Source organism: Pseudomonas sp. NPDC098740, assembly GCF_044760065.1.
GTDB lineage: Bacteria > Pseudomonadota > Gammaproteobacteria > Pseudomonadales > Pseudomonadaceae > Aquipseudomonas > Aquipseudomonas rossensis.
In genome coordinates, this window is sequence record NZ_JBIWAM010000006.1 from 179154 (window position 1) to 294496 (window position 115343).

Below are 115343 nucleotides of genomic sequence, written 5' to 3' on the forward strand. Positions count from 1 at the left end.
ATCCTTAAGCGTTTTTAACCACGCTATCGGTATAGGCCTGATCAAGCCTGGCAATATGTTGTGATGTTCACCCTTGAGATCCTCATAAAAAGTAGCGCCGCCATCGGCATCAACCCCTTCATACCGCAACCAGACGTTCTGCCCCAGCACCTGATGCGGCCATTCGCCTACCCGAAGCTGATCCATGTCCTGCAGTTGGGTGATGTCCAGTTCGCTACCTGGCGCGCGGTCGATGGCCGGAGTCGGAAGACTCGGATGGCCATCCGGGATCGTGCCTACGGAAGCCGTCAAGATCGGTGACGGCGGCAGCGGTTTGCCGTCGCGGATCAGCAGATAACTGAGCTTGACCTGTTTACCCATGTTCGCCGCGATAAAAGCCTTGGTCAGCGCGAAGTTGGCGCGGCTATTGGCGTTAAGCGGTCTGGCGGTAAAGGCCGGAGAGCCCGCACCGGGGGCGCCTTCGACAATGAGTTGTACGGTGTCGCCCTTGCGATAACCCAGCACCTCCACTTGACCGTTGGCACCTTGCAGATTGGCGGCGTTCAGCGGGTCGAGTAAGCCATTGACGGACTTCTGCAACCTTGGAGGTTTCAGATCCGGCAACCCCTCACCGATGACCTGTGCCGAGGCCACTCTTGAACTGCCCTGCACAGTGCCATTTCTGAGCAACTGATACGTCGCTGTCACCACGCTGCTGGCAATCACCTGGTCGTTGGCCACTTGCAGAACGCAAGGTTTCTTCTGCCCGAATTCGTCCGCTTCCACGATACCGGACACCGCCACCACCACGTCGGGCTGGCCGGTGACTGTCGCGGTGTAGGTCGCATTGAGGGTGTCGCCCGGCAGGAAGCGATGGTCGCTGGTCAAGATGATCAGCAACAGCGAATTCCTACCCAGTTTTTCCAGGTCAATGATGCCCGGTTCGTCCGTCGGGTCGTTCTGGATTTCCCGCAGGATGGGCGTCGGTAGACGACTACCGGTCAGGTCCACGTCGACGAATTGCGTTGCAGACCAGGGCGAGTCGGTGTCCGGGCCATTGCCGAGCTGGTCGGTGACGGTGTAGGAAAACTTGAACTGAGGATGGTCCTTGGCATTTTCCAGATCGGCGCGCGTCAGTGTGAAACACACCGTGACCGGTTCATCCGAACCCGGTTTTGGGGCTTGCAGCGTGGTGACCGTGTGGAATACATCGTGGCCATTGCAGTTCAGGCGAATGCGGTCGTAAGCCCGGCAATACGGGTAAGACACGCACACTTGAGCACCCGCGACGGGGAAGTCCGGGCCGACGCCATGCTTGATTGCATCGGGCAGCAACAAGTCCAGCCGCGAGTGGCCGTCTTCTCCCGGATTAGTGTCTTGATCACCAGGCCGGATGGCGTTGTACAACAACTCCAGTGGTGGCTGGGAAGTGCCTATGTTCTGGCTGTTGCGAGTCACTGAATATGTGAGGCGGTTGGTGATGTCGGGAAGCAGCAGCTTTTTCGGAATGTACAGGGTGGTGGTGCTGATATCGGACGTCGTCTGCTGGCTGTCGATGCCGGGTTGGCCGTTGAGATTGAGGGTGACGGTGTCACCCGGTTGCTGTCCCAGATACGGATCAACCGCAACAGTGGCCCCCATGGGGGCCAGGTCATAAATCCGCAATGGCACACCTGCATGTGCACCCACGACTGGAACTGTGGCCTCGGGAAGCCTCGGTGCATACAGCACCAGCACAGTGTTTTCGAGCGCTTCGGTTAGATCGACGGTCATGGGAGGTTTCCTTGCCTGAAAAGGCGGAAATGGGGGAGTGATGCGGTATCAGACACCCGGCAAGGACAGGCTGACTACTGTCATATATGACAGGTCAAGGCAGGTTTAAGACGAACGGTCATGCCCCTCACATCGGCTCCGGCGGCCCAATCAAACGTCCCATCACCCCAAACAACCCCAACTCCCGGATCACCTCCAACTCCCCCTTGGTCTCCACCATCTCCGCAATCAACGGCAAATCATTGCTGTTGGTTGCCCGAAAAATAGCCTCGATGAACAACCTTTTATCACTCTGCTCATCAATGTGACGGATGTACGCACCGTCGATTTTCAAGTAAGCCAGCCCCAGTTGAGTCAGGTTGCCGATCTGGCCGAAGCTGCCGCCGAAATGCTGCAAACCGATGCGGTAACCGGTGTTGAGCAGGCTGTGGCTCAGGCGTTGCAGTTCTTCCTGAGACGGCAGTTGGCGTTCGTCGATTTCCAGAATCAGCAGGGGAGCGAGCCCGTTCGCGAAGAAGCCCGACAGACCACCGCAAAACTTGCCTCCTGAAATGCCACAGGCAAGTCTCACATCGCGCTAGCCCTGCGAATCGACGTTATCCAGCCTCCGATTCACCGCCAGCTCACCAATCCCCATCCGTCGTTCCAAACTGCTGGTTCTGGACTTATCGTGGTCTGCTTCTTTAATTCCCAACTACCCAAACATTGTTGTCAAAGTAATTGCAGATATAGACGCGAGTGCTGTCCGAGCTGAAGGCTACACCTGTGGAGTTGAGGCCGCCCGGGATGCGACGGACGTTAAAGGTCGTGGTATCGACTATCACGACGGCCTTGCCGCTAAACCACTCACTAGCACAGAGCGACTTGCCATCCGGACTGAGTGCCAATTGCCACGCGCCAAATCCGATTGGGATGTTGTGAATGACTGCATGGGTAATGGCATCGATCACCACGAGCAGGCTGCCGTCTGTCCTGACGGTATAGATGCGATTGCCGTCCCGGCTGACCACTATGCCGTGCGGATTGGACCCAACCCCAATGTTGCTGATCACTGAGTAAGTACTCGTATCAATCACCGAGACCGTCCCGCCGTTGCTGCCGACAGTGCCATTGCCATTCGCGTTGGCGGCATAGACACGACTACCGTCCGGGCTGACGGTAACTTCACTTGCATTGTTTTGAAGCACCAAGGTCTGGAGAGTCTCGAAGCGAGCCGTTTCGACTACCGTCAGCCTGCTGTTGGGGAAACCGGTAAAAGGATAAGTGCCACCACAAATATAGGCACGAGAGCCATCCGGGCTTATCGCAACGCCAAATGGAGCAAAACCCGAGAACGAGACATTGCGAATAATGTCGAGGCTGGTGGTATCGACTACGGTCAAAACCTGGTTAAGAGAATCAGCGCCACCCCGGGTGATATAGACGCGGCTGTTATCCGGACTGACTGCAACACCGAACACATTTCTCCCTAGTGCGATGGAGCCCATCACTTGGTGAGTGGAGGTATCAACCACCGTGAGTGCACCATAGTTAGCAGGATGTGAAGAACTGACGACATAGGCTCGGGTGCCGTCGGGACTAATTGCGATGTTGTAAGGGTAGGGAATTCCCGGGATGGTCCCCGCGGATGTCTGTGGTGTGACGGTCGCAACGCCAGTCACGGTCTGGTTTCCATGCAGAGCAGTCAAGGAATAAGCGCCGGGCACCGTGTGCCCCTTCACCCCGTTTACAGTGATCTTTCCATCTTTGTCGGTGACGAAGCGGCGGCTGCCCCCGACGTTGTCGCTGAAAGTAAAATCTTTTGGCAAGGACAGTTCGACGGTTTCGTCAGGTAGATCCACGCCATTCTTCGCCAGCGCCAGCCTGACTGTAAACCGGCCTGCCGGGGCGAGTGTGTAGGGGTCATTATCAAAGGTCAGGGTCACTACCGGGGCCGAAATCCTGAGCCGCAACTCGGGTGAGGGCGTCAGCGATCCTTTGCGGATCAGCACCCAGCGCAGTCTGAGGTTTCTGCCCTGATGTGCCCTGAGCAACTCGGGGCTTAGCGTGAAGTTGGCGCGTTTGTTCTGGTTCAACTTGACCGTCGCAAACTCCGGTGTGCCTGGAAGTGCATTGAGCGCCTCCAACCGCGCTTCGTCGCCCTCTTGAGCGGTCAGGTGTTCGACTCGCACCTTCACCCCTTCCGGATAAAGAGACGATTCAATCGGGTTCTTGGCCGGTGCCACCAGAAACGGTGCCTTCAGCTCAATCTGTGCATTGCCTGTCACCATGACAGGGGTTGAGTAAGAGCGTCCCAGTTCCCGGCCATTTCTCAATTGCTTGTAGTACACCCATATCTGCCAACCACTTGCGGCGGCAAAGTAGCTATTGTCCAGTGACAACTCGGGAAAGTCCGGGACAATTTTCACCTCCTTTGCCGTCACAAAAGTTACGTCCTTGCCCTCCGCGTTCCGGTAGGTGCAGGTCAGTTCCAGTGTGTCGCCTGTGGCCCATGGCGTGCGGATATGTACCTTGGCGACCACTGGTTGACCATTGAGTTCACCCAGGTCGATGGTGTCAGGCCCGTGCTGGGGGCTGAGGACGGGTTTGTCGAACCAGTCACCTTTGAGGTTCATCCACAGCGGGATACTCACCGAATACGGTTCTGGGGCAGGACCGTTGCCGATCCAGTCCTTGACCGTATAGGAGAAGGGAACTCCCGTCCCGTCGCCGGCGGCGACAAGAGCGGCATGATTCACCAGAATCGGTAGCGGATTCTGGTAGGACGTTTGCGCCGCTTCTTCGACGCTCACACTGTGTTCGATGACATGACCGTTGCAATTGAACAGGATCGTGTCGAACGCCCTCATCAACGGATAAAACACGTAAAACCAGACCCCGCGTTTCGCCAGCTCCGACCCTACGCCGTACTTGGCGGCGTCCTCGACCTCGATCATCAATTGCGAATTCACGCCATCGCCCGGCTGGTCGTCCCGCCCCCCCGGGCCTTCCCGGTGAAACCATGCCGGCAGGTCGTCAGAGGTGCCGATGTTCTGCGAACCGTTGGTGATGGTGTAGTGGATTAGGTTCCGGCCTTCGCGAAGATAGTCGGCGGAGATTTTGAGCGTGGCGGGTTTGTGTTCATCTCCAGGGTTCAGGTAGGTGTGGAAATCGACCTTCAGCTTGTTCACATACAAAGTGATGGTCTGGCCCTGCTGGCTACCGGTAAAAGGGTCCACAATCGCGGCGTATCCGGAGTCGGTCTTTGCGAGAATCGGGATGCCGCAATGCGCGTTGATCCCTTCAGGCACGGTGGTTTCCATGCCCTCAATCCTGACCAGATCCAACCTGAGAATCTCTGCAGCTGTCATGACCTCACTCCCTGCTCAAGGCGCCCACGAGTTAGAAGCAAGGGCGACGATGAGCGTCATGACACCTGATGTCGGGTGATTTGCCTACTGTCAAATATGACAGGTCAAGGCAGGTTTAAGACGAACGGTCATGCCCCTCACATCGGCTCCGGCGGCCCAATCAACCTTCCCATCACCCCAAACAACCCCAGCTCCCGAATCACCTCCAACTCCCCCTGCGTCTCAACCATCTCCGCAATCAACGGCAAATCAATGCTGTTGGTCGCCCGAAAAATAGCCTCGATGAACAGCTTTTTATCACTCTGCTCATCAATGTGACGGATGTACGCACCGTCGATTTTCAAGTAAGCCAGCCCCAGTTGAGTCAGGTTGCCGATCTGGCCGAAGCTGCCGCCGAAATGCTGCAGACCGATGCGGTAACCGGTGTTGAGCAGGCTGTGGCTCAGGCGTTGCAGTTCTTCCTGAGGTGGCAGTTGGCGCTCGTCGATTTCCAGAATCAGCAACGGCGCGAGTTCGGGCAGCGATTCGAGCATGGCGAGGATGTGTTGCAGCTGCGCTGGATCGCGCAGGGTGCTGCCGGACAGGCTTAGCGCCAGGGGCCAACGATTGACGATGAGGTAGTCGAGGGTGGCTTCGAGCATGGCCAAGTCAAACCGGGCCGACCAGCCGAGTCGATCGATCCACGGCAGGAAGTGCCCGGCGGCAATGGCCTCGCCCTGCGGGTCGAGCAGGCGCCCGAGGACTTTGTGATGCAGCACTTGGCTGGTGTCGGCGCATTGCACCACCGGCTGGAAATACAGTTGCATCTTGCCTTGGTTCAGGGCGTCGTCGATCCAGGTTTGCCAGTCGTTTTGGGACGGGTTCGGCGCGGTGATGGAATCGGCCACGTGGACCCACGGGCGCTCGGGATGTTGCCGGGCTTCGGTCAACGCCTGATCCAGTCGCAGCAGCACGTCACTGGCTGGCTCACCGGGGTGGTAAGGGGCGATCCCCAAATGCGCCACCGGCATGGAGTCGCTGGCGCCGGTCAGGCGCAGGTTTTCCAGGGTGGTGCTGATTTCGCAGGCCAGGCGTGCGGCGTCGGTGCTGTCCAGGCCTGGCGTCAACAGGCTGAATTCACCGCCACGATTGCGCGCGGCTAGCCAGGTGCGACGTTCCGGTGGCTGGGTCAGACGCTTGAGCAATTCACCGACGGAGCTGATCAGCGCATCGGTGCGCTGGCCGCCCAAGCGTTGGTTGAGACCGACCAGATCGTTGATTCGCAGCATCAGCAAATGGCCGTCGCTGCTCTGCTCGGAGACCAGCAACTCGTCGGCCAACTCTTCATCCAGCAAGCGTCGATTGGCCAGGCCTGTAAGGCTGTCCTGATAGGACTCGACCCGCAGTTTTTCACTGCGTGCGACCTCTTCGGCGAACAGCGCCTTGAGCTTCTCGACCATCTGGTTCATGGCCAATACCACGCGTTTCAACTCCGGTGTGCGCGGCAGTTTCGGCAGGCTGAGGAACTCGCGTTTGCTGATGGCTTCGGCCTGTTTGACCATTGTGTCGAGTGGACGAAATTGCCGGCGCAGCAACCAGCCACCAAACACGGCACTGAGCAGGCCGCACACCAGTAACCAGATCAGGCTGCCGAGGGTGCTGTCCCAGAGTTTGGCCAGGGCGAACTGCGGATTGCTCAACACTTCGACCCGTGCCGCCTGTACCCAGCCGCGCATGATCAGCGCTTCGCCACCGGGTGGGTGCAGGTTGACCAGGTTCACAAACCAGGCGGGAACGCCCTCGATTTGCCCCGGCGCACTGCGCTCCACCAGCACCTGGGCATCCTCGATGTTGATGATTCGAATGCTGCTGAAATAACCGCTGTCGAAAATCGAGCTGACCATCAATTCGATCATGGCCGGGTCATCGATTTGCGCCGTCAACGATAAACCCAACGCAGTGGCGGCGTCCTGGGCGTGGGAGCGCAACTGGCCGAGCATCTGGTCGCGAGAGCTTTCCAGGCTGACAAAAAAACTGCCGCTGAATGCCACCAGCAAGAACAGGCAGATGGCGAGAAACAACTGTTTACGCAGTGACATAAATCGCTCCTTGCTCAGGTGGCTAGCCGTCGCCCACGGCGAACCCTTCGGCCTGCATCTTTTTTAGTACGTCCTGCCAGCGCGACAGTTTTTTCGAGTCGCTGCTGCGTTTGCCGCCATTGGCTCCCGGCAAGTACAGGCCTTCTGCGTTGAAGGCGTACACCGGCAGCAAGTCTTTGCGTTGGGAGGCGGGGCGGACCTCGCCGATCAAGTTGTCCAGCACCAGCGGATCGGCCGTGGGGCTGTTGTAGAAAGTCAGCACCATGTGCGCCTGGTTCTGGGTCAGGGCTTTAACGTAGGTGATGCGTAGTTTTTCGCTGGGAATTCCAAGGTGGCGCAGGCTGAAGTATTTCGCCAGTGCGTAGTCCTCGCAATCAGCGGAACCCTTGATCAGGGATTCGACGGGCGTGGCCCAGTAATCGGTCTGACGCCAGATACGGGTGTCGTCCAGAAAGCTCAGTTGCTGATTGAAGAAGCGATTGACTGCGTTCAGTTGCTCGCGCTCGGGGGCGTTGACTTCGCTTTGCAGCATCTGACTCCAGGCCTCGATCCTTCCCCGTCCCGGGCCGAGGGTGCCGTAGCGATCTTCGGCGGTTTGCAGAATCTGCGTAAAACTCCAGTTGGCCCCGACACTGCCCAGCCCGGTCAACAGAAAAGTGATCAGCAACAGCCATCCGCCGAACCGAAGTCGGAGCGTTGACCATCCTGGACTACGCGGACTGCGGGACATGTCTGGCCGCTCGGGTGCAGATGCCTGAAGTCTAGGCGGTGTTTTTTGAAAGGGAGGGTTGATCGTCGGCCTACAAAGCAAAAGATCGCAGCCTTCGGCAGCTCCTACAGGGTGTACGCCATCCTATGTAGGAGCTGCCGAAGGCTGCGATCTTTACCGAGTGCGCTTGAACATCAACGCTTTTGCAGGGTTTTCTGTTTGAGGATGTAGAGGGTCACCAGCACGGCGCTGGTCAGCATGAACCCCCGCGCCCACGGCAGGGGCACCAGATAGCAGGAGAGCAGGATGCTCGCCCACATCAGGCCGATGGCGTAGACCTTGCCTTTGAGCGGGATGCCGTTGCCGCTCAGGTAATCGCGAACCCACGGCCCAAGCCGCGGATGTTCAACCAGCCAATGATAGAAACGCGGCGAACTGCGGGCGAAGCAGGCGGCCGCCAGCAGCAGGAAGGGGGTGGTGGGTAACACTGGCAGGAAAATCCCGATCACCCCCAGCGCTACGCTCAGCCAGCCAATGGCCAGCAGCACGTAACGCAACATCAGGGAGCGGTTGCCTATGGGGTTGTCCATAGGCAAAACCTTAGTGGTGACGAGGCTTGAGGATCGCCGGTTTTTCGTCTGGCGCCTGGCACAGCAGGTACAGCGCGGTCAGGGCTTCCGGGATCTGCACGATCATGTCGTCCATCAGGTTGGCGTCTTTGGCGATGTCTTCGAACTCAGGCTGTTCGTCGAACAGACCCGAACCGACCATGATCGGCAGCAGCATTTCGCTGACTTCGTCTTCGGCGGTTTCGAACCAGGCTGCTTCGCGCAGGAACACACCTTCCATGAAACCGATGCACCAGCCGCGCAGGTCGGAGTCATCCGGCTCTTCGCCCAGGTCCAGGTCGCAGGGCAGCTCGAACTCTTCATCGGACGCCAGTTGGCGAGCGATGTGAGCCTTGAGGGCCAATAGGGTGGATTCAATCGCTTCACGCTCGGTGTCGTCGGCGTAATGCGGCTCTTCGGCGAAGAGGGCGTCGATCCATTCACGGTCGGGAACGGTTTCGGAACAGATCGACAGCGCAGTGAGGTAGCCGTGGGCGGCCACGTAGTCCAGCGCCTCGTCATGCAGTTCGTCGGCGTCGAGGAAGACTTGCAGGCGGGTTAGTTGCTCAGCGAAGGACATTAAAGGGCTACCTTGGGAATTAAACAGATGCGGGAATTCTAGGCCTTCTTGAGCGCTTGGGCCAGCCGCGCGGCATATTTGCGCCCACAAGCCTCTTATCAGCGGCGCCCTTTGCCGGACAGGCGTCGGGTATACTCGCGCGTTTTGTGATGCCCTGCTGGCGTCGCGGCTGAAATGTAAAGCGTCATGCAATGCGCACTTACGATTTGTCGGTGCAGCCTTCGTGGTTCTGAACCAGCCTTGCAGGGATGTTTTTGTGATTTTTGGAGTTTCTATGCTCGAACAGGCTCAACGCGTCCTCAAGGACATCTTCGGCTACGACAGTTTCCGTGGCCGTCAGGGTGCAATCATTGAGCGCGTGGCCAGTGGCGGCGACGCCCTGGTGCTGATGCCTACCGGTGGCGGCAAGTCCTTGTGCTTCCAGGTGCCGGCGCTGTTGCGCGAAGGCCTGGCGGTGGTGGTGTCGCCGCTGATCGCCCTGATGGACGACCAGGTCGCCACCCTCGAAGAGCTGGGCGTCGCCGCGGCGGCATTGAACTCCACGCTCAGCGCCGAGCAGCAGCGCGATCTGGCGGCACGGATCAAGCGCGGTGAAGTGAAAATGCTTTATCTCGCGCCTGAGCGTCTGGTTCAGCCTCGGATGCTGGCTTTCCTGCAAAGTCTTGAAATTTCCCTGTTCGCCATCGACGAAGCCCACTGCGTGTCCCAATGGGGCCACGACTTCCGCCGCGAATACCTGCAATTGGGCCAGTTGGCGGAATTGTTCCCCAACGTTCCGCGTATTGCCCTGACCGCTACTGCCGACAAGCGTACCCGGGAAGAAATCGTCGACCGCCTTCATCTTCAGGATGCCGAGCGTTTCCTGTCGAGTTTCGACCGCCCCAACATCTTCTATCGCATCGTGCCCAAAGAGCAGCCGCGCAAGCAGTTGCTGGCGTTCCTTGCCGAACGGCGCAGCGATGCCGGCATCGTCTATTGCCTGTCGCGCAAGAAAGTCGACGAAGTGGCGGTGTTTCTCAGCGAACAAGGCTTCCCGGCACTGCCGTACCACGCCGGTTTGCCCAACGATACCCGGGCTCACCACCAGAAGCGCTTCCTCAATGAGGAAGGCCTGATCATGGTCGCCACCGTGGCGTTCGGCATGGGCATCGACAAGCCCAACGTGCGTTTTGTCGCTCACCTCGACTTGCCAAAATCCCTTGAGGCTTACTACCAGGAAACCGGTCGCGGCGGCCGTGACGGACTGCCGGCAGACGCCTGGATGGCCTACGGCCTGCAAGATGTGGTGATGCTCAAGCAGATGTTGCAGAACTCCGAGGGCGACGAGCGCCACAAGCGTCTGGAGCAGCACAAGCTCGACGCCATGCTCTCGCTCTGCGAAGAAACCCGCTGCCGTCGCCAGACGCTGCTGGCCTATTTCGACGAAGACATGCCCGAGCCGTGCGGCCATTGCGACAACTGCGTCGATGGCGTGCAGACCTGGGACGCCACCGAGCCGGCCCGTCAGGCGCTTTCGGCGATCTACCGCACCGGCCAGCGCTACGGGGTCGGGCATTTGGTCGATGTATTGCTGGGCAAGGACAACGAAAAGGTCCGCAGCTTCGGCCATCAGCATCTGTCGGTATTTGGTGTCGGCAAGGCGATGGGAGAGAGCGAATGGCGCTCCTTGTTCCGTCAGCTGGTTGCCCGCGGTCTGGCGGACATAGACCTCGAAGGCTACGGCGGCCTGCGCTTGAGCGACACCTGTCGACCGCTGCTCAAGGGCGAAGTAACCCTGGAGCTGCGTCGCGACCTCAAGCCGCAAACCACGGCCAAAAGCAGCAAAAGCCAGGCGAGCCAACTGGTTCGCGGCGAAGAGCGCGAACAGTGGGAAGCCTTGCGCGCCCTGCGTCGAAAACTCGCCGAAGAGCATGGCGTGCCGCCGTACGTCATCTTCCCCGACTCGACACTGCTGGAAATGCTCCGCAGTCAGCCGACCTCGCTGTCGGAAATGGCCACGGTCAGCGGCGTTGGCGCGCGCAAGCTGGAGCGTTACGGCGAGGCCTTCCTCGAAGTCCTCGGCGGGCAAGTCGAGGCGCCGAAAGTGGTGGCCGACCTGCGCCACGAACTGATCACCCTGGCCCGAGCCGGAATGACACCGTTGCAGATCGCCGGTCAGCTGCAATGCTCGGAAAAGAACGTCTACACCCTGCTCGCCGAAGCGATTGGCAAGCAGCAGTTGTCACTGGAGCAGGCGCTGGATCTGCCCGAAGAGTTGATGGGCGAAATCCAGGACTCGTTCCTCGACGGCGAGGGCGAATTACCGCCTGTGTCGGAGATTGCCGCCCTGTTCGCCGGGAGAGTGCCGGAAGGCGTTTTGTACTGTGTTCGGGCGGCGCTGCAATCCGAATTCGAGATTTAGGTGATCTGCCACATAGATGTAACGATTCAGTACAGAGCAAGCCTTGCCTCTGGCCAAGGGTCATGCTTAGCTGACTAATAATTAGTTTTTCCTTATTTCAGTCTAATCATGAGTGTTTTATGCCGTTAACCGACCAACACCGCTTTGGCATGCAACTGGCCCAGATGTCGCGCGGCTGGCGTGCCGAACTGGACCGCCGTCTGGCTGGCCTGGGTCTGTCCCAGGCGCGCTGGCTGGTGCTGCTGCACCTGGCGCGTTTCGAGGATGCCCCGACCCAACGTGAACTGGCGCAAAGCGTCGGCGTTGAAGGGCCGACGTTGGCCCGACTGCTCGACAGCCTCGAAGGCCAGGGACTGGTGCAACGTCAATCGGTGCTGGAAGACCGCCGGGCGAAGAAAATCGTCCTCTGTGCCCCGGCCCTTCCCTTGATCGAACAAATTGAAACCATTGCCACCCAACTGCGCCACGAATTGTTCGACGGCGTCGATGAGGCGGACTTGAAGGTCTGCATGCGTGTCCACGGGCACATTCTGGCCAACCTGGAAAAATCTTGAGGCATAAACGCACCCAGGACTTTTGAGATACCCCGTTGGGCAGACTATAAAGAACTACTTGGCAATATCGTGTTCGTACCGGATGTGCGAACGCGTACAAGATGGTTCTGGTTATCTAAGGGATGCTCATGCTCGAGAGTTGGCACATGGTTTTGCGGTGTTGCGCCAGGCTGCTTCTGGTCGGTGGTGCTGTCACTTACTCGGCATTGGCGCCCGCGTTGGGCTTGGGTGATATCACCCTGCATTCAGCGCTGAATCAGCCATTGCGCGCCGACATTGCACTCGAAGATGCCGCAGGTCTGGAGGAGGGTGAACTCTCGGTCAGCCTTGCAACAGCGGACGAGTTCAGCCGCGCCGGCATTGATCGAGTGTTCTTTCTCAATAATCTGAAATTCACGCCGATCCTGCGCGGCAACCGCAGCCTGATCCGGGTGAGCTCCAGCAAACCGGTCAATGAACCTTTCCTGAATTTCCTGGTGCAGCTCAATCAGCCCAATGGGCGCGTGCTGCGCGAGTACACGGTGCTGATCGATCCGCCGGGTTCACCGGGGATTGTTCCCGTCACTGACGAACCGGTGACCGACGTTCAGTCCTCTGGATTCCCGACGGTTGAGCCGGCCGTTGCGCAACCACCTGCAGCGAAGGGCAAAAAGCCCCCTGTTCCTCGCGTCGATCAACCTGCTGCCGCGCCTGTGAGTGATCCCGTTGCCGAACAACTGGCCGCCAGCGTGCTGCAAAACCAGCAGCTGCAAGCAATCATCGATGAATTGACTGCGAAGCTTCAGGCCCAGGAGGAACTGGTCGCCGGTCAGAAAAAGCAGGTGACTGAACTGCAAACCCAATTGGCGGAAATCAAGACCGCAGCGGTGGAGCCGGTTGCACCCACCGTTGTAGCTCCCGCTCCGGCTATTGTTGAAGAGGCTGAGGCCACCCACTGGGGGCTGATCGTCGGGTTGCTGGCGGTGGTGGTTCTGGTGTTGCTAGGGTTGTTCGTGCGGCGTCAACGACAACAGGTTCAGGCATTGCCCGACGCTTTACCTGTTTTGCCGTCACGGCATGAACCGGCGCTCAATCGCACTGCAGAACCGGTTGCCCAATCTTCAGAGTTGCAACCGGCAACTGAATCGGGTGACGAGTCGCCCGCAGGCGATGTGCTTGAAGGGGTGGGCATCTATCTGGCCTATGGCCGTTTTTCCGAAGCGGCCGGTTTGTTGCGAGAGGCGCTGATCAAGGAGCCGCAACGCACGGATCTTGCCGTTCAGCTGTTGGAAGTCTTGGGTAAACAGGGTGACGTACCCGCCTATGAACTACAGGAAAACAACCTGCGTGACGCCGGATACGACCTGCAAGAACTTCAGAATATTCGCACCCGACACCCGAAATTGAGCAGTGCGGTAGCGTTGACCGTCGCAGCGCCAATCACTCTCTCCAAGGCTGCGATACCCGAAACAGCGCCCAGGGATGAATTCCAGTTGAACCTGGATGACCTGTCGATGGATTCGAGTTGGGATTTGATCAGCCCTTTTGAGGGCTCGCCGTCCGCCGTGAAGCCATCGAGCGAATCCGCGCCGGTCGAGCCGCCGTTTGTCTCGAACCTGCACGTCTTGCCCGAGGTGTTTGAAATGCCCGACGACTCGACGCTGGACGAGCCCGAACTTGAATGGGTCGCCGAGCCTGATTCGCAGTCTCTGGATGACGCCTTTCTCAACGAGTTCGGCGACCCCGGCCGGTCGCTGGAACTGGAACCGCTGAACCTGGAACCGGCCGAGCCGAGCAGCGCCGACAAACTCGAACAAGCCCAGACCTGCATTGATGACGGCGATGTGGACAGCGCCATCGAACTGCTCAACGAGTTGCTCAAGGAAGGTAACGAGCCGCTGAAGCAGACCGCCCGGAATCTGCTCGCCGGGCTATCATAGCGGCGCCCTCTGGCTCAGGAGTTTCGTCAATCATGACTGCACGCAAACCGGAAATCATCATCACGTATTGCACGCAATGCCAGTGGCTGTTGCGTGCTGCCTGGCTGGCCCAGGAACTGCTCAGCACCTTCGGTGACGATCTGGGCAAAGTGTCGCTGGTGCCCGGCACCGGTGGGGTATTTCACATTTTCTGTGACGACGTTCAGATCTGGGAGCGCAAGGCTGATGGCGGTTTCCCTGAGGCCAAAGTGCTGAAGCAGCGGGTCCGCGATCAAATTGATCCGGACCGCGATCTGGGGCACAACGACCGCACTCAGTGAGAGGCGGCTTCGGCCGCAACGGTCTTCTTGCTTGAGCCGCCCGAGAGTTGGCTGGAGACGACGATCGCCACGATGATCAACGCGCCACCGAGCAGCATGCGCAGTGTCGGGTTTTCATCAAACAGCAGCCAGGCCACGGTGATGCCGTAAATCGGCTCCATGGCGAAAACCACTGCCGCGGTCCGCGCCTTGATCACTGCCAGGCTGGCGACAAACAGACTGTGAGCGACGCCGGTGCAGAACACCCCGAGCAAACCGATCCACAGCCAGTCGATGGCGCGCACTTCGCTCAACTGCGGTGCCGCCACCGGCAACAGGCACAACGCGACCACCACGTTCTGACACAGCGCAGCCTGCACCGCCGGGATTCGCCCGGAGCTGGCGCGGTTGGTCAGCGAAAGCAGAGAGAACAGCAAACCTGAGCCCACCGCCCACAGCAGACCCATTGTGGCGCCGCTGGCCAGATCGAAATCAGGGGTGACCAGCACCAGCCCGACACTGACCAGCACCACCAGCAGGATTTCGTTGGCGCGAATTCGCTCGCGGAAAATCAACCCTTCAAGGATCACGGTAAACGCCGGGAAGCTGGCGAAACCCAGGGTCGCGATCGCCACGCCTGCGACCTTCACTGCAATGAAAAAACTCACCCAGTGTCCGGCCAGCAGTAAGCCGCTGAGCAACAGTCGGCGCCAGTCCACAGCCTCGAGTTTCTGCCAGCGAGTAGTGCTGGCGAACCGCGCAAAAACGGCTAACGCCAGCACGGCGAACGCGGCACGACCAAAAACGATAATGGCGGGGGAGGCAGCAGCCAGTTTGCCGAACACACCGGTCAAGCCGAACATCAGTGCGCCGATATGCAGGGCGCCAAGGGCGGTACGGGGAGTCATTGCAATCCTTAACAACAAGCGAACAAAGATGTAGGAGCAGCCTTCGGCAGCTCCTGCATTGAACCGTGAAAACCCCTGTTGTGTCTGTCGGCAAACTATTGCCTTTTGTCGCTAACCTCGCGCCGCAATTTGCCGGGTGAGGCACCGAACTCCCGCAACACCGCCGCCGCGAAGGCGCTCTGCGAACTGTAACCGACCCGACTGGCAATCTCGCCGATCGGCAGCGCCGAATCCCGCAACAAGCCCACGGCCATGTGCAAACGTCGACTGCGGATGTAATCCATCGGCGTCTGCCCGCATTCAGCAACGAACCGTACATGCAGCCGAGCGCTGGACAGACCGGCGACGCGCGCCAGATCGGCGACTTGAAGTGGATAGGCTGCGTACTGATCGATGTGCGCATTCAGCGCTGCATAAGGCAGGCGCCGACCGCCGACGATTTCGGGTTTGGCGTTGTTGAGGCTGGCCAGCAACAACACCGCGCCTTGTTGCGCGATCAGTGGATCGCTGACCTGACTGCCCGCCAACCAACTGACCAATTGGCTTTGCCCGGCATCCAGCGACAGGCGACCGGCGTTGTCGAGTAAACGACGACTGGCTTCGGCGTGATCACCCAGGGACTGAGAAACCCATTGGTCGCTGGGCACATCCAGTACCAGGCAACGGCTGCCATTGGCGCTACCGCAGGCGTGATGGAAACCGGACGGCACTACCACGAAACTCTGCTGTACCACCTGGCTGCCACGCCCGTCGACCTCGAAATCCAGCGCACCCGACAGCCCGAACACCAGCTGCGCGTGGTCGTGGCTATGGACGATCAGGTCATGAGTGTATTGGCGTAGCGTGAGGATCGGTCTCATCGCAGGTCTCCAGGGCTTGGCTGCCAGTCTACACCGAGGGCAATCGTGGGACGGTGTCACAGGACTGACTCGCCACTGTCATGGGCAATTAACCCGACCGGCGCAAAGTTGCAAAAACTTTTGCAGAGGGTTGCCCATGACCAGCGCCGAGCTCGCCAAACCCAGTCGTAAGCAACGTGTGCGGACCTTGTGGATTTCCGACGTGCATCTGGGCACCCGGGATTGCCAGGCCGAGCACCTGTCGCAGTTTCTCAAGGGCTATCACGCGGACAAGATCTACCTGGTCGGCGACATCATCGATGGCTGGAAGCTGCGCGGCGGCATGTACTGGCCTCAGGCGCACACTAATGTGATCCGCCGCTTGCTGACCATGAGCAAGCGCGGCACCGAGGTGATCTACGTCACCGGCAACCACGACGAATTCCTGCGCCGCTATTCGAAGCTGATTCTGGGCAATATCCAACTGGTGGATGAAGCCGTGCACGTGACCGCCGATGGTCGCCATCTTCTGGTCATTCATGGCGACCAGTTTGACGTGATCACGCGGTATCACCGCTGGCTGGCCTTTCTCGGCGACTCGGCCTACGAATTCACCCTGACCCTCAACCGCTGGCTCAACCATTGGCGCGCACGCTATGGCTACGGTTACTGGTCGCTGTCGGCGTACCTCAAGCACAGGGTCAAAACCGCGGTCAGCTTCATCAGCGATTTCGAAGAAGCCATCGCTCACGAGTGCGTCAAGCGCGAGTTGCACGGCGTGGTGTGCGGGCACATTCACCATGCCGAGATTCGCAAGGTCGGCGGGGTGGATTACCTCAATTGCGGGGATTGGGTGGAGTCGTGCACTGCGCTGATCGAGCATTGGGACGGATCGATCGAGTTGTATCGATTGGCGGATGCCCAGGCGCGGGAGGCTGAGTTGAAAGCCGTCAAAATCGCAGAGCCCGCCTAAAAATCAGGGTGTCTGGTCTGGCCCCATCGCGAGCAAGCTCGCTCCCACATTGGACTTGTGTCGTACACACATCCTCTGTGGGAGCGGGCTTGCCCGCGATGGACCGCGCAGCGGTCCCCTTGGATCTTCAGGCTGGCGCATGTTCTTCCATCGCCGCCTTGTAAATCGAGTGCTTGGGCTGCGCAAACAACCGTTCCATCATCGGTTCAAAGAAACTCAGCGGCAGGGTGTCATACGCCGGATCAAACCCCGCTGCGTCATATTTGGCGCAAAACTCAATGGTCGCCTGATACTGCGGATGCCCGCTGAATTGCTCGCGCAAATGCCGGTCCATCCCTAGATGATGGAAGAAGTAATACCCCTGGAAAATTCCGTGTTTCTCGACCATCCACAGGTTCTCGGCGCTGACGAACGGCTTGAGGATTGCCGCAGCGATGTCCGGGTGGTTGTAGGAACCCAAGGTGTCGCCGATGTCGTGAAGCAGCGCGCAGACCACGTATTCTTCATCCCGGCCATCGCGCCAGGCACGGCTGGCGGTTTGCAGGGAATGGGTCAGACGATCCACCGGGAAGCCGCCAAAATCACCCTCCAGTAATTTCAGGTGCGCCACGATCCGAGTCGGCAATTGCCTCGCATAGGCACTGAAATCTGCGGCGATGATCGCCCAGTCTTCCTGCGTGCCGTCCTGCATGTGGGTGAAACGGGCGTTGGCATTCATCGGCTGTCCTCCTGTGGTTCATTGCGCCTAGAACGGCACGCGACCCAGAATCATGTCTCGGTACATGACGAAATCGCCGAGCAGGCTGTAAAACGGGTGTTGAAAGGTCGCGGGACGGTTCTTCTCGAAGAAGAAATGCCCGGCCCAGGCGAAGCTGTAACCCGCCAGCGGAAGGGCCCATAACAGCAGCCAGGCGCCTTTGCCGATGGTCAGGGCCAGGATGAAAATAACCAGCGTCGTGCCGATAAAGTGCAATCGTCGGCAGGTGCTGTTGCTGTGTTCACTGAGGTAATACGGGTAGAACTCAGCGAAGCTGTTGAAACGTTTGATGTTTTCCACGACTGCGATCTCTGTGGTTATTGTTCTGACTGCAAGTTGTTCTGCGGGTAGCTTATTTGAGTCTAGAGTGATCATTGGCATCAGCCAGTGACAATAGGCGCCACTTTAGTATCCTTCGGAAATTGGCCGTAGCATGCGGCTCATCATGTAAGTGGACGACATGAGCGAACGAACGACTTCTGCTAGCTGGGCGATGGGGATTGTCAAAGCACTGGAGATGGACGGCCTGGATTGCCGGGGTCTGTTCAAGCAGCTGGGGCTCGACTACGCGGCACTGGATGATCCGGACGCGCGCTTCCCGCAAGATTCCATGACACGACTGTGGCAGCGCGCGGTTGAGCTGTCCGGCAACCCGGCGATTGGCCTGAACATGGGCAAGGTGGTGCGACCGGCCTCCTTCCATGTGGCGGGCTACGCCTTGATGTCCAGCCAGACCCTGGCTGAAGGCTTTCGACGGCTGGTGCGCTATCAGCGGATCATTGCGGAAAGTGCCGACCTGAGTTTCCGATTGTTGGAAGAAGGCTACGCGCTGATTCTGACGGTCCACGGCGACCATCTGCCACCGACCCGGCAGAGTGCCGAAGCGTCACTGGCCTGTGCCCTGGCGCTGTGCGGCTGGTTGACCGGACGCACCCTGCAACCGCGTAAGGTGCTGGTGCAGGGTGATCAGCCCGTCGATCTCGAACCCTATAAACAAGCCTTTCATGCACCTTTGGTGTTCAACGCGCCTTATGATGCCTTGATTTTCGAGCGCGCTGACATGGAGGCACCATTGCCTACCGCCAACGAGGCAATGGCGCTGTTGCATGACCGGTTTGCCGGTGAGTACCTGGCGCGGTTTTCCGAGAGTCGCGTGACCCACAAGGCGCGGCAGGTGCTATGCCGTTTGCTGCCCCAGGGCGAACCCAAGCGCGATACCGTGGCGCAGACGTTGCACCTGTCGCAACGCACCTTGCAGCGACGCTTGCAAGAAGAGGGCACGAGTTTTCAGACATTGCTGGACGACACGCGACGTGAACTGGCCGAGCAATACCTGGCGCAGCCGTCCATGACCCTGCTGGAAATTGCCTACCTGCTGGGGTTCGCCGATCCGAGCAACTTCTTCCGTGCTTTCCGCCGCTGGTTCGATGCCACCCCCGGCGAGTACCGGACGCGGCTAATGGGCACGCCTGCTCCTGTCAGTGACGCCAGAACGCCGGAATACACAGAACAAACACCGTAATGATCTCGAGTCGGCCCAGCAGCATGCCGACCGAGAGAATCCACTTGGCGGCGTCCGGCAGGGTGGCAAAGTTGCCCGCCGGGCCAATCGTCTCGCCCAGTCCCGGACCGACACCGGACACCGTGGCGGCCGCCCCCGTAAGGGCGGTCATCCAGTCCACGCCGAGCAGCGACAACAGCAGCGCGATCACACAGATGGTGATGGCGAAGAAGAAGGAAAAGGTCAGAATCGAACGCACGATCTCTTCGTCGAGGCGGTGACCGTTGTACTTCTGCTTGATCACCGCGCGCGGGTGAATCAGCTGGTTAAGGTTGGCCTTGAGCAGGATGTACGCGACCTGGAAGCGGAAAATCTTGATCCCGCCAGCGGTTGAGCCTGAGCAGCCGCCGATAAAGCCCAGATAGAAGAACAGCATCAGCGAGAAGTTGCCCCAGAGGCTATAGTCCCCCAACGCGAAGCCTGTAGTCGTGACCACCGAGGTCACGTTCAGCGCCACATGTCGCAGGGCTTCCAGCCAATGCAGCTGGGTGGTCCACCAATACCAGGTGCCGAGCACCAGCCAGGTCACCAGCAACATGCCGAGCAGCCCCTGAACCTGTTCATCCTTGATCAGTGCTTTGCGGTTACCGCGCAAGGTCGCTACATACAGGGTGAACGGCAGGGCACCAAGAATCATGATGACAATCGCGACCCAATGCACTGCAGGCTCCGGCCACTTGGCCAAAGACTGGTCGGACGTTGAGAAACCACCGGTGGAAATCGCCGACATCGCGTGGTTGATCGCATCGAACGGGCTCATACCGGCCCACCAGAACGCCAGGCTGCCGAAAATGGTGATGCCGACGTAGGCCGCAACGATCAAACGCGCCACCATGTGCGAACGGGGCATGACTTTTTCGGAACGGTCCGACGACTCGGTCTGAAACAGCCGCATGCCACCGATACGCAGCAGTGGCAGAATCGCTACCGCCATGCCGATAAAGCCGATGCCGCCGATCCAGTGCAGCAACGAGCGCCACATCAGGATGCCGGGAGACATGTTGTCCAGGCCCGTGAGCACCGTCGCACCGGTGGCGGTAATGCCGGACATGCTTTCGAAGAACGAGTCGGTGTAGCTGATGCGCTGGGTCAGCAGGAACGGCAGCGCAGCGAAGATGCACACCACCACCCAACTGCTGACGGTCAGCAGGTACATGTCTCGCGGACGCAGGTGAATGTGTTCGGGACGGCCGGGGATGACCAGGGCCAAACCCGCGACGAAGGTAATCATGCTCGCCCAGAGGAACGATGGCAGGTCGCTGGTGCGGTCGAAAATCACCAGGGTGGCCATGGGCACGACCATGGCGATGGCCAGCGTGATCAGGAAGATGCCGATGATGAAACTAATGATCCGTAAGGTCGGCAACGCCATGAAGTCCGCTCGGGCTGAAATAGGGAAGGGCGCCATTCTACCTGTGGGGCCTGCTATGTAAACCGGCACTCCCGAGGTGGTTGCAGGGCCTGCCATCAATTATTGCCTGTGCCGCGCCGGGTCTGCTGTTGTGCAGGGCAAGGCGCAAGGAGCGTAGTTTGGTCATTCCAAATAAGCTCCGAGCAACGCAGCCCTGCACAACAGCGGGCCCGGCCCTTCCAGGCAGCAACGCGGCGCAGGCAATAATTGATGGCAGGCCCTAGAATGGCTTCACATTTTTTTCAGGAGGTGGCCGATGCAGGCTCTCGACGCTTTGCTCAACCGTGTTTCCGTTCCACGACTGCTCGAACCGGCACCGACCGCAGAACAACGCGAAGTGCTGTTTGGCGCCGCGATGCGAGCGCCAGACCACGGCCACTTGCAGCCTTGGCGCTTCCTGACAGTCGAAGGCGCGGCGCGCGAGCAAATGGGCGAGTTGCTGGCCGAAGCGGCGAAGCTGCAGGACAGTGAGGTGTCCGAGGCGGCGCTGGACAAGGCGCGTAACGGTCCACTGCGCGCGCCACTGGTGGTCGTGGTGATCGCGCGGTTGCAGGATCACGTTAAATATCCGAAGTCCGAACAGCTGCTGGCGGCGGGCTGTGCGGCTCACGGGATTTTGCTGGCGGCTTATGCGCAAGGGATTGGCGCGGTGTGGCGCACGGGTGAACTGGCGTATTCGGCGCATGTGGCCAAGGGGTTGGGCCTGGCTGAAGGGGAAGAGGTGATTGCGTTTCTTTACCTTGGGACGCCGCAGAAGGAACCGCGAGTGGCGGAGAAGGTTGATCTGGCCGAGTTCGTCAGCGCCTGGCCTGGCAAGGTCTGAAGATCAAAAGATCGCAGCCTCGTTTAACTCGTCAGCTCCTACAGGGGACGCATACCCCTTGTAGGAGCTGACGAGTTAAACGAGGCTGCGATCTTTTTGCATCACCACTGCACTTACGGCTGAACAACTGCCCCCGGCACCAACGGTAATTCGAGACTGGCGATAAACCCGCCATCAGGATGATTGGCCAACACCAGACTCCCACCGTGCCGCTCTGCCGCACGGCGCGCAATCGCCAATCCCAAACCATGCCCGGCCGCCGTCTGCCCCGGCGCCCGATAGAATGGTTCACCCAACTGGCTCAAATGCGCAGCCTCTACGCCCGGCCCATGGTCGCGCACACTGACCACAATCCGCTCACCCTGACGCACCGCCTGCATTTCAATCGACTGCCCCACCGGGTTGAACCGCTGAGCATTGCGCAGCAGGTTGTCTACGGCGCGCTCGATCATCGTCGGCCAGCCTTTAAGGTTCAGCTGCGACTCGGCCTCAAGGTGCACGTTCTGCTCCGGCGAACCCAGTTGAGCATCCTTTTGCAGGGTGTTGAGCAGCGCATTGAGATCAACCTCTTCGGCGCTGGCGTTGTCGGCATCGACCCGCGCCAGTACCAGAATTTCGCTGATCAGCGCTTCCAGTCGGTCGCACTCCCGAGTAAGGCGCGGCCAGAGTTTTTCCCGTTCTTCAGGGTTGGCCCGCTCGGCCAGTGCCAGCGCAATGCGCAGCCGGGCAAGCGGTGAACGCAGTTCATGGGACACATCTCGCAGCAACTGTCGCTGACTGCCGATCAAACTTTGCAGGCGCGCGCCCATGCGGTTGAAGTCGTTGGCCAGCACGCCGAACTCATCGCGCCGGTTGGCCAGTTTTACCAGGCTGTTTTGTTGGTAGGTGGTTTGCCCCAGATCATGCACCGCGCCGCGCAAGCGGTTGAGTGGGCGAGTAATGGACATCGTCACGAACAGGCTGAACAAGGTCAGGACCACCAGCGCGATACCCAGCGCACTCAACGGCCAGAGCAGGCTTTCGCGGTGCCATGAGTCCAGTTCCGGGTGCGGAATTCGATAGATCAGCAGGTAGGTGTCGCCGGTTTTTTCGCTGGTGTATTCCGCGGTCAGACGACGCCACGGCAGGCGGCGATCATCGTTGTTCTGTCGCGCTTCGAAGGCGGCTGCCCTACGTGGGAAGGTGCCGCGCACCACCGGGTCACCGCTCTCGTTGAGCACTTGAACGTCGATGTGATACTGGCGCTTGCGCTGTTCCAGAATGTCCTGGGCCGCGTCTTCACCCTGTGACTCGTAGGTTTGCGTCCACTGCTCGGCCAAAGTATTGAGGCCCGGATGGCGGCTGAGAATCCACGCGTCCTGATTGAGCATGTGCCCCAGCAGAATGGAGAGCCCTGCAACCAGAGCGATGGCCAACCAGAAGCTGGCCAGAATACGCCAGAACAATGAGCGCACAGAAAATCCTCAAGCAAAGAAAGCCCAACGGCGATTAACCGTTGGGCTGTGATATGACGCTAAAACATTATTGCGCCTTTTGCGGCTGTTGCGCTTTCCAGGCCTTGAACTCGGCCCATTCGGCGCGACGCTCAGCCTGTTTTTTCTGGATCTCGTCGAATTGCTTCTGTTGATCCGGTTTCAGCAAGGCACGCACGTCAGCTTCAGCTTTCTTGTGGTTGGCCGCCATTTCATCTTTCATGGCCTTCTGGTCGGCTGGCGAGAGTTTTTCCAGGTACTTGTCGACCACTTGCTTACGCTCATGCATCTGCTCGCCCATGATCTTGCGGATCTGCTCGCGCTGTTCGCGGCTCAGGTCCAGCTGGCTGTACGGGCCTTTGCCGTGCATGCCGTGCATCTGACCGCCATGGCGTGAGCCGTCCATCGGGCCACCCATCGGGCCGGCACCTTCAGGCATGGCCATGGCAACGGTCGGCAGGGTGGCAGCGAACATCAGAGCGATAAGAGTCTTGCGCATGGTGAATCTCCTTGTCTCGTTCCCGGTACGTTCCGGATGAGTACAGATTACGGAGATCAAGGTCAGCGGCGGTCAGCGGAGCGTAAAGCTTGGGTAAAGACGATTTTGTACCTTCCTGACAAACCCATGTCCCTGACGAACATGACCGGTGTAGCAGCTGTCGAGCCCCAGCGAGGCTGCGTTCGGCTGCGAAGCAGTCGTAAACCCAGAATACGCGGTTTACTTGAAAAAACGCGTCGCCTGATTTCACGACTGCTTCGCAGCCGAACGCAGCCTCGCAGGCTCGACAGCTGCTACGAAGGTTTGCGTTGGGTTTCAGAGGCTGTAGTAGTAACCACGGCTGCGCAGGGCCACGATGCGTGGGCGGCCGTCGGGGTGCGGGCCGATTTTTTTGCGCAGGTTGCTGACGTGCATGTCCAGGCTGCGGTCGTACAGCGTCAGCTTGCGGCCGAGGGCGATTTGCGCCAGTTCCTGTTTGTCCAGCGGCTCGCCGGGTTGCTTGAGCAGGGCTTCGAGCAAACGGCTTTCGGAGACGGTGAGGGTGAATTCCTGTTCATCGATGCTGACCACGCCGCGCCCCGGACTGAAACACAGGTCACCCAGTTCGAGCTGACTGGAGACTGCTGCCGGATGACTGCGGCGCAACACGGCGCGCAGGCGGGCTGTCAGTTCCCGTGGGTCGCACGGTTTGGCCAGGTAATCGTCGGCGCCGAGTTCCAGGCCGAGGATGCGGTCCAGCGGCTCGCCGCGGGCCGAGAGCATCAGCACCGGCAAGTCCGGGTGATCGCTGCGCAATTGCTTGAGCAATTCCAGGCCGCTGCCGTCCGGCAGCATCACGTCCAGTACCACGGCTGCCGGCGACGTTTCGGCCAGTGCGCGACGGGCGCTCTGACCATCGTGGCAGGCGCGGACCTGGAAGCCTTCCTGGCTCAACCAACTGCTCAGGAGCTCACACAGCTCCTGGTCATCATCAATTAATAACAGCTCGCTCATGACTCACTCAATTTAGCCATTGCCTACGTTTTCTGGTGGCACCACTGGCGAAGATACCGCAGAGCAGCGCCAATAGCGCTACTGCGGCGCCGATGACGAACCACTGTTGCTGATCGGTCAATAGACGCGGCAGCGGGCTGCTGGCCTGGGCTTCCTTGAGTTGCAGCTTGAGGCGCTGATTCTCTTGACGCAACCGGCTCAGCTGAGCGCTTTCGCGTTCGGCATCGGTATTTTTCAGTTGTTTGCTCAGTTCTTCTCGTTGCTGTTCGCTTACCTTCAAGCGCTGTTGCAACTCGGTGATCTGGCTGCCGGCGCTTAGGGACAATGGCGTGGAATTACCGCCCTCGGCGCTTTCTTCACCGTGGGCGGGAGCCACGATCGACAACGTCACCAACATCAGACACAACGGACCCTTGCGCATCGCGACTCCTGATTCCAATCGAGTTATTGGGCAAGTTGTCGGCAGGCAAACGAGAATAATGAGCGATTGAGAGCACGATGAACCTACAAGGTTCATCGCGCGGGGGCATTTGTAGGGGAAAGTTACGGCAGGACTTGCTTGAACGGCTTGACCGAAACGTTGGCGTAGACGCCTGCGGCGATATACGGATCAGCGTCGGCCCAAGCCTGGGCGGCGCTCAGGGAATCGAATTCGGCGACGATCAGGCTGCCGGTGAAACCCGCAGCGCCCGGATCATTGCTGTCGACCGCCGGGTGTGGGCCGGCCAAAACGATGCGACCTTCACCTTTGAGCACTTGCAGGCGCTCAAGGTGTGCAGGCCGTGCGGCCAGGCGGGCTTCCAGGGAGTTGGCGACGTCTGTGGCAATGATTGCGTAAAGCATGTCAGTCCTCGGTTTTTGGCGTTGTGGTATCGGCGTCGTGCAGGTGGCGGGACAAATAAATGCCCTGGGCGACCAGGAACAGCAGCGTCATGCCCAGGCTGCCGAAGACTTTGAAGTCGACCCAGTAGTCCTGAAAGGTGAACGCGACGAACAGGTTGGCGGCACCGCAAAACAGGAAAAACCCGATCCAGGCGATGTTCAAGCGGGTCCAGACCGGCTCCGGCAGGGTCAGCGCGTGGCCCATGATGCGTTTGATCAGCAGTTGCTCACCGACGAAGTGGCTGCCAATGAACGCCAGGGCGAACAGCCAGTTCACCACCGGGGCTTTCCACTTCAGGAAAGTTTCGCTGTGGAACGCCAGGGTCAGGCTGCCGAAGACCAGGCAGGCGATGAGGGTCAGCCACTGGCTCTTCTCGAGCTTGCGCTGCTTGATGAACAGCGTGCCGTAAACCACCAGGGAGCTGATGATCAGCATGGCGGTGGCGCTGTAGATACCGCCTACAGTTACCTCGTGGCCGGCAATGTCGACGACCCGGGGATCGAGTTTGAAGACGATGAAGAACAGCAGAAGCGGGATGAAATCGATGAATTGTTTCACAGTGGCAGCCAGAAGCAGGATGTGGCGGCATAATAACAAACATATGGGCGCGCGATAGCGCCAGCTGATTTGAGGTAAAAAAGTCCTGTGAATGTTGATTTGCACTGCCATAGCACGGCCTCCGATGGCGCTCTCGCGCCTTCAGTACTGGTTGCGCGTGCGTTCGAGAAAGGCGTGCGAGTCCTGGCCTTGACCGATCACGACACCCTCGAGGGCCTCGACGAGGCTCGCAGTGCGGCGACCGCGCTGGGGATGCAATTGGTCAATGGCGTCGAATTGTCTTGCACCTGGGGCGGCGCGACCATTCACGTGCTGGGCTATGGTTTTGACGTCAACGCTGCACCGTTGGTCGAGGCCATCGCAAAATTGCACGATGGCCGCTGGTTACGGTCCGAAGAAATTAGCCGCAAGTTGGCGCTTAAAGGCATGCCGGGTGCGCTGGAAGGGGCTCGGGATGTCCAGCAGGAACTGGGCGACAGTGGCAACGCGCCGGCCCGCCCGCATTTCGCCGACTGGATGGTGCGTGAAGGTTTCGTCAAGGACCGCGCCGAAGCGTTCCGCAAATGGCTGGGCGCCGGCAAGCTGGGGGACGTCAAGCAACATTGGCCGACCCTGGAAGACACGGTCGAAACCCTGCGCGCCGCCAAGGCCTGGATCAGCCTGGCGCATCCGTGGCACTACGATTTCACTCGCAGCAAACGTCGCCGGCTGATTGCCGACTATATTCAAGCAGGGGGCCACGCTATCGAAGTGGTCAATGGCCATCAGCCCGCCGAGCAAGTGGGCAGCCTGGCGATTCTCGCCCGAGAATTCGGTCTGCTGGTCAGCGCCGGCAGTGATTTTCATGGCCCTGGAGGCTGGTCCGAGATCGGTGAGTACCGCCCGCTCCCGGAGGATCTGCCACCACTGTGGTGTCGATTCAAACATGACCCAATTATTGCCGCCGTCTGAACAGGTAGAGAATGTGAGTCAATTTTTCCAGATTCATCCGGAAAACCCGCAAGCGCGCCTGATCAAACAGGCTGTCGAGATCATCCGCAGCGGCGGGGTGGTGATTTATCCCACAGACTCGTCCTACGCCATTGGTTGCCAGATCGGCGACAAGAATGCCGTGGAGCGCGTGCGCCGGTTGAGACAGCTGGACGAAAAGCATAACTTCGCGCTGATTTGCAGCGACCTGTCGCAACTGGGGCTGTTTGCAAAGATCGATACCGGCACCTTCCGCCTGCTTAAAGCTCATCTTCCAGGACCTTACACCTTCATTCTGAACGCCACCCGCGAAGTCCCGCGGCTGTTGTTGCACCCGAAAAAACGCACCATCGGCCTGCGCGTACCGAGCCATCCGATTGCCCTGGCGCTGTTGGAGGAACTCGGCGAACCGCTGATGAGCGTGACCCTGATCATGCCCGGCGACACCGACCCGATGACGGACCCGTACGAAATGCGTCAGTTGCTCGAGCATCAAGTCGACCTGATCATCGACGGCGGTTTTGGGGGGATCAAGGCGTCCACCGTGATCAACCTCGCCGACGGCGAGCCGGAAGTGATCCGCGTTGGTTGCGGCGACCCGACGCCGTTCATGGCCGAGGCGTAGATGTCTGCAGTAGAACCCGTTGTCGACAGTCAGGCCGGAGCCCAGCAAGAGCTGCCCTTCGCGATGGTCTATGGCCAGGCGGTCATGGAAATGCCGCTGGACCTGTACATTCCACCGGATGCGCTTGAAGTCTTTCTCGAAGCCTTCGAAGGCCCCCTCGACCTGCTGCTGTACCTGATCCGCAAACAGAACATCAATATCCTCGACATCCCGGTGGCGGAAATCACCCGGCAATACATGGGCTATGTCGAGTTGATGCAATCGGTGCGTCTGGAACTGGCCGCCGAGTACCTGGTCATGGCCGCGATGCTGGCCGAGATCAAATCGCGGATGCTGCTGCCGCGTGCCGAAACGATCGAAGCCGAAGAAGACGACCCTCGCGCTGAGCTGATCCGCCGCTTGCAAGAGTACGAACGCTTCAAGGCCGCCGCCGAAGGCATCGATGGCCTGAGCCGTGTGGGTCGTGACGTGGTCGTCCCCAAGCTCGACGCCCCGGAAGCCCGGGCACGCAAGCTGTTGCCAGACGTGCGTCTTTCAGAGCTGTTGTTGTCCATGGCAGAAGTGTTGCGCCGTGGTGACATGTTCGAAAGTCACCAGGTCAGCCGCGAGGCACTGTCCACCCGCGAACGCATGAGCGATGTGCTGGAGCGCCTCAAGGGCGGCGGTTTCGTGCCCTTTGCCGAGCTGTTCACCGCTGAGGAAGGACGTCTGGGGGTGGTGGTAACCTTTATGGCGATTCTCGAACTGGTCAAGGAATCCTTGGTCGAGCTGGTGCAGAATGAGCCGTTCGCAGCGATCCACGTGCGGGCCCGAGCCGAATAACGAGTTGAATCATGAACCTGACTGAACCCCGCGAGCTGGCGCCATTGCTTGAAGCCTTTCTGTTGGCCTCGGGAAAACCGCAATCGCTTGAACGCCTGTTCGAACTCTTCGAAGAGGGCGAGCGACCGGAGCCGCCGGTCTTCAAGAAAGCCCTGACGATTCTCGCCAAGTCCTGCGACGGTCGGGCCTTTGAGCTGAAGGAAGTGGCCTCCGGGTATCGCTTGCAGATCCGCGCAAAGTTCTCGCCGTGGGTCGGCCGTTTGTGGGAAGAGCGGCCGCAGCGCTATTCCCGCGCCATGCTCGAAACCATTGCGCTGATCGCCTATCGCCAGCCAATCACCCGGGGCGAGATCGAAGATGTGCGTGGCGTGGCGGTTAACAGCCACATCGTCAAAACCTTGCTGGAGCGCGAGTGGATCCGCATCGTCGGCTACCGCGATGTGCCGGGTAAGCCGGCGATGTTTGCGACCACCAAGGCGTTTCTCGATCACTTCAACTTGAAAAACCTCGACGATTTGCCACCGCTGGCCGAATTGCGCGAGCTTGAGCCTGATCCGGTGCTCGATTTCGACGACGCGCCGGTGCCTGCCGGACTGCAGGAGTTGGCCGACGCCAGCGCCGACCCGGAAGAGCCGAAGGAAGAAACCAGTTTCCACACGTTGTTGCTGGAGCTGGACACCATGGAGGAGGGGCTCAAGACCGACTTTGATGACATCCTGCGCGATAGCGCGGTGGCGGATGCCGAAGAGGTGCTGGATCAGCCTGAGCCCGAGATCGAAGTTGAACTTCACGTTGAGCCAGAAGCCACAGTCGAAGAAGAGCGGGAAGAAGATCCGGAAGAAGAGCTTGAGGATGACGTGCTTGGTGTTGCCGAGGCGCGCGAGAAACTCCTGGCCGCTGTCGCCGCGCTCGAACAACCGAGACCCGAGCCCGAGTTGACCGACGAAGAAGCCGAAGCCCGGGCCCTCGCCGAAGCGATCGAGGCCGAACGCCGCGCATTCGAAGACGATTAACCTGACTTCAAAAACTGTAGGAGCCGAGCTTGCTCGCGATAGCAGTCTTCCAGTCACTTTGATGTTGTATGTGCCGACGTCATCGCGAGCAAGCTCGGCTCCTACACAAAGCCGGTCGGCGGAAAAACAAGTAAGTCTCCATTGATCAGCTAGTCTCTGATGCGCGAACGCTCCCATGAGCGTATGATTCGCGACCCTTCGGCGATCCCTTTGCCCAAGTACCCAGATTTACATCGCTTCAGGACGCTCAATTCAGGGCCGCCTGAACAGACCACACCGGGAGGTGCCCAGATGAGTATCAACGACCAGAAAGACGACCAGGAAATCGGCCCAGCAGGCGAGAAACTGCAGAAAGTCCTCGCCCGTATCGGCGTCGGCTCGCGCCGTGACGTAGAAGCCTGGATCAGTCACGGCCGCATCAAGGTCAATGGCAAAGACGCCACCCTCGGGCAGCGCGTCGACATGCACGACGCCATCACCATTGATGGCAAGGTGATCAAGCGCGAAGAAGCCGCCGAGTCGGTACGCCGCGTGATCATGTACAACAAGCCGGATGGCGAAATCTGCACCCGCCTTGATCCGGAAGGCCGTCCGACCGTTTTCGACAAGATGCCGCGCCCGAAAGAAGGTCGCTGGATCAACATCGGTCGTCTGGACATCAACACCACCGGCCTGCTGATGTTCACCACCGACGGTGAGCTGGCCAACCGCCTGATGCACCCTTCCTACGAAATGGACCGTGAGTACGCGGTACGTGTGCGTGGTGAAGTCGATGACGAGATGATCGAGCGTCTGAAAGCTGGCGTCGTCCTCGAAGACGGCCCGGCCAAGTTCACCGATATCAAGCAAGCGCCGGGTGGCGAAGGTTTTAACCACTGGTATCACTGCGTGGTGATGGAAGGTCGCAACCGCGAAGTCCGTCGTCTGTGGGAATCCCAGGGCCTGGTGGTCAGCCGTCTGAAGCGCGTGCGTTTCGGCCCGGTGTTCCTCAACTCTGACCTGCCGATGGGTCGCTGGCGCGAAATGAGCCAGTACGAAGTCGACATTCTGAGTGCTGAAGTTGGCCTGACGCCTGTGGCCATGCCGCAGATGAACGCCAAGAGCAAAGACAAGCTCGACCGCATGCAGCGTAAATCGTCGCGTCCAATGGGCAAGACCGAGCGCGTGCGTACGTTGCGTCCAGCGGTCGGCAACCAGACAGCGGCTACTCCACGTGATACTCGTGAACCGCATATCGAAGGCGAGCGTCCAGCCCGCAAACCAGCAGCACCTCGTGCTGACGGCGAGCGCGGTCCACGCACGCCACGTCCGGCCAATGGTCGCACCGAGCGCGGCGAAGGCCGTGGAGCACCAAGCGGTGGTCGTAGTGATCGCGGTGCTCCAGCCGGTCGTGGCGAGTCTCGTGGTGAGTCGGGTCGCGGTACGCCGGTGGCAGACCGTCCTTCCGACACCAAGCGCCCGGCCAAGGCACCGGCGAAGAAGCGTCCAGGCATCGTTCTGGTCGACAAGGACGCTCCATCGGGCAAACGCCGTGGTGCGCCAGCCGGTTCGGGCCAGCGTCCAGGCTTCGGTCGTCGCAAGCCTGAGTAATTGGTAAGCGCCACATGAAAACGCCAACCTTCGGGTTGGCGTTTTTTTTCGTCTGGCTAATCAGAAGACAAACCGCCCATCAAACACAGGCTCATCATCCAGCGCCAACACGCCACTGGAGAAGATCAGGTCCAGATGATGGCTACCCTTCGCGCCACCCCCCAATCCCAGATGCAGCCCGCAATGGCGCTCCTCAAACCCTGCATTGCGTGCATACAGCGTCTTCACGCCTTCGTTGGTGCCGATCCCCAACTCCTCAATGCGCCGATTGGATGGATTGGCCTCCAGGTACTTGTTGAAGTCATGTTCCAGTCCCGGCACCTCGGTGGCGATTTTGCTGATGGTCGAGTTTTCGATCCACAACTCTAGCGGCGACTCCAGCACCCCGTATTTGCGGGCAAATGGAATGGTGCTGAGAAAAGTCCCCATGAATTTGACCCGGCCGTTAATGGCCTCGCTGTGCGTGGCAATTTCACCAGGCGCCAGATCGAAGTTGCCGACACCGTTGATGTCGGTCCACTTCTTGATACTACTCAACGGTGTTTCGAACCACGAGCCGTGATCATCTTTGAAACTTAACGTGGTGGCATGGGACATGCGCTGGATCAAGTGGCTGTTCAACCCGGCAATGCGCTGCGGGGTGACACTGAACGTGTCGTAGAAGTAATCGCCGTAATCCTTGAACAGCAGCGACTTCTTCCAGTTCTCGGCCATGACGCCTTGCAGCGCGCGGACAAATTCCGGGCCGTCGGGGCGTGGGTTGGGCAGGGTGGAAGAATCGTAGAAAAAAATGTACAGATCGCTGTCGGCAATCGCCTGGGCCAGCAATTCCGTGGGTTCCAGATCCAGTCGCATCGCGCTGAAACTGAAGCGTGGGCTGGCACCGGCCTGTTCGGCGATGGCGCTCGTCAGTGCCTGGTAATCAGCCGTGTGGCCGAGCAAGACCTTCGCCGGGTTGATGCCGGCAACGGCAGGGTGATGTTCGAGGTAGTAAAGGAAATGCGAAATGGCGCGTTGCTTATCCATGTAGTCCTCCCTGACAAACCGAGAAAAAGTGGCAGGCACAACCGGCCGGATCGTGCCTGCCGGGATGTCTTACAGAGGCCACATCGCTGTGCCGAACGGAACAACCGCATCGGCTTGCATCATTTCAACGGCGGCGTCATGGGTCGGTGCTTCAAACCAATCGTCCAGTTGCAGTTCAGTTTCCAAGTCTTTTTCAAGTGCTTGCATTGTGAATCTCCTAGATGACTTTTTCGGTAAGTGCTGCGGCGCGTTTTCAGTCATTGAATAACCCGCCAACTTGCTGATGGATGCGTCTCGGCAAGTCGCTGAAAACCTAGTTCACAGGTTTTTAAATTGCAAAAAAATAATCAAATAAGATTTGTTTGAACTTTTTATTCTGTTTTTTATTGAGCAATTTGTTAATAAAAAACAAAAAACTAACTCGACCTTTCCCTAAGGATACGTCCTACCGTCAATTTGCAGTCAACCTACAGCCAGATCTGATTCGGCAAATTTACGTTACGGCATGTAAAGAAATACTGACGAAATCAAGCCTCAAAGCCCTTGGTTTCACGCTTGCGGAAGGGATGTAAGGAAAACCTTCCGCCTAACAGCCAATTGACCCTTCCGCAGGGCTCTGGCCCGCTTGTTTCAGGCGCGGTTGAAGGGTGAGATGCGCCCCATGCCTGTCGTGCAGGTGCATAACAAGAAGGAGGCGCAATGTACGCCGTGACTGATCTCCATCTCCCCCCGTGGAGCGATTTTTCCGTCGCTCCCGTCGATGACCCGCAAAGGTCTGACTCTAATTTTGCAGCCGCCCGAGACCCTCGAGGCGGACACAGGCAATCCCGGCAAATGACACGCTGATCCAGCAGTGTCTGGCAGCAGGGGGTTACAGGTGTACAATGCGCCGCGTTTTAACTGTGACCTCCTGCGCATCTGCGCAAACCTCAAGGCTATCCGCCTTGTTCACTCCGCCGCGCCACAAGCGTGTCGGGTCCGATTTCGTCACAGATAAAAACAAACAGGTGACGCATGACCGTTGCAAAAACGCTGAACTCCTTTTGCCTTCGCTGGGGTTTGATCGGCGCTGCTTGAAATCGCAACCGAGCAGCAACGTCTAACGAACATCATCAAACCTTGCGTGAGACCCTTTTCATGAGTGGACAAAACTCGCATTCAGGCGAGCTGAAACGCGGCCTGAAAAATCGCCACATTCAACTGATCGCCCTCGGTGGCGCGATCGGTACCGGGCTGTTCCTCGGCTCGGCCGGCGTACTGAAATCCGCCGGCCCGTCGATGATTCTCGGCTACGCCATCTGCGGCTTCATTGCTTTCATGATCATGCGCCAGCTCGGCGAAATGATCGTCGAAGAGCCAGTCGCCGGTTCCTTCAGCCACTTCGCCCATAAATACTGGGGCGGTTTCGCCGGCTTCCTGTCGGGCTGGAACTGCTGGATTCTGTACATTCTGGTGGGCATGTCGGAGCTGACCGCGGTCGGTAAATACATCCACTACTGGGCGCCACACATCCCGACGTGGGTCTCGGCAGCCGGCTTCTTCGTCCTGATCAACTTGATCAACCTGGCCAACGTCAAAGTCTTTGGTGAGGCCGAGTTCTGGTTCGCGATCATCAAGGTCGTGGCCATCGTCGGCATGATTGCGCTCGGCAGCTACCTGCTGGTCAGCGGCGACGGCGGCCCGCAAGCGTCGGTGACCAACCTGTGGGTCCACGGCGGTTTCTTCCCGAATGGTGTCAGCGGCCTGGTGATGGCCATGGCGATCATCATGTTCTCCTTCGGCGGCCTGGAAATGCTCGGTTTCACCGCAGCTGAAGCCGACAAGCCGAAAACCGTGATCCCGAAAGCCATCAACCAGGTGATCTACCGGATCCTGATTTTCTACATCGGTGCGTTGGTTATCCTGCTTTCGCTGACGCCATGGGACAGCCTGTTGGCAACCCTGAACGCGTCGGGTGATTCCTACAGCGGCAGCCCGTTCGTTCAAGTGTTCTCGATGCTCGGCAGTGACACCGCTGCGCACATCCTCAATTTCGTGGTCCTGACCGCGGCGCTGTCGGTGTACAACAGCGGCACCTACTGCAACAGCCGCATGCTGCTGGGCATGGCCGAGCAGGGCGATGCGCCGAAAGCCTTGTCGAAGATCGACAAGCGCGGCGTGCCAGTGCGTTCGATCCTTGCTTCGGCGGCGGTGACATTGATTGCCGTATTGCTGAACTACCTGATCCCGCAAAACGCGCTGGAACTGTTGATGTCGCTGGTGGTTGCCACCCTGGTGATCAACTGGGCGATGATCAGCTTCTCGCACTTCAAGTTCCGCCAGCACATGAACAAGACCAAACAAACGCCGCTGTTCAAGGCCCTGTGGTACCCGTACGGCAACTATGTTTGCCTGGCGTTCGTGGTGTTCATTCTTGGCGTGATGCTGCTGATCCCGGGTATCCAGATCTCGGTGTATGCGATTCCGGTGTGGGTCGCGTTCATGTGGATCTGCTACGGCATCAAGAACAAGCGCAGTGCTCAGGATGCGTTGCAGGCTGCAAACGCGAAGTAAGCGTAGTACGCAGAAACAACAAACCCGGCCAATGTGCCGGGTTTTTTGTGCGCGCTGCAAAACCTGTGGGAGCGTGGCTTGCCCGCGATGAACGATAACGCGGTGTGCCTGATGAACCGCGGTGCCTGAATCGCGGGCAAGCCACGCTCCCACAGGGACCGCATTCTTTCAGTTCATTCGGGGTATCCTGCGCGTTCTGAATACGGACCCTTTTCCATGCTGGTGATTTCCAACAACGTGCATCTGCCGGATGCCGAGATCGAATTGACCGCCATTCGCGCCCAGGGCGCCGGTGGGCAGAACGTCAACAAGGTCTCCAGCGCGGTGCACCTGCGTTTCGACATTCCGGCCTCGTCCTTGCCCGAGTTCTACAAGGAGCGGCTGCTGGCGTTGCGTGACAGTCGCATCACCAGCGAAGGGGTGTTGATCATCAAGGCTCAGCAATACCGCACGCAAGAAGCCAATCGCGCGGATGCACTGGAACGGCTGACCGAGTTGATCCTCAGTGCCACCAAGGTCGAAAAGAAACGTCGTCCGACCAAACCGACCCTCGGTTCGAAGAAGCGTCGGCTCGAATCCAAGACCAAGCGTGGCAGCATCAAGGCCGGGCGCGGCAAGGTCGATTTTTAGCGGGTTTGGCGCTCTTCCCGGTACTTTTCATTGAGATGCTTCGGCGCCTGCCGGTACAAGTAAACACTCAGTGCCAGACCGCTCAACGCGGCGAGTGCAGCGAACAGGAAGATCGAGGCAAAACCAAAGCCCGCGGCAATCGCACCGGCCAGCGGCCCGGTAATCCCCAGCGACAAATCGATGAACAACGAATAAGCCCCAACTGCCGCACCACGACTTGAGGCCGGCACCAGGTTGACCGCTTCCACCCCCAGCGCGGGGAACACCAGCGAGAAACCGAACCCGCTTAGCGCCGCACCGGCCAATGCCCAATGAGCGTCCGGCGCCAGCCACAGCAGCAACAGTCCCAGTGTTTCCACCGACAGGCAGGCAATCGCCACGCGAAAGCCGCCGAGGCGGTTGATCAGATTGCCGAACAGCAGCCGCGCACCGATGAAACTGGCACCGAACAAGCTCAAGCACAGCACCGCGTTGTCCCAGTGCTGAGTGGCGTAATACAGGGTGATGAAGGTGGCGATGGTGCCAAAGCCGATTGAGCCCAGCGCCAGACCGCAACCATGTGGCAGCACGCGCCCCAGCACATGCATGAACGGCAAACGCTCACCGACCACAATCGGCGCGGCGGTTTTTGGCCAGGCCAGCACCAGGCCGAGGACGGCCAGCAACACGATGCTCACGCCCATGCTCCACATCCCCAATTGACTGACCAGCAGCACGCCCAGCGGTGCGCCGACCGCCAGTGCGCCATAACTGGCGATGCCGTTCCAGGAAATGACCTTGGCGGTATTCGCCGCGCCAACCCGGCCGATGCCCCAGCCGATCGAACCGGAGCCCACCAGGCTTTCCGCGCTGCCGAGCACCAGACGGCCGATCAACAGGCTGATCAAGCTCAAGGTCGGCAGGCTCTGGGTCCAGGCCGAAATCAGCATGAACACGCCGCTCAAACCGCAGCCGGCGAGGCCATACATCACGGCGAGTTTACTGCCCTTGTTGTCGATGATTTTCCCGGCATAAGGACGGCTGAGCAGGGTGGCCAGGTATTGCACGCTGATCACCAGGCCGGCGATTACGGCACCGAAGCCCAGATCGCTGTGGACGTAGCCCGGCAACACGGCCAGGGGAATGCCGATATTCAGATAGCCAATGAAGGTGAACAGGACGATGGAAACGACTTGCAACGTGACTGCCAGGGGGCGCTGGTTTTCAGACATGGGTAAAGATCCACGGGGAAGCAGGATAGATAGGCTGCTTATGATAGCGGCGCGAGCGGCTACTGGTCGTGGAAAAAGTAAAACTATTTGCCGGGTGGGGATGAATCAGGGTTTGGCGGGAGCGACCAGATGCGTGGTGACCAGGGCGGCCAGGGCGTTTTCTTCGCTGCCGAAACGGGCGAGCAGCGCGGCGCGTTTCTCGGGGGACAGGCGATTCCAGATATCGATCATCTTCTCGGTGGTGCCGATCAGAACGCTGGCCTGCTGAGCTTCGTTAAAAGTAGGGCTGAAGTCGTCGGTCATGGTGGGGCTCAAGGGTTCAGGCGGTGTGGAAAGCGCATGTTAGCGCTTTCCACACGGTCTGGCATTGCAGGTGAATCAGTCTTCGCTGTCGGCCTTGCGGCGTTCTGCGGCTTCTTTCGGCTCGGGCTGTTGGGCACCGGCTTGTTGCGTGGGCGTCTGCTCAGTTTCGTGCAGGCTTGGGAAGGGGAGATTAGGGATCTCGTGCATATCGCGCTCCTCGCAAAGTCTGTTGATAGATCTGGTAGATCCGCGCTTTTAAAAAAGCCTGGGAAGGATACAGCAGGAGAAATGACAAATAGACTTTTATATCCAATTGTTGCGACGGATGGGATTGTCTAGACAGGTCTGCAAGAGGGGGCGACACAAAACAAATGTGGGAGCGAGCCTGCTCGCGAATGCGGTGGATCAGTCAATGTTGATGTCGACTGACACTCCGCATTCGCGAGCAGGCTCGCTCCCACAGGGGGGCTGTGCAGGGTTTGATGGTTATTTGCAGACTTCGGCGATTGCCTCGGCCAGCAAATCAAGGCGTGTGGCATCAATCCCTGCCACGTTGGCCCGGCCAGTGCCCACCATGTAAACGCTGTGATGATCGCGCAGTTGTTTGACCTGTTCCGGCGTCAAACCGGTGTAGGAAAACATCCCGCGCTGCACGCCGATGTGCGCAAAGCGTTCGCGCAAACCATGAGGTTCAAGCGCTTCAACCAAACCGCTACGCAGTTGGGCGATACGCAAACGCATGGCTTCCACTTCGTCGGCCCAGAGGCTTTTCAGCTCGGGATCACTGAGGATGGTCGCTACCACAGCCGCGCCATGATCCGGCGGTGTCGACCACAGATTGCGAGCGATGTTGGCCAGTTGGCTGCGGATATCCACCAGCTTGTCAGCGGTTTTCGCGCAGACAATCAGCGCACCGGTGCGGTCGCGGTACAGGCCGAAGTTCTTCGAGCAGGAGCTGGTGATCAGCACTTCCGGTAATGCGGCAGCGAACAACCGGGTCGACCATGCATCCTGTTCCAGACCATCGCCGAAGCCTTGGTAGGCGAAGTCAATCAGGGGCACCAAATCGCGACTGCGCACCACGTCCAGCACCCGGCGCCAATCGTCATGGGACAGATCGAACCCGGTCGGGTTGTGGCAGCAGGCGTGCAGCAGCACCACATCGCCCTTCGGTGCTTCATTGAGTACCGCGAGCATCGCCTCGACGTCGAGGCGGTTATCGCTGCCGACGTACGGGTAATGACTGACCTTGACTCCGGCTGCCGCGAAGATGGTTTCGTGGATCGGCCAGGTCGGGTTGCTCAGCCACACGCCACGGCCCGGCAGGCACTGTGCGATGAAGTCGGCACTCAAGCGCAGCGCGCCTGTGCCGCCCGGCGTTTGCGTCGCGCCGGTCCGTTGTTCGGCAATCAGCGGGGAATCGGCACCTAGCACCAATTCAACGATGGCCTTGCCGAACGCCGGTTCACCGTGGCCACCGATGTAGGTCTTGGTGGTCTGGCGATCCACCAGGCGCTGCTCGGCGAGCTTCACGGACTGGGGAATCGGTGTCAGGCCCTGGGCGTCTTTATAGACACCCACGCCGAGGTCGAATTTGCGCGGGTTGGGGTCCTGCGCATAGGCCTCCATCAGGCCGAGAATCGGGTCGCCGGGTACTCGACCGATGGCGTCGAAATGCATTATTTGCGGCCCTCGGCGTCCTTGGCCACTTCGTCAGTGCGCGCGGCCATGATGAAATCGTTGCGATGCAGGCCCTTGATGGAGTGGCTCCACCAGGTCACGGTGACTTTGCCCCACTCGGTCAGCAGGCCCGGGTGGTGACCTTCAGCCTCGGAGATTTCACCGACGGCGTTGGTGAACGCCAGTGCGTGCTTGAAGTTCTTGAACAGGAAAACTTTTTCCAGCTGCATCACGCTGTCGCGCACTTCAATGTTCCAGTCGGGAATCTGCTTGATCAGTACCGGCAGTTCTTCGTCGCTGACCTGAGGAGCGCCGGCTTGGCAGGCTTCGCAGTGGGCTTGGTTCAATGTGGACATGATGGGTTCCTGAAATCGAATTATTGGAAATCGGCCGTCAGTGTCACCACGCTAAACCAAAGCGTCGGTTCCTGACAGGCTCACTTGATTCTAAAAGCAGCGGATCACGCAGCCTTTGGCGGAAATTTTGGTGTGTGCAAGCCCAGTTGCATGCCTTGCTTGACCATGCCCATGATGTCTTCGTGGGCCAAGTCGAACAGGCGCTTGAGGTTCGGCAGGACAAAGTACAGCGGTTGCAGGATGTCGATGCGGTACGGCGTGCGCATGCATTCCAGCGGATCGAAGGCCTGATGCTCAGGTTCGTTCGACAGGCAGTAAACGGTTTCTTTTGGCGAGGAGAGAATGCCGCCGCCGTAGATGCGCAGGCCTTCTGAAGTATCGACCAGACCGAACTCGATGGTCATCCAGTACAGACGCGCCAGGTACACGCGTTCTTCCTTGGAAGCCTGCAGGCCGAGTTTGCCGTAGGTGTGGGTGAATTCGGCGAACCAAGGGTTGGTCAGCAGCGGGCAGTGGCCAAAAATCTCGTGGAAAATGTCCGGCTCTTGCAGGTAATCCAGTTCTTCGCGGGTACGAATAAACGTCGCTACCGGGAACTGCTTGTTGGCGAGCAATTCGAAAAAGGTCTGGAAGGGGATCAGTGCGGGAACCCGGGCGACCTGCCACCCAGTGGTTTCACCGAGGACCTTGTTAATCTCGCCGAGTTGCGGAATGCGGTCGTGGGGCAGACCGAGTTTTTCGATACCGTCCAGGTATTCCTGGCACGCACGACCCTCGATCACTTTCAGTTGGCGAGTAATCAGCGTGTTCCACACCGCATGTTCTTCGGCGGGGTAGTCGATAAAACCTTGCGCATCGGGCTCGCGAGCCACGTATTGCGTCTGCTTCATGCTGCTCTCCTGCTAGGGGATTTCGTTCTTGTTATGTCCTGCTATGGACCTAGAAATACCTCAAGAAATGCGGCGTTGCAGCACGTGAGTCGCGCTGTGCGTAGGAGAATTCGTCGATTTTTGTAAAGTATTCGTTACGGATCGGCCGCTATGGCGCAGGGATTGAGATTTGCGGGTTTGAAATGGCGTGCAGGTGTCACATAATCTTGACGACTAAGTTGGCGCCTGGGCAGAAAATTTCTGGCTCAGGCCCTCGATCACTCCTGTTTCGGGCCTTTATATGCGTATCAAAGTCCACTGCCAGAACCGCATTGGTATCCTGCGCGACATTCTCAACCTGCTGGTGGAGTACGGGATCAACGTCGCTCGCGGCGAGGTCGGCGGTGAGCATGGCAATGCGATCTACCTGCATTGCCCGAACCTGATCAACATTCAGTTTCAGGCGTTGCGTCCGAAATTCGAATCGATTGCCGGAGTTTTTGGCGTCAAGCGCGTAGGGCTGATGCCCAGCGAACGTCGGCACATGGAGCTCAATGCGTTGCTCGGCGCCTTGGAGTTTCCGGTGCTGTCGATCGACATGGGCGGCTCGATCGTCGCGGCCAACCGCGCAGCGGCGCAGTTGCTCGGCGTGCGGGTAGATGAGGTGCCGGGGATTCCGCTGTCGCGTTACGCGGAGGATTTCGACTTGCCAGAACTGGTGCGCGCCAACAAGTCACGGATCAATGGCTTGCGGGTGAAGGTGAAGGGTGACGTGTTTCTCGCCGACATTGCGCCACTGCAATCAGAGCATGACGACAGCGAAGCCATGGCCGGCGCGGTTCTCACGCTGCACCGCGCCGACCGGGTCGGTGAACGCATCTATAACGTGCGCAAGCAGGAACTGCGAGGTTTCGACAGCATTTTCCAAAGCTCGAAGGTGATGGCCGCGGTGGTGCGCGAAGCCCGACGCATGGCGCCGCTGGATGCGCCGCTATTAATAGAAGGTGAAACCGGTACGGGTAAAGAGTTGTTGGCGCGAGCCTGCCACCTGGCGAGTCCGCGGGGGCAGTCACCGTTGATGGCGCTCAACTGCGCCGGCCTGCCGGAATCCATGGCTGAGACGGAGCTGTTCGGCTACGGCCCCGGCGCTTTCGCAGGGGCGAGGGCAGAAGGCAAGCTCGGGCTGCTGGAGCTGACAGCGGGCGGTACGCTGTTTCTCGATGGTGTCGGGGAAATGAGCCCGCGTTTGCAGGTGAAGTTGCTGCGTTTCCTGCAGGACGGTTGCTTCCGTCGTGTGGGCAGCGATGAAGAGGTTTATCTGGATGTACGGGTGATCTGCGCGACGCAGGTCGACCTGTCAGAGTTGTGCGCGCGGGGTGAATTTCGCCAGGATTTGTATCACCGTTTGAACGTGCTTTCACTGCACATCCCGCCACTGCGCGAATGCCTCGATGGTTTGACGCCGCTGGTGGAGCACTTCCTCGATCAGGCCAGTCGGCAAATCGGTTGCCCGCTGCCGAAACTGGCGCCGGCGGCGATGGAGCGGCTCAGTCATTACCACTGGCCGGGCAATGTTCGGCAGTTGGAAAACGTGTTGTTCCAGGCGGTTTCCTTGTGCGAGGGCGGGACGGTCAAGGCCGAACATATTCGCCTGCCGGACTACGGCGTGCGTCAGCCGCTGGGCGATTTCTCGCTCGAGGGCGGGTTGGACGAGATTGTCGGGCGCTTTGAGAAAGCGGTGCTGGAGCGTTTGTACTCCGAGCACCCGAGCAGTCGGCAACTGGGCAAGCGGTTGGGGGTTTCGCACACCACCATTGCCAACAAGTTGCGTGAGTACGAAGTCGGTAAAGAACCCGGCAGCGCATAGGTCCCAGTAGCAGCTGTCGAGCACCGCGAAGCAGTCGTTAATTCAGACACTGTGGTGTTTCAGGATGACCGCGAGCAGGATTCACGACTGCTTCGCAGCCGAACGCAGTCTCGCAGGCTCGGCAGCTGCTACAGGACGGCGTTGAGCCGAAGAGGTCGGCACTTGCCGCGAAGCGGCATAACACCGCCGGTTTTTCGTCTTTGACACAATCCCTGATTCCCGCCTGTATCCCTCAAGTCCATTGTTTGCAGGCCCCCGCGCCGCCAGAAAAAAGTTGGTCTGCAAATTGCTTATCGCTCAGCAGTACAGCAGTGGGCGGCAAACGTCCGGCATGCAGAGGAAAGAGTGTGGACAAGTACCTTTATGTGGCAATGACCGGCGCCAGCCAGAATGCACTGGCGCAGAAGGCTCATGCGAACAACCTGGCGAACATCTCCACCAACGGCTTCCAGAAAGACCTGGAGCAGGCGCGTTCGATGCCGGTGTTCGGTGACAGCTTTCCGGCGCGTGCGTTTGCCCTGTCCGAACGTCCGGCCACCGATTTCTCCCCTGGCGCATTGGTGGAAACCGGTCGCGATCTCGATGTCGCGGTGCAAGGCAATGGCTGGATCGCCGTGCAGAACCCTGACGGCGGCGAAAGCTACGTGCGCACCGGCAGCCTGAACGTCGACGCCCTGGGTGTGCTGCGGGCCGGCAACGGTATGCCGGTGATGGGCAATGGCGGGCCGATTGCCGTGCCGCCCGAGCAGCAAATCGAAGTGGGCGAGGACGGCACCATCAGCATTCGTGCGATGGGCGAAGGTCCTCGCGTGATGGCGGAAGTCGACCGCATCAAACTGGTTAATCCTGACTTCAAGAACATGACCAAAGGCCTGGACGGGTCGATCCACACCAAGGACGGCAAGCCGGCGCAAGCCGATGCCGACGTCAAGCTGGTGTCCGGTTTCCTTGAGTCGAGCAACGTCAATGCCGTGGAAGAGATGACCTCGGTGCTGGCCCTGGCCAAGCAGTTCGAGCTGCACATCAAGATGATGAACACCGCCAAAGACGATGACCAGGCCATGGCTCGGGTCTTGCAGATCAGCTAATTATCAGAACGTCGCGCCGTAAAACAGGCGCACGAGGAGAATCGAATGCTTCCGGCTCTATGGGTTGCCAAAACAGGTCTGTCCGCCCAGGACACCAACCTGACGACCATTTCCAACAACCTGGCCAACGTGTCGACCACGGGTTTCAAACGTGACCGCGCCGAGTTCCAGGACTTGCTCTACCAGATCAAACGCCAGCCAGGCGCCCAGTCGACCCAGGACAGTGAACTGCCGTCGGGTCTGCAATTGGGTACCGGTGTGCGCATTGTCGGCACCCAGAAAAACTTCACCGCCGGCAGCCTGCAAACCACCGAGCAGCCGTTGGACATGGCCATCGACGGTCGCGGTTTCTTCCAGATTCTGCAGCCGGACGGCACGACTTCCTACACCCGTGACGGTACGTTCCACCTGGATTCCAACGGTCAGATCGTGAACGCCAGCGGCTTCGCCCTGGAACCGGCCATTGTCATCCCGAACGACGCCCAGACCTTCACGGTCGGTCGCGACGGCACCGTGTCCATCACCGTTGCCGGCAACCCGGCATCCCAGGTGATCGGCAACCTGCAAACCGCCGACTTCATCAACCCGGCCGGTCTGCAGGCTGTGGGCAACAACCTGTTCCTGGAAACCGCTGCCAGCGGCGCGCCGCAAGTCGGCACCCCGGGCCTGGCCGGTTTCGGCACCACGCTGCAGAACACCCTGGAAACTTCGAACGTCAGTACCGTTGAAGAGATGGTCAACATGATCACCACTCAGCGCGCTTACGAGATGAACTCCAAGGTGATCTCTACCGCCGACCAGATGCTCTCGTTCGTAACGCAGAATCTGTAATCAAGTCTATGAGGCGGCCATCAGGTCGCCTGCAACACCGTGAGGTAGGGTCATGAATCACTTCGTATCTGTTCTGGCACTGAGTGGGGCCGTCGTGCTCGCGGGCTGCGTTGCCCCGCCGCCCAAGCCCAATGACCCTTACTACGCCCCGGTGTTGCCGCGCACACCGCTGCCGGCTGCCGCCAATAACGGCTCGATCTACCAGGCCGGTTTCGAACAGAACCTGTACAGCGACCGCAAGGCATTCCGGGTGGGCGACATCATCACCATCACCCTGAACGAACGCACCCAGGCCAGCAAAAACGCTAACTCGCAAACCGCCAAGAACAGCAAGACCGACATCGGTCTGAGCTCGTTTTTCGGTGGTGGCCTGAGCACCAGTGATCCAGTGGGCAGCGGTAGCCTGAGTCTGGACGTCGGTTACGAAGGCGACCGCGCGACCAAGGGCGACAGCAAGTCCGGGCAGAGCAACAGCCTGACCGGTTCTATCACCGTGACCGTCGCGGACGTGTTGCCCAACGGCATCATCGCCGTGCGCGGCGAGAAGTGGCTGACCCTCAACACCGGCGATGAGCTGGTGCGGATTGCCGGACTTGTTCGCGCCGATGACATCGCCACCGACAACACTGTGTCGTCGACCCGTGTCGCCGATGCGCGTATCACCTATTCGGGCACCGGTGCATTTGCCGATGCGAGTCAGCCAGGCTGGTTCGACCGTTTCTTCCTCAGCCCGCTGTTCCCTTTCTAGGTGGCTACGTTGAATTTCAAACACCTGATGGTGGCTGCGTTCCTGATGAGCGCAGCCTTCGGTGCTCAAGCCGAGCGGCTGAAGGATATCGCCAGTATTTCCGGCGTGCGTTCCAACCAATTGATCGGCTACGGCCTGGTGGTCGGACTTAACGGCACCGGTGACCAGACGACGCAAACCCCGTTCACCCTGCAGACGTTCAACAACATGCTCTCGCAGTTCGGCATCAAGGTGCCGCCGGGTTCGGGCAACGTGCAATTGAAGAACGTCGCGGCGGTGTCGATCAGTGCTGATTTGCCGGCGTTCGCCAAGCCGGGTCAGCAGGTCGACATCACCGTATCGTCCATCGGTAACTCCAAGAGCCTGCGCGGCGGCACCTTGCTGCTGACGCCGCTGAAGGGTATCGACGGCAACGTCTATGCGGTCGCTCAGGGCAACCTGGTGGTCGGCGGTTTCGACGCCGAAGGTCGTGACGGTTCGAAGATCACCGTCAACGTTCCGTCGGCCGGTCGTATCCCGGGCGGTGCGTCGGTTGAGCGTTCGGTGCCGAGCGGTTTCAACCAGGGCAACAGCCTGACGCTGAACCTCAACCGTTCGGACTTCACCACGGCCAAGCGCATCGTCGACAAGATCAACAACATGCTCGGCCCTGGCGTTGCCCAGGCCATCGACGGCGGTTCGATTCGCGTCAGTGCGCCACTTGATCCGAGTCAGCGCGTCGACTATTTGTCGATCATCGAGAACCTTGAAGTCGACCCGGGTCAGGCGGTGGCGAAAGTCATTATCAACTCGCGGACCGGCACCATCGTGATCGGCCAAAACGTCAAGGTTTCCCCGGCCGCCGTGACCCATGGCAGCCTGACCGTGACCATCACCGAAGACCCGATCGTCAGCCAGCCCGGCCCTCTGTCCAATGGGCAGACGGCGGTCGTGCCGCGCTCGCGGGTCAACGCCCAGCAGGAAGCCAAGCCGATGTTCAAGTTCGGTCCGGGTACCACCCTCGACGAAATCGTGCGTGCGGTGAACCAGGTCGGCGCGGCACCGGGTGACTTGATGGCCATCCTCGAAGCACTGAAACAGGCCGGCGCGTTGCAAGCCGACCTGATCGTGATCTGAGGACGGCGACCATGGATATGCGCAAGGGCGGATTGGGGGTCAGCAGCAACGATTCGGGTTCCTATTCGGACCTGAATCGCTTGAACCAGCTCAAGGTCGGCGACAAGGACAGTGACGCGAACATGCGCAAGGTTGCGCAGGAATTCGAGTCGCTGTTCCTCGGTGAAATGCTCAAGTCCATGCGCTCGGCCACCGACGCGCTGGGTCAGGACAATCCGCTCAACACGCCGGCAGCCAAGCAATACCAGGAAATGTACGACCAGCAGTTGGCCGTTTCCATGTCCCGCGAGGGTGGTGGTATTGGTCTGGCTGACGTGCTGATGCGTCAGATGTCGAAGAACAAACCGCTGGCCCCGGGCGAGGCCGCTGCCGCGTCAGCCGCCAAGCAAGCTGCCGCGAAAGCCGCCGTGGAAACCCCGATTGCCGCCGGTACGGTCGCCACCAACGGGCCGCTGTCGCGCCTCAATGGCGAGCGTCCGTTGTGGGCTTCGCGCTCGGTGAAGTCGGCAAGTGCGGGCGAGGGCACTCATCGCAATGATATGGCGCTGATCAATCAGCGACGTCTGGCGCTGCCGCCGAAACTGGCCGACCGCTTGCTCGCAGGGCTGGTGCCGTCGGCATCGACCACTGCCGCGACCGTCACGACGGCGCAGAACAACATCCAAATGCCGCAGAGCACCAAGACCGGTGCCGGTCCCCTGTACAACGGCGATTGGCTGGCTTCGCAAACGGATGCGACATCCAGCGGGCGCCTGCAGGTTTATGGCCGTGCCATGGCGCAAATACCGCTGGCACCGGCGAAGAAAGCGTTCAGTTCCGCCGACGAATTCGTCAACACCATGCTGCCAATGGCCAAAGAGGCCGCCGAACGCATTGGTGTCGATCCGCGTTACCTGGTGGCCCAGGCCGCCCTGGAAACCGGTTGGGGCAAATCGGTCATGCGCGCCCAGGATGGCAGCAGCAGTCACAACCTGTTTGGCATCAAGGCTGGCAACAGTTGGAAAGGCGAATCGGCGCGGGCAATCACCAGCGAATTCAGGAACGGCGAGATGGTCAAGGAGACGGCTCAGTTCCGTTCCTATGACTCTTACAAGGACAGCTTCCATGACCTTGTGACGCTGCTGCAAACCAACAATCGCTATCAAGATGTTGTGAAGTCGGCCGATAACCCAGAACAGTTTGTGCGCGAGTTGCAAAAGGCCGGTTACGCAACCGACCCGGACTACGCAAGCAAGATTTCGCAGATAGCCAAGCAGATGACGAGTTACCAGAACTACGCTGCGGCGGGCGCTACCACCACGCCTCTATAGGCATAAGCTATAAGGTCTGAACCATGAGTTTGCTCAACATCGGGATGTCGGGGCTGTCAGCCAGCCAATCGTCGTTGATGACTACGGGTAACAACATCGCCAACGTCGATACCGCGGGTTACTCGCGTCAGCAGACCGTGCAGGGCACCAAAGCCTCGCAGCAGTTCGGCAATGTCTACATCGGCACTGGTACGACGCTGGCCGATGTGCGCCGGGTGTACAACAGCTACCTTGACGCCCAACTGCAGACCACCACGTCGCTCAACAGTGATTCGGCCGCGTACCTGGGCCAGGTCACGCCGCTGGACAAACTGCTGTCGGACAGCGGCACCGGCCTGAACGGCGCACTGACCAAGTTCTTCGCCTCGGTACAGAACGTCAACGCCAAGCCGGGTGACGACGCTTCACGCCAGTTGCTGCTCAGCGATGCCCAGGCCTTGAGCAACCGTTTCAATTCGGTGTCCAGCCAGTTGAACGCGCAGAATGCGAACATCAATGGCAACCTGACGAACATGGCCGATCAGGTCAACAAACTGGCCGCCACCGTGGCGCAGTTGAACCAGAAAATTTCCGAGATTTCCAGCGCCGGCGGCATGCCGAACGAGCTGCTCGACGCCCGTAACGAGACCGTACGCCAGCTCTCGACCTTTACCGGCGCGCAGATCGTCGAACGCGAAGGTAACGTCGATATCTATCTGGGCAGCGGCCAGCCGCTGGTCATGGGCAACACCGTCAACAAACTCGAAGTCGTGCCGGGCAAAGACGACCCGAACCGCTTGTCTCTGCAACTCAATCGTGGTTCGAGCACCATCGATATCACGTCGATCATGACCGGTGGCGAAATCGGGGGTTTGCTGCGTTATCGCAGCACCGTGCTGGACCCTGCCATGAATGAACTGGGTCGCGTCGCTCTGGTCGTCGCCGATCAGATGAACAGCATCCAGGCCCAGGGCATCGACAAGAACGGTGACTTCGGTTCGAACCTGTTCAACAGCATCAACAGTGCCGCGCAGATGGCTCAGCGCAGCATCGCCTCCGGCAATAACAGCGTGGGCTCGGGCAACTTCGATGTCAGCATCGAAGACACTGGCAAGCTGACCATCAACGATTACAAAGTGACGTTCACTAGCGCCACCGACTACACCGTGCAGCGCCTGCCAGACAATACGTCTATGGGCAGCTTCAACACGGCGACCACACCTGCGCCGGTGATCGACGGTTTTTCCTTGAAGCTAACCGGTGGCACCGCGGCTGCAGGCGATACCTTCAAGATCACCCCGACCCGTAACGCGGCCGCCAACATCAAGACCGAGATGACCGACTCCAAACGTCTGGCCATTGCGGCACCGTTGGGCGCTGCCATTGCGGCGAGCGGCAGCGGCAATGGCACCCTGACCATTCCGGCCAGCGGCCAACCGACCCTGACCACCCAATTCGATATCTACGACGCGGCCACCAAAACCGCGATGCAAAACGGCCTGAAAAACTCCACGCCGACCAAGGTGGTATTTGGTGCGGTGTCCGCCGACGGCACCAGCCAGACCTACCAGTTCCTGGATGCCAAGGGCGGGTTGATCAGCAGCGGCACCATCAAGCCAGGTGAGAGCAACACCCTGAACCTGAGCATTCCGCTCAAGGATGCCACGGGCGCGCCGATCCCGCCTGCGCCTGCCACTCAGTACACCGCGGCCTTCAGCATGACCATCGCCGGCTCCCCCAGCAACGGCGCCGGGATCAACGTCTCGCTTAGTCAGCCGGGCAGCCTGGACAACCGTAACGGCACCACACTGGCCGGCTTGCAGACCGCGCAGACCGTGGACACCGGCTCCGCCAGCAAAGGTATTTCCCTGAACGACGCTTACGGCAAACTGGTCGAAGGCGTTGGCTCCAAGGCCGCCCAGGGCAAGCTCGACAGCGCCGCGACCTCAGCCATCCTGGCGAACGCCAAAGGTGCGCGCGACTCGCTTTCGGGTGTCGACCTCGATGAGGAAACCGGCAACCTGGTCAAGTATCAACAGTACTACACCGCCTCTTCGCAGATCATCAAGGCTGCGCAGGAAATCTTCAGCACACTGATCAACAGCATTTAAGGAGTCGTAGCCCATGCGCATTTCTACCGCCCAGTTTTACGAGTCCTCGGCTGCGAACTATCAGAAGAACTTCGCCAACGTGGTCAAGAGCAGCGAAGAGGCCAGCAGCCTGGTTCGCGTGAACACGGCTGCTGATGATCCGGTTGGCGCCTCGCGTCTGTTGCAATTGGGTCAGCAGGCTTCGATGCTTGATCAGTACGAGTCCAACGCCACGACCATCAAGGCGACGCTCGGTACCGCCGAAGCGGTGATGACTAGCATCGGCAACGTCTTGCAGCGCGCCAGGGAACTGGCCGTTGGTGCGGGCAGCGCCGGTTACACCGATGCCGACCGTCAGGCCAACGCTTCGGAGTTGGGGCAGATCGAAGAGCAATTGCTGAGCCTGATGAACAGCAAGGACGAAAACGGCAAATACATCTTCGCTGGTTCCAAGGGCGACACCGTGCCGTTCACGCGTAACAACGACGGGACCTACAGCTACAACGGTGACCAGGTAACCCTTGACCTGGCGATCGGCGACACCATGTCGATGGCCACCAATAGCACCGGTTGGGACGCGTTCCAGCAAGCGATCAACACCAGCCGTAGCCAGGTCACCATGACTGCACCGGCGGTGGATGATGGTCGAGTGGTGTTGTCCAACGGCCAGGTGTCGTCGGGCGTAACCTACAACAACAAGTTCCGCAGCGGCGAGCCATACACCGTTGCTTTCGTCAGCGGCACGCAGTTGAAAATTACCGACTCGGCCGGCAACGACGTGACCGCCGAAGCCAGTCAGGGCGGTGCGTTCGATCCTTCCACCAAATCCGGCCAGGCCGTCACTTTCCGAGGTGTCGAGCTGACCCTGAATATCAATCTGGGCGCCGGTGAAACCGCGGCTACAGTGTTGCCGGGTCACAGCTTTACGCTGGCAGCCAAGCCTGACACATTCACCGCCACCCGCAGTCCAGGCAACCCGTCGACGGCGCAAGTCACCGGCAGCAGCATCACCAACCCGGTCAACTACCACGCCAGTTTCCCGACCGGCTCGGCGGTCATGAAGTTCACCAGCGCCACCGACTTCGAACTGTACGCAGCGCCTTTGACCGCCAACAGCAAGCCGGTGTCTACCGGGACCATGGCCGGCAGCGTCGCCACCGCATCGGGTGTGAGCTTCACCCTGAGCGGTACGCCAGCTGCCAACGATCAGTTCAGCATCGCGGTCAACACTCACGAAACCCAGAACATTCTGGACACCGTGAGCCAGTTGAAAACCGCACTGAATACGCCAACCAACGGTAGCCCGATCGCCACTCAGAAATTGCAGGCGTCATTGGCTTCGGGCATTGCCAACCTGGCCAGCGGTACCGATCAGTTGTCCAGCGCCTTGAGTTCAGTCGGTGGACGCGGTGCTGCCCTGGACACCCAGAGCGATACCAACCAGAGCCTGAAGCTGGCCAATGCCCAGACCCAATCGTCGATACGTGATTCCGATCCGGCTGAGGTGATGACCCGTCTGACCTTGCAGCAAACCATGCTGCAAGCCTCGCAATTGGCCTTCAGCAAGATTGCTCAGTTGGGCTTGTTCAACAAGGTCTGAGTTTGCGCCTGCCGGGCTGCTAACCGTCTTTTTAAGCGGTTCCGGGGCCTCTGCCTGAAAGGGTCGAGGCCCGCCGCTCGAGAGTTTTCCGCCGTGAATCAACGCCCCCTTGTCAGTATCGTCATCCCTGCCTTCAACCCGCGCTTCTTCAGTCAGGCATTGGAAAGCGCACTCGCCCAGACCTACGAGAACATCGAGATCGTCATCTGTGACGATTCGTCCAGCGACGAGATCCGCGATGTTGTCGAGGCCTTCATCGAGCCGGCTCACCCGGTTCGCTACTTGCGTAATCCGCAGCGTCTGGGCTTGCAGAAGAACGTATTGCGTTGCGTCGAAGAAGCCCGGGGCGAGTTCATCAAAGTGCTGTGCGACGACGACCGTCTGTTTTCACCGAGCGTTGCCTTGCAGGCGCAGGTGTTGATCGACCACGCAGACGTGAATGTGGTGTTTGCCCTGCGGATGCTCAGCGATGCCGGTAATTTCATCCTGCCGCCACGGGTCGACAACTGTCGGTTCTCACCGAACGACGCCTTGCTCAAGGGCGATGACATGCTGGCGATCTTCGAAGGCACGCCGAAGAATTTCCTCGGCAATTTCAGTTCGACCCTGATGCGTCGCGCTGACGTGCTGGAGCTGTTGCCGGCGCTGATTCAGGAAGGCGCCGGTTTCGTCGCCATGCTCGATTTCGCCTTGTTTGTGTGTTTGATGCGTCGTGGCAATCTGGTGTCGCTGAGCACTGTGCTGAGTACCGAACGTTTGTACCCGGAGCGTCTGAGCAAAACCCCGGAAATGGTCAAGGCCGCGGCCATGGAGTGGAGCTGGCTTTCGCAGATGCTGGCGGCGCGCAGCGGTGAATCGGCACCGGCATCGGGTTGGGTGCGCTACATCGAACTGGCCAAAATCACCGACCAGCCCCACGCCTGGGAAGAGTTGTGCGTGGTGCGCATCCTAGGCAACCGCAACACGGTGGTGAATGGCCGGGTGGGCGGGGAGAGCGAAAGCTACGCCGATTTCTATCGCGAATGGCTGGCGATCCGCAGGTTCTCCGATGTCGAGCAACGGCTCTTGCCGCAGCGCATCGACAGCTGGGCGTTCCGTCCGCAGATCGTGCCGATCGTGATCGATAGCGGCGCTGACAGTGCTGCGCTGAACACTACGTTGCAAAGCATCAGCCGTCAGCTTTACACGCCGCAAGCAGTGGTGGTGCTCTCTGATGCCTTGTGTGTGGCCGACGATCGCGTGGTGCAGTTGCCGTTCCAGGCTGATTGGGCGCAACAGCTCAACGCGGTGGTACCGCAACTGGAAGGTGCCCACTGGTTTTATCTGCTTCATGCTGGCGACACCTTGCGCGAGTCGGCTCTGCTGATCCTGGCCGAACGCATTGCGGGTTCGGCAGGCATTCTCTGTGCCTACAGCGACGAGGGCGCGCTGGTCGATGGTGAGTCGGTCGACCCGGTGTTCAAACCCGATTTCAACCTCGATCTGATGCGCGCCTATCCCTACGTCGGCCGAACCCTGGCCTTTGAGCGGCAGCGCTTCATGGCGCTGGGCGGTTTCGATTCGGCTCACGGTGAGCTGGCGCCGCACGATCTGTTATGGCGTCTGGTGGAAGAGGCCGGGCCGCAAACCATCGAGCACATCGCCGAAATCCAGGTGGAGTCGAGTCAGTCTTTCGCCGCCTGGTTATCGTTGCCCGAAGTGATCGAGAACAACGCCGGCACGGTCAGCGCGCACCTGGATCGTATTGGTGTGGCGCACGCGATCCGGCAGGAAGCGTTGCCGTTGATCAACCGTATCGACTACCTCCATGGGGCGCGTCCGCTGGTGTCGATCATCATCCAGACCGGCGATTCGCTGTACGCCTTGCAGCGGTGTATCGAAGGCTTGATCGAGCGCACGGCTTACAGCCAATACGAAATCCTGATCGTCGACAGCGGCAGTGACGACCCGGCGATGCTCGATTGGCTGGAGGCGATGGCGCAGTTGGGCGCCGCGATGCTGCGAGTACTGCGTTACGCCGGTGACGCCAACGACGGGGCGATTCGCAACTTCGCCGCGAGCCTGGCGCATGGCGAATACTTGCTGCTGCTCAGTGCGCAGACGGTAATCTGCGACAGCGACTGGCTGGACGAATTGCTTAATCACGCCCGGCGGCCGGAAGTGGGTGTGGTCGGGGCCCGCATCCTTAGCCCCGAGGGATCGATCGTCAGTGCCGGGTTGATTCTTGGCCTGGCCGGGCCGGTCGGTTCGCCGTTTCATGGCGAGGCGGCCGGCTCTCGCGGCTACATGCAGCGTTTGCACGTGACCCAGAACTGGAGCGCGGTGAGTAATCACTGCCTGATGGTGCGCAAGCAAGTGTTCGATGAGCTAGAGCAGTTCGATGAAGCGACCTTCACCCAGGGCCTCAGCGACGTCGACTTGTGTTTGCGGGCGAGCAAGGATGGTTATCTGGTGGTCTGGACGCCTTACGCCAACGTGGTGTGGGTGCCGCAAGATGTATCGCCGACGTCGCCTTCGACATTGGCGCTGCGCGAGCATGAACAGGAAATCTTCTATCGCAAATGGCTGCCGAAGATCGCCAAGGATCCGGCCTACAGCCCGGCGCTGAGTCTTGGGGGGTCCAGCTTCAGTCTGGAACCAACGCTGCGCAATAACTGGAGTCCGTTCTGCACCCGCGCCTTGCCGTTGATTCTCGGTCTACCGGTCAACAGCAGCGCCGTCGGCCACTACCGGGTGACCGCGCCGCTGGCCGAGCTTGAAGCGGTCGGGCGGGTGATCGCGCGGGTGGCCTATGAGTCGCCCTCGACCGTGGAGATCGAGCGTCTGTCTCCGGACACGATCATTCTGCAAGGGCGTTATAGCGAAGGCGCAGCCGGCGACATTCTGCGGATGAAAAAGTATTCCAGTGCGCTGCGGATTTTCGAACTCGACGATTACGTCGTCAGTGCGCCGAAGAAAAATACCCACGCCCGTAACATGCCGGTCAACACCGAGCAAATGTTGCGTGAAGGCATCGGCCTGTGCGACCGCGTGGTGGTCACCACTCAACCGCTGGCAGATGCCTTGTCGAGCATGCACAGCGAGATCCGCGTGGTACCGAACATGCTGTCGCCGGACCCATGGGCGACGCTGAGCAGTCGTCGTCGCACCTCTAGCAAACCACGAGTCGGCTGGGGTGGCGGCACCAGCCATACCGGTGACCTGGAGATCATTGCCGAGGTCGTGCGCGAGCTGGCGAACGAGGTCGAGTGGGTATTCTTCGGCATGTGCCCTGACGCCTTGCGCCCGTATGTTCACGAGTTTCACTCCACCATCGGCTTGCAGAGCTACCCGTTCAAACTGGCCAGCCTGAACCTCGATCTGGCGCTGGCACCGCTGGAATTCCATATCTTCAACGACTGCAAAAGCAACCTGCGCTTGCTGGAGTATGGCGCCTGTGGTTACCCGGTGATCTGCACCGACACCGAGGCCTACCGCGGCCACTTGCCATGCACCAAGGTCTATAGCAACAGCACCGACGAATGGCTGCAGGCGATCCGCATGCACCTGGCCGACCCGGACGCCAGTTACCGTATGGGCGATGAACTGAAGGAGGCGGTGCACCGCGATTTCATGTTGCGTGGCGACAACCTCAATCACTGGTTGTGGGGCTGGTTGCCGGACTGATTGGCTTCGACCCATCCCTTGAAAACAGGCGACTTTATGTCGCCTGTTTTTTATTCCAAGGTGATTTTTCTTCTCCAGTTCGAGTTGGATTTGCCGAAAGCGTCGGGATAAACATTATTGAAACGAGGATGTGACGACGCTCGCCGGGCGCCGTTTTCTGCAGGTATCTGGTTCAACAACATGGCAAGGAAGAAGTCGAAATGGCAGTGATAAACGGGACAAACGGCGTGGATACGCTGACAGGTACCGGTGGGGATGATGAGATCAATGCCCTGGGTGGTGATGATGTGATCAAGGGAAGTGCCGGTGCCGACAAACTGGACGGTGGCACAGGGTTCGATACGGTGGATTATTCGGTCTCCGGTGCGGCAGTCAATGTCGACATTCGCGCCGGTACGGGCAAGCCCGGCATCGGCGGTGATGCCGAAGGCGATACCTTGCTCAATATCGAGAAGGTGATCGGCACGGCGTTCAACGACACCTTCAGCACCACTATTGCCAATACGGTTTCAGGTGGTCCGACAGTCACTTTCGAAGGTGGCGCAGGGGATGATGTCTACATCTTTGCCACCACCGGGGTGAAGGTTATTGAACAGGACAACGGTGGCTACGATGAGCTGCGCAGCAGTGCGCCGACGGCGACCCTGGACCCGTTCATTGAAAAGCTGACTTACATCGGCACCGGCAGTTTCACCGGCACCGGCAATGCCGGCGACAACATGATCGTCGGCGGCGCGGGCAATGACGTGCTGATTGGCGGCGGCGGTGCCGACCAGTTGATCGGCGGCGCCGGCCTGGACATGGCCAGCTATATCGATAGCAAGGTCGGCGTGACGGTGGATCTGAGAACCGGTGTGAACACCGGGATTGCGGTGGGCGACACCTATACCGATATCGAAGTGATCCGTGGTTCGAACTACGACGACCGTTTTGTCGCGGATGGTCGAGTCATCGGTTTCGACGGCGCCGGCGGTTTCGACACCGTGGACTACTCTGGTTCAGCGGCCGCGATCAACGTCGATATCCGCGCCGGTACGGGCAAGCCCGGCATTGGCGGTGATGCCGAAGGCGATACCTTGCTCAATATCGAGAAGGTGATTGGCACGGCGTTCAACGACACCTTCAGCACCACTATTGCCAATACGGTTTCAGGTGGTCCGACAGTCACTTTCGAAGGTGGCGCAGGGGATGATGTCTACATCTTTGCCACCACCGGGGTGAAGGTTATTGAACAGGACAACGGTGGCTACGATGAGCTGCGCAGCAGTGCGCCGACGGCGACCCTGGACCCGTTCATTGAAAAGCTGACTTACACCGGCACCGGCAATTTCACCGGTTACGGTAATGCCATCGATAACCTCATCATCGGCGGTGCGGGTAACGATGTGCTTTATGGCGGTGGCGGCGCCGACCAGTTCATTGGGGGCGGCGGCATGGACGTCGTCTCTTATCTGAACGACAGCCCGGTCGCGGTCGCCATCAACCTGATGACGGGTAGTCACTCCGGCATTGCCGCCGGTGATACCTATGTCGGAATAGAGACTGTTCGCGGTACCAACCTGAAACGACATCTTCTACGGCGGGGGCGCCGCCATGGGGCTGGATGGTGCCCTCGGGCAAGACCTGGCAAGTTACGAGCTGTCGGACAGCGCCGTGATCATCGACCTGACCAGCAATGTCAATACCGGTGATGCTGTAGGCGACACCTTCACCGGTATAGAGGTCTTCCAGGGCAGTAACTTCGATGACGCGATGTCAGGTTCTCGGTTTGGTGAAATTTTTATCGGCGGTGCCGGTGCAGATGTGATCGATGGCCGCGACGGTCAGGACAGTGCCTGGTACATCACCAGTGCAACAGGCGTCACGGTGAACTTGCAGACCAACGTCAACCAGGGCGGCGAAGCACAAGGTGACGTGCTGGTCAACATCGAGCGGCTGATGGGCAGTCACTTCAATGACACCTTGACGGGTGATGCCAACGCCAACTATCTGGAAGGCGGGGTGGGTGACGATGTCATCTACGGTGGCGACGGCAATGATTACATCTATGGCGGGCTGGTTTCCCCGATCGGGCCTTTCACCCTCGGTGGAGTGGCCAATGGGCCGCAGGCTGATACGTTGTATGGCGGCAATGGCAACGACACCATCGTCACCGCTGCCAATGACGAGGGTAGCCAGGCCTATGGTGAAGCGGGGGGCGACGTTATCACAGTGATTCATGGCATGGCCGACGGTGGGGACGGTGGCGACCTGCTGACCGGCACGGGCTCCGGTTTCTCGCTGTTTGGCGGTGCTGGCGATGACAAACTGGTGCTGCAAGCCAGCGGGTCGGCCTTTGGTGGCGAGGATGACGATACCTACAACGTCAACACCTCGGCGTTGGTGACGATCCAGGACGATGGCACCAGCCGCTCCGACAAAATAGTGCTGTCGTACATCAGCAGTGCCGAATTGCTGGTTGATCGTGTCGGTGATGACCTCTTTCTGCACAAGTGGCATTTCAATTCCGGGGAGGTTCCGGACAACGGCGTGCAGCTCGAGGACTGGTTTGCCGGCTCCAATACCATCGAGCAAGTCCAGACGGCGGACGGACAGATCATCAATCTGCCGGCCAACAGTGATGCGTTTGCCATGTTTGGATGATCCCGGAGTTCAATGCCTCGATCCTGAGTCCAGATTGAAGGCTTGATACGCCGCTGAAGGGGATGACTCTGGTTTCTGTTGACCGGGCTCATCTCCTTTTTCACGTCTGATTACGCCGACGACGCGGGGCCTGCCGAGCTGGCGCGTTTCCTGCAAGTCCCCTTCATATCGCCATAAAACGAGCGCTTGCGGCCGGTACGACAGCGCCTGACACGGCAGAGCGTTTTAGCCAGACAGCCCGCAAAAGCTTGAAATAGCTTGGCCGAGCTCTGTGAAGAACAAGAGGGGAGACGATGAAGGCAGTAATTCTGGCGGGTGGCCTGGGCACGCGCATCAGCGAAGAGTCGCACCTCAAGCCTAAGCCGATGATCGAGATCGGCGGCAAGCCAATTCTTTGGCACATCATGAAGCAGTATTCCGCCCACGGGATTCATGACTTCGTGATCTGCCTTGGCTACAAGGGCTACGCAATCAAGGACTTCTTCGCCAACTACTTCCTGCACACTTCCGACGTCACCTTCGACATGCGCAACAACCGTATGGACGTGCATCAGAACTACAGCGAACCGTGGAGCGTCACCCTCATCGACACCGGCGAGGAAACCATGACCGGTGGCCGCTTGCTGCGCGCCGGCCGTTACCTCAAGGATGAAGAGGCCTTCTGTTTTACCTACGGCGACGGCGTCTCCGATATCAATATCCGTCAACTGGTGGACTACCACATCGCCCACGGTCGTCTGGCGACCGTCACCGCCGTACAACCGCCGGGCCGTTACGGTGCCCTGGAGCGTCACGGCGATCAGGTGCTCGGTTTTACCGAGAAACCCCGTGGTGACGGTGGCTGGATCAATGGCGGTTTCTTTGTGCTTTCGCCGAAAGTGCTCTCGTACATTGGCGGTGATGACACCACTTGGGAAGTCGAGCCATTGGCCCGTCTGGCTCAGGACGAACAATTGAAAGCCTTCGAGCATGAAGGCTTCTGGCACCCGATGGACACTCTGCGCGACAAGAACTACCTCGAAGCGCTGTGGCAGAGCGGGGAGGCCCCATGGAAACAATGGGGCTGAGTACCGGATTCTGGCGCGGCAAACGCGTTCTGCTGACCGGCCATACCGGTTTCAAGGGCAGTTGGCTGACCCTGTGGCTGCAAAGCCTCGGTGCCGAGGTCAGCGGATTTTCGCTTGATCCATCGACCGAACCGAGCCTGTTCGAACTGGCCCGGGTACACGAGGGCATCAACGATCAGCGCGGCGACCTGCGTGATCTCGGCGCCTTGCTGGAACTGATCGCCGAAGCGCAGCCGGAAATCGTCCTGCACCTGGCGGCCCAGCCGCTGGTGCGCGAAGGCTATCGCGACCCACTGGGGACTTACTCCAGCAACGTCATGGGCACGCTCAATCTGCTCGAAGCGATCCGTCAGGTCGGGAGCGTACGAGCCTGCGTGTTGGTGACGACCGACAAGGTTTACGCGAACAAGGAATGGCTGTGGCCATACCGCGAAGATGAAGCCCTTGGCGGACATGATCCTTACAGCAGCAGCAAGGCCTGCTGCGAGTTGCTGGCCCAGTCCTATGCTGCTTCGTTTTTCCCGGCCGAGCGCTATGCCGAACACGGTCTGGCATTGGGCACGGCCCGGGCCGGCAATGTGCTGGGCGGTGGTGACTTCGCGCCGGAACGCTTGATCCCTGATGTGCTCAAGGCCTGGTCGGCGGATGAACCGGTGACCCTGCGTTACCCGCAAGCCGTACGCCCGTGGCAACACGCCCTGGAGCCATTGGCCGGTTACCTGCAATTGGCCGCCGGCCTCTATGAAAAAGGTCCCGAGTTTGCCGGCGCCTGGAACTTTGGCCCGAGCGAAGCCGACATGTGCAGCGTCGGCGAAGTGGTCGAACTGCTCGCCAACCGCTGGCCACAAGCGCGCGGGTTGCGCATCGAACCGAGCGATTTTCATGAGGCCGGTCTGTTGCGTCTGGACAGCAGCAGCGCCCGTCAACGGCTGGCCTGGAAGCCGCGCTGGTCGTTGCAGCAGTGCCTGACTCATACCCTCGATTGGCACCTGGCGTGGCAAAACGGCGACGACATGCGCGCCATTACATTGGGCCAGTTGAACCTGTACCGAGGCGCGCTGTGAGCGAGTTTCTGTTGAAGTCATTGCCGCTGGCCGGACTGTTCAGCGTGCAGCACAAACGCTTCGAAGATGAGCGCGGGCACTTCGCTCGGCTGTTCTGCGAAGGCAGCCTCAGCGCCTTCGGCCAGCCGTTTCATATCCGCCAGATCAACCATTCCTGCACCCGTGAGCGGGGCAGTGTGCGGGGTCTGCATTATCAGAGCGCCAGCGCCCCGGAAGCCAAGCTGATCACCTGCCTGCGCGGTGAAGTCTGGGATGTGGCGGTGGATTTGCGCCCTGACTCGGAGACCTTCCTGCACTGGCACGCCGAACACCTGCGGGCCGACGACGGCCGCAGCCTGTTGATCCCGGCCGGTTTTGCCCATGGTTTCCAGACCCTCACCGATGACGCCGAATTGCTTTACCTGCACAGCGCTGATTACACGCCTGCGCACGAGGGTGGTTTGTCGGTGAGCGATCCACGGCTGGCGATTGCCTGGCCGTTGCCTGTCAATAATCTGTCGGCCAGGGATTCCAGCCATCCCTTGCTCGATGAACACTTCGCTGGAGTGCGAGTATGAACTGCCGTGGTTGCGGAACTCCGCTGGCTTTGTCGCTGATTGATCTGGGCACTTCGCCGCCGTCCAACGCCTACGTGCGCGCCGATCAGCTGGAACAAGCCGAGCAATGGGTGCCGTTGAAGGTTGCGGTGTGTCAGCAGTGCTGGCTGGTGCAGACCGAGGATTACACCAGTGCCGACAGCCTGTTCGACGCCGAGTACGCTTATTTCAGTTCGTTTTCCAGCACCTGGCTGGCCCATGCCGAGCGCTATGTGGCCGAGATGGTCGAGCGTTTCGACCTGACGGCTGAAAGCCGCGTAGTGGAAATTGCCGCCAACGACGGTTACCTGTTGCAGTACGTGGCCGGGCGCGGCATCCCTTGTCTGGGCGTCGAGCCGACCCGCAGCACCGCGCAAGCCGCACGGGAAAAAGGCCTGGATATCCGCGAGCTGTTCTTCGGTCGCGACACCGCTTCGCAGCTGAACACCGAAGGCTGGGACGCCGACCTGATGGCCGCCAACAACGTGTTGGCCCACGTGCCGGACATCAATGATTTCCTCGGTGGTTTCGCGACCTTGCTTAAGCCGACGGGCGTGGCGACGTTCGAGTTTCCGCAATTGCTGACGCTGATGGCCGGGCAGCAATTCGACACGCTGTATCACGAGCACTATTCCTACCTGTCCCTGACTGCCGTGCAGACGCTGTGCGAGCGCAATGGTCTGGAAGTGTTCGATGTCAGCCAGCTCTCGACCCACGGTGGTTCACTGCGCGTGTTCGTCCAGCGCGTCGACGGTGTGCGCCGCGAAGTCCAGCCAGCGGTTCAACAGCAACTGCAAGCCGAGCTCGATGCCGGTGTGAAAGACCCCGAGTACTACGCAACCCTCGCGCCCGCCGCCGAACGCATCAAACACGAACTGCTGCGCTTCCTGTTGCAGGCGAAAGCCGACGGCAAGCGTGTGGTCGGGTACGGCGCCGCCGCCAAGGGCAACACCTTGCTCAACTACGCCGGGGTCAAACCGGACTTGCTGGTCTGGGTCGCCGATGCCAACCCGCACAAGCAGGGCAAGTACCTGCCGGGCAGTCGCATTCCGATCGTTTCGCCGGCGCAGATCGACATCGAGAAACCGGATTACGTGCTGGTACTGCCGTGGAATTTGCTGCACGAAGTCAGTCAGCAACTGGCGCAGGTACGGCAGTGGGATGGCCGATTCGTGATCGCCGTGCCTGAGTTGACCGTACTGTGAAAGTACTCGTGACCGGTGCCACCGGATTCGTCGGCCGACATCTGGTCGCGGCCTTGCTCGCCCGTGGCTGCGAGGTCCGGGCCGTGGCGCGTAACGCCGAGACCGCTGCGCAACTGCCGTGGATCAACGCCGTGGAGTTCGTGGCGGCGGATATTCATGCCGCCGACCTGGACCTCGCCGCGCTGACCGATGGCGTCGATGCCTTGGCGCATCTTGCCTGGCCAGGATTGCCGAACTATCAGGCGCTGTTTCACTTCGAGCACAACCTGATGGCCGACTACCGGTTCATCAAGGACGCGGTCGAGGCGGGTGTGGCGCAGGTGCTGGTCACCGGGACGTGTTTCGAATACGGCATGCAGAGTGGGCCGCTCGATGAACAAAGTGTGCCGCAGCCGAGCAATCCTTACGGTTTGGCGAAAAACACCCTGCGCTTGTTCCTCGAAGTCCTGCAGCGCGAGAAGCCGTTCACCTTGCAATGGGCGCGGCTGTTTTACCTGCACGGCACCGGACAGAACCCCAACAGTTTGCTGGCGGCGCTGGACCGGGCGATCAATGCCGGGGACGACACGTTCAACATGTCGGCCGGTGAACAATTGCGCGATTACCTGGCGATCGATACGGCCGCTGGATACCTCGCGGCGATCCTGCAACAGCGGGACTTCAATGGCGTGATCAATTGTTCCAGCGGTCAGCCAGTTTCGGTCCGGGCGCTGGTCGAGCAGCGGCTGCGTGAACGTAACGCATCGATCAGTTTGAACCTCGGTCACTACCCATACCCGATCCATGAACCGATGGCGTTCTGGGGCGTGGCGGACCGCTTGCAACAGCTACTGGGAGCAGAGCATGAGGCATGAGTTGTATCGGGTCGCCGATCTGCCGGTGTTGCAGAATCGCACCTTCGCCGACCCGCAATCGGCCAGGGCTTCGGCCTCTGCCGACATGGTGTTGGTACAGGATGAGCAGAGCGGGTTGATCTTCAACCAGGCCTTCGATGCCGACTTGCTCAGCTACGACGCCGATTACCAGAACGAGCAGGCGCATTCGGGCCAGTTCCAGAAGCACCTGAGCGATGTCGAAGGGATCATTGCCCGGCACTTCAAGGGCCGGGAGCTAATCGAAGTCGGCTGCGGCAAAGGCTACTTCCTCGAGCTCTTGAAAGGCCTGGGCTATGCCATCACCGGCATCGACCCGGCCTACGAAGGCAACAATGTCGACGTGATCAAGGCCCCGTTCACTCGCGGGCTGGGTCTGGCGGCGGATGCCATCGTGCTGCGTCATGTGCTCGAACACATTCAGGATCCGGTGAGCTTCCTCGCCGAGATGGCCGAGGCCAATCAGGGCGGACAGATCTACGTCGAAGTTCCGTGCCTGGACTGGATCCTCGAACATCGCGCCTGGTTCGACCTGTTCTACGAGCACGTCAATTACTTCCGCCTCGACGACCTGCGCCGAATGTTCGGCACCGTGCATGAGGCCGGTCACCTGTTCGGTGGCCAGTACCTGTACATCGTTGCCGACCTTTCGACCTTGCGCCTGACCCCGGAGCAACCGGTACCGCGCCTGGACCTGCCCGAAGGTTTCACCGCCAGCCTCGACCGTGCCGTTCAGATCATTCAGGCCGCACCCGAACAAGGTTCGGCGATCTGGGGCGCGTCGTCCAAAGGCGTGATCTATTCGCTGTTTCTGCAACGGGCCGGTGTGGCGGTGGATCGTGTGGTGGATATCAATCCGGCCAAGCAGGGTCGTTATCTGCCGCTGAGCGGCGTGCGGGTGTCCTCTCCACAAGAGGCCATGGATGCTCTGCCTGAAGGCGCCCATCTGTTTGTGATGAACTCCAACTACCTCGAAGAGATCAAGCGGATGACCGGTGGACGCTACGTCTATCACGCCGTCGACAGCGCTTCGTTCCAGTGACCATTGAGAATTTTCAAATGACCGACAACAGCATCAACAAAGCCTTCGAAGCGGAATGCCGGGAACAGATCGCCCAGCAAGGTGACGACCAGAAACTCACCGGCTTGGCCCAGGAGTTCTTCAACGAATCGGCCAAGCACAAATACAGCTACCACTTCTCGTGGATGGGCCGTCCGATCATCCAGCTGCCGCAAGACATGATGGCCATGCAAGAGATCATCTGGCAGGTCAAACCGGACCTGGTGATCGAATGCGGTATCGCCCATGGCGGTTCGATCATCTACTACGCATCGCTGCTGGAGCTGCAAGGTCACGGTGAAGTGTTGGGCATCGACCTCGACATTCGTCCGCACAACCGCGAAGCCATCGAGAGCCATCCGATGAGCAAGCGCATTTCGATGATCGAGGGTTCGAGCATCGATCCGGCCATCGCCGAACAAGTGCGTGCCGCTGCCGAAGGCAAAAAAGTCATTCTGGTGCTCGACTCCAACCACACCCACGACCACGTACTCGAAGAGCTGCGCCTGTACGCGCCGTTGGTCTCGGTGGACAGCTACTGCGTGGTCATGGACACCGTGGTTGAAGACATGCCGGCCGACTTCTTCCCGGATCGTCCATGGGGCCCGGGCGACAACCCGAAAACTGCGGTATGGAAGTACCTGGAAGAGAACAAGGACTTTGAAATCGACCGGCAGATGCAAAACAAACTGCTGATCACCGTGGCGCCGGACGGCTATCTGCGTCGCGTTCGTTAATTAAAAGTGGTTTCAGGTTCTTGGCGATTGGTCGGTTGTGGGGATAGAAAGATGCAGGTTCAAAACAGTGCTAAAAACAACGTTGCACCACTGAACGAGCGGTTTACGGTGGTGGTGATTTCCCACAACCGGAACGCGTTCCTGCGGCGCACCTTGCAGTACTACAGTAGCTATCCCTGCACGATTCTGGTTCTGGACTCGTCCGCTGAGGGTGACGAAAGCATGGCCCGGGACTTCCCGTCGGTCGACTATCGCCACTTGCCGCAATACACCTACAAGGGGCTGCAGGAAAAACTCACCTACGGCGTCAATCAGGTCACCACGCCTTACATGGTGTTCGCCGCCGATGACGACTTCCTGCTGCACCGCGCACTGACCGAGTCGGTGGAGTTTCTCGAAGCCAACCCCGACTACGGCCTGTGTCATGGCTACGGGATCATGTACCTGACTCGGGCCACTGAAGTGAACTACTTCCGTCGCGACCGCAAGGTTCATGAGGATTACAACTCGGAGCAGGCCGAAGACCGTGTGGTGCGGTTCATGGACAATTTTCTGCCGCCGTTCTATGCGGTCACCCGTACCGATCTGCTGCAACAGTGGTACAGCCTGCTGCCAGCAGGTACCGGTTTCGAATGGCAGGAAATCGGCCACACCTTCTACTTGCTGGCCTGCGCGAAGGCGCGGATCCTGCCGATTCCGTTCGCCGTGCGGGAAATGAACTATGGCGCCTCGGACCACAACACCAACGTATTGACGGTGCTGACATTCAAAGATGCCAAAAGCGTTGCCGAGCGCGAGCAGTTTGCCGAATTCCTGGCCTCGATCCCGACGCCACTCAGCGACAACAAGGATCCGGCCCGGGTCAAACAAATCGCCCTGGACAGTTTTACCGCCATGGCCGATTGCCTGATCGAAGGTCGCTCGCTCAAAGGCACCATGATTATTCGCTCTGCATGGCGCGAGGCGGGGGAAGAGCCGATTCGTTCATTCGGCCCCGAGCAATTCGTCGAAATGCCGTTCTACAACAAACCGGTGTTCGATCTGCTGACCGAGTTCGAATTCCTGCTGCACGCCATGCCTGCCGGTCGCCTGCAACTTCAGGAACTGGAAGGCATCCTGCTCAAGCAGCATGAGTTGATGCGCGTTCACCCCAACGACACCGACCGCACCGTGCGTAGCCGGTTGTGGGAGGCCTTGAGCCTGAACGTGTTCAACCGCGCGGTGGTCAAGCGCCTGGCGGAGTCATTGAAAGACAGTGACGAGCCGCAAGAAGACCTCAAGCTGCAAGCCTGGGCCGAGCGACTGAACGCTTTACCGGGTCAGCAAGACCGCCGACTGTTCGAGAACATGCCATCCGGCCGCTTGCTGAACTGGCTCGAAGCGCGCAACCCGGATGCCGCGCAGCTCAAGGCGATCGCTGCACAGCTGGCCACGCATAATGGCGGTCCTCAGTTCGGCATCCTGTTGCTGGATCTGGATGCCGACATGGTCAAGTTGCAGGCGACCTTCGACAGTTTGGTCGGTGGCCACTGCAAGGCGTTCAACCTGGTGGTGTTCACCACAGGTGATTTACCGGCGACGACATCCGTGCGCGACACCGTGCACTTTGTCAAAGTCACCACAACCAATTATGTGGAGCGCATCAACCAGATCGTCGCCCAGTCCACCGCCGATTGGCTGTTGCTGGCCGAGTCCGGTGATCAGTTCACTGCCAGCGGTTTGCTGCGCGCTAGCCTTGAGCTGACCGGCGCCGAGGGCGTTCGTGCGGTGGCAATGGACGAGCTTCAGCGTCAGGCCAACGGTGCTCTGGCGGATGTATTCCGCCCCGGGGTCAACCTCGACCTGCTGCAAACCGTGCCGTCGCTGATGGCGCGCCACTGGTTGATCCAGCGTGATGTGTTGGCTCAGGCCAAAGGTTTCTCGACCGAGTACCCCCAGGCTCTGGAGTTCGATCTGTTGCTGCGCCTGATCGAGGACGGTGGCCTGGCAGGGCTGGCGCATCTGGCCGAACCCTTGCTGATTTGCAATGCCCCGGTAGAAGAATCCAGCGCTCAGGAACGTCAGGTGCTGACTCGGTCTCTGGCAGCGCGCGGCTATCGCGCTCAGGTCAGCTCGACGCTGCCGCTGACGTATCAGATCGACTATCAACACGCCGAACGGCCACTGGTGTCGATCATCCTCCAGAGCCAGGACAACCTTGAATCGCTGCAACGGGCGCTGGTCAGTGTGCTGCAACGTACCCGTTATCAGCGTCACGAAGTGCTGATTGCCGACAACCATAGCCAATCCGAAGAACTGGCAACCTGGCTGAGCAGCCTTGAAGGCAAGGGCGATCGTCTTCGTGTAGTGCGCAGCGGTCAGCGCCTGAGTGCTTCGGCGCTGAACAATGTTGCCTGTGCCGAGGCCAAGGGGAGCTACCTGGTGTTGCTGTCGGCAGAGTCTGAAGTGGTCAATGCCAATTGGCTCGACGCCATGCTCAACCAGGCCCAGCGTCCGGAAGTCGGCATCGTTGGCGCCAAACTGATGGACATTCGTGGCGTCACCACCCAGGCCGGTCTGGTCCTTGGTTTGAATGGCGAGATCGGCTCGGTCTTTGTCGATGAACGTAAGGACGCCAAGGGCTATATGAACGGCCATCAGGTCGAGCAGAACTATTCGGCGGTGTCCGGTGCCTGTCTGATGATTCGCAAGGACGTGTTCGAAGCGGTGGGCGGTCTGGACGAAGAGCATTTCGACGAAGCTTTTGGCGATATCGACCTGTGCCTGAAAGTCGCCGATGCCGGTTACCTGACTGTCTGGACGCCACAAGCGCAATTGCTGCACCCGGGCGTGCTGCCTGAGGCAACCCAGGCTCGTGCCGCTCTGCGCGACAAGTGGCAGGCACGCTTCGAACAGGACTCGGCCTACAACCAGAACCTGGCCTTGACCGGCAAGGGCTTTACTCTCAGCGAACCGACCAGCGTGAACTGGGCGCAGTTGCTCGCATAAGCCTGGCTGACAGGTAAAAGGACTCAAGGCATGTTCAACGGTAAATCGATTTTCATCTCCGGCGGCACCGGCTCGTTCGGGCGCAATTTCATCCGCCGGCTGCTGGAGCAATACCAGCCCAAGCGCGTGGTGGTGTTTTCCCGCGATGAGCTCAAGCAGTACGAGATGCAGCAGACGTTCAACGCGCCGTGCATGCGTTACTTCATCGGTGATGTGCGCGACGCCGACCGTTTGCGTCAGGCCATGCGCGGAATCGATTACGTGGTGCATGCCGCGGCCCTGAAACAAGTGCCGGCGGCGGAATACAACCCCACTGAATGCATTCGTACCAACGTCAACGGCGCGGAAAACATCATCGCCGCTGCCATCGACAACGGCGTGAAAAAAGTCGTCGCATTGTCTACTGACAAGGCCGCCAGCCCGATCAACCTGTACGGCGCGACCAAGCTGCTGTCGGACAAGCTGTTCGTGGCCGCCAACAACATTGCCGGCGAACAGCAGACTCGCTTTGCCGTGGTCCGCTACGGCAACGTCGCTGGCTCGCGCGGTTCGGTGGTGCCGTTCTTCAGCAAACTGATTGCCGAGGGCGCCCAGGAGCTGCCGATCACCGATGAGCGCATGACGCGTTTCTGGATCACCCTCGATCACGGTGTGAAGTTTGTGCTCGATAGTTTTGCCCGCATGCACGGTGGTGAAGTGTTTGTGCCGAAGATCCCGTCGATTCGCATCGTCGATCTGGCGCGGGGCATGGCTGAGCATTTGCCGCATAAAAACGTCGGTATTCGTCCAGGGGAAAAACTCCATGAGCTGATGGTCCCGCTGGATGACGCGCGTATGACCCTGGAGTTCGATGATCACTACACCATTCAGCCGTCGATCCGCTTCACCAGCGTCGACGTGGATTTTGCCGTCGACAAACTGGGCGAGCAGGGCAAGCCTGTGAGCGAGGATTTCGAGTACCGCTCCGACACCAACCCGCACTTCCTGTCGGTAGGCCAGATCGCAGATCTGCACGCGGAGCTGTCGGCATGATTCCCTACGGTCGGCAAAGCCTCGATCAGGCAGACATCGATGCGGTGGTCGCCGTGTTGCAGTCCGACTGGCTGACACAAGGGCCGACCATTGAACGCTTCGAACAGGCCATGGCCGAGCGTTGTCAGGCCGATTTTGCGGTGGCAGTGTGCAATGCCACGGCGGCGCTGCACATTGCCTGCCTGGCGGCAGGGCTTGGTCCGGGTGATCGCTTGTGGACGACGCCGAACACTTTTCTGGCGTCGGCCAACTGCGGCCGCTACTGCGGCGCTGACGTCGACTTCGTGGATATCGATCCGCTGACCTGGAACCTCGACGCCTACACCCTGGCGGCGAAGCTCGAAGCTGCCGAGCGCGAAGGCACGCTGCCGAAGGTTCTGGTGGCCGTGGCGTTTTCCGGTCAAAGCTGCGACATGCGCATGATCGCCGAGTTGGCCGAACGCTATGGCTTTACGGTGATCGAGGATGCGTCCCACGCGGTCGGCGCATCCTATGCCGGGCGTCCGGTGGGCTGCGGCGAATTTGCGGCGATGACGGTATTCAGTTTTCACCCGGTGAAGATCATCACCAGTGCCGAGGGCGGCATGGTCCTGACTAACCGCCCGGAACTGGCCGAACGCTTGCAGCGCTTGCGCAGCCACGGCATGACCCGCGATCCGCAGCAGATGACCGAATCCAGTCACGGTCCTTGGTACTACCAGCAAGTGGAATTGGGCTTCAACTACCGGATCACTGATCTGCAAGCGGCGCTCGGTCTGTCACAACTGAATAAGCTCGATGACTTCATCGAGCGTCGTCGCGAGCTGGCGGCGCGTTATGAGCGGTTGCTGGCGTACTTGCCGCTGACTTTGCCCAGCGCGCAGCCAGAGGCCGAGTCGGCGTGGCATCTGTACGTGGTGCGCTTGCAGCCGGAGCGGATCAACCTCAGCCATCGACAGGTGTTCGAAGGCTTGCGAGCGGCCGGGGTGGGTGTGAACCTGCACTATATTCCGCTGCACTTGCAGCCGTACTATCGCGACCTGGGTTTTGCCGAGGGGGATTTTCCCCAGGCCGAACGTTATTACGCCGAGGCCATCAGCCTGCCGCTGTTTCCTCTGCTGAGCGATGAACAACAGGACTATGTGGTCGAGCAATTGCGACGACTGATTCTTGAGGCATAGTGACTTGAGGAATAGTGACTTGAGGAGTAGTGACTCTTGAGCTGTGTTGCGATCATCCCGGCCCGCGGTGGCAGCAAGCGAATCCCGCGCAAGAACCTCAAGCCGTTCGACGGCGTGCCGATGATCGTCCGTTCGATTCGCAAGGCGCAGGAGTCGAATCTGTTCGACCAGGTGATCGTCAGCACCGACGATGAAGAGATCGCCGAGGTCGCACGGGCCAATGGGGCTCAAGTGCCGTTCATGCGGCCCGCGGCGCTTGCCGACGATTTCACCGGGACCGCAGCGGTGATCGTGCATGCCTTGAAGCAATTGCCAGCGTTCGACTATGCCTGCTGCATCTACGCGACGGCGCCGTTGTTGCAGGCGCGTTATCTGCGTCAGGGGCGTGAATTGCTCGTGCAGCGTCCGGACAAGTCTTTCGCGTTTTCAGTCGCCGGTTTTGGCTTCCCGGTGCAACGGGCCTTGACCCTCGACGAACAGGGCGCCTTGACCTCGCTCTACCCGGAATTTCGCGATACCCGTTCGCAGGATTTGGCCGAAGCTTTTCAAGATGCAGGCCAGTTCTACTGGGGGCGTAGCGAAGCCTGGTTGCGTGGCGATGTGCTGTTCTCGCCGGCGAGCCTGCCGGTGATTCTGCCACGGCATCTGGTGCAGGACATCGACACGCTTGAGGACTGGAAGCGTGCCGAATACCTCTACGCCGCCTTGAAGGCGGGTGGTGAACTGCAATGAGAGTGCTGATCCGCGCTGATGCATCGCCGATCATTGGCAGCGGCCATATCGCCCGCTGCCTGACCCTGGCCAGGATGTTGCGCAAGCAGGGCTCGCATGTTGCCTTCGCGTGTCGTCTGTTGCCGGGGCATCGGCTGAACAGTCTGCGGGCCGAGGGTTTCGAGACTTTCGCGCTGCCGGAGCGCTATCCCGATGAAGACCCACAGCAGGCCATCGAGTCGATGCTGCCGTGGCAAGCGGACATCGCTGCGCTGGGGCAAGCACTGGAAAGTCATCCAGCTTTCGACTGGATCATCGCCGACCACTATGGCCTCGATCATCATTGGCAGACTGCCGCGCGCCGCTGGGCTCCAAGAATTGCGGCGGTGGATGATTTGGCCACTCGGCAATACAGCGTCGATCTGCTGCTCAATCAAAATCTGTCGGGCACGCCAGAGGCTTATGTCTCACTGCTGACGCCCGATTGCCAGACTTTGCTCGGCCCACGGTTTGCCCTGCTGCGCGATGAGTTCTGTTGCCCGGCGATCGAGATCAAACCTCGAGCCAGGCGCGTACTGGTGAACTTTGGCGGTTTCGATGCGGCCATGCAGACCCATCACGCGATGTTGGCGCTGGCGGACTTCCATGAGCTGGAAATCGATTTCGTGGCGGGTGCCGACAATCCCGCCTTGGAGCAGATGCAGGGTTTGGTGGACTATCGTCCGAACTGGCGTTTGCACAGTTTTGTCAGCGACTTCTACCGGCTGATGACCGAGGTCGATCTGTTCATTGGTGCCGGTGGCGGTACCAGCTGGGAGCGGGCGGCCATGGGGCTGCCAACGATCTGCATTGCGGTCTCGAATAATCAGCAGGCCAACGGCGAGGTGATGGCGACCTCGGGTGCTCATGTGTTCCTGGGCAGCCGCGAGCAGGTCAGCGTCGAGCAGTTGCGCCAGACCATCGGTTTTGTCGTGGGCAATCAGGGGATTCGTCAGAGTCTGGCCGAACGTTCGCGGCAGTTGGTCGATGGCCGTGGGGCGCAGCGTGTGGCGGCGGCGCTGGCGGGGGCGGTGTTGCAGGTTCGTCAGGCCACGCAGGACGATGCGCAATTGTTGTTCGACGGGCGCAATGCCGAGGCGGTACGGCGCTGGTCGCTGGACACCCACGTCATCGACTGGCAGCGACATCAGGCCTGGCTGGCCGCGAGCCTGAGCAACCCGCGGCGGTTGCTGTTGATCGCCGAGGCAGATGATGGCCCGGTCGGTGTGCTGCGTTATGACCTTGACGATGCTCGTGCCGAAGTCTCGATTTACTTGTTCGAAAGCCGAATCGGCCTGGGCTGGGGCAGGGCGCTGCTGGCGCGGGGCGAAGCCTTCGTCACCGCTCATTGGTCGTCACTGGAAGCCATCACTGCTCAGGTGCTGCCGGCCAACCAAGCGTCGCTGAAAGTTTTCCGCGAGGCAGGTTTCACTCAGAGTGCTTGTGCGTTCACACGCGATTTAAAGGATCACCCATGACCAGTTTCAAGATCGGCAACCGCTCGATCGGTGCCGATGCGCCGCCGTTCATCATTGCCGAAATGAGCGGCAACCATAACCAGTCGCTGGAGGTGGCGCTGCAAATCGTCGAAGCCGCGGCCCAGGCCGGCGCGCACGCCTTGAAGCTGCAAACCTATACCGCCGAGACCATGACGCTGGACCTGTCCGAAGGCGAGTTCTTCATCAAGGATCCCAACAGCTTGTGGGCCGGTTCTTCGCTGTACGCGCTGTACGAGAAGGCCCATACGCCATGGGAATGGCACGCGCCGATTTTCGCTCGGGCTAAAGAGCTGGGCATGCTGGCGTTCTCCACACCATTCGATGACACCGCCGTGGACTTCCTCGAAAGCCTGGACGTGCCGGCCTACAAGATCGCCAGTTTCGAGAACACCGATCTGCCGTTGATCCGGCGGGTCGCTGCCACCGGCAAGCCGCTGATCATCTCCACCGGCATGGCCAGCATCGCCGAGCTCGATGAAACCGTGCGTGCAGCCCGTGAGGCCGGTTGCAAGGACCTGGTGTTGCTCAAGTGCACCAGCACGTACCCGGCGACGCCAGCCAACAGTAATGTGCGCACCATCCCTCATCTGCGCGAGTTATTTGGCTGTGAAGTCGGTTTGTCCGATCATTCGATGGGCGTCGGCGTGTCCGTCGCTGCGGTTGCGCTGGGGGCGACGGTGGTGGAAAAACACTTCACCCTTGACCGTGCCGCCGGTGGCGTGGACGCCAGTTTCTCCCTGGAACCAGCCGAACTCGCCAGCCTGGTGATCGAAACCGAACGCGCCTGGCAGGCCATGGGCCAAGTGCATTACGGCGTGACCGAGGCCGAGCGCAAGTCTCTGGTATACCGTCGTTCGTTGTACGTCACTCAGGACATGGTTGCCGGTGAGCCTTTCACCGTCGCCAATCTGCGGGCCATCCGGCCTGGCTTGGGGCTGGCTCCCAAACACGCTGAAACCCTTCTGGGCCGCCGCGCCCGCCAGGCCATCAAGCGCGGAACGCCGCTGGACTGGTCGCTGGTCGAATAATCCCTTGTGGGGCTGATTCGGCAAAATAGCGTGACCTGCGAGTCATAACGCGCATCTTCACTGTATTGTATAAAAAGGGGAGATGGCGCCTGGACTGTTTTTAGCCCAGTGATGGCCTTCTATTCTTCCCGCTGTCACCCGTTGAGGGCGACGTTATTCGTTGTTTGTCGGCGCCCCTCGAATCCTTGCGAGCGGTGGTATTGGGCTGTTTATTATTGGGAAGCCGTAATGATTGGCATAAAGAGCATTGCGAGCTACGTTCCTGTAGCCGGCGTGGACAATTACGCACAAGGTGCAAAATTCGAAAAGGATGAAGAGTTCATCCTGGGCAAGATCGGTTCGGCTTTCCTGCCGCGTAAAGATGCAGGGCAAGAAACTTCGGACCTGTGTGTCGAAGCAGTCAACGCGCTGTTCGCCAACAATCCAGAATTGAAGCGCGAAGCCATCGACGTGCTGATCGTCGTTACCCAGAACGGTGACGAAGAAGGTCTGCCACACACCGCCGCCATCGTTCAGGACAAACTGGGCCTGCCGACGACCGTGGCTGCATTCGACATTTCCCTGGGCTGCTCCGGTTACGTCTACGGCATCTACGCCATCAAAGGCTTCATGGAAGCCGCGGGGCTGAAGAATGGCTTGCTGGTGACCGCCGATCCATACTCCAAGATCGTCGACCCGGAAGACCGCAACACCACCATGCTTTTCGGCGATGCCGCCACCGCCACCTGGATGGCCGAAGATGCGCCATGGCAGTTGGGCAAGGCCAAGTTCGGCACCGACGGTTCCGGCGCGCCGCACCTGAAGGTTTCCGACGGGGTGTTCTTCATGAACGGCCGTCAGGTCTTCAACTTCGCGCTGCTCAAAGTGCCGGCGCATTTGCATGAATTGCTCGCTGACTCGGGGCTGACGGCTGACGACATCGATGCCTTCTGCATTCACCAGGGCAGCGCGGCGATTGTCGACGCCGTGGCGCGGCGTTTCGAGGGCGAGCCCGAGAAGTTCATCAAGGACATGGTCGAGACCGGTAATACCGTGTCGTCGAGCATTCCGTTGCTGCTGGAAAAACATGTGCTCGATTCCAAGTGGAAGCGTGTGGCACTCAGCGGTTTCGGTGTTGGTTTGTCTTGGGGGTCGGCGATCATCTATCGTCCTTGAACCTCGGCTCTTTAGTCAAAGAAAGCCAGGCAAAAAAAAGCGTTCAAGGTGTAACCTTGAACGCTATTTTTTTGCCCGAATGAAAAGCGAGGCTGCATGAGCGAGTTCTTTGAGCGCAACGCCGAGGTCATACAGCGCCGCTGGCCGCTGCTGTCTGCGCGCTTGCTGGTTGAAGACGCGAGCCTGTTGCAGGCCGATCTGGTCGAAGGCCTGGGCTCGACGTTGAGCATCAACGGCATTCAATTGACCAGTCGCCATGACCGCAATCGCGAGGCCAGGCTTCAGGCCGACAGTCTGCCCGACAGTCCGGTGGTGCATGTCTACGGCACCGGATTGGGCGATCTGCAGATGGAGCTACTGCAGCGCGTCGGGCTTGAACGTTTATACGTACACATCCTCAACGGCGCGGTATTTGCGTTGGTGCTGCAATTGCTCGATCAGCAGCAGTGGCTCAGCGATCCGCGGGTCGAGCTGTTGTATGCCGGTGATCTGGCGGAAATCCAGCTGCCGTTCTTTGCCTTGCCGTCCGAGCTGGTGCTGGCCGATGGCTTCAATGCCAAGATCCGCGATCGCCTGATCAGCGAAACTCACCTGACCTTTAACAACCGTGAGTTCGACCCTCAGGCTCCCGACATCGTCGAGCGCTTGCAGGCTAGCCTGGAGCTGGTGCAGACCGATCGCGATGTGACCGAGTTGTTCGGTTCGCGCAAAGGGCAGGAGGTGTTCGTCATTGCCACGGGCCCGAGCCTTGAACAGCACTTCGAGACCTTGCACACGATTCGCAATCAGGCCGAGCGGCCGTTGTTCATCTGTGTCGATACGGCCTACCGACCGCTGCTCAATCACGGGATCCGCCCCGATGTGGTGGTCAGCATCGACCAGCGTATTTCGGCCCGCCACCTGCCGTCCGAAGGCACCGCCGATATTACCCTGGTGTATATGCCCATGGTCGACCCTCAGGTGCTGGCGGCCTGGCAAGGGCCGCGATATGCCGGTTATTCCGCCAGCCCGATCTACCAACAATTGCGTCGGCAATGGCCCAAGGGTGAGCTGTATGTCGGCGGCAGTGTGATTCATCCGGCAGTGGACCTGGCGGTGAAGATGGGCGCGGCGCAGATCACCCTGTTCGGTGCCGACTTCGCCTTTCCCAACAACAAGACCCACGCGGGCTGGAACGATGGCGACCTGGGGCCGCAACTGGGCGCCGCCAAACACTGGGTGCTCGATGGTAACGGTCAACGCATCAAGACCCAGCTCAATTTTCGCAGTTATCTATGTGAGCTGGAGCGCTTTATCGCAGGGCATCCTCAGGTGCGCTTCTATAACAGCAGCCGGGCAGGGGCGATGATCGCCGGTACGGCTTTTCATCCGGAGTTGGCGTCATGATTGGGCTTGAATCCTTTGTCGTCGACTCAGAGCAATGCGCGGCATTGTTCCGTTTGGGGCGTGATGTAGAAGCCGGGCTGGCGATGATCGAGCTGATGGGGGCCGTGCAACCGTCCTTTGATCTGACGCTGCAGGTTACGCAGCAGCAGTGGGTATTGTTGCTCGGCCAGATACTCGAGTGTCAGGAGGCGCAGAACTGGCTGGCACTGGCGGACTATCTGGAATACGAACTGGTCCAGTTGCTGCGCGACAGTCTGTCCATTTAAACAATTTCTCTTCTGCCGGTGCCGGCGAGTCCTCGCCAATCTGTCACCGGCATTTCCCTGACGTCATTTTTTCGCTGCGCTCACGCTGGCAAACCCTTGAATTACGGGGGGGGTGGCAACGTGATGGCAAATTTTTTTGAAAATCCCCTAAAGCAAGTTGCAATCCCGACGATAACTATTACGAAGGTTCTCTAGGCCATACCCGGCGGTTGCCAGGGCCGGAAGCCGCAGTACCCAACCAACGAGGAATTCGTCATGGCTTTAACAGTAAACACTAACGTTACATCGTTGAACGTTCAGAAAAACCTGAACCGTGCTTCCGACGCTCTGTCGACTTCGATGACTCGCCTGTCTTCCGGTCTGAAAATCAACAGCGCTAAAGACGACGCCGCGGGCCTGCAAATCGCTACCCGTATGACTTCGCAGATCCGTGGTCAGACCATGGCTATAAAAAACGCCAACGACGGTATCTCGATCGCTCAGACCGCTGAAGGCGCGATGCAAGAATCGACTAACATTCTGCAGCGTATGCGTGAACTGGCTGTTCAATCGCGAAACGACTCGAACGGCACTGCTGACCGTGCTGCTCTGAACAAAGAATTCGCTTCGATGTCGGACGAGCTGACTCGTATCGCCAAGTCGACCAACCTGAACGGCAAAAACCTGATCGACGGCACCGCTGGCACCATGACCTTCCAGGTGGGCTCCAACACCGGCGCTACCAACCAGATCACTTTGACCTTGGCCAGCGGCTTCGACGCAGTGACCCTGTCGGTTGACAAGGCTACCGTTCAGATCACTGGTGACAGCTCGGGTACCGCTGAAGCTTCGATGAACAACGCGCTGACCAAAATCGACGCCGCTCTGGCCACGATCAACTCCAGCCGTGCTGACCTCGGTGCTGCACAAAACCGTCTGACCAGCACCATCTCCAACCTGCAGAACATCAACGAAAACGCCAGTGCTGCACTGGGTCGCGTACAAGATACCGACTTCGCTTCTGAAACTGCACAGCTGACCAAGCAACAAACTCTGCAGCAAGCTTCCACCGCAATTCTGGCCCAGGCCAACCAACTGCCATCCGCTGTACTGAAACTGCTTCAGTAATAGCTGGATGAGTTTTGGCGAGGGAGTGCGCACGTCGCGCTCCTTCGCTTTTTACTTTAAGAGGTGATGGACATGGATATGAGCGTCAAGCTGAACTTGTCTTATCCTGCGGCCAAGCAGGCGACGACTGTTGCCGATAAGCATGCGGAAAAGCCTCGAGCGGTAGTTGCTCCAGTAACTGCCGTCAAGGACGAAGGTAAGAGCGAACAGACCGAGCAGGACAAACTGAAGGTAGCTGTTCAGGAAATTGAAAAGTTCGTTCAGTCGGTCAAGCGCAATCTGGAATTCTCGATCGACGAGCCTTCGGGCAAAGTGGTCGTCAAAGTCATTGCCAGCGAATCCGGTGAGGTGATCCGTCAGATCCCCAACGAAGAAGTCCTGAAACTGGCCAATAGTTTGAATGATGCAAGCAGCCTGTTGTTCAGCGCTAAAGTCTGACAACTGGCACGAATTTTGTTGCTATGTTCTTTTGGGCGTTGTAGTGGTCAAAAGGCCGGCGACACACTGAAGGGAGTTTCACATGGCAAGTCCAATTCTACCGGGCACAGGTTTAGGTTCCGGCCTTGATACTGGTGCTATCGTCAAAGCCTTGGTGAACGCCGATAAAGCGGCCAAGCAAGGTCAGATCGATCGTGGAGCCGCGACGAATACGTCGAGCATTTCCGGGATTGGTACCTTGAAGTCGCTGTTGGCGACGTTCCAGAAAACCCTCACCGACCTGGGGAGCACCACAAGCCCTCAGTTCACCGGTTTTGCGGCAACGTCCTCCGACCTCAAAGTGTTGACCGCCACGTCCAGTAACGCGGCTGTTTCCGGTAGCTATGTAGTGGACGTCACCAAGCTTGCGACCTCGTCGAAGGTTGCCAGCGCGGCATTTTCCGGTGGTACAACCAGTGCGATCCCGGCGGGTACGCTGACCATCACCCAGAATGGCAAAAGCTACCCGGTCACAGTGGGTGCAGGTGCGACGCTGCAATCGGTGCGCGACTCGATCAACACCCAATATCAGTCCAGTGGTTTGAGCGCCAACATCGTGACCGACAGCTTTGGCTCGCGGCTGGTGCTGGGTTCCACGACCACGGGCGCAGGTTCCGATATTTCGGCCAGCGGTATCGCGGGTCTGGAAATCGACGGCTCGGTCAAAATGGCTGCTACGCCAACCGCCACCTCCTCGGGCGCCATCGGCGAGCTGGCTCAGGATGCGGTGTTCACCGTCGATGGACTGTCGCTGACCAGTAAATCGAATACGGTCGACAAGTCGATTTCGGGGTTGACCCTGAACCTGCTGGCAGTCGGCAAATCGACCGTCAACGTCGCGTCCAACAATGACGGACTGAAGGCGTCGATCCAGAAGTTCGTCGATGCGTACAACGCCGTCGCCAACGCTGTGACTTCTTTGACCAAGCCTTCCCTGGACGACGATGGCAACCCGACTATTGCCGGCCCGCTGACGGGTGACCCGTTGCCGCGTTCGATCCTTGATGCCCTGCGCGGGCCTCTGTCCCAGACGGGTGCCGGGGACAAGCTCACTGTGCTGTCGCAGCTGGGGATTACCACTAACCAGAAGACTGGCGCTCTGGATTTCGATTCAACGAAATTCACTGCTGCCATGAATGATAAAAAACTGGGTGGTGAAGTTCAGACGCTGTTTACCGGAACCAATGGTCTGATTGAGCGCATGAACAATGCGATCAAACCATTTACCACATCGAAACTGGTCAATGGCCAAAGCGTCGACTCCATTCTGGATGCGCGCTCCAAGGCACTGGATGTGACCAAGAAGCGTCTGACCAATGATCAGGCCGCCCTGGACCGCCGAATCGAGACCCTGACCGCGGTACTGACCAAAAAGTACAACGACATGGATACTCTGGTCGGCAAGCTGAAAGCGACAGCCAGTAACATCACGTCGATGTTCGAAGCGATGACTGCGCAACAGAAGAACTCGTAGCACTCACAGTGCCAAAAGCCCGGCAGCGTTTTCACGCTCCGGGCTTTTTGTTTTTGAATCTAAAGTTTTTTGACGCGTCGTCGATACACTGGTTATACGAACCACAGATTTCTGATGAGGTACAACATGAATCCAATGTTAGCCCTTCGCCAATACCAGAAGATTGGCGCTCAGGCGCAAACGTCCGAAGCCAGCCCTCATCGTCTGGTGCAGATGCTGATGGAGGGTGGACTGGATCGTATTGCGCAGGCCAAAGGCGCGATGGAGCGCAAGGACATCGCCAATAAAGGCGTTCTGATCGGCAAGGCCATCGGCATTGTCGGTGGACTGCGTGAAGGTCTGGATCTGGAAAACCAGGCCGAGTCAGTGGGTGAGCTGGATAACCTCTACACCTACATGATGAAGCGTCTGGCCGAAGCCAACATCAAGACAGATCCAAAGATTCTCGACGAAGTCGCCGATCTGCTTCGCACCGTCAAAGACGGCTGGGATGCTATCGCCGCGCCGGGTCCGCAGTTTTAAGGAGATCACCATGAGTCTTGTATTGCAGCGAATCGAACAAACCCGTGAAGGCCTGGTCGGTGCTTTGGCCGAGCGTAACTGGGAAGCCATTGGTGAGTTGGACCTGGCTTGCCGTTCCTGCATGGAAGACGTCTTGAGTGAAGCTTCGGTGGACGAGGCCGCGTTGCGCGATAACCTTGAGGAGTTGCTGGGGGTGTATAAACAGCTTCTGGAGGCGGCGACAGGGGAGAGGCAAGCGATAGTGGATGAGATGTCGCAGATCCACCAAGCACAGAGCGCGGCAAAGGTTTACCATCTGTTTGGTTGATTAACCGTCAGTTAATATAAACATAGTGCGCCATAAATTTGACTGTGCACGGTTTTTTGACTTAACTAGTGGCTGGTTGAACATTTCAGGCGTCTACAGGCATCAACGTGTCTGCAAGCGTCTAGCTTGCCCCCTCATTTCGGGCATTGAGTTGACTAGGGAAGTTGCTATTGCATGTGGCGTGAAACCAAAATTCTGCTGATTGATGACGATAGCGTCCGCCGTCGCGACTTGGCGGTGATATTAAATTTTCTTGGCGAAGAAAATTTACCCTGCGGTAGCCATGACTGGCAGCAGGCTGTCGGCTCATTGTCGTCAAGTCGCGAAGTAATCTGTGTCCTCATCGGGACGGTCAATGCGCCTGGCGTACTCGTGGGCTTGTTAAAGACACTCTCAACCTGGGATGAGTTCCTTCCGGTTTTGTTAATGGGCGATAATTCTTCCGTTGACTTGCCAGAAGACCAGCGTCGCCGAGTGCTTTCGACCCTCGAAATGCCACCCAGCTACAGCAAGTTGCTCGACTCCCTGCACCGTGCCCAGGTCTATCGCGAGATGTACGACCAGGCCCGCGAGCGCGGCCGTCACCGTGAACCCAATCTTTTCCGCAGTCTTGTCGGCACCAGTCGGGCGATTCAACACGTCCGTCAGATGATGCAGCAAGTCGCCGACACCGACGCCAGTGTGCTGATCCTCGGTGAGTCCGGGACCGGCAAGGAAGTGGTCGCGCGCAACCTGCACTATCACTCCAAGCGTCGTGACGCGCCGTTCGTACCGGTCAACTGCGGGGCGATCCCGGCCGAGTTGCTGGAAAGCGAACTGTTTGGCCACGAGAAGGGCGCCTTCACCGGGGCAATCACCAGCCGCGCCGGGCGTTTCGAACTGGCCAATGGCGGCACGCTGTTCCTCGATGAAATCGGCGACATGCCGCTGCCGATGCAGGTCAAGTTGCTGCGCGTATTGCAGGAACGCACCTTCGAGCGCGTGGGCAGCAACAAGACCCAAAGCGTCGATGTGCGGATCATCGCGGCAACCCACAAGAATCTCGAAAGCATGATCGAGATCGGTACCTTCCGCGAAGACTTGTACTACCGCCTGAACGTGTTCCCGATCGAAATGGCGCCACTGCGCGAGCGTGTCGAAGACATTCCGCTGCTGATGAACGAGTTGATCTCGCGCATGGAGCACGAGAAGCGTGGGTCGATCCGTTTCAATTCCGCGGCGATCATGTCGCTGTGCCGCCACGGCTGGCCGGGCAACGTCCGCGAGCTCGCCAACCTGGTGGAGCGCATGGCGATCATGCACCCGTACGGGGTGATCGGCGTGGTCGAACTGCCGAAAAAGTTCCGTTACGTCGATGACGAAGACGAGCAACTGGTCGACAGCTTGCGCAGCGATCTTGAAGAGCGCGTGGCCATCAACGGTCATACTCCGGACTTCTCTGCCGGCGCCATGCTGCCGCCGGAAGGTCTGGACCTGAAGGACTACCTCGGTGGTCTGGAGCAGGGGCTGATTCAGCAGGCGCTGGATGATGCCAATGGCATCGTGGCGCGCGCGGCAGAGCGGCTGCGTATTCGTCGCACCACGCTGGTGGAAAAGATGCGCAAGTACGGTATGAGCCGTCGTGACGGTGATGAACAGGCAGATGATTGACGCCTGTTTTTCAAGTCCTTCATTTGTAGGCGGTTTTTTTTAGGCACGGGTATTGCTACATCCCTCGCAACGTTCCGTTTAACTGACGGTCAGCCAAGCGAGAGAGCACGATGCCCCAAGCCGCCCAGATGTCTCCTGTCCCTGACGCTTCGGGACAACCGTCGTCCGTAGAGCAGGCGAGCCGGCTTGGCCTTGAGCAGGCGTTTGCACTGTTCAACCAGATGTCGAGCCAATTGACCGATTCCTACAGCATGCTCGAAGCCCGGGTCACCGAGCTCAAGGGTGAACTGGCAGTGGTCAGCGCTCAGCGCATGCAGGAACTGGCGGAAAAAGAACGCCTGGCCAACCGGCTGCAAAACCTCCTCGACCTGTTGCCCGGCGGCGTCATCGTCATCGACGCCCAAGGCATCGTGCGCGAAGCCAACCCCGCTGCTTGCGAGCTGCTCGGTCTGCCCCTTGAAGGCGAGTTGTGGCGTCATGTCATTGCCCGCTGCTTTGCGCCCCGTGAAGACGACGGTCACGAAATCTCGCTCAAGGACGGTCGGCGTTTGTCGATCTCCACTCGCTCGCTGGATGCCGAGCCCGGTCAGTTGGTGTTGCTCAACGACCTGACTGAAACCCGTCATCTGCAAGATCAGTTGGCCCGCCACGAACGTCTGTCGTCCCTCGGCCGAATGGTCGCTTCGCTGGCTCATCAGATTCGTACCCCCTTGTCCGCCGCCTTGCTCTACGCCAGTCATTTGACTGAGCAGGCGTTGCCGGTCGAGACCCAGCAACGTTTTGCCGGGCGCCTGAAAGAGCGTCTGCATGAGTTGGAGCATCAGGTTCGCGACATGCTGGTGTTTGCTCGCGGCGAGCTGCCGCTGACCGATCGCGTCACGCCCAAAATGTTGATGCAGTCGCTGCAGGCGGCAGCACTGACCCATGTGCAGGACCTGCCGATTCGCTGGCAGTGCGACAGTCACGCAGGTGAATTGCTGTGCAATCGCGACACCCTGGTCGGGGCGATCCTGAACCTGATCGAGAACGCCATCCAGGCCAGTGGCGGTGACGTCCGCTTGAAGGTCCACCTCTATACCCGTGACAACAACCTGCGCGTATCTGTCAGTGACAGCGGCAGTGGCATCGACACGAAAGTGCTGGCACGACTCGGCGAGCCGTTTTTTACCACTAAAACCACCGGAACCGGCCTCGGCCTGACCGTGGTCAAGGCAGTGACGCGTGCTCATCAAGGAGAATTGCAGCTGCGCTCGCGGCTCGGTCGCGGCACGGTCGCGCAGGTGATCCTGCCACTTTTTTCTGGTGAAAAGCCCAGCGCTCAGGGAGCGGAGTGAAGGACATGGCAATCAAGGTTTTACTGGTCGAGGATGACCGCGCGCTACGCGAAGCACTGGCGGATACGCTGCTGCTCGCGGGGCATGACTACACGGCGGTAGGCTCGGCGGAAGAAGCGCTGGCAGCGGTCGGTGCCGAGGCGTTCAACCTGGTGCTGAGTGACGTCAACATGCCGGGCATGGACGGCCATCAACTGCTCGGATTGCTGCGCACTCGTCAGCCGCAGCTGCCGGTGTTGCTGATGACGGCTCACGGCGCCGTGGAGCGGGCAGTCGATGCGATGCGCCAGGGCGCGGCGGATTACCTGGTCAAGCCATTCGAGCCCAAAGCCTTGCTCGATCTGGTGGCGCGTCATGCGTTGGGCAGTCTCGGTGCGACCGAGGGCGAGGGGCCTGTAGCGTTCGAGCCGGCCAGTGCGCAATTGCTGGAACTGGCCGCGCGGGTGGCGCGCAGTGATTCCACGGTGTTGATCTCCGGTGAGTCAGGGACCGGCAAGGAAGTGCTGGCGCGTTACATCCATCAGCACTCTCACCGCGCCAGTCAGCCGTTCATTGCGATCAACTGTGCAGCGATCCCGGACAATATGCTCGAAGCCACCTTGTTCGGTCACGAAAAGGGTTCGTTCACTGGCGCCATCGCAGCGCAGGCCGGCAAGTTCGAGCAAGCTGATGGCGGCACGATCCTGCTCGATGAAATCTCCGAAATGCCCCTGGGCCTTCAGGCCAAGTTACTGCGGGTATTGCAGGAGCGCGAAGTCGAGCGAGTCGGCGCACGCAAGCCGATCACGCTGGACATTCGAGTGGTCGCCACCACCAACCGTGACCTGGCCGGTGAAGTGGCAGCGGGGCGTTTTCGTGAAGACCTTTACTATCGCCTGTCGGTGTTTCCGCTGGCCTGGCGTCCGTTGCGCGAACGTACCGCCGACATCCTGCCATTGGCCGAGCGTCTTCTCGCCAAGTACGTCAATAAAATGAAGCATGCCGCGGCAAGGCTGTCGCCTGAGGCTCAGGCGTGCCTGGTCGGTTATCCGTGGCCGGGTAATGTGCGTGAACTGGATAACGCGATTCAGCGGGCGTTGATCCTGCAGCAGGGCGGATTGATACAGCCTCAGGATTTCTGTCTGGCCGGGCCGGTCGCTTGTGCGCCGTTGCCAGCCTTGGCGCCAACGTCCGTGCGAACCGTGGAGGTCGAATTCGAGTCGGCCGGGGCGCTGGGTGATGACCTGCGTCGCCGTGAGTTCCAGATGATCATCGACACCTTGCGCTCCGAGCGCGGTCGTCGCAAAGAGGCCGCCGAGCGCTTGGGCATCAGCCCGCGCACCCTGCGTTACAAGCTGGCGCAGATGCGTGATGCCGGAATGGACGTGGAAGCTTATTTGTTCGCCACCTGATTCCATTTGGTAGCAGCCTGCGTCCGGCTGCGCAGCAGTCGTGAAATCAGTCGGCGCGGTGTTTCAGAAAGACCGAGTGTTCAGGTTTTACGACTGCTACGCAGCCGGACGCAGGCTTCGCCAGCTGCTACGGATCGCGTTCCGCTTCTCGGGACGGCTTTTGTTTAGAGCGACCACGGAGCTGGCACCCTTGTTGCTAACACCTCACTACCCGCCGAGTGAGTGTCAAAAAAATCGCGGGTCGCCAAAGACGTAGCTCGTCAAAGAGAGAAACCATGAGCCAAGGTATTGAATTCAATCGATTGATGCTGGACATGCGCTCCATGCAAATGGATGCCATGTCTGCGTCGAAATCGACTGCCGCTGTTCCTGAAATGGGTGGCAGCAGCTTTTCCGACATGCTCGGTCAGGCCGTCAATAAAGTGAACGACACCCAGCAGGCGTCCAGTCAGTTGGCCAGTGCCTTCGAGATTGGCAAAAGTGGCGTCGACCTGACGGACGTGATGATTTCCTCGCAGAAGGCCAGCGTGTCTTTTCAAGCGTTGACCCAAGTACGCAACAAGCTGGTTCAGGCATACCAAGACATCATGCAGATGCCGGTTTAAGGACGAATTGAGTCATGGCAGAAGCAGTCGCCGATAATGTTCCGGCCAAGGCCACTCCAATAGACGGCAAGCCGCCGCTGTTCGGGTTGTCCTTCCTGGAAAACCTCTCCGAGATGACCATGTTGCGTCAGGTAGGCCTGTTGGTCGGCCTGGCTGCGAGCGTGGCGATTGGCTTTGCCGTGGTGTTGTGGTCCCAGCAGCCGGACTACCGGCCTCTGTACGGCAGTCTTGCCGGTATGGACGCCAAACAGGTCATGGATACCCTGGCCGCAGCCGACATTCCCTATACCGTTGAACCGAACTCCGGTGCCTTGCTGGTCAAGGCCGATGACCTGTCCCGTGCGCGAATCAAACTCGCGGGCGCTGGTGTCACTCCCACCGACGGCAACATCGGTTTTGAAATTCTCGACAAGGACCAGGGCCTGGGCACCAGCCAGTTCATGGAAGCGACCCGTTATCGTCGTGGTCTCGAAGGCGAACTGGCTCGCACCATCTCCAGCCTGAACAACGTCAAGGGTGCCCGCGTGCACCTGGCGATTCCAAAAAGTTCGGTGTTCGTGCGCGACGAGCGCAAGCCGAGCGCTTCGATTCTGGTGGAACTGTACTCCGGCCGCTCGCTGGAGCCTGGTCAAGTGCTGGCGATCATCAACCTGGTGGCCACCAGCGTTCCCGAACTCAGCAAATCCCAGATCACTGTCGTCGACCAGAAGGGCAACCTGCTGTCGGATCAGGCGGAAAATTCCGAACTGACCATGGCCGGCAAGCAATTCGATTACAGTCGTCGCATGGAAAGCATGCTGACCCAGCGCGTGCACAACATTCTGCAACCGGTGCTGGGCAACGATCGCTATAAAGCCGAAGTCTCGGCCGATGTGGATTTCAGCGCTGTCGAGTCGACCTCCGAGCAATTCAACCCGGACCAACCGGCGTTGCGCAGCGAGCAGTCGGTCAACGAACAACGTACCGCCAGCAATGGCCCACAAGGTGTGCCGGGCGCTTTGAGCAACCAGCCACCCGCGCCAGCTTCTGCGCCGCAAACCACCGGTGGCGCTACCGCGTCGGCCGGCATGGTGCAGCCAGGCCAGCCACTGCTGGATGCCAACGGTCAGCAAATCATGGACCCGGCTACCGGCCAGCCTATGCTTGCACCGTACCCGGCGGACAAACGTCAACAATCCACCAAGAACTTCGAACTCGACCGTTCCATCAGCCACACCAAACAACAGCAGGGCCGTTTGAATCGCCTGTCGGTGTCGGTGGTGGTGGATGACCAGGTCAAGATCAACGCGGCCAACGGTGAAACCACCCGTGCGCCGTGGACCGCCGATGAATTGGCGCGCTTCACTCGCCTGGTACAGGATGCCGTAGGCTTCGACGCCAGCCGTGGCGACAGCGTCAGCGTGATCAACATGCCGTTCTCCGCCGAGCGCGGTGAAGTGATTGCCGAAATTCCGTTCTACTCCCAGCCGTGGTTCTGGGACATCGTCAAGCAAGTGCTGGGTGTCTTGTTCATCCTGGTGCTGGTGTTCGGTGTGCTGCGTCCGGTGCTCAACAACATCACCGGCGGCGGCAAAGACAAACAACTGGGCATCGGCAGCGACGTCGAACTGGGTGGCATGGGCGGCTTGGACGGCGAACTGGCCAACGACCGCGTCAGTCTCGGTGGCCCGACCAGCATTCTGCTGCCGAGCCCGAGCGAAGGCTATGACGCACAGTTGAATGCAATCAAGAGTCTGGTGGCAGAAGATCCGGGTCGCGTGGCCCAGGTCGTGAAAGAGTGGATTAACGCAGATGAGTGATAACCGAGCCGTTGCCGCCAAACTGTCCAAGGTCGACAAAGCCGCGATTCTGCTGCTGTCCCTGGGTTCAACCGACGCCGCCCAGGTGCTGCGCCACATGGGGCCCAAAGAGGTCCAGCGTGTGGGTGTGGCCATGGCACAAATGGGTAACGTGCACCGCGAGCAGGTCGAGCAGGTGATGAGCGAGTTCGTCGACATCGTCGGCGACCAGACCAGCCTCGGCGTCGGCTCCGATGACTACGTGCGCAAAATGCTCACGCAGGCCTTGGGCGAAGACAAGGCCAACGGCCTGATCGACCGGATCCTGCTGGGCGGCAACACCAGCGGCCTCGACAGCCTGAAGTGGATGGAACCGCGCGCCGTCGCCGACGTGATCCGTTACGAGCACCCGCAGATCCAGGCGATCGTGGTGGCGTATCTCGATCCGGACCAGGCGGGCGAAGTGCTGGGCAACTTCGACCACAAGGTGCGTCTGGACATCATTCTGCGAGTCTCCTCGCTGAACACTGTGCAGCCAGCGGCCCTGAAAGAACTCAACCAGATTCTCGAGAAGCAGTTCTCCGGCAACTCGAATGCCGCGCGCACCACCTTGGGTGGCATCAAGCGTGCGGCAGATATCATGAACTTCCTCGACAGCTCGATCGAAGGTCAACTGATGGACTCGATTCGCGAAGTCGACGAAGACCTGTCCGGTCAGATCGAAGACCTCATGTTCGTGTTCAACAACCTGTCCGATGTCGACGATCGCGGTATTCAAGCGCTGCTGCGCGAAGTGTCTTCCGACGTTCTGGTGCTGGCCCTCAAGGGTTCGGACGAAGGCGTCAAAGAGAAGATCTTCAAGAACATGTCCAAACGGGCGGCCGAACTGTTGCGCGACGACCTCGAGGCCAAAGGCCCGGTGCGCGTCAGCGACGTGGAAACCGCGCAGAAAGAAATCCTCACCATTGCCCGCCGTATGGCCGAAGCCGGAGAAATCGTTCTCGGCGGGAAGGGCGGCGAAGAGATGATCTAAGGTCACTATGTCGTCCAAACATGATGAGTCCAACACCGACCTGATCCGTGGCAAGGACGTCGGTGGTTTCGACGTCTGGTCGCTGCCCAGTTTCGATCCGTTCGTGCCGGAACCCGAACCGGAACCTGAGCCCGAGCCGCCGGAAATGGAAGAAGTGCCACTGGATGAAGTCCAGCCACTGACCCTCGAAGAACTCGAAAGCATTCGCCAGGAGGCCTACAACGAAGGCTTCGCCACGGGCGAAAAAGAAGGTTTCCACAGCACCACGCTCAAAGTCCGTCAGGAAGCGGAGGTGGCCCTGGCCGCCAAGATTGCCGCTCTGGAGCAGTTGATGGGGCATTTGTTCGAGCCTATCGCCGAGCAGGACACCTTGATCGAAAAGTCCCTGGTCGACCTGGTGCAGCACATCACCAAACAGGTGATTCAGCGCGAACTCGCCATCGACTCGACGCAGATCGAACACGTCATGCGTGAAGCCCTCAAGCTCTTGCCGCTGGGCGTGGGCAATGTGCGGCTGTACATCAATCCGCAAGACTTCGAGCAGGTCAAAGCCCTGCGCGAACGCCATGAAGAAACCTGGCGCATCGTCGAGGACGAGGCGTTGTTGCCCGGCGGTTGCCGGGTCGAGACTGAACACAGTCGTATCGACGCCACGGTCGAAACCCGCGTTGCGCGGGTCATGGACAAGCTGTTCGATCAGTTGCACGAACAGGCCTTGCACCCGGCCGAACCGGATCTGAGCCTGGAACTGCCGATCAGTGACAAGCCAGCGGTCGTGCCGGTCGACCCCGAACTGGACAATCCTGATGCGCCTTGACCGCACCAGCTTCGCCAAGCGCCTCGGCAGCTACGCCGAGGCCACGGCGCTGGAAGGTGCGCCGATCCTTGAGGGCCGCTTGCTGCGCATGGTCGGCCTGACCCTCGAAGCCGAGGGCTTGCGCGCCGCCATGGGCAGCCGCTGCATGGTGATCAACGACGACAGTTATCACCCGGTGCAGGTTGAAGCCGAAGTCATGGGCTTCTCCGGCAGCAAGGTGTTTCTGATGCCGGTCGGCAGCGTTGCCGGCATCGCTCCCGGTGCCCGTGTGGTTCCTCTGGCTGATACCGGCCGTCTGCCGATGGGCATGAGCATGCTCGGGCGGGTGCTCGATGGCGCCGGTCGCGCGCTGGACGGCAAGGGTGGGATGAAGGCCGAAGACTGGGTGCCGATGGACGGCCCGACCATCAACCCGCTCAAGCGCGAACCGATCAGCGAGCCGCTGGACGTGGGCATTCGCAGCATCAACGGTTTGTTGACGGTCGGTCGCGGTCAGCGTCTGGGCCTGTTCGCCGGTACTGGTGTGGGCAAGAGTGTGCTGCTGGGCATGATGACCCGCTTCACCGAGGCCGACATCATCGTCGTCGGGCTGATCGGTGAGCGGGGTCGTGAAGTTAAAGAATTCATCGAGCACATCCTTGGTGAGGAAGGGCTCAAGCGTTCGGTCGTGGTGGCGTCCCCAGCGGACGATGCGCCGCTGATGCGTCTGCGCGCTGCGATGTACTGCACGCGAATCGCCGAGTATTTCCGCGACAAGGGCAAGAACGTCCTGTTACTGATGGACTCCCTGACCCGTTTCGCCCAGGCCCAGCGGGAAATCGCCCTGGCCATCGGCGAACCGCCAGCGACCAAGGGTTATCCGCCATCGGTGTTCGCCAAACTGCCGAAACTGGTGGAGCGGGCCGGTAACGCCGAGAAGGGCGGCGGTTCGATCACCGCGTTCTACACCGTACTGTCCGAAGGCGATGACCAGCAGGATCCGATTGCCGACGCCGCGCGAGGCGTGCTCGACGGGCACATCGTGCTGTCCCGGCGCCTGGCCGAGGAAGGTCATTACCCGGCCATCGATATCGAAGCGTCCATCAGCCGGGTCATGCCGTCGGTGGTTACGCCCGAACACATGATGCGCGCCCAGTATTTCAAGCAGCTGTGGTCGCGGTATCAGCAGAGTCGCGACTTGATCAGCGTCGGCGCCTATGTCGCGGGTGGTGATCGGGAAACCGACCTGGCGATCTCCCTGCAACCGCAGTTGGTGAAATACCTGCGCCAGGGCCTGAACGACAGCATCAGCCTGGGCGAAAGCGAAGCCTACCTCGGCACGATTTTCGCTCCCGCGGCCGGCGGCTAACCGGCCATGGCCCAGAGCCGAGCCTCGCGCCTGGCCCCCGTGGTCGAAATGGCCGAAAAGGCCGAGAAAACCGCGGTCCTGCGTCTGGGGCACTTTCAGGGGCAAGTCCGTCTGGCCGAAAGCAAACTCGCCGACCTCGAAGCCTTTCGTCTCGACTATCAGGAACAATGGATCGTGCGCGGCAGCAGTGGCGTGTCGGGCCAATGGCTGCTGGGTTATCAAGGCTTCCTTGCGCAACTGGGTACCGCCATCGACCAGCAGCGACAAAGCCTGGTATGGCATCAAAACAACCTGAACAAGGCTCGGGAATCCTGGCAGCAGGCGTTTGCCCGGGTCGAAGGCTTGCGCAAACTGGTGTTGCGCTACATGGATGAGGCGCGGCGACTGGAAGACCGGCGCGAGCAAAAGCTGCTGGATGAGTTGTCCCAGCGGTTGCCGCGTCAGGATCCGTATTGAGTGGTGCCTTCGAAAAGATCGCAGCCTGCGGCAGCTCCTACATTGACTGCGTGCAAACCCGGTTCTGTAGGAGCTGCCGCAGGTTCGGGCCGCGTTCGGACGATCTTTTGATCTTGCTCCAGCCCCAGCCAAGTGCTAAACCTTGTACACGTACGTTCACCAATGACAAGGAAGCCGTTAAATGCCAGTTGTTACAGAAGTATCCCAAGATGGGCAAAAGCTGACGATATCGATCAAGGGACGATTCGATTTCGCCAAGCATCAGGAATTTCGCGAGTCCTACGAAAATCTTCAGCCAAAACCCGAGTCCTTCGAGGTGGATCTGAAAGACGCTACCTACCTCGACAGCTCAGCGCTCGGCATGCTGTTGCTATTGCGTGATCACGCTGGCGGCGAGAATGCCGAGATCACGTTGACCAACGCTAACGCAGATGTGCGCAAGATCCTCGCCATCTCCAACTTCGAACAAATCTTCGACGTGGCGTGACCGCCATGCAGTCCTTGTTCGAACCGCTGACGATCCTGATCGCCGAAGACAGCGCGGCCGATCGCATGCTGCTGTCGACCATCGTTCGTCGCCAGGGGCATGAGGTGCTGACGGCCGCCAACGGTGCCGAAGCCGTTGAAGCGTTTCGCCAGCAACGACCGCAACTGGTGCTCATGGACGCGATGATGCCGGTGATGGACGGTTTCGAGGCTGCGCGGCAGATCAAGGTGTTGGCAGGGGAAACCCTGGTGCCGATCATCTTCCTCACCTCGCTGACCGAAAGCGAAGCGCTGGCCCGCTGTCTGGAGGCCGGGGGCGACGACTTTCTGGCAAAACCCTACAACCAGGTGATCCTCGCCGCCAAGATCAAGGCGATGGACCGCTTGCGACGATTGCAGGCCACGGTGTTGCAACAGCGCGACCAGATCGCCAGGCACCACGAGTACCTGCTCAACGAGCAGCGCGTGGCCAAGGCCGTGTTCGACAAGGTGGCCCACTCCGGCTGCCTGAGTGCACCGAATATTCGCTACCTGCAATCGCCCTATGCGTTGTTCAACGGCGATCTGCTGCTGGCCGCGTTTACCCCGGCCGGCGACATGCACGTGCTGCTCGGCGATTTTACCGGTCATGGTTTGCCGGCTGCGGTTGGTGCCATGCCCTTGGCCGAAGTTTTCTATGGCATGACCACCAAGGGTTACGGCCTGTCCGAAACCCTGCGCGAGATGAATGCCAAGCTCAAGCGCATCCTGCCGGTGGACATGTTCTGTTGTGCAACGCTGCTGTGCCTGAGTTTTCAGCGACGCTCGGTGGAGGTCTGGAACGGCGGAATGCCGGACGGTTACCTGCACAGCATCGCCAGCGGTGAGCGAACGCCGCTGACGGCTCGGCATTTGCCGCTCGGCGTGCTGAGCCCGCAATCCTTTGATGACCGCACCGAGGTGTTTCCGATGGCGGTCGGGGATCGGGTCTTCCTGTTGTCCGACGGGGTGATCGATACCTGCGATGCCAACGAACAGTTGTTTGGTGTGGAGCGATTGCAGCAGGTGTTTGCGGCCAATCGTCAGCCTGATGAGTTGTTCGAAGAGATCGAGCAGGCGTTGCGGGACTTTCGCGGCGAGGCCCGTGATGACGTGAGCATGGTCGAGGTCAGTCTGCTGGAGGCCGCACAACTGAGCCCGCCGGCGCTGGTGTATTCCGACAGTGGTCAGTCCTGCCCGCTGGACTGGTCAGTGAGTTTCGAATTTCGCGCCGCCACGCTCAAACGCTTCAATCCGCTGCCGTATCTTCTGCAACTGCTGCTTGAGGTCCACGGTCTGCGCGCTCAGAGCGGGGCGCTCTACAGTGTTTTGGCCGAACTGTATTCCAATGCCCTGGAACATGGGGTGCTGGGGCTGGATTCGAGTCTCAAGCGCGATGCCTCGGGTTTTACCCGCTATTATCAACAGCGAAATACGCGCCTGGACGAGTTGCAGGACGGTTTCGTGCGGGTGCATTTGCAGGTGACACCCAAGGGTGAGGGCGGGTGCCTGACTGTTCGGGTTGAAGACAGTGGCAAGGGTTTCGATGTTGCGCGGGTGATGGAGCGGCCCGTCGATGGTGTCCGTCTGTCGGGACGTGGCGTCAGTCTGATCCGTCAATTGGGCCACAATGCGAGTTGGTCCGACGATGGTCGAAGTGCCCGCGTGGAATTTTTCTGGGAGGCTCTGGCATAATCCACGCATTCTTGATCAAGGAGTGAGCAAGTGGCTGACACACACCTGGACCGCGACGTGCTAAGCGCGTTGCAAGAGGTCATGGAGGATGAGTATCCGACGTTGCTGGATACCTTTCTCGCCGATTCCGAAGAGCGTTTACGCATCTTGCGAAAGGCTGAAGATGCCGCGCAACTCATGAATGCTGCCCATAGTTTCAAGGGCAGCAGCAGCAACATGGGCGCCATTCGCCTGGCTGAGTTGTGCCATGACCTGGAGCAGCGCGCCAAGCAAAAAAGCCTCGCCGGCATTGAAAAGCTGGTGGGCGAAATTGATGACGAATTTGCGTTTGTCCGGCCGCTCTATGAGGCCGAGCGTCAGCGTTCTCTCTCTGCCAATGATACCGGCCGGCGCTTTTAGCGCCGGTGACTCAAACCTGGCGCGACCTTTGCAATAATCTCCGTCAACTGTACCTACGATCCCAGTGCAGCGGAGACCGTTCCATGCCCGTTACCCCCAATATGCTTCTTCAGGCCGCCGCGCAGGCCAAGACTCAAGCCGCTTCCGCCAATTCACCGGCGCTGGCCGCTGAGCCTGGGGACAAGGCATCCAGCTTCGCTCAGGTCTACGCTAATCAAGCCCGGAACAAACCCTCTGCGGTGGGTGATGGATCGGCCAAGCCGATACGCGATAAGGCGCCGGACAGCCCCGATAAAAAGGACGTCAGCAACGACAAGTCTGCCGCCCCGGAGCCTGCGGTTGCCGATAGCGGCAAATCCTTGCCCGCCGATAAGCCGGCGCCGACCGACGACAAGACTGCCAGCGATGATGCGTCGAAGGATGCCGAAACGCCGGTAGTCGACACCGTGCCGGTTGATCCAACCCTCGATCCTTCGTTACTGCCACCGTTGCAGGCAGTGGTGGCAACCCCTGTTCAGGAAGCCCCGCCAGTGGTCGCCACCGTGCAGCCAAAGGTCGAAGCGCCTGTTGCTGCGGCAGTGACGGCGACGCCAGTTGCTGCTGCAACGGCGGATAGCGATTTCGATCCCGAAGCCGATCCCCTCGACGCACTGCCCGCCGTGCGCATGGCCATGGAGCAGAGCGGGCACGTTTCCGCTTCCAGTCAGGCCCAGCCAAAAGCGGCACCGACCTCGGCCCAGGCTCAGGCCGACGGCGAGTCAACCTCGGCGCAGAACTTCGCCGCCGGCATGGCGAGCATGCTCGATGTGCAAGCCGACAAGGACAGCACCGGCCAGGGCGGCGACAAGGCCTTTAGTGGTCTTGTCGATGACGGTCTCAAGGACTTGAAGTCCGCGAGTAGCGATACCCGGGTCGACGATTTCGCCAACCGTCTGGCGGCACTGACCCAGGCGGCCACGCCGAAAACCGCTAACGCATTGCCGGTGAACCAACCGATCGCCATGCATCAGAGCGGCTGGACCGAAGAAGTAGTGAACCGGGTCATGTACCTGTCCAGTGCCAATCTCAAGGCCGCCGACATCCAGTTGCAACCGGCCGAACTGGGGCGGCTGGACATTCGGGTAAACATGGTTCCGGATCAGCAGACCCAAGTGACGTTCATGAGCGCCCATCCAAGCGTTCGCGAAGCGCTGGACGGGCAGATGCATCGCTTGCGTGACATGTTTGCGCAACAGGGTATGGGCCAGGTCGACGTCAATGTGTCCGACCAGTCCCGTGGCTGGCAGGGTCAGGGGCAGGAACAGGCTCAACAGGGTCAAAGCCAGGGTGGACGCACCAACGCCAGCGGTGGTCGTCTCGATTCCATGGACGAAGAGCTTGCGCCAACAGCTGCCGAAGTAGCGGCCAGCACCACCAGCGTCATTGGCTCCAGCGCAGTCGACTACTACGCCTGATAAATCTCGGCGACCCTAAAAGATCGCAGCCTTCGGCAGCTCCTACAGGATGTACACATTCCAATGTAGGAGCTGCCGAAGGCTGCGATCTTTTGATTTTCGGCTTCAACCAGCCGCAGCCCATTTTCCTTCAGACACTTCTGGCATAACACTTGCTCTTGCCTTGCCGTGCGACTGTGAAAACCCGAATAGTGACGGATTATTGGCATGGCGAAGAGCGAAGCAGCAGTAAAAGACCCCGCAACCAAAGGCAAACTCAAGCTGATCATTGTGATCGTGGTAGCCCTGCTGCTGGCGATCGGTTTGTCCGTGGGAGCAACCTGGTTCTTCATGCACAGCGCCCAGAGCAAGCCTGCCGCCGCGGCCGAAACCGCCCCGGTCGGCAAGCAGCCAGCGATTTTCGAGCCCATGGCTCCAGCCTTCGTGGCCAATTACAACCAGAACGGCCGTCAGCGCTACATGCAGGTGAGCATTACCATGCTGGGTCGCAATCAGGCCGATCTGGAAGCGCTCAAAGTCCACATGCCCGTCATCCGCAATAACCTGGTCATGCTGTTCTCCGGGCAGGACTTCGCCACCCTGGCGTCGCCGGTCGGGCAGGAAATGTTGCGTCAGAAAGCCACGGCCAGCGTCCAGGAAGTGGCGCAGAAAGAACTCGGCAAAGTGGTCATCGAACAGTTGCTTTTCACTAATTTCGTACTGCAGTAGGAACACGACATGGCCGTGCAGGACCTGCTGTCCCAGGATGAGATCGATGCGCTGTTGCATGGCGTCGACGATGGTCTGGTACAGACCGATACCGCCGCCGAACCCGGCAGCGTCAAAAGCTACGACCTGACCAGCCAGGATCGCATCGTCCGTGGACGCATGCCGACCCTGGAGATGATCAACGAGCGTTTCGCCCGCTACACCCGCATCAGCATGTTCAACATGCTGCGCCGCTCGGCGGACGTTGCCGTCGGTGGCGTGCAGGTGATGAAGTTCGGTGAATACGTGCACTCACTGTACGTGCCGACCAGCCTCAACCTGGTCAAGATCAAACCGTTGCGCGGCACCGCACTGTTCATCCTCGACGCCAAACTGGTGTTCAAACTGGTGGACAACTTCTTCGGCGGCGACGGCCGTCACGCGAAGATCGAAGGGCGTGAATTCACCCCCACCGAACTGCGCGTGGTGCGCATGGTGCTGGAGCAGGCCTTCATCGATTTGAAGGAAGCCTGGCAGGCGATCATGGAAGTGAATTTCGAGTACATCAATTCGGAAGTGAACCCGGCAATGGCCAACATCGTCGGTCCGAGCGAAGCCATTGTGGTGTCGACGTTCCACATCGAACTCGATGGCGGCGGCGGCGACCTGCACGTGACCATGCCGTACTCGATGATCGAGCCGGTACGCGAAATGCTCGACGCCGGCTTCCAGTCGGATCTCGACGATCAGGATGAGCGCTGGGTCAATGCCTTGCGCCAGGACGTGCTGGACGTTGACGTACCGATCGGTGCCACGGTTGCCCGTCGTCAGTTGCGCCTGCGGGACATTCTGCACATGCAGCCGGGGGACATTATCCCGATCGAGATGCCGGAAGAGATGATCATGCGCGCCAACGGCGTGCCTGCGTTCAAGGTCAAGATGGGGTCGCACAAAGGCAACCTCGCGTTGCAAGTGATCGAGCCGATCGAGCGCCGCTGACCGGCGCTCCAAAACCCCCTGTGCTTTTAACTGACGGCTCCTGATTGAATGGATGCCCGCCGAGGACAAATTGATGGCTAACGATATGAACACCCAGGACGACCAGGCGCTGGCCGATGAATGGGCTGCTGCCCTGGAAGAAACCGGCGACGCCGGGCAGGACGATATCGACGCCTTGCTGGCCGCCGATGCCGCCAGTTCGCCGTCCAACCGTCTGCCGATGGAAGAGTTCGGCAGCGTGCCGAAAAACAACGAACCGGTCACCCTGGACGGTCCGAACCTGGACGTGATCCTCGACATTCCGGTGTCGATTTCCATGGAAGTCGGCAGCACCGACATCAACATCCGCAACCTGCTGCAGCTTAACCAGGGTTCGGTGATCGAGCTCGATCGTCTGGCCGGTGAACCGCTCGACGTACTGGTCAACGGCACGCTCATCGCTCACGGTGAAGTAGTGGTGGTCAACGAGAAGTTCGGCATCCGCCTGACTGACGTAATCAGCCCAAGCGAACGCATCAAGAAGTTGCGCTGAGTGAAAAAGGCTCTGGGGTTTGTGCTGGCGTTGCCGTTCAGTGTTCTGGCAGCCGAGCCGGTAGCGACCGCTACTGCGGCCGCCGCGCCGGCGGTCAGCAGCGGTGTGGCCGGGCAATTGACGCAGTTGGTGTTCGGTTTGCTGCTGGTGCTGGGGTTGATCTTCTTCCTCGCCTGGTTGCTGCGCCGGGTCCAGCAGGCTGGGCCGGCCGGCAAAGGGCAGGTCATCGAGCTGATCGGTTCCCGCGCGCTAGGCCCTCGCGACCGATTGATGCTGGTGCAGGTCGGCAACGAGCAGATTCTGCTTGGCTTGAGCCCCGGCACCATCACCGCGTTGCACGTGCTCAAGGAGCCGGTGCAAGTGCCTAGCACCGAGAAGGCGACCCCCGAGTTTGCCCAGCGCCTGATGGAGCTGATGGGCAAGGATCAGAAGGATAAGAAGTAATGGGTGCGCTACGCATCATCTTGACGCTGGCGCTGATGCTGGCCGCGCCGCTGGCGTTCGCCGCCGATCCGTTGTCGATCCCGGCGATTACCCTGGGTACCAATGCCGACGGCGCTCAGGAGTATTCGGTCAGCCTGCAAATCCTGCTGATCATGACTGCGCTGAGTTTTATCCCGGCGTTCGTCATGCTGATGACCAGTTTCACCCGGATCATCATCGTCTTCTCGATCCTGCGTCAGGCCCTGGGCCTGCAACAAACGCCGTCGAACCAGATCCTCACGGGCATGGCGCTGTTCCTGACCTTGTTCATCATGGCGCCGGTATTCGACCGTGTTAATCAGGATGCCTTGCAGCCATATCTGGCGGAGAAACTCACCGCGCAGGATGCGGTGGCCAAGGCTCAGGTACCGATCAAGGACTTCATGCTTGCCCAGACTCGCAGCAGCGATCTGGAGTTGTTCATGCGCTTGTCCAAACGCACCGATATCGCGTCGCCGGATCAGGCGCCGCTGACGATTCTGGTTCCGGCGTTCGTCACGTCCGAGCTGAAAACCGCGTTCCAGATTGGCTTCATGATCTTCATTCCGTTCCTGATCATCGATCTGGTCGTGGCCAGTGTGCTGATGGCCATGGGTATGATGATGCTCTCGCCGCTGATCATTTCCCTGCCATTCAAGATCATGCTGTTCGTGCTGGTGGATGGCTGGGCGTTGATCATCGGTACGCTGGCGAGCAGCTTCGGCGGTGTATCGCCATGACGCCAGAAGTTGCGGTAGACATCTTCCGGGAGGCGCTGTGGCTGACCACCATGATGGTTGCCGTGCTGGTGATTCCGAGTTTGCTCGTGGGTCTGTTGGTGGCGATGTTCCAGGCCGCTACGCAGATCAACGAACAGACCCTGAGCTTCCTGCCGCGCCTGCTGGTGATGCTGGTGACGTTGATCGTCGCCGGTCCGTGGCTGGTGCAGACCTTTATGGAATACATCCTGCAGTTGTACGGCAGTATTCCTCAGGTCATCGGCTAAACCATGTCGCTGCTCCAGCTGACCGATACCCAGATCAGTACCTGGGTGGCGACGTTCATGCTGCCGCTGTTTCGTATCGGTGCCTTGCTGATGGTCATGCCGGTTTTCGGCACGAGCCTGGTGCCCACGCGAGTGCGCCTTTATTTCGCCCTGGCGATTACGTTGGTCATCGCTCCTGGCCTGCCGCCGATGCCGCCGGTCAATGCGCTGGACTTGAGCGGGTTGCTGCTGATTGCCGAGCAGATCCTCGTCGGTGCCGTGCTGGGGTTCTCCTTGCAGCTGTTCTTCCAGGCTTTCGTGGTCGCCGGGCAGATCGTCTCCATTCAGATGGGCATGGGCTTCGCTTCGATGGTCGACCCTACCAACGGCGTCTCGGTGGCGGTGATCGGGCAGTTCTTCACCATGCTGGTGACGCTGTTGTTCCTGTCCATGAACGGCCATCTGGTGGTGTTCGAAGTCCTCACTGAAAGCTTCACCACGTTGCCGGTCGGCAGCGGGTTGATGGTCAATCATTTCTGGGAGCTGGCCGGCAAGCTCGGCTGGGTCCTCGGTGCCGCGCTGTTGCTGGTGTTGCCGGCGATCACTGCGTTGCTGGTGGTCAACATCGCCTTTGGCGTGATGACCCGGGCTGCGCCGCAGCTGAACATCTTCTCCATCGGCTTTCCGCTGACGCTGGTGCTCGGGCTGTTCATCGTCTGGGTCGGGCTGGCGGACATTATTAATCAGTATCAACCGCTGGCCTCCGAGGCCTTGCAGTTGTTACGCGAACTGGCACGGGCGCGCTGAGTCATGGCTGAGAGCGAAAGCGGTCAGGACAAAACAGAAGACCCCACGGAGAAGCGCAAAAAAGACTCCCGTGAGAAGGGTGAGATCGCGCGTTCCAAGGAGCTAAATACCCTGGCCGTCATGCTTGCCGGCGCCGGTGGGTTGCTTATTTTCGGCGGAGCCCTGGCTCAGGATTTGATGGAGCTGATGCGCATGAACTTCTCGCTCTCGCGGGAAGTGATTCTGGATCAGCGGTCCATGGGTACTTACCTGCTGCACTCGGGGCAAATCGCCCTTGTCGCGATTCAGCCAGTGATGATCACCTTGCTGCTGGCGGCGTTGATCGGGCCGATTTCCCTGGGCGGCTGGCTGTTCGCAGCGGGTTCCATGGCGCCCAAGTTCAGCCGAATGAACCCCGGCGCCGGCCTCAAACGCATGTTCTCGGCTAAAGCGTTGGTGGAGCTGCTCAAGGCGCTGGCCAAGTTTTTCATCGTGTTGTTCGTGGCATTGGCAGTGTTGCAGTCGGATATCGACGATTTGCTGCGCATCGCTCATGAGCCGTTGGACATGGCGATCATTCACAGCCTGCAATTGGTCGGCTGGAGTACATTGTGGATGGCCTGCGGGCTGATCATCATCGCCGCGGTGGACGTGCCGGTGCAGCTTTGGGAAAGCCACAAGAAACTGCTGATGACCAAGCAGGAAGTGCGTGACGAGCATAAAGATCAGGAAGGGAAGCCGGAGGTTAAACAACGGATTCGCCAGCTGCAGCGCGAAATGTCCCAGCGCCGGATGATGGCGGCGATCCCCGACGCCGATGTGGTGATCACCAACCCGACCCACTACGCCGTAGCGCTCAAGTACGATCCGGACAAGGGTGGGGCGCCGATGCTGATCGCCAAGGGCAGCGACTTCCTGGCCTTGAAGATCCGTGAAATCGCTGTGGCCAACGAAGTGCTGCTGCTTGAGTCGCCGGCACTGGCGCGTTCGATCTACTACTCCACCGAACTTGATCAGGAAATCCCTGGCGGGCTCTACCTTGCCGTCGCCCAGGTGCTCGCTTACGTCTACCAGATCCGCCAGCACCGCGCCGGCAAGGGTAAACGCCCGGATCCGCTCAAGGACGACCTGCCGATTCCGCCGGACTTGCGACGCGATTCTTGATCTGATCTACGGTTCGGAAAATCAAAAGATCGCAGCCTGCGAAACCTCTATTTCAAGTCCTGGCAAAAGTTGGAAGGCTTCTTGCAGTAGCGGCTCTGCGCCTGCTTCAGGCGTCAAAAGTTTGCTTTAAAGGAACGGGGAAAACCGGTGGATCGCTCTCAGTTACTCAACAGTGCTCGCACAAACGTTGCCGACTTAAGTCGGGGCAATCTGGGTGTGCCGTTGTTGCTGCTGGTCATGCTGGCGATGATGATGTTGCCGGTGCCGCCGTTCCTGCTGGACGTGTTCTTCACGTTCAACATCGCGTTGTCGATTGTCGTCTTGCTGGTCTGTGTTTACGCGTTGCGGCCACTGGACTTTGCGGTGTTCCCGACCATTCTGCTGGTGGCGACCCTGTTGCGACTGGCGCTGAACGTGGCCTCCACGCGGGTGGTGATGCTCCACGGTCAGGACGGCCATGCCGCCGCCGGTAAGGTGATCCAGGCCTTCGGTGAAGTGGTGATCGGCGGTAACTACGTGGTCGGTATCGTCGTCTTCGCGATTTTGATGATCATCAACTTCGTCGTGGTGACCAAGGGTGCCGGGCGGATTTCCGAGGTGAGCGCACGCTTCACCCTCGATGCGATGCCCGGTAAACAAATGGCCATCGACGCCGACTTGAACGCCGGCCTGATCGACCAGAACCAGGCGAAACTGCGCCGGATGGAAGTGGCACAGGAAGCCGAGTTCTACGGTTCCATGGACGGTGCCAGCAAGTTCGTTCGCGGTGACGCCATTGCCGGCCTGCTGATTCTGTTCATCAACCTGATCGGCGGCATGGCGGTCGGTATCTTCCAGCACGGCATGACCTTCGGCGATGCCGGTCGGGTGTACGCCTTGTTGACCATCGGTGACGGTTTGGTGGCGCAATTGCCATCACTGCTTTTATCTACAGCTGCAGCGATCATGGTGACCCGTGCTTCCGGGTCGGAAGACATGGGCAAGCAGATCAATCGCCAGATGTTCGCCTCGCCCAAAGCGTTGGCGGTGGCGGCGGGTTTGATGGCGGTGATGGGCCTCGTGCCGGGAATGCCGCACTTCTCCTTTCTGACCATGGCCGCACTGGCGGCCGGCGGCGCGTACCTGTTCTGGAAGAAGCAGAACGTGGTCAAGGTTCAGGCACTGCAAGAGGTCAAACGTCAACAGGAAATGCTGCCATCGCCCGCTCGCGCTCAGGAAACCAAGGAGCTTGGCTGGGATGACGTCACTCCGATCGATATGATCGGCCTGGAAGTCGGCTACCGGCTGATTCCGCTGGTGGACCGCAATCAGGGTGGTCAGTTACTGGCGCGGATCAAGGGCGTACGCAAGAAGCTGTCCCAGGATCTGGGCTTCCTGATGCCGACCGTGCATATCCGTGACAACCTCGACCTGGCGCCGAGCGCCTACCGCCTGACCCTGATGGGGGTGATCCTCGCTGAGGCGGAAATTTACCCGGACCGCGAACTGGCAATCAATCCGGGCCAGGTCTACGGCACGCTCAACGGCATTACCGCCAAAGATCCGGCTTTCGGTCTGGAGGCGGTCTGGATCGAAATCAGCCAGCGTGCCCAGGCACAATCCCTCGGTTACACCGTGGTCGATGCCAGTACGGTAGTGGCAACCCACTTGAACCAGATTTTGTACAAACACTCGAGCGAGTTGATTGGTCACGAAGAAGTGCAGCAGCTCATGCAATTGTTGGCCAAAAGCTCGCCAAAACTGGCCGAAGAGCTGGTGCCTGGCGTGGTGTCTCTGTCGCAGCTGCTCAAAGTATTGCAGGCTTTGCTGGCCGAACAGGTGCCAGTACGGGACATTCGCAGCATTGCCGAAGCCATCGCAAACAATGCCAGCAAGAGTCAAGATACTGCCGCGCTGGTGGCCGCGGTGCGCGTCGGTGTATCCCGCGCAATCGTCCAAAGCATTGTAGGGACTGACTCCGAGCTACCAGTGATCACCCTGGAGCCAAGGTTGGAACAAATATTGCTCAATAGTCTTCAGAAGGCAGGACAAGGCTCGGAAGAGGGCGTTCTGCTGGAGCCAAGCATGGCTGAGAAACTGCAGCGCTCGTTGATCGATGCGGCGCAGCGTCAGGAAATGCAAGGTCAACCGGTGATTCTGTTGGTAGCCGGTCCGGTTCGCGCGATGCTGTCGCGATTCGGCCGATTGGCAGTCCCGGGTTTGCACGTGTTGGCGTATCAGGAAATTCCTGACAACAAGCAAGTGACCATCGTTGCGACAGTAGGGCCCAACGGCTGAGGTAGTGGTTTATGCAAGTTAAGCGTTTTTTCGCCGCCGATATGCGTCAGGCCATGAAACTGGTTCGTGATGAGCTGGGCGCTGAAGCCGCCATCATTGGTAACCGCCGGATCGCCGGTGGTGTCGAGTTGACGGCTGCCCTGGATTACAAGTTGTCGGCGCTGGCCCCGCGCGTTCCGAACATGGAACTCGAAGACGAGCTGCGCAAGACCCAATCGCGGATCGTCACCGCCCAGGCCGAACTGAGCCTGCGCAGCGATGGCGAGAGCGATAAGTCCACCAATCGCCAATTGTTCGCCGGCCTGCCACTGACCGCCGCCGAGCCGCTGATCGAGCCGACCTACACCGAACCCCGTCGTCCTGCACCGGCTGCGGCGCCTGTCTCCGGTGGCGTCGACCCACGGGCGTTCGACTCGATGCGTTTCGAACTCAACAGCCTGCGCGAACTGATGGAAGTGCAACTCGGCTCCCTGGCCTGGAATCAGCTGCAAGGCAGCCGTCCGGCCCAGGCCAATCTTTGGCGTCGCCTGCAACGCATCGGCCTGTCCGGCCCGTTGTCGCGGGATTTGCTGGCGCTGATTACCGATATTGAAGAACCTCGTCAGGCCTGGCGCATGTTGCTGGCACACCTGGCGCGGATGATCGCCACACCGGAAATCGAGCCTCTGGAAGAGGGCGGCGTGATTGCCATGGTCGGCCCTGCCGGCATGGGCAAGACCACCACCCTGGCCAAACTCGCGGCCCGTTACGTGCTCAAGTACGGCGCGCAGAATATCGCGCTGGTCAGCATGGACAGCTACCGCATTGGTGCTCAGGAACAACTCAAGACGTTGGGCCGGATCCTCAATGTGTCGGTGACGCATGTCGATCCGGGTCAGTCGCTGGTACAGGCACTGGAGCCCTTGCTGCGCAAACGCGTGGTGCTGATCGATACCGCCGGCCTTCAGGCCAGCGATCCGGCACTGCGCATGCAGCTCGAAAGCCTGGCCGGTCGTGGCATCAAATCGAAAAATTATCTGGTTTTGGCAACCACCAGCCAGAAACAGGTTCTAACGGCCGCTTATCACAGTTACAAGCGTTGTGGGCTCGCTGGCTGCATCCTGACTAAACTGGATGAAACGGCAAGTCTGGGCGAGGTGTTGAGCCTGGCCATCAGTCATGAATTGCCGGTGGCCTACCTGACCGATGGCCCGCGGATTCCGGATGATTTGCATCTGCCGCGTCGTCATCAGTTGGTCAGTCGCGCCGTCAGCGTGCAAATGCAAGAAGAACCCAGCGAAGAAGCCATGGCTGACATGTTCGCTGATATTTACCACAGCCCGACCAAGCAGGTCGGCTGAGGTATTAATGAACAGTTTTTGTACCTACATCGATGGTCTGCCATGCATTGTTCATTTTGTGAGCGCGCAGCCAGTAATGTGGCCTCCGTCTAAGTAAGACAAGGTAAAGAAAATTCATGGGCAGCATGCATCCCGTACAGGTGATCGCGGTGACCGGCGGCAAAGGTGGCGTCGGGAAGACTAACGTGTCAGTGAACTTGTCCCTGGCTCTAGCTGAGCTCGGCCGGCGCGTCATGCTGCTGGACGCTGATCTGGGGCTGGCGAACGTCGACGTTCTGTTGGGGCTGACCCCCAAACGTACTTTGGCCGACGTGATCGAAGGCCGCTGCGAGCTGCGCGACGTACTGTTGCAAGGCCCTGGCGGCATCCGCATCGTCCCGGCCGCGTCCGGCACACAGAGCATGGTTCATTTGAGCCCGGCCCAACACGCCGGCCTGATCCAGGCGTTCAGCGATATCGGCGACAACCTCGACGTGCTGGTGATCGACACCGCTGCGGGCATTGGTGACTCGGTAGTCAGTTTCGTTCGCGCAGCGCAAGAAGTCTTGCTGGTGGTCTGCGACGAACCGACCTCGATCACAGATGCCTACGCACTGATCAAACTGCTGAACCGCGATTACGGCATGAACCGCTTCCGCGTCCTGGCCAACATGGCCCAGAGCCCGCAAGAAGGTCGCAACCTGTTCGCCAAGTTGACCAAGGTCACGGATCGCTTCCTCGACGTCGCCTTACAATACGTCGGCGCGGTGCCTTACGACGAAAGTGTGCGCAAGGCTGTGCAGAAGCAGCGCGCCGTTTACGAAGCCTTCCCGCGGTCCAAGTGTTCACTGGCGTTCAAGGCGATTGCACAGAAGGTCGATACCTGGCCGCTGCCTGCGAACCCGCGTGGGCACCTGGAGTTTTTCGTCGAGCGCCTCGTGCAACAAACCGCAGGACCTGTGCTATGACAGCCAGTGGCTACAACCTCTACAAGAAGTCGGCACGTGACGCGCAGTACGAGCTGATCGAGCGTTACGCGCCACTGGTTAAACGCATTGCCTACCACTTGCTGGCGCGTCTGCCAGCCAGTGTTCAGGTTGAAGATCTGATCCAGGCCGGGATGATCGGCCTGCTTGAAGTGTCGACCAAATACGACGCCAGCAAAGGCGCGAGTTTCGAGACGTACGCGGGCATACGAATCCGTGGCGCGATGCTCGACGAAGTACGCAAGGGGGACTGGGCGCCACGTTCGGTCCACCGCAATACCCGGATGGTCAGCGACGCAATTCGCTCTATTGAAGCTAAAACCGGCCGTGACGCTAAAGATCACGAGGTTGCGGCCGAACTCCAATTGAGTCTCGACGATTATTACGGGATTTTGAACGACACCCTGGGCAGCCGGCTATTCAGTTTCGACGATCTGTTGCAGGACGGCGAACACGAAGGGCTGCACGAGGATGGCGCGAGTGCTCATCTCGAGCCGTCACGCGATCTGGAAGATGAACGCTTCCAGGCGGCGCTGGCGGACGCGATTGCCAATTTGCCGGAGCGTGAGCGACTGGTGTTGGCGCTGTACTACGACGAAGAGTTGAATCTCAAGGAAATCGGTGAGGTCCTGGGGGTCAGCGAATCTCGGGTCAGCCAGTTACACAGCCAGTGCGCGGCCCGTTTGCGGGGGCGTTTGGGGGAGTGGCGAGCGCGCTGAAGGCAGTGTGGGGACACTGCGAACGCGGCGGGTGGGGTGTTGAACCTTACCGGTCCCGATCTGTTGTGCTCCAGACAGTCATTGAGTGCTTTGCCGGATTGATTGAAATGGCGCGTCCAGGTGCTGGGCGCGTTTAAGACTGCTTGGAGGTCGAATTGGACAAGAACATGAAAATCCTCATCGTTGATGACTTCTCAACGATGCGGCGGATCATTAAAAACCTGTTGCGTGACCTTGGGTTCACCAACACGGTCGAGGCCGACGATGGCACTACTGCCATTCCGGTTCTCAACAGCGGCAGCATCGACTTTCTGGTAACAGACTGGAACATGCCTGGCATGACCGGTATCGACTTGCTGCGCCACGTGCGCGCCGATGAAAAGCTCAAGCACCTGCCAGTGCTGATGGTGACCGCTGAAGCCAAGCGCGAGCAGATCATCGAGGCAGCCCAGGCCGGTGTTAACGGCTATGTGGTCAAGCCCTTCACGGCCCAGGCGTTAAAAGAAAAAATCGAGAAGATTTTCGAACGCATCGGTTGATGTGCGAAGCCACTGCGCCACGGGGGAGCTATGGAGCATAACGAGTCTTCACAGGGCGATTTCGAATCGACTCTGAAAAAACACGCGGTCGAACTGGTCGAAAGCCTTGAAAAAGGCAGGTTCGGCGACGCTGTGCAACTGATCCATGAGCTCAATCAGACCCGTGACCGTGGCCTGTATCAGGAAGTGGGCAAGCTCACTCGCGAGCTGCATAGCGCGATCGTCAATTTCCAGATTGACCCGCACATGCCGCAAGCCGAGGAAGTCTCGCAGATCACGGATGCCACCGAGCGTCTGGGTTATGTGGTCAAGCTGACCGAGGCTGCTGCCAACCGCACCATGGACCTGGTGGAAAACGCCACGCCGCTGGTCAACGGCCTGAGCAACGAAGCCCAGGCCTTGAGCACCGACTGGGGACGGTTCATGCGTCGCGAAGTCGGGGCTGAAGAGTTCCGCGAGTTGGCCCGGCGAGTCGACGGTTTCCTGACACGCAGCAGCGAAGACAATCGCGTTGTGTCGAGCAACCTCAACGACATTCTGCTCGCTCAGGATTACCAGGACCTCACCGGTCAGGTGATCAAGCGTGTGACCCAATTGGTCACCGAAGTTGAAAGCAACCTGCTCAAGCTCGTGCTTATGGCCAGTCAGGTGGACCGCTTTGCGGGCATCGAACATGACCGTGAAGCGATGCTGGCAGAAAAAGATCCGCAAAAACATCTCTCTCAGGGTGAAGGTCCGCAGATTCATGCCGATAAAAGAGAAGACGTTGTGTCCGGTCAGGACGATGTGGACGATTTGCTATCCAGTCTTGGATTTTAGGTTTTTAGGTTTTTAGACCTTTAGGAGCACCCCCTTAATGAGCTTCGGCGCCGATGAAGAGATCCTTCAGGATTTCCTGGTTGAGGCCGGCGAGATTCTAGAGCAACTGTCCGAACAGCTGGTCGAGCTTGAAAGCCGACCTGATGATGCGGACTTGCTCAATGCAATTTTTCGCGGTTTTCACACTGTAAAAGGAGGCGCCGGCTTCCTCCAGCTCAACGAGCTGGTGGAGTGCTGTCACATCGCCGAGAACGTGTTCGACATCCTGCGCAAGGGTGAACGTCGCGTCGACTCGGAACTGATGGACGTGGTTCTCGAAGCGCTGGATGCGGTGAACGGCATGTTTACCGAAGTCCGCGAGCGCAGCCCGATCACGGCTGCCACTCCAGAATTGCTTGCGGCACTGGCCCGTCTGGCCGAACCGCAAACCGCCGATGAAACGGCACCGGTCGCCGAAGTGGTGGAAGAACCTGCCGCCGAGAGCGAATCGGGAGACATCACCGATAACGAATTCGAACAACTGCTGGACTCGCTGAACGCCGTCAAGGCTCAGGCAGAAGCCCCGGCAGCTGTGCCAGCGCCGAGCAGCAATGCAGCGGGCAGCGACGAAATTACCGATGCCGAGTTCGAGTCGTTGCTCGATCAACTGCACGGTAAAGGCCAGTTCGCCGTCGATGCGGTAGCCCCGGCGCCAGCCGCACCGGCTGCCCCGAAAGCGGCAGGCGACAGCTCCGATATCACCGACGACGAGTTCGAAGCACTGCTCGATCAGTTGCACGGCAAGGGTAACTTTGCCGTTGATGCGCTGGAATCGGCGATTGCTGCGGTCCCGGCCCCGGCTGCGCCCACCGCTAAAGCGGCTGGCGGCGATCTGATCTCCGATCACGAGTTCGAATCGCTGCTCGACGAATTGCACGGCAAAGGCAAGTTCATTGAAGTCGGTACCGCGTCGGGCGCCAGCGCTTCGGTTGCGGCGCCAATTGCCAAGGCTGTTGCACCGAAACCCGTTGCCAAAGCGCCCGAGCCTAAAGCCGAAGCGCCGAAGCCTGTCGCTGCTGCACCGGCTCCAGCTCGTGCGCCGTCCGCGCCGCCACCGGAAAAACCGGCCAGCGAAGCCGAGACCACCGTGCGGGTCGATACCGCGCGTCTCGACGAAATCATGAACATGGTCGGCGAGTTGGTACTGGTGCGTAACCGCTTGGTCCGTCTGGGCCTCAACAGCGGCGACGAAGCCATGTCCAAGGCCGTGTCGAACCTCGATGTGGTCACGGCCGATCTGCAAACCGCGGTCATGAAGACCCGGATGCAACCGATCAAGAAGGTCTTCGGGCGCTTCCCGCGTCTGGTTCGCGACCTGGCTCGCCAGCTCAAGAAAGAGATCAACCTGGAACTGGTCGGCGAAGAAACCGACCTCGACAAGAACCTCGTCGAGGCCTTGGCCGACCCGCTGGTCCACTTGGTGCGCAACTCGGTCGACCACGGTATCGAAGAGCCGGCCGAACGCGAAGCGATGGGCAAGCCTCGCAGCGGCAAGGTGATCCTGTCCGCTGAACAGGAAGGCGACCACATCCTGCTGTCGATCTCCGATGACGGCAAGGGCATGGACGCTGATGTTCTGCGCGGCATTGCCGTGAAGAAAGGCTTGATGGACAAGGATGCAGCAGATCGCCTCAGCGAGTCCGACTGCTTCAACCTGATCTTCGCGCCGGGTTTCTCGACCAAGACCGAAATTTCCGATGTCTCCGGACGCGGCGTGGGCATGGACGTGGTGAAAACCAAGATCGCCCAGCTCAACGGCACCATCAACATCTACTCGACCAAGGGCAAAGGCTCGAAGATTGTCATCAAGGTCCCGTTGACCCTGGCGATCATGCCGACGCTGATGGTCATGCTCGGCAACCAGGCGTTTGCGTTCCCGCTGGTGAACGTCAACGAGATCTTCCACCTCGACCTGTCGCGCACCAACGTGGTGGACGGCCAGGAAGTGGTGATCGTGCGGGACAAGGCACTGCCATTGTTCTACCTCAAACGCTGGCTCGTCGCTTCCGCCGCTCACGAAGAGCAGCGCGAGGGCCATGTGGTGATCCTTTCGGTGGGCACTCAGCGGATCGGCTTCGTCGTCGATCAACTGGTGGGCCAGGAAGAAGTGGTCATCAAGCCATTGGGCAAAATGCTCCAGGGAACCCCGGGCATGTCCGGCGCCACCATCACCGGTGACGGCCGCATTGCGCTGATTCTCGATGTTCCGAGCATGCTCAAGCGTTACGCCGCACGGCGTATTTGATTCTGGTGGGGCGGGGCGACTAAGCCTCGCTCCGTCTAACGGAGTGTTTATGGCAGTTAAAGTCCTGGTGGTGGACGATTCGGGGTTTTTCCGCCGCCGCGTCTCGGAAATTCTTTCAGCGGATCCGAATATCCAGGTCGTCGGCACGGCGACCAACGGAAAAGAGGCGATCGATCAGGCGCTGGCCCTCAAGCCAGACGTGATCACCATGGATTACGAGATGCCGATGATGGATGGCATCACGGCGGTGCGGCACATCATGCAGCGCTGCCCGACCCCGGTATTGATGTTCTCCTCGCTGACCCACGAAGGCGCTCGGGTAACCCTCGACGCGCTGGACGCCGGCGCGGTGGATTTCCTGCCGAAGAATTTCGAAGACATCTCCCGCAATCCGGAGAAGGTCAAGCAACTGCTGTGCGAGAAGATTCTCAGCATCTCGCGCAGTAACCGTCGCGCCAACACCTACAGCGCTCCGGCACCTGTCGCCGCACCCGCCCCGACGCCTGCACCTTCGAGCGTCAGCAGCTACGGCAGCAGCGCGCCTGCGCGTCCGGCACCGGCTCCGATTACGCCGCGTACCCACGCGCCAGCCTCGTCGTCGCCAACGCCGAAACGCAAAGCCTACAAACTGGTCGCCATCGGTACGTCCACTGGCGGCCCGGTTGCCCTGCAGCGGGTTTTGACCCAGTTGCCGGCCAATTTCCCCGCACCGATCGTATTGATCCAGCACATGCCGGCTGCCTTTACCAAGGCCTTCGCCGAGCGTCTGGACAAGCTCTGCCGCATCAGCGTCAAGGAAGCCGAGGATGGCGACATCCTGCGTCCTGGCCTGGCATTGCTGGCGCCGGGTGGCAAGCAAATGATGATCGACGGCCGTGGCGCGGTGAAAATCCTCCCGGGCGACGAACGTCTGAACTACAAGCCGTGCGTGGACATCACCTTTGGTTCCGCGGCCAAGTCTTACGGTGACAAAGTTCTGGCGGTCGTGTTGACCGGCATGGGCGCCGATGGTCGCGAAGGCGCGCGTCTGCTCAAGCAGGGCGGCAGCTCGATCTGGGCTCAGGATGAAGCCAGCTGCGTGATCTACGGCATGCCGATGGCCATCGTCAAAGCCGAACTCGCCGACGCGGTGTACGGCCTGGACGATATTGGCAAGCATCTGGTCGAGGCTTGTATCTGATGGATGTGTTAAGCCTTATCGGGATCATCCTGGCGTTTGTCGCCATCATAGGCGGCAACTACCTTGAAGGCGGCCACCTCGGCGCCCTGGCCAACGGCCCGGCGGCGTTGATCGTTATCGGCGGAACCGTGGGTGCGGCGCTGCTGCAGTCACCGATGAGCGCCTTCAAGCGCTCCATGCAGATTCTGGCCTGGATCCTGTTCCCTCCACGCATCGACCTCGCCGGTGGCGTCGATCGCGTCGTCAACTGGAGCCTGACCGCACGCAAGGAAGGCCTGCTGGGTCTGGAAGGGGTGGCCGACGCCGAATCGGACAACTATTCGCGCAAAGGCCTGCAACTGCTGGTGGACGGCGCCGAGCCGGAAGCGATTCGCAGCATTCTGGAAGTGGATTTCTACACCCAGGAAAGCCGCGACATCGAAGCCGCCAAAGTCTTCGAAAGCATGGGCGGCTACGCGCCGACCATCGGCATCATCGGTGCGGTGATGGGCCTGATCCACGTGATGGGTAACCTGGCCGATCCATCGCAACTGGGTAGCGGCATTGCCGTGGCCTTTGTCGCGACCATCTACGGCGTGGCCAGTGCCAACCTGGTGCTGCTGCCGATTGCCGCCAAACTCAAGTCCGTCGCTTTGCGGCAGTCGCGTTATCGCGAAATGTTGTTGGAAGGCATTCTGTCGATCGCCGAAGGTGAAAACCCTCGCTCTATTGAGCTGAAGCTTCAGGGCTTCATGGATTGATGGGGGTAATGGACTATGGCTCGTCGCCGGCAACCTGAAGAACATGTAAACCATGAACGTTGGCTGGTTTCGTACGCCGACTTCATTACGCTGCTGTTCGCTTTCTTCGTCGTGATGTATTCGATCTCTTCGATCAACGAAGGCAAGTACAAGGTTATTTCCGAAGCGCTGATCGGGGTCTTTACCGACTCCGACCGCGCCCTCAAGCCGATCCCGATCGGCGACGAGCGACCGAAGACCGTGACCCCGGCCAAGCCGCTGGTTAAAGACGCCGAGCAGGCCGACGCGGGTATCGCGGGTGCCAGCGATCCGCTCAAAAGCATCGCCGACGACATCAGCGCCGCGTTCGGCGACCTGATCAGCTCCAACCAGATGACTATTCGCGGCAATGAGCTGTGGGTCGAGATCGAACTCAATTCCAGCCTGTTGTTCGGCAGCGGTGACGCCATGCCCAGTGACATCGCGTTCAACATCATCGACAAGGTTGCCGCGATTCTGAAGCCGTTCGACAACCCGATTCACGTCGAAGGTTTCACTGACGATCAACCGATCCGCACCGCGCAATACCCGACCAACTGGGAGCTGTCCTCGGCCCGTTCGGCGAGCATCGTGCGCATGCTGGCGATGCAGGGTGTGAACCCCGGTCGCTTGGCGTCGGTGGGTTACGGCGAGTTCCAGCCAGTGGCCAACAACGCCACTGCCGAGGGGCGGGCGCGTAACCGTCGCGTGGTGCTGGTGGTGTCACGAAATCTCGATGTACGCCGCAGCCTTACCGGTACCGGAACCGCCAATGCGAAACCGGATGCCGCGTTGAAGCGTGCTGGCACACAAACTGCACCGACCCCGGTCAAGTCGCCGGGACGAGAGAGTGCCGTCAATTCTCCGTCACCCGCATTAATACGTTGAGCTTTTCCTCGGTCGACCATTTCGACCGGGAGGAACAATCCGAATGAGAGTCTGGGCAGTCGCCAATCAAAAGGGTGGTGTTGGTAAAACCACTTCCTCTATCGCTTTAGCCGGTTTACTGGCCGAGGCGGGCAAGCGCGTGGTTGTGGTCGATCTCGACCCGCACGGCTCCATGACCAGCTACTTCGGTTACGACCCCGACAGCCTGGAACACAGCAGCTACGATCTGTTCCTGCACAAGGGCAGTGTGCCGCAAGGTTTGCCCGGTCAGTTGTTGTTGCCCACCAGCCACGAGAGTATTTCCCTGTTGCCGTCGAGCACCGCACTCGCGACCCTCGAGCGCCAGTCGCCGGGGCAGAGTGGCTTGGGCCTGGTGATTGCCAAGAGCCTGGCGCAACTTTGGCAGGACTTCGATTACGCCGTGATCGACAGCCCGCCGTTACTCGGCCTGCTGATGGTCAATGCCTTGGCGGCGAGCCAGCAATTGGTGATACCGGTGCAGACCGAACACCTGGCGGTCAAAGGCCTGGAACGCATGGTCAATACCCTGGCGATGATCAACCGTTCGCGTAAACAGGCGCTGCCGTTCAGCATCGTGCCGACCCTGTTCGACCGCCGCACGCAGGCGTCCCTCGGCACGCTGCGGGTGTTGCGCGACAAGTACCCGGAAGAAATCTGGCAGGGCTACATCCCGGTCGATACCCGCTTGCGTGACGCCAGCCGTGCCGGCGTGACGCCTTCGCAGTTCGACGGCAAGAGCCGTGGGGTGCTGGCTTATCGCGCGTTGCTCAAGCATTTGCTGGCCGCACAACTTGTCCCGGCGGTGGCCTGATGAACCCAATTCCTGTAGGAGCTGCCGCAGGCTGCGATCTTTTGATCTTGCTTTGTAACACCTTCGAATCCGCCAAAAGATCGCAGCCTTCGGCAGCTCCTACGGTGGTGCGCGCATGAACCGGCCGGTAAAAATCACCTCGCGCCCGCAACTGGCTCTCCAGTCTTATCTGGACAGCTTGCTGATGGAGGCGACTGAAGAGTTGCCGCCGGAAATCGAAGCACTGGTTGAAGTCATCGAGGTTGTCGAAGCGGTCGAGGTTGAGGCAGCGCTGGACGAGTTCCAGGCTGCGGTGCTCGAAGAACAGGCCCGGGATGCGCAAAAACCTGGCGCCGTCGCCGCGCCCGCAGCAGCGCCAGTCGCCGAGAAAGCACCGGTTGCCGTGATCGAAGCGCCAGCGCCGGTTCTCGCACCGAGCTCGACCATCGCCCCGCTGCTGCAAGCCTTGGTGCCACCGGTGGTCGAAGTCCACCTGCCACCGAGCAACACGCCACCACCAGTGGAAACCGATGGTCGCCCGTCCTGGGCTGCCGAACCGTTCGAATGTCTGTTGTTCGACGTCGCCGGGTTGACCCTGGCGGTGCCGCTGGTGTGTCTGGGCTCGATTTATTCTTTGGCCGGTCACGAGCTGACACCGCTGTTCGGTCAGCCGGAATGGTTCCTCGGGATTCTGCCAAGCCAGGCCGGCAACCTGAAAGTATTGGACACCGCGCGTTGGGTCATGCCCGACCGTTACCGCGACGATTTCCGTCAGGGCCTGCAATACGTTATTTCGGTTCAGGGCTACGAATGGGGGCTGGCGGTGCATCAGGTCAGCCGCTCGTTGCGCCTGGACCCGAACGAAATCAAATGGCGCAGTCACCGTGGTCAACGGCCATGGCTCGCCGGCACGGTGATTGAGCACATGTGTGCGCTGCTGGACGTTTCCGCCCTGGCCGAGTTGATCGCCAGCGGCGGGGCAAAGCACATGGGCGGCATCAAGCCGCTACACAAACCGACATAGCTGCCGACATAACAAGTATGCGACGGCATTGTTGAATGCCGCCAACAGAACACACACCGCCAGAAGCGGTTTTTCGAGGGGTCAGGGTATGAGTAGTCAAGCGACGAATGCAAAAGGTTCTGAAGATCCGATCCTGCAATGGGTAACCTTCAAACTGGACAACGAAACCTACGGCATCAACGTGATGCGCGTTCAGGAAGTCCTGCGCTACACCGAAATCGCCCCGGTCCCGGGTGCTCCGAGCTACGTGCTGGGCATCATCAACCTGCGCGGTAACGTGGTCACCGTGATCGACACCCGTCAGCGCTTCGGCCTGATGAATGCCGAAATCAGCGACAACACCCGTATCGTCATCATCGAAGCCGACAAGCAAGTGGTCGGGATCATGGTCGACAGCGTGGCCGAAGTGGTTTACCTGCGTCAGTCGGAAATCGAAACCGCGCCGAACGTCGGTAACGAAGAATCCGCCAAGTTCATTCAAGGCGTGTGCAACAAGAACAACGAGCTGCTGATTCTGGTCGAGCTGGACAAGATGATGAGCGAAGAAGAATGGTCGGACCTGGAGAACATCTGATTGATTCTTGAGGTGGCGGTCATTGTCCTGTTCCTCTTTTGGGCAGGCACGCTGGCGATGTTTCTGGCGTACATACGCGGCCAACGACTGATTGCCGCGCAACAGGCCCAGGGCGATGCGCTGCGCGATCAGCGCATCAAGGACCTGGGCAAGCGCGTTGACGACTACCAGAGCGGCAACGTGCGCATGGGTGAAGACCTGCACGAACTGCGCGCGGTGGTTGGCCCATTGCCGGACAAACTGGCTCAGTTGGAACAGCGCGATCCGTCGAGCCTGTCGTTTGCCCAGGCGGCGCGATTGGTGGGGATGGGCGCGAGCGTCGATGAGCTGACTCAGTCCTGTGGCTTGACCCAGGCTGAGGCGGAGTTGATGAGCAAGTTGCACAAGAACTGAGAAGATCAAAAGATCGCAGCCTTCGGCAGCTCCTACCCGGGTTTACGTATACCCGTAGGAGCTGCCGAAGGCTGCGATCTTTTTGCTTTCAAGGCGCAAAAATCAGTAATCATCCCCGCGATCGGTGATGTCCTTCTCCACCATCGGCGCATTCGGATCCTGCCCCTTGGGAAACTTCCCCTTCAAATTCCACGCAAACGCAATAATCTCGGCAATCGTGCGATACAACTCCTCCGGAATACTCTCCCCCAATTCCATCCGCGCCAGCAGTTTCACCAGCTCGGCGTTCTCGTAGATCGGCACTTCGCATTCGCGGGCAATCTTCAGAATGGCTTCGGCCAGTGCTTCGTCACCTTTGGCCGTGAGGGTAGGGGCGTGGCTACCGTCGTACTTGAGGGCGATGGCCTGGCGCGGGGTGTTGGGGTTTTTCATGCGGTTTCGTCGACCCAGCGTTGTTCGAGACGGGTTTGAGGGCCTTGTGGCGGTGTGCCGAGGTGGCAATCGAGATCGCCGACATTCAGGCCGGACGCCAGCAGCCGCTGGCGCAGTTCGGCCAGATGACTTTCGATCAGGCTGGCGGTGTACGGGCGTTCGGCCCACAGCTGGCTGGACAGGCTGCCTTTGATCAGTTGTGCTTGAATCTGCAACGGGCCCAAGGGCTCCATGTCGAACGCCAGGTCCACTCGCCACAATTGTTGTTTGGGTTCGCGCTCGTCGCGGCGTTCGTTTTGCTGTTCTTTCTCGGGCGCTTCTTCGCGCTGGAACTTGACCTGCAACGGCACGATGTCCTGCAGATTGCGCATCGGGATTTCCAGTTGCCAGGTGCTCATCAACCGTCCGTCGTCAGTGACGCCGGTCTGTTCCAGGCTCGACAGTTGATGGCTTTGCAGGCGTGAAACCGCCGCTGCTGCCAAGCGCAGCAGGTGCTCGAGATCGCCTTCGCCGTCCATGCTTTGGAGCAGGCGCTCGGGCAGCGGGAAGCTGGTTGGCTGCGGTTTGGCGCTGACCTGACCGAGCATGCCGAGGGCGCTGCGCACGAAGTGCGGCATGGCCTGGGCCAGTGTGTTGGCGGCAATGATCGCGTTGAGATTGGTGTTGGCCGGCAGGCCTGGCGTCAGTTGTGCGATCAGCTTGAGCAGATCGCCCTTCATGTCCGGGCCGAGCGTGGGGTTCTGTCCGGCGAGCAGTTTGCTTTCCAGGAACATGCCGCTGTTGGCCAACGCCAGGGCCAGGCCTTTGGGCGTGCTGAGTTGCCGGACATCGGGCAGGCCGGCGAGCAGTTTGTCGACGGCGGCACGCAGGTCGCTGGAAGTCTGGTCCGATGCCGGCAGGTTTTGCAGAAGCTTGATCAAGCCGTCCAGCGAACCCTGACGGCTTTGTTGGCTGACCAGTTGCTGCGTGACGGCCAATTGTTCCTGGCGGCTGCTCAACGGGACGAACTTCAACGTCTGGGTGTCCTGCACCAGCGCGCTCAGCAAGGTGCCGATGCGCAGCGGCGTCGGGCTGTCGATGCTCAGGGTGCTGCCGCTCAACGCGGTGTTGAGCAAGCTCACCATCGAGCGAAACACCGTCGGCTGGCCCGGCACCTGCGGCAACACCTGAGAGGTCAGCACTTTGCCTTGCAGCAGCGTGCCGACCGGCAGTTGCGCGGTGTCGATACGAGTGAGAGTGGCGACGCTGGAGGCGATGGCCTGTTGCACGGTGACGGCCAGATTACCCGCCGACGGCTGAGTGATCGCCAGGCTGGTGCCCTGAGGCAGCGGTTGCGTGCTGGTGGCCTGGACCGTGGTCTGACGGCCGCTGTCGAGGGTGACCTTGAGCAACAGTTGAAAGGTTTGATCCGCCTGCTTGAGCGACAGCACTTCGGCCTTGGCGGTCTGACCGGCAGTGATCAGGCCTTCCATTGGCGTCAGCAACTTGAGCAACTCGCCGCTGACCGCCAACGGACGTGAGGTCGTAGGCACGGGCTGCGGTAGCGGGAGGATGTTCATTTCGCCTGTCATACGCGGTCACAACCTGAGGAAATTGCCCTCTTGAGAGGAGAGCATGGCATGTATAATGCCGCCCCGTTGTATCCGGGGCGCTGAAAACATTTCAAATACTTGATCCAGCTCCTTAGAACGGGCCGCCAATGCATTTATCCTGCATATCTTTAACGGCCGCTCCACTGCCGACTTGAACCCAAAAGGCCCGTGATCTCTTGACCAGTCCTGTCCTGCAAACCGTTGCCCTCGCCTGTGAGCGAGACCTTCGGCTGCTCTTCGAAAATCTCGAATTGAGACTGGCCAGTGGCGAAATGTTGCAAATCAGCGGCCCCAACGGCAGTGGCAAAACCAGCCTTTTACGTCTTCTTTGCGGTCTGATGCAGCCGACTGCCGGTCAGGTGCTGCTCAACGGCCAGCCATTGAACGAGCAACGCTTTGAGCTGGCGCGTAACCTGCTGTGGATCG

109 protein-coding genes and 1 pseudogene (2 of these 110 cut by a window edge) are annotated in these 115343 nt (G+C 59.6%); 82 read left to right on the forward strand and 28 right to left on the reverse strand.

The features are described 5' to 3' along the window. The 7 genes and pseudogenes from ACIQU2_RS09965 to ACIQU2_RS09995 form a co-directional block, all read right to left on the reverse strand. On the reverse strand, positions 1–1752 hold the 5' portion of the coding sequence (locus tag ACIQU2_RS09965; RefSeq protein WP_403140267.1) for a hypothetical protein. 810 nt of this gene lie to the left of the window's left edge; only the first 1752 of its 2562 coding nucleotides appear in the window; the start codon lies at positions 1750–1752; its stop codon lies off the left edge, out of view. 127 nt (positions 1753–1879) lie between these two features. After that, positions 1880–2254 (reverse strand): annotated as a pseudogene (locus tag ACIQU2_RS09970) (EAL domain-containing protein); the annotation flags it as partial. Positions 2255–2435: 181 nt separating this feature from the next. After that, complete coding sequence (locus ACIQU2_RS09975) at positions 2436–5054, reverse strand: YncE family protein (RefSeq protein WP_403140269.1); 2619 nt, start codon at positions 5052–5054, stop codon at positions 2436–2438. Positions 5055–5239: 185 nt separating this feature from the next. Further along, the gene (lapD, locus tag ACIQU2_RS09980; RefSeq protein ID WP_403140271.1) at positions 5240–7180 is read right to left on the reverse strand and encodes a cyclic di-GMP receptor LapD; all 1941 of its coding nucleotides are present in this window, start codon (positions 7178–7180) and stop codon (positions 5240–5242) included. A gap of 22 nt (positions 7181–7202) precedes the next feature. Further along, complete coding sequence (gene lapG / locus ACIQU2_RS09985) at positions 7203–7910, reverse strand: cysteine protease LapG (RefSeq protein WP_403140273.1); 708 nt, start codon at positions 7908–7910, stop codon at positions 7203–7205. Positions 7911–8083: 173 nt separating this feature from the next. Continuing rightward, positions 8084–8479, reverse strand: coding sequence for a YbaN family protein (locus ACIQU2_RS09990; RefSeq protein WP_403140275.1), 396 nt, complete (start codon positions 8477–8479; stop codon positions 8084–8086). A gap of 10 nt (positions 8480–8489) precedes the next feature. Then, positions 8490–9077, reverse strand: coding sequence for a YecA family protein (locus tag ACIQU2_RS09995; RefSeq protein WP_008156162.1), 588 nt, complete (start codon positions 9075–9077; stop codon positions 8490–8492). Positions 9078–9351: 274 nt separating this feature from the next. On the opposite strand from ACIQU2_RS09995, the gene recQ reads away from it, so the two are divergent. From recQ to ACIQU2_RS10015, 4 genes are all read left to right on the forward strand, one after another. Further along, the gene (gene recQ / locus ACIQU2_RS10000) at positions 9352–11478 is read left to right on the forward strand and encodes a DNA helicase RecQ (protein ID WP_403140277.1); all 2127 of its coding nucleotides are present in this window, start codon (positions 9352–9354) and stop codon (positions 11476–11478) included. Between the two features lie 119 nt (positions 11479–11597). Beyond that, complete coding sequence (locus tag ACIQU2_RS10005) at positions 11598–12032, forward strand: MarR family transcriptional regulator (RefSeq protein WP_347803904.1); 435 nt, start codon at positions 11598–11600, stop codon at positions 12030–12032. Positions 12033–12160: 128 nt separating this feature from the next. Continuing rightward, entirely contained in the window at positions 12161–13951 is a 1791-nt protein-coding gene (locus ACIQU2_RS10010; RefSeq protein ID WP_403140279.1) for a FimV/HubP family polar landmark protein, read from the forward strand. 32 nt (positions 13952–13983) lie between these two features. After that, on the forward strand, positions 13984–14271 hold the full coding sequence (locus tag ACIQU2_RS10015) for a SelT/SelW/SelH family protein (protein ID WP_033055915.1): 288 nt from the start codon (positions 13984–13986) through the stop codon (positions 14269–14271). Here the strand turns inward: ACIQU2_RS10015 and ACIQU2_RS10020 are convergent. Together ACIQU2_RS10020 and ACIQU2_RS10025 are read right to left on the reverse strand one after the other, a co-directional pair. After that, complete coding sequence (locus ACIQU2_RS10020; protein WP_347803907.1) at positions 14265–15158, reverse strand: DMT family transporter; 894 nt, start codon at positions 15156–15158, stop codon at positions 14265–14267. The genes ACIQU2_RS10015 and ACIQU2_RS10020 overlap by 7 nt on opposite strands. A gap of 95 nt (positions 15159–15253) precedes the next feature. Continuing rightward, positions 15254–16018, reverse strand: a complete 765-nt coding sequence (locus ACIQU2_RS10025) for an AraC family transcriptional regulator (RefSeq protein WP_347803908.1) — start codon at positions 16016–16018, stop codon at positions 15254–15256. Between the two features lie 136 nt (positions 16019–16154). On the opposite strand from ACIQU2_RS10025, the gene ACIQU2_RS10030 reads away from it, so the two are divergent. Beyond that, a complete protein-coding gene (locus tag ACIQU2_RS10030; protein WP_347803909.1) occupies positions 16155–16970 on the forward strand; it encodes a UDP-2,3-diacylglucosamine diphosphatase in 816 nt (271 codons plus the stop codon). 127 nt (positions 16971–17097) lie between these two features. Here ACIQU2_RS10030 and ACIQU2_RS10035 read toward each other — a convergent pair whose 3' ends face one another. Together ACIQU2_RS10035 and ACIQU2_RS10040 are read right to left on the reverse strand one after the other, a co-directional pair. After that, on the reverse strand, positions 17098–17688 hold the full coding sequence (locus ACIQU2_RS10035; protein WP_347803910.1) for a phosphohydrolase: 591 nt from the start codon (positions 17686–17688) through the stop codon (positions 17098–17100). Positions 17689–17715: 27 nt separating this feature from the next. Beyond that, on the reverse strand, positions 17716–18027 hold the full coding sequence (locus ACIQU2_RS10040) for an Mpo1-like protein (RefSeq protein WP_008156143.1): 312 nt from the start codon (positions 18025–18027) through the stop codon (positions 17716–17718). 160 nt (positions 18028–18187) lie between these two features. On the opposite strand from ACIQU2_RS10040, the gene ACIQU2_RS10045 reads away from it, so the two are divergent. Next, on the forward strand, positions 18188–19249 hold the full coding sequence (locus tag ACIQU2_RS10045) for an AraC family transcriptional regulator (protein ID WP_403140281.1): 1062 nt from the start codon (positions 18188–18190) through the stop codon (positions 19247–19249). Here ACIQU2_RS10045 and ACIQU2_RS10050 read toward each other — a convergent pair. Then, positions 19206–20660, reverse strand: coding sequence for a TrkH family potassium uptake protein (locus tag ACIQU2_RS10050; RefSeq protein ID WP_347803912.1), 1455 nt, complete (start codon positions 20658–20660; stop codon positions 19206–19208). The genes ACIQU2_RS10045 and ACIQU2_RS10050 overlap by 44 nt on opposite strands. Positions 20661–20955: 295 nt before the next feature. On the opposite strand from ACIQU2_RS10050, the gene ACIQU2_RS10055 reads away from it, so the two are divergent. Continuing rightward, positions 20956–21522 carry an NAD(P)H nitroreductase gene (locus ACIQU2_RS10055; protein ID WP_403140282.1) on the forward strand — a complete coding sequence of 189 codons (567 nt, stop codon included), beginning with the start codon at positions 20956–20958 and terminating at the stop codon, positions 21520–21522. Between the two features lie 113 nt (positions 21523–21635). Here the strand turns inward: ACIQU2_RS10055 and ACIQU2_RS10060 are convergent, their stop codons facing one another. The 6 genes from ACIQU2_RS10060 to ACIQU2_RS10085 all read right to left on the reverse strand — a co-directional run bounded on the left by ACIQU2_RS10060 (position 21636) and on the right by ACIQU2_RS10085 (position 25927). Beyond that, entirely contained in the window at positions 21636–22976 is a 1341-nt protein-coding gene (locus ACIQU2_RS10060) for a HAMP domain-containing sensor histidine kinase (protein WP_347803913.1), read from the reverse strand. Between the two features lie 67 nt (positions 22977–23043). Then, positions 23044–23493, reverse strand: a complete 450-nt coding sequence (locus tag ACIQU2_RS10065; protein ID WP_347803914.1) for an LTXXQ domain protein — start codon at positions 23491–23493, stop codon at positions 23044–23046. Between the two features lie 315 nt (positions 23494–23808). Then, positions 23809–24486, reverse strand: coding sequence for a response regulator transcription factor (locus tag ACIQU2_RS10070; RefSeq protein ID WP_347803915.1), 678 nt, complete (start codon positions 24484–24486; stop codon positions 23809–23811). 7 nt (positions 24487–24493) lie between these two features. Continuing rightward, positions 24494–24907, reverse strand: a complete 414-nt coding sequence (locus ACIQU2_RS10075; protein WP_347803916.1) for a translation initiation factor 2 — start codon at positions 24905–24907, stop codon at positions 24494–24496. A gap of 122 nt (positions 24908–25029) precedes the next feature. After that, entirely contained in the window at positions 25030–25329 is a 300-nt protein-coding gene (locus ACIQU2_RS10080) for a YciI family protein (protein ID WP_008156126.1), read from the reverse strand. Between the two features lies 1 nt (position 25330). Then, on the reverse strand, positions 25331–25927 hold the full coding sequence (locus ACIQU2_RS10085) for a septation protein A (RefSeq protein WP_283183537.1): 597 nt from the start codon (positions 25925–25927) through the stop codon (positions 25331–25333). Positions 25928–26014: 87 nt separating this feature from the next. Here ACIQU2_RS10085 and ACIQU2_RS10090 point away from each other — a divergent pair, with 87 nt between their 5' ends. The 5 genes from ACIQU2_RS10090 (at position 26015) to rluB (ending at position 30946) form a co-directional block, all read left to right on the forward strand. Next, the gene (locus tag ACIQU2_RS10090) at positions 26015–26878 is read left to right on the forward strand and encodes a PHP domain-containing protein (protein WP_403140284.1); all 864 of its coding nucleotides are present in this window, start codon (positions 26015–26017) and stop codon (positions 26876–26878) included. A gap of 13 nt (positions 26879–26891) precedes the next feature. Next, positions 26892–27521, forward strand: coding sequence for an L-threonylcarbamoyladenylate synthase (locus tag ACIQU2_RS10095; protein ID WP_033056081.1), 630 nt, complete (start codon positions 26892–26894; stop codon positions 27519–27521). Next, positions 27522–28343, forward strand: coding sequence for a ScpA family protein (locus tag ACIQU2_RS10100; protein ID WP_008156118.1), 822 nt, complete (start codon positions 27522–27524; stop codon positions 28341–28343). An 11-nt stretch (positions 28344–28354) separates the two neighbouring features. Further along, positions 28355–29356, forward strand: coding sequence for an SMC-Scp complex subunit ScpB (scpB, locus tag ACIQU2_RS10105; protein WP_403140285.1), 1002 nt, complete (start codon positions 28355–28357; stop codon positions 29354–29356). A gap of 291 nt (positions 29357–29647) precedes the next feature. Next, on the forward strand, positions 29648–30946 hold the full coding sequence (gene rluB / locus ACIQU2_RS10110) for a 23S rRNA pseudouridine(2605) synthase RluB (protein WP_347803919.1): 1299 nt from the start codon (positions 29648–29650) through the stop codon (positions 30944–30946). Between the two features lie 60 nt (positions 30947–31006). Here the strand turns inward: rluB and ACIQU2_RS10115 are convergent, their stop codons facing one another. Together ACIQU2_RS10115 and ACIQU2_RS10120 are read right to left on the reverse strand one after the other, a co-directional pair. Continuing rightward, positions 31007–31972, reverse strand: coding sequence for a leucyl aminopeptidase (locus tag ACIQU2_RS10115; RefSeq protein WP_403140287.1), 966 nt, complete (start codon positions 31970–31972; stop codon positions 31007–31009). 69 nt (positions 31973–32041) lie between these two features. Next, positions 32042–32179 carry a hypothetical protein gene (locus ACIQU2_RS10120; RefSeq protein ID WP_008156111.1) on the reverse strand — a complete coding sequence of 46 codons (138 nt, stop codon included), beginning with the start codon at positions 32177–32179 and terminating at the stop codon, positions 32042–32044. Positions 32180–33109: 930 nt separating this feature from the next. On the opposite strand from ACIQU2_RS10120, the gene ACIQU2_RS10125 reads away from it, so the two are divergent. Both ACIQU2_RS10125 and arfB read left to right on the forward strand, forming a co-directional pair. Next, entirely contained in the window at positions 33110–34525 is a 1416-nt protein-coding gene (locus tag ACIQU2_RS10125) for an amino acid permease (protein WP_403140288.1), read from the forward strand. A 216-nt stretch (positions 34526–34741) separates the two neighbouring features. Then, the gene (arfB, locus tag ACIQU2_RS10130; RefSeq protein WP_008010994.1) at positions 34742–35155 is read left to right on the forward strand and encodes an alternative ribosome rescue aminoacyl-tRNA hydrolase ArfB; all 414 of its coding nucleotides are present in this window, start codon (positions 34742–34744) and stop codon (positions 35153–35155) included. On the opposite strand, the gene ACIQU2_RS10135 is transcribed toward arfB, so the two are convergent. The 6 genes from ACIQU2_RS10135 to phhA form a co-directional block, all read right to left on the reverse strand. Further along, positions 35152–36366, reverse strand: a complete 1215-nt coding sequence (locus ACIQU2_RS10135; protein WP_403140290.1) for an MFS transporter — start codon at positions 36364–36366, stop codon at positions 35152–35154. The two genes, arfB and ACIQU2_RS10135, sit on opposite strands and share 4 nt — an antisense overlap. 105 nt (positions 36367–36471) lie before the next feature. Further along, the gene (locus ACIQU2_RS10140) at positions 36472–36669 is read right to left on the reverse strand and encodes a hypothetical protein (protein WP_403140292.1); all 198 of its coding nucleotides are present in this window, start codon (positions 36667–36669) and stop codon (positions 36472–36474) included. A gap of 75 nt (positions 36670–36744) precedes the next feature. Further along, positions 36745–36876 (reverse strand): hypothetical protein, encoded by a 132-nt coding sequence (locus ACIQU2_RS10145; RefSeq protein WP_403140293.1) that lies wholly within the window; start codon positions 36874–36876, stop codon positions 36745–36747. 279 nt (positions 36877–37155) lie between these two features. Beyond that, positions 37156–38349, reverse strand: coding sequence for an amino acid aminotransferase (locus tag ACIQU2_RS10150; protein ID WP_403140295.1), 1194 nt, complete (start codon positions 38347–38349; stop codon positions 37156–37158). Further along, complete coding sequence (locus ACIQU2_RS10155) at positions 38349–38705, reverse strand: 4a-hydroxytetrahydrobiopterin dehydratase (RefSeq protein ID WP_129442142.1); 357 nt, start codon at positions 38703–38705, stop codon at positions 38349–38351. The genes ACIQU2_RS10150 and ACIQU2_RS10155 overlap by 1 nt, the downstream gene beginning before the upstream one ends. 104 nt (positions 38706–38809) lie before the next feature. Beyond that, the gene (gene phhA / locus ACIQU2_RS10160; protein WP_347803924.1) at positions 38810–39595 is read right to left on the reverse strand and encodes a phenylalanine 4-monooxygenase; all 786 of its coding nucleotides are present in this window, start codon (positions 39593–39595) and stop codon (positions 38810–38812) included. A 280-nt stretch (positions 39596–39875) separates the two neighbouring features. Between phhA and ACIQU2_RS10165 the strand changes: the two genes are divergently transcribed. The 67 genes from ACIQU2_RS10165 to ACIQU2_RS10495 all read left to right on the forward strand — a co-directional run bounded on the left by ACIQU2_RS10165 (position 39876) and on the right by ACIQU2_RS10495 (position 112893). Beyond that, on the forward strand, positions 39876–41441 hold the full coding sequence (locus ACIQU2_RS10165) for a sigma-54-dependent transcriptional regulator (protein ID WP_283183545.1): 1566 nt from the start codon (positions 39876–39878) through the stop codon (positions 41439–41441). 347 nt (positions 41442–41788) lie between these two features. Continuing rightward, positions 41789–42529 (forward strand): flagellar basal body rod protein FlgF, encoded by a 741-nt coding sequence (locus tag ACIQU2_RS10170; protein WP_150655070.1) that lies wholly within the window; start codon positions 41789–41791, stop codon positions 42527–42529. 45 nt (positions 42530–42574) lie between these two features. After that, entirely contained in the window at positions 42575–43360 is a 786-nt protein-coding gene (gene flgG, locus ACIQU2_RS10175) for a flagellar basal-body rod protein FlgG (protein WP_056742138.1), read from the forward strand. A gap of 52 nt (positions 43361–43412) precedes the next feature. Beyond that, a complete protein-coding gene (gene flgH / locus ACIQU2_RS10180; RefSeq protein WP_403140298.1) occupies positions 43413–44108 on the forward strand; it encodes a flagellar basal body L-ring protein FlgH in 696 nt (231 codons plus the stop codon). Positions 44109–44135: 27 nt separating this feature from the next. Further along, positions 44136–45224 (forward strand): flagellar basal body P-ring protein FlgI, encoded by a 1089-nt coding sequence (locus tag ACIQU2_RS10185; protein ID WP_403140394.1) that lies wholly within the window; start codon positions 44136–44138, stop codon positions 45222–45224. An 11-nt stretch (positions 45225–45235) separates the two neighbouring features. After that, the gene (gene flgJ, locus ACIQU2_RS10190) at positions 45236–46534 is read left to right on the forward strand and encodes a flagellar assembly peptidoglycan hydrolase FlgJ (RefSeq protein ID WP_347803927.1); all 1299 of its coding nucleotides are present in this window, start codon (positions 45236–45238) and stop codon (positions 46532–46534) included. 23 nt (positions 46535–46557) lie between these two features. Continuing rightward, the gene (gene flgK / locus ACIQU2_RS10195; protein WP_403140300.1) at positions 46558–48624 is read left to right on the forward strand and encodes a flagellar hook-associated protein FlgK; all 2067 of its coding nucleotides are present in this window, start codon (positions 46558–46560) and stop codon (positions 48622–48624) included. 13 nt (positions 48625–48637) lie between these two features. Next, positions 48638–50203 (forward strand): flagellar hook-associated protein 3, encoded by a 1566-nt coding sequence (locus ACIQU2_RS10200; protein ID WP_347803929.1) that lies wholly within the window; start codon positions 48638–48640, stop codon positions 50201–50203. Between the two features lie 93 nt (positions 50204–50296). Further along, positions 50297–53869: a glycosyltransferase gene (locus tag ACIQU2_RS10205; protein ID WP_403140303.1), complete on the forward strand. Its 3573-nt coding sequence runs from the start codon at positions 50297–50299 to the stop codon at positions 53867–53869. Between the two features lie 200 nt (positions 53870–54069). Then, positions 54070–55560, forward strand: a complete 1491-nt coding sequence (locus ACIQU2_RS10210; protein WP_403140304.1) for a calcium-binding protein — start codon at positions 54070–54072, stop codon at positions 55558–55560. Next, on the forward strand, positions 55463–56512 hold the full coding sequence (locus ACIQU2_RS10215; protein WP_403140306.1) for a calcium-binding protein: 1050 nt from the start codon (positions 55463–55465) through the stop codon (positions 56510–56512). The genes ACIQU2_RS10210 and ACIQU2_RS10215 overlap by 98 nt, the downstream gene beginning before the upstream one ends. 293 nt (positions 56513–56805) lie before the next feature. After that, positions 56806–57579: a glucose-1-phosphate cytidylyltransferase gene (rfbF, locus tag ACIQU2_RS10220; RefSeq protein ID WP_347803232.1), complete on the forward strand. Its 774-nt coding sequence runs from the start codon at positions 56806–56808 to the stop codon at positions 57577–57579. Beyond that, the gene (gene rfbG / locus ACIQU2_RS10225) at positions 57561–58643 is read left to right on the forward strand and encodes a CDP-glucose 4,6-dehydratase (RefSeq protein WP_347803233.1); all 1083 of its coding nucleotides are present in this window, start codon (positions 57561–57563) and stop codon (positions 58641–58643) included. The genes rfbF and rfbG overlap by 19 nt, the downstream gene beginning before the upstream one ends. Continuing rightward, complete coding sequence (locus tag ACIQU2_RS10230) at positions 58640–59200, forward strand: dTDP-4-dehydrorhamnose 3,5-epimerase (RefSeq protein WP_347803234.1); 561 nt, start codon at positions 58640–58642, stop codon at positions 59198–59200. Before rfbG ends, ACIQU2_RS10230 begins: the two co-directional genes overlap by 4 nt. Further along, the gene (locus ACIQU2_RS10235) at positions 59197–60423 is read left to right on the forward strand and encodes a methyltransferase domain-containing protein (protein ID WP_403140309.1); all 1227 of its coding nucleotides are present in this window, start codon (positions 59197–59199) and stop codon (positions 60421–60423) included. The genes ACIQU2_RS10230 and ACIQU2_RS10235 overlap by 4 nt, the downstream gene beginning before the upstream one ends. After that, positions 60420–61277: an NAD(P)-dependent oxidoreductase gene (locus tag ACIQU2_RS10240; protein ID WP_347803236.1), complete on the forward strand. Its 858-nt coding sequence runs from the start codon at positions 60420–60422 to the stop codon at positions 61275–61277. Before ACIQU2_RS10235 ends, ACIQU2_RS10240 begins: the two co-directional genes overlap by 4 nt. Continuing rightward, on the forward strand, positions 61267–62337 hold the full coding sequence (locus tag ACIQU2_RS10245) for a class I SAM-dependent methyltransferase (RefSeq protein ID WP_347803237.1): 1071 nt from the start codon (positions 61267–61269) through the stop codon (positions 62335–62337). The genes ACIQU2_RS10240 and ACIQU2_RS10245 overlap by 11 nt, the downstream gene beginning before the upstream one ends. 17 nt (positions 62338–62354) lie before the next feature. Further along, positions 62355–63092 (forward strand): cephalosporin hydroxylase family protein, encoded by a 738-nt coding sequence (locus tag ACIQU2_RS10250; RefSeq protein ID WP_347803238.1) that lies wholly within the window; start codon positions 62355–62357, stop codon positions 63090–63092. A 51-nt stretch (positions 63093–63143) separates the two neighbouring features. Continuing rightward, a complete protein-coding gene (locus ACIQU2_RS10255; RefSeq protein ID WP_403140311.1) occupies positions 63144–66080 on the forward strand; it encodes a TIGR00180 family glycosyltransferase in 2937 nt (978 codons plus the stop codon). Positions 66081–66110: 30 nt separating this feature from the next. Continuing rightward, complete coding sequence (gene pseB / locus ACIQU2_RS10260; RefSeq protein ID WP_347803240.1) at positions 66111–67112, forward strand: UDP-N-acetylglucosamine 4,6-dehydratase (inverting); 1002 nt, start codon at positions 66111–66113, stop codon at positions 67110–67112. After that, positions 67109–68272 (forward strand): UDP-4-amino-4,6-dideoxy-N-acetyl-beta-L-altrosamine transaminase, encoded by a 1164-nt coding sequence (gene pseC / locus ACIQU2_RS10265; RefSeq protein WP_347803241.1) that lies wholly within the window; start codon positions 67109–67111, stop codon positions 68270–68272. Before pseB ends, pseC begins: the two co-directional genes overlap by 4 nt. Before the next feature lie 36 nt (positions 68273–68308). Beyond that, positions 68309–69004 (forward strand): pseudaminic acid cytidylyltransferase, encoded by a 696-nt coding sequence (pseF, locus tag ACIQU2_RS10270; RefSeq protein ID WP_403140313.1) that lies wholly within the window; start codon positions 68309–68311, stop codon positions 69002–69004. Beyond that, positions 69001–70500 carry a UDP-2,4-diacetamido-2,4,6-trideoxy-beta-L-altropyranose hydrolase gene (gene pseG, locus ACIQU2_RS10275; RefSeq protein ID WP_403140314.1) on the forward strand — a complete coding sequence of 500 codons (1500 nt, stop codon included), beginning with the start codon at positions 69001–69003 and terminating at the stop codon, positions 70498–70500. The genes pseF and pseG overlap by 4 nt, the downstream gene beginning before the upstream one ends. Next, entirely contained in the window at positions 70497–71549 is a 1053-nt protein-coding gene (gene pseI, locus ACIQU2_RS10280; protein ID WP_347803244.1) for a pseudaminic acid synthase, read from the forward strand. The genes pseG and pseI overlap by 4 nt, the downstream gene beginning before the upstream one ends. Positions 71550–71777: 228 nt before the next feature. After that, entirely contained in the window at positions 71778–72704 is a 927-nt protein-coding gene (locus tag ACIQU2_RS10285; RefSeq protein ID WP_347803245.1) for a ketoacyl-ACP synthase III, read from the forward strand. Between the two features lie 96 nt (positions 72705–72800). Continuing rightward, positions 72801–74090, forward strand: a complete 1290-nt coding sequence (locus ACIQU2_RS10290; protein ID WP_347803246.1) for a 6-hydroxymethylpterin diphosphokinase MptE-like protein — start codon at positions 72801–72803, stop codon at positions 74088–74090. After that, positions 74087–74356, forward strand: coding sequence for a hypothetical protein (locus ACIQU2_RS10295; protein ID WP_347803247.1), 270 nt, complete (start codon positions 74087–74089; stop codon positions 74354–74356). The genes ACIQU2_RS10290 and ACIQU2_RS10295 overlap by 4 nt, the downstream gene beginning before the upstream one ends. 255 nt (positions 74357–74611) lie before the next feature. Continuing rightward, positions 74612–75463, forward strand: coding sequence for a flagellin domain-containing protein (locus ACIQU2_RS10300; RefSeq protein ID WP_347803248.1), 852 nt, complete (start codon positions 74612–74614; stop codon positions 75461–75463). Between the two features lie 72 nt (positions 75464–75535). Beyond that, the gene (locus ACIQU2_RS10305; protein ID WP_347803249.1) at positions 75536–75901 is read left to right on the forward strand and encodes a flagellar protein FlaG; all 366 of its coding nucleotides are present in this window, start codon (positions 75536–75538) and stop codon (positions 75899–75901) included. 82 nt (positions 75902–75983) lie between these two features. Continuing rightward, positions 75984–77414, forward strand: a complete 1431-nt coding sequence (fliD, locus tag ACIQU2_RS10310; RefSeq protein WP_347803250.1) for a flagellar filament capping protein FliD — start codon at positions 75984–75986, stop codon at positions 77412–77414. A 126-nt stretch (positions 77415–77540) separates the two neighbouring features. Beyond that, positions 77541–77936: a flagellar export chaperone FliS gene (gene fliS, locus ACIQU2_RS10315; RefSeq protein WP_347803251.1), complete on the forward strand. Its 396-nt coding sequence runs from the start codon at positions 77541–77543 to the stop codon at positions 77934–77936. 10 nt (positions 77937–77946) lie between these two features. Then, on the forward strand, positions 77947–78243 hold the full coding sequence (locus ACIQU2_RS10320) for a hypothetical protein (RefSeq protein ID WP_008151048.1): 297 nt from the start codon (positions 77947–77949) through the stop codon (positions 78241–78243). Positions 78244–78417: 174 nt separating this feature from the next. Next, on the forward strand, positions 78418–79893 hold the full coding sequence (locus ACIQU2_RS10325; protein ID WP_347803252.1) for a sigma-54 dependent transcriptional regulator: 1476 nt from the start codon (positions 78418–78420) through the stop codon (positions 79891–79893). Positions 79894–80021: 128 nt separating this feature from the next. After that, complete coding sequence (locus ACIQU2_RS10330; RefSeq protein WP_403140396.1) at positions 80022–81227, forward strand: sensor histidine kinase; 1206 nt, start codon at positions 80022–80024, stop codon at positions 81225–81227. 5 nt (positions 81228–81232) lie between these two features. After that, positions 81233–82618, forward strand: coding sequence for a sigma-54-dependent response regulator transcription factor FleR (fleR, locus tag ACIQU2_RS10335; RefSeq protein ID WP_403140319.1), 1386 nt, complete (start codon positions 81233–81235; stop codon positions 82616–82618). A 275-nt stretch (positions 82619–82893) separates the two neighbouring features. Continuing rightward, positions 82894–83223 carry a flagellar hook-basal body complex protein FliE gene (gene fliE, locus ACIQU2_RS10340; protein WP_008151056.1) on the forward strand — a complete coding sequence of 110 codons (330 nt, stop codon included), beginning with the start codon at positions 82894–82896 and terminating at the stop codon, positions 83221–83223. 14 nt (positions 83224–83237) lie between these two features. Beyond that, positions 83238–85022, forward strand: coding sequence for a flagellar basal-body MS-ring/collar protein FliF (fliF, locus tag ACIQU2_RS10345; RefSeq protein WP_347803255.1), 1785 nt, complete (start codon positions 83238–83240; stop codon positions 85020–85022). Continuing rightward, positions 85015–86034, forward strand: a complete 1020-nt coding sequence (gene fliG, locus ACIQU2_RS10350) for a flagellar motor switch protein FliG (RefSeq protein ID WP_282377484.1) — start codon at positions 85015–85017, stop codon at positions 86032–86034. The genes fliF and fliG overlap by 8 nt, the downstream gene beginning before the upstream one ends. 7 nt (positions 86035–86041) lie before the next feature. Then, the gene (gene fliH, locus ACIQU2_RS10355; protein ID WP_347803256.1) at positions 86042–86851 is read left to right on the forward strand and encodes a flagellar assembly protein FliH; all 810 of its coding nucleotides are present in this window, start codon (positions 86042–86044) and stop codon (positions 86849–86851) included. After that, on the forward strand, positions 86841–88199 hold the full coding sequence (gene fliI, locus ACIQU2_RS10360) for a flagellar protein export ATPase FliI (RefSeq protein ID WP_056742084.1): 1359 nt from the start codon (positions 86841–86843) through the stop codon (positions 88197–88199). The genes fliH and fliI overlap by 11 nt, the downstream gene beginning before the upstream one ends. A 6-nt stretch (positions 88200–88205) precedes the next feature. Further along, positions 88206–88655 (forward strand): flagellar export protein FliJ, encoded by a 450-nt coding sequence (gene fliJ / locus ACIQU2_RS10365; RefSeq protein WP_033055981.1) that lies wholly within the window; start codon positions 88206–88208, stop codon positions 88653–88655. Between the two features lie 181 nt (positions 88656–88836). Then, positions 88837–89142: an STAS domain-containing protein gene (locus tag ACIQU2_RS10370; RefSeq protein WP_403140324.1), complete on the forward strand. Its 306-nt coding sequence runs from the start codon at positions 88837–88839 to the stop codon at positions 89140–89142. 5 nt (positions 89143–89147) lie between these two features. Then, complete coding sequence (locus ACIQU2_RS10375; RefSeq protein WP_403140326.1) at positions 89148–90854, forward strand: SpoIIE family protein phosphatase; 1707 nt, start codon at positions 89148–89150, stop codon at positions 90852–90854. Positions 90855–90884: 30 nt separating this feature from the next. Further along, positions 90885–91253 carry an Hpt domain-containing protein gene (locus ACIQU2_RS10380; protein WP_347803259.1) on the forward strand — a complete coding sequence of 123 codons (369 nt, stop codon included), beginning with the start codon at positions 90885–90887 and terminating at the stop codon, positions 91251–91253. Positions 91254–91336: 83 nt separating this feature from the next. Further along, positions 91337–92707 carry a flagellar hook-length control protein FliK gene (locus tag ACIQU2_RS10385; protein ID WP_403140329.1) on the forward strand — a complete coding sequence of 457 codons (1371 nt, stop codon included), beginning with the start codon at positions 91337–91339 and terminating at the stop codon, positions 92705–92707. 207 nt (positions 92708–92914) lie between these two features. Beyond that, on the forward strand, positions 92915–93415 hold the full coding sequence (gene fliL, locus ACIQU2_RS10390) for a flagellar basal body-associated protein FliL (RefSeq protein ID WP_150655106.1): 501 nt from the start codon (positions 92915–92917) through the stop codon (positions 93413–93415). A 9-nt stretch (positions 93416–93424) separates the two neighbouring features. Continuing rightward, positions 93425–94393, forward strand: a complete 969-nt coding sequence (gene fliM, locus ACIQU2_RS10395; protein ID WP_347803261.1) for a flagellar motor switch protein FliM — start codon at positions 93425–93427, stop codon at positions 94391–94393. 73 nt (positions 94394–94466) lie between these two features. Next, the gene (gene fliN / locus ACIQU2_RS10400; RefSeq protein ID WP_129442187.1) at positions 94467–94925 is read left to right on the forward strand and encodes a flagellar motor switch protein FliN; all 459 of its coding nucleotides are present in this window, start codon (positions 94467–94469) and stop codon (positions 94923–94925) included. Further along, on the forward strand, positions 94926–95369 hold the full coding sequence (fliO, locus tag ACIQU2_RS10405; RefSeq protein WP_403140333.1) for a flagellar biosynthetic protein FliO: 444 nt from the start codon (positions 94926–94928) through the stop codon (positions 95367–95369). Beyond that, complete coding sequence (gene fliP / locus ACIQU2_RS10410) at positions 95369–96127, forward strand: flagellar type III secretion system pore protein FliP (RefSeq protein WP_309676314.1); 759 nt, start codon at positions 95369–95371, stop codon at positions 96125–96127. The genes fliO and fliP overlap by 1 nt, the downstream gene beginning before the upstream one ends. After that, positions 96124–96393 (forward strand): flagellar biosynthesis protein FliQ, encoded by a 270-nt coding sequence (gene fliQ / locus ACIQU2_RS10415; RefSeq protein WP_007948918.1) that lies wholly within the window; start codon positions 96124–96126, stop codon positions 96391–96393. The genes fliP and fliQ overlap by 4 nt, the downstream gene beginning before the upstream one ends. Before the next feature lie 3 nt (positions 96394–96396). Beyond that, positions 96397–97179: a flagellar biosynthetic protein FliR gene (gene fliR, locus ACIQU2_RS10420; RefSeq protein ID WP_095127767.1), complete on the forward strand. Its 783-nt coding sequence runs from the start codon at positions 96397–96399 to the stop codon at positions 97177–97179. A gap of 3 nt (positions 97180–97182) precedes the next feature. Further along, entirely contained in the window at positions 97183–98322 is a 1140-nt protein-coding gene (gene flhB / locus ACIQU2_RS10425; RefSeq protein WP_347803263.1) for a flagellar biosynthesis protein FlhB, read from the forward strand. A gap of 147 nt (positions 98323–98469) precedes the next feature. Continuing rightward, a complete protein-coding gene (gene flhA / locus ACIQU2_RS10430; RefSeq protein WP_403140336.1) occupies positions 98470–100599 on the forward strand; it encodes a flagellar biosynthesis protein FlhA in 2130 nt (709 codons plus the stop codon). 11 nt (positions 100600–100610) lie between these two features. Further along, complete coding sequence (gene flhF / locus ACIQU2_RS10435) at positions 100611–101939, forward strand: flagellar biosynthesis protein FlhF (protein ID WP_403140338.1); 1329 nt, start codon at positions 100611–100613, stop codon at positions 101937–101939. A gap of 116 nt (positions 101940–102055) precedes the next feature. After that, positions 102056–102886, forward strand: a complete 831-nt coding sequence (fleN, locus tag ACIQU2_RS10440; RefSeq protein ID WP_008001746.1) for a flagellar synthesis regulator FleN — start codon at positions 102056–102058, stop codon at positions 102884–102886. Next, the gene (fliA, locus tag ACIQU2_RS10445; protein ID WP_007894214.1) at positions 102883–103623 is read left to right on the forward strand and encodes an RNA polymerase sigma factor FliA; all 741 of its coding nucleotides are present in this window, start codon (positions 102883–102885) and stop codon (positions 103621–103623) included. Before fleN ends, fliA begins: the two co-directional genes overlap by 4 nt. Before the next feature lie 167 nt (positions 103624–103790). Then, a complete protein-coding gene (locus tag ACIQU2_RS10450; RefSeq protein WP_003183998.1) occupies positions 103791–104162 on the forward strand; it encodes a chemotaxis response regulator CheY in 372 nt (123 codons plus the stop codon). Between the two features lie 30 nt (positions 104163–104192). Further along, positions 104193–104981, forward strand: a complete 789-nt coding sequence (locus tag ACIQU2_RS10455) for a protein phosphatase CheZ (RefSeq protein ID WP_046046370.1) — start codon at positions 104193–104195, stop codon at positions 104979–104981. A gap of 37 nt (positions 104982–105018) precedes the next feature. Beyond that, the gene (locus ACIQU2_RS10460; protein WP_403140342.1) at positions 105019–107265 is read left to right on the forward strand and encodes a chemotaxis protein CheA; all 2247 of its coding nucleotides are present in this window, start codon (positions 105019–105021) and stop codon (positions 107263–107265) included. A gap of 49 nt (positions 107266–107314) precedes the next feature. Then, on the forward strand, positions 107315–108445 hold the full coding sequence (locus ACIQU2_RS10465) for a chemotaxis response regulator protein-glutamate methylesterase (protein WP_403140344.1): 1131 nt from the start codon (positions 107315–107317) through the stop codon (positions 108443–108445). Beyond that, entirely contained in the window at positions 108445–109185 is a 741-nt protein-coding gene (locus tag ACIQU2_RS10470) for a flagellar motor protein (protein WP_347803268.1), read from the forward strand. The genes ACIQU2_RS10465 and ACIQU2_RS10470 overlap by 1 nt, the downstream gene beginning before the upstream one ends. 15 nt (positions 109186–109200) lie before the next feature. Beyond that, positions 109201–110091, forward strand: coding sequence for a flagellar motor protein MotD (gene motD / locus ACIQU2_RS10475; RefSeq protein WP_403140346.1), 891 nt, complete (start codon positions 109201–109203; stop codon positions 110089–110091). 43 nt (positions 110092–110134) lie between these two features. After that, positions 110135–110923: a ParA family protein gene (locus ACIQU2_RS10480; RefSeq protein ID WP_347803270.1), complete on the forward strand. Its 789-nt coding sequence runs from the start codon at positions 110135–110137 to the stop codon at positions 110921–110923. Positions 110924–111038: 115 nt separating this feature from the next. Continuing rightward, on the forward strand, positions 111039–111926 hold the full coding sequence (locus ACIQU2_RS10485) for a CheW domain-containing protein (RefSeq protein ID WP_403140348.1): 888 nt from the start codon (positions 111039–111041) through the stop codon (positions 111924–111926). Between the two features lie 88 nt (positions 111927–112014). Continuing rightward, entirely contained in the window at positions 112015–112500 is a 486-nt protein-coding gene (locus tag ACIQU2_RS10490; RefSeq protein ID WP_010456928.1) for a chemotaxis protein CheW, read from the forward strand. Further along, entirely contained in the window at positions 112501–112893 is a 393-nt protein-coding gene (locus tag ACIQU2_RS10495; protein WP_403140349.1) for a DUF2802 domain-containing protein, read from the forward strand. It abuts the gene before it with no gap. A 102-nt stretch (positions 112894–112995) separates the two neighbouring features. On the opposite strand, the gene ACIQU2_RS10500 is transcribed toward ACIQU2_RS10495, so the two are convergent. Together ACIQU2_RS10500 and ACIQU2_RS10505 are read right to left on the reverse strand one after the other, a co-directional pair. Next, entirely contained in the window at positions 112996–113325 is a 330-nt protein-coding gene (locus ACIQU2_RS10500) for an EscU/YscU/HrcU family type III secretion system export apparatus switch protein (RefSeq protein ID WP_403140351.1), read from the reverse strand. Beyond that, positions 113322–114896 carry a flagellar hook-length control protein FliK gene (locus ACIQU2_RS10505; protein WP_347804881.1) on the reverse strand — a complete coding sequence of 525 codons (1575 nt, stop codon included), beginning with the start codon at positions 114894–114896 and terminating at the stop codon, positions 113322–113324. The genes ACIQU2_RS10500 and ACIQU2_RS10505 overlap by 4 nt, the downstream gene beginning before the upstream one ends. A 197-nt stretch (positions 114897–115093) precedes the next feature. Here ACIQU2_RS10505 and ccmA point away from each other — a divergent pair, with 197 nt between their 5' ends. Continuing rightward, on the forward strand, positions 115094–115343 hold the 5' end (the start) of the coding sequence (ccmA, locus tag ACIQU2_RS10510) for a cytochrome c biogenesis heme-transporting ATPase CcmA (RefSeq protein ID WP_007894233.1). It continues 386 nt past the right edge of the window; only the first 250 of its 636 coding nucleotides appear in the window; it begins with the start codon at positions 115094–115096; its stop codon lies off the right edge, out of view.

What these genes read in the sequence shown, in the direction of transcription:
- fliL (WP_150655106.1), top strand. Translation starts at nt 92,915, where the DNA reads ATGGCGAAGAGCGAAGCAGCAGTAAAAGACCCCGCAACCAAAGGCAAA.
- ACIQU2_RS10200 (WP_347803929.1), top strand. Translation starts at nt 48,638, where the DNA reads ATGCGCATTTCTACCGCCCAGTTTTACGAGTCCTCGGCTGCGAACTAT.
- ACIQU2_RS10100 (WP_008156118.1), top strand. Translation starts at nt 27,522, where the DNA reads ATGTCTGCAGTAGAACCCGTTGTCGACAGTCAGGCCGGAGCCCAGCAA.
- ACIQU2_RS10165 (WP_283183545.1), top strand. Translation starts at nt 39,876, where the DNA reads ATGCGTATCAAAGTCCACTGCCAGAACCGCATTGGTATCCTGCGCGAC.
- flgG (WP_056742138.1), top strand. Translation starts at nt 42,575, where the DNA reads ATGCTTCCGGCTCTATGGGTTGCCAAAACAGGTCTGTCCGCCCAGGAC.
- ACIQU2_RS10465 (WP_403140344.1), top strand. Translation starts at nt 107,315, where the DNA reads ATGGCAGTTAAAGTCCTGGTGGTGGACGATTCGGGGTTTTTCCGCCGC.
- scpB (WP_403140285.1), top strand. Translation starts at nt 28,355, where the DNA reads ATGAACCTGACTGAACCCCGCGAGCTGGCGCCATTGCTTGAAGCCTTT.
- motD (WP_403140346.1), top strand. Translation starts at nt 109,201, where the DNA reads ATGGCTCGTCGCCGGCAACCTGAAGAACATGTAAACCATGAACGTTGG.
- arfB (WP_008010994.1), top strand. Translation starts at nt 34,742, where the DNA reads ATGCTGGTGATTTCCAACAACGTGCATCTGCCGGATGCCGAGATCGAA.
- ACIQU2_RS10120 (WP_008156111.1), bottom strand. Translation starts at nt 32,179, where the DNA reads ATGCAAGCACTTGAAAAAGACTTGGAAACTGAACTGCAACTGGACGAT.
- pseC (WP_347803241.1), top strand. Translation starts at nt 67,109, where the DNA reads ATGATTCCCTACGGTCGGCAAAGCCTCGATCAGGCAGACATCGATGCG.
- fliG (WP_282377484.1), top strand. Translation starts at nt 85,015, where the DNA reads ATGAGTGATAACCGAGCCGTTGCCGCCAAACTGTCCAAGGTCGACAAA.
- flgK (WP_403140300.1), top strand. Translation starts at nt 46,558, where the DNA reads ATGAGTTTGCTCAACATCGGGATGTCGGGGCTGTCAGCCAGCCAATCG.
- pseG (WP_403140314.1), top strand. Translation starts at nt 69,001, where the DNA reads ATGAGAGTGCTGATCCGCGCTGATGCATCGCCGATCATTGGCAGCGGC.
- ACIQU2_RS10490 (WP_010456928.1), top strand. Translation starts at nt 112,015, where the DNA reads ATGAGTAGTCAAGCGACGAATGCAAAAGGTTCTGAAGATCCGATCCTG.
- rluB (WP_347803919.1), top strand. Translation starts at nt 29,648, where the DNA reads ATGAGTATCAACGACCAGAAAGACGACCAGGAAATCGGCCCAGCAGGC.
- ACIQU2_RS10140 (WP_403140292.1), bottom strand. Translation starts at nt 36,669, where the DNA reads ATGACCGACGACTTCAGCCCTACTTTTAACGAAGCTCAGCAGGCCAGC.
- ACIQU2_RS10045 (WP_403140281.1), top strand. Translation starts at nt 18,188, where the DNA reads ATGAGCGAACGAACGACTTCTGCTAGCTGGGCGATGGGGATTGTCAAA.
- fliD (WP_347803250.1), top strand. Translation starts at nt 75,984, where the DNA reads ATGGCAAGTCCAATTCTACCGGGCACAGGTTTAGGTTCCGGCCTTGAT.
- rfbF (WP_347803232.1), top strand. Translation starts at nt 56,806, where the DNA reads ATGAAGGCAGTAATTCTGGCGGGTGGCCTGGGCACGCGCATCAGCGAA.
- ACIQU2_RS10150 (WP_403140295.1), bottom strand. Translation starts at nt 38,349, where the DNA reads ATGCATTTCGACGCCATCGGTCGAGTACCCGGCGACCCGATTCTCGGC.
- ACIQU2_RS10070 (WP_347803915.1), bottom strand. Translation starts at nt 24,486, where the DNA reads ATGAGCGAGCTGTTATTAATTGATGATGACCAGGAGCTGTGTGAGCTC.
- ACIQU2_RS10370 (WP_403140324.1), top strand. Translation starts at nt 88,837, where the DNA reads ATGCCAGTTGTTACAGAAGTATCCCAAGATGGGCAAAAGCTGACGATA.
- rfbG (WP_347803233.1), top strand. Translation starts at nt 57,561, where the DNA reads ATGGAAACAATGGGGCTGAGTACCGGATTCTGGCGCGGCAAACGCGTT.
- fliE (WP_008151056.1), top strand. Translation starts at nt 82,894, where the DNA reads ATGAGCCAAGGTATTGAATTCAATCGATTGATGCTGGACATGCGCTCC.
- ACIQU2_RS09990 (WP_403140275.1), bottom strand. Translation starts at nt 8,479, where the DNA reads ATGGACAACCCCATAGGCAACCGCTCCCTGATGTTGCGTTACGTGCTG.
- fliQ (WP_007948918.1), top strand. Translation starts at nt 96,124, where the DNA reads ATGACGCCAGAAGTTGCGGTAGACATCTTCCGGGAGGCGCTGTGGCTG.
- ACIQU2_RS09975 (WP_403140269.1), bottom strand. Translation starts at nt 5,054, where the DNA reads ATGGAAACCACCGTGCCTGAAGGGATCAACGCGCATTGCGGCATCCCG.
- ACIQU2_RS10035 (WP_347803910.1), bottom strand. Translation starts at nt 17,688, where the DNA reads ATGAATGCCAACGCCCGTTTCACCCACATGCAGGACGGCACGCAGGAA.
- ACIQU2_RS10295 (WP_347803247.1), top strand. Translation starts at nt 74,087, where the DNA reads ATGATTGGGCTTGAATCCTTTGTCGTCGACTCAGAGCAATGCGCGGCA.
- flgJ (WP_347803927.1), top strand. Translation starts at nt 45,236, where the DNA reads ATGGATATGCGCAAGGGCGGATTGGGGGTCAGCAGCAACGATTCGGGT.
- lapG (WP_403140273.1), bottom strand. Translation starts at nt 7,910, where the DNA reads ATGTCCCGCAGTCCGCGTAGTCCAGGATGGTCAACGCTCCGACTTCGG.
- ACIQU2_RS10080 (WP_008156126.1), bottom strand. Translation starts at nt 25,329, where the DNA reads ATGCTTTACGCAATCATTGCCACAGACGTCGCCAACTCCCTGGAAGCC.
- ACIQU2_RS10235 (WP_403140309.1), top strand. Translation starts at nt 59,197, where the DNA reads ATGAACTGCCGTGGTTGCGGAACTCCGCTGGCTTTGTCGCTGATTGAT.
- ACIQU2_RS10250 (WP_347803238.1), top strand. Translation starts at nt 62,355, where the DNA reads ATGACCGACAACAGCATCAACAAAGCCTTCGAAGCGGAATGCCGGGAA.
- ACIQU2_RS10020 (WP_347803907.1), bottom strand. Translation starts at nt 15,158, where the DNA reads ATGACTCCCCGTACCGCCCTTGGCGCCCTGCATATCGGCGCACTGATG.
- ACIQU2_RS10055 (WP_403140282.1), top strand. Translation starts at nt 20,956, where the DNA reads ATGCAGGCTCTCGACGCTTTGCTCAACCGTGTTTCCGTTCCACGACTG.
- ACIQU2_RS10210 (WP_403140304.1), top strand. Translation starts at nt 54,070, where the DNA reads ATGGCAGTGATAAACGGGACAAACGGCGTGGATACGCTGACAGGTACC.
- ACIQU2_RS10255 (WP_403140311.1), top strand. Translation starts at nt 63,144, where the DNA reads ATGCAGGTTCAAAACAGTGCTAAAAACAACGTTGCACCACTGAACGAG.
- recQ (WP_403140277.1), top strand. Translation starts at nt 9,352, where the DNA reads ATGCTCGAACAGGCTCAACGCGTCCTCAAGGACATCTTCGGCTACGAC.
- ACIQU2_RS10330 (WP_403140396.1), top strand. Translation starts at nt 80,022, where the DNA reads ATGTCTCCTGTCCCTGACGCTTCGGGACAACCGTCGTCCGTAGAGCAG.
- ACIQU2_RS10065 (WP_347803914.1), bottom strand. Translation starts at nt 23,493, where the DNA reads ATGCGCAAGACTCTTATCGCTCTGATGTTCGCTGCCACCCTGCCGACC.
- ACIQU2_RS10500 (WP_403140351.1), bottom strand. Translation starts at nt 113,325, where the DNA reads ATGAAAAACCCCAACACCCCGCGCCAGGCCATCGCCCTCAAGTACGAC.
- ACIQU2_RS10375 (WP_403140326.1), top strand. Translation starts at nt 89,148, where the DNA reads ATGCAGTCCTTGTTCGAACCGCTGACGATCCTGATCGCCGAAGACAGC.
- ACIQU2_RS10245 (WP_347803237.1), top strand. Translation starts at nt 61,267, where the DNA reads ATGAGGCATGAGTTGTATCGGGTCGCCGATCTGCCGGTGTTGCAGAAT.
- ACIQU2_RS10050 (WP_347803912.1), bottom strand. Translation starts at nt 20,660, where the DNA reads ATGGCGTTGCCGACCTTACGGATCATTAGTTTCATCATCGGCATCTTC.
- ACIQU2_RS10125 (WP_403140288.1), top strand. Translation starts at nt 33,110, where the DNA reads ATGAGTGGACAAAACTCGCATTCAGGCGAGCTGAAACGCGGCCTGAAA.
- ACIQU2_RS10305 (WP_347803249.1), top strand. Translation starts at nt 75,536, where the DNA reads ATGGATATGAGCGTCAAGCTGAACTTGTCTTATCCTGCGGCCAAGCAG.
- fliI (WP_056742084.1), top strand. Translation starts at nt 86,841, where the DNA reads ATGCGCCTTGACCGCACCAGCTTCGCCAAGCGCCTCGGCAGCTACGCC.
- flgH (WP_403140298.1), top strand. Translation starts at nt 43,413, where the DNA reads ATGAATCACTTCGTATCTGTTCTGGCACTGAGTGGGGCCGTCGTGCTC.
- ACIQU2_RS10075 (WP_347803916.1), bottom strand. Translation starts at nt 24,907, where the DNA reads ATGCGCAAGGGTCCGTTGTGTCTGATGTTGGTGACGTTGTCGATCGTG.
- fliH (WP_347803256.1), top strand. Translation starts at nt 86,042, where the DNA reads ATGTCGTCCAAACATGATGAGTCCAACACCGACCTGATCCGTGGCAAG.
- ACIQU2_RS10320 (WP_008151048.1), top strand. Translation starts at nt 77,947, where the DNA reads ATGAGTCTTGTATTGCAGCGAATCGAACAAACCCGTGAAGGCCTGGTC.
- ACIQU2_RS10480 (WP_347803270.1), top strand. Translation starts at nt 110,135, where the DNA reads ATGAGAGTCTGGGCAGTCGCCAATCAAAAGGGTGGTGTTGGTAAAACC.
- pseB (WP_347803240.1), top strand. Translation starts at nt 66,111, where the DNA reads ATGTTCAACGGTAAATCGATTTTCATCTCCGGCGGCACCGGCTCGTTC.
- ACIQU2_RS10015 (WP_033055915.1), top strand. Translation starts at nt 13,984, where the DNA reads ATGACTGCACGCAAACCGGAAATCATCATCACGTATTGCACGCAATGC.
- flhF (WP_403140338.1), top strand. Translation starts at nt 100,611, where the DNA reads ATGCAAGTTAAGCGTTTTTTCGCCGCCGATATGCGTCAGGCCATGAAA.
- ACIQU2_RS10485 (WP_403140348.1), top strand. Translation starts at nt 111,039, where the DNA reads ATGAACCGGCCGGTAAAAATCACCTCGCGCCCGCAACTGGCTCTCCAG.
- ACIQU2_RS10145 (WP_403140293.1), bottom strand. Translation starts at nt 36,876, where the DNA reads ATGCACGAGATCCCTAATCTCCCCTTCCCAAGCCTGCACGAAACTGAG.
- ACIQU2_RS10470 (WP_347803268.1), top strand. Translation starts at nt 108,445, where the DNA reads ATGGATGTGTTAAGCCTTATCGGGATCATCCTGGCGTTTGTCGCCATC.
- fliA (WP_007894214.1), top strand. Translation starts at nt 102,883, where the DNA reads ATGACAGCCAGTGGCTACAACCTCTACAAGAAGTCGGCACGTGACGCG.
- ACIQU2_RS10030 (WP_347803909.1), top strand. Translation starts at nt 16,155, where the DNA reads ATGACCAGCGCCGAGCTCGCCAAACCCAGTCGTAAGCAACGTGTGCGG.
- ACIQU2_RS10290 (WP_347803246.1), top strand. Translation starts at nt 72,801, where the DNA reads ATGAGCGAGTTCTTTGAGCGCAACGCCGAGGTCATACAGCGCCGCTGG.
- ACIQU2_RS10185 (WP_403140394.1), top strand. Translation starts at nt 44,136, where the DNA reads ATGGTGGCTGCGTTCCTGATGAGCGCAGCCTTCGGTGCTCAAGCCGAG.
- ACIQU2_RS10215 (WP_403140306.1), top strand. Translation starts at nt 55,463, where the DNA reads ATGGGGCTGGATGGTGCCCTCGGGCAAGACCTGGCAAGTTACGAGCTG.
- fleR (WP_403140319.1), top strand. Translation starts at nt 81,233, where the DNA reads ATGGCAATCAAGGTTTTACTGGTCGAGGATGACCGCGCGCTACGCGAA.
- ACIQU2_RS09995 (WP_008156162.1), bottom strand. Translation starts at nt 9,077, where the DNA reads ATGTCCTTCGCTGAGCAACTAACCCGCCTGCAAGTCTTCCTCGACGCC.
- ACIQU2_RS10300 (WP_347803248.1), top strand. Translation starts at nt 74,612, where the DNA reads ATGGCTTTAACAGTAAACACTAACGTTACATCGTTGAACGTTCAGAAA.
- fliN (WP_129442187.1), top strand. Translation starts at nt 94,467, where the DNA reads ATGGCTAACGATATGAACACCCAGGACGACCAGGCGCTGGCCGATGAA.
- fliS (WP_347803251.1), top strand. Translation starts at nt 77,541, where the DNA reads ATGAATCCAATGTTAGCCCTTCGCCAATACCAGAAGATTGGCGCTCAG.
- ACIQU2_RS10385 (WP_403140329.1), top strand. Translation starts at nt 91,337, where the DNA reads ATGCCCGTTACCCCCAATATGCTTCTTCAGGCCGCCGCGCAGGCCAAG.
- flhB (WP_347803263.1), top strand. Translation starts at nt 97,183, where the DNA reads ATGGCTGAGAGCGAAAGCGGTCAGGACAAAACAGAAGACCCCACGGAG.
- ACIQU2_RS10450 (WP_003183998.1), top strand. Translation starts at nt 103,791, where the DNA reads ATGAAAATCCTCATCGTTGATGACTTCTCAACGATGCGGCGGATCATT.
- ACIQU2_RS10285 (WP_347803245.1), top strand. Translation starts at nt 71,778, where the DNA reads ATGATTGGCATAAAGAGCATTGCGAGCTACGTTCCTGTAGCCGGCGTG.
- ACIQU2_RS10155 (WP_129442142.1), bottom strand. Translation starts at nt 38,705, where the DNA reads ATGTCCACATTGAACCAAGCCCACTGCGAAGCCTGCCAAGCCGGCGCT.
- ACIQU2_RS10005 (WP_347803904.1), top strand. Translation starts at nt 11,598, where the DNA reads ATGCCGTTAACCGACCAACACCGCTTTGGCATGCAACTGGCCCAGATG.
- fliP (WP_309676314.1), top strand. Translation starts at nt 95,369, where the DNA reads ATGGGTGCGCTACGCATCATCTTGACGCTGGCGCTGATGCTGGCCGCG.
- pseI (WP_347803244.1), top strand. Translation starts at nt 70,497, where the DNA reads ATGACCAGTTTCAAGATCGGCAACCGCTCGATCGGTGCCGATGCGCCG.
- ACIQU2_RS10325 (WP_347803252.1), top strand. Translation starts at nt 78,418, where the DNA reads ATGTGGCGTGAAACCAAAATTCTGCTGATTGATGACGATAGCGTCCGC.
- phhA (WP_347803924.1), bottom strand. Translation starts at nt 39,595, where the DNA reads ATGAAGCAGACGCAATACGTGGCTCGCGAGCCCGATGCGCAAGGTTTT.
- ACIQU2_RS10010 (WP_403140279.1), top strand. Translation starts at nt 12,161, where the DNA reads ATGCTCGAGAGTTGGCACATGGTTTTGCGGTGTTGCGCCAGGCTGCTT.
- fleN (WP_008001746.1), top strand. Translation starts at nt 102,056, where the DNA reads ATGGGCAGCATGCATCCCGTACAGGTGATCGCGGTGACCGGCGGCAAA.
- ACIQU2_RS10460 (WP_403140342.1), top strand. Translation starts at nt 105,019, where the DNA reads ATGAGCTTCGGCGCCGATGAAGAGATCCTTCAGGATTTCCTGGTTGAG.
- fliF (WP_347803255.1), top strand. Translation starts at nt 83,238, where the DNA reads ATGGCAGAAGCAGTCGCCGATAATGTTCCGGCCAAGGCCACTCCAATA.
- ACIQU2_RS10505 (WP_347804881.1), bottom strand. Translation starts at nt 114,896, where the DNA reads ATGACAGGCGAAATGAACATCCTCCCGCTACCGCAGCCCGTGCCTACG.
- fliM (WP_347803261.1), top strand. Translation starts at nt 93,425, where the DNA reads ATGGCCGTGCAGGACCTGCTGTCCCAGGATGAGATCGATGCGCTGTTG.
- ACIQU2_RS10135 (WP_403140290.1), bottom strand. Translation starts at nt 36,366, where the DNA reads ATGTCTGAAAACCAGCGCCCCCTGGCAGTCACGTTGCAAGTCGTTTCC.
- ACIQU2_RS10025 (WP_347803908.1), bottom strand. Translation starts at nt 16,018, where the DNA reads ATGAGACCGATCCTCACGCTACGCCAATACACTCATGACCTGATCGTC.
- lapD (WP_403140271.1), bottom strand. Translation starts at nt 7,180, where the DNA reads ATGTCACTGCGTAAACAGTTGTTTCTCGCCATCTGCCTGTTCTTGCTG.
- ACIQU2_RS10455 (WP_046046370.1), top strand. Translation starts at nt 104,193, where the DNA reads ATGGAGCATAACGAGTCTTCACAGGGCGATTTCGAATCGACTCTGAAA.
- ACIQU2_RS10115 (WP_403140287.1), bottom strand. Translation starts at nt 31,972, where the DNA reads ATGGATAAGCAACGCGCCATTTCGCATTTCCTTTACTACCTCGAACAT.
- fliR (WP_095127767.1), top strand. Translation starts at nt 96,397, where the DNA reads ATGTCGCTGCTCCAGCTGACCGATACCCAGATCAGTACCTGGGTGGCG.
- fliJ (WP_033055981.1), top strand. Translation starts at nt 88,206, where the DNA reads ATGGCCCAGAGCCGAGCCTCGCGCCTGGCCCCCGTGGTCGAAATGGCC.